The 115,343-nt window shown below is 68.9% G+C and carries 81 protein-coding genes and 1 pseudogene (1 of these 82 running past the window's edge); 51 read left to right on the top strand and 31 right to left on the bottom strand.

Going from position 1 to position 115,343, the window contains the following annotated elements:
- Both ABD808_RS20830 and ABD808_RS20825 read right to left on the bottom strand, forming a co-directional pair.
- Positions 1 to 839, bottom strand: the 5' portion of a protein-coding gene (locus ABD808_RS20830) for an HNH endonuclease signature motif containing protein (protein ID WP_344899163.1). 412 nt of this gene lie to the left of the window's left edge; only the first 839 of its 1,251 coding nucleotides appear in the window; it begins with the start codon at positions 837 to 839; its stop codon lies off the left edge, out of view.
- A gap of 678 nt (positions 840 to 1,517) precedes the next feature.
- Positions 1,518 to 1,946 (bottom strand): GlcG/HbpS family heme-binding protein, encoded by a 429-nt coding sequence (locus ABD808_RS20825; RefSeq protein WP_344899161.1) that lies wholly within the window; start codon positions 1,944 to 1,946, stop codon positions 1,518 to 1,520.
- Positions 1,947 to 2,043: 97 nt separating this feature from the next.
- On the opposite strand from ABD808_RS20825, the gene ABD808_RS20820 reads away from it, so the two are divergent.
- The gene (locus tag ABD808_RS20820; RefSeq protein WP_344899159.1) at positions 2,044 to 2,475 is read left to right on the top strand and encodes a MarR family winged helix-turn-helix transcriptional regulator; all 432 of its coding nucleotides are present in this window, start codon (positions 2,044 to 2,046) and stop codon (positions 2,473 to 2,475) included.
- Positions 2,476 to 2,503: 28 nt separating this feature from the next.
- Here ABD808_RS20820 and ABD808_RS20815 read toward each other — a convergent pair whose 3' ends face one another.
- Positions 2,504 to 2,665 carry a DUF397 domain-containing protein gene (locus ABD808_RS20815; RefSeq protein WP_344899298.1) on the bottom strand — a complete coding sequence of 54 codons (162 nt, stop codon included), beginning with the start codon at positions 2,663 to 2,665 and terminating at the stop codon, positions 2,504 to 2,506.
- A gap of 20 nt (positions 2,666 to 2,685) precedes the next feature.
- On the bottom strand, positions 2,686 to 3,495 hold the full coding sequence (locus ABD808_RS20810) for a helix-turn-helix domain-containing protein (RefSeq protein ID WP_344899157.1): 810 nt from the start codon (positions 3,493 to 3,495) through the stop codon (positions 2,686 to 2,688).
- A gap of 169 nt (positions 3,496 to 3,664) precedes the next feature.
- On the opposite strand from ABD808_RS20810, the gene ABD808_RS20805 reads away from it, so the two are divergent.
- Positions 3,665 to 4,039, top strand: a complete 375-nt coding sequence (locus tag ABD808_RS20805; RefSeq protein ID WP_344899155.1) for an ATP-binding protein — start codon at positions 3,665 to 3,667, stop codon at positions 4,037 to 4,039.
- Positions 4,018 to 4,356, top strand: a complete 339-nt coding sequence (locus ABD808_RS20800) for a hypothetical protein (protein WP_344899153.1) — start codon at positions 4,018 to 4,020, stop codon at positions 4,354 to 4,356. The genes ABD808_RS20805 and ABD808_RS20800 overlap by 22 nt, the downstream gene beginning before the upstream one ends.
- Positions 4,357 to 4,379: 23 nt before the next feature.
- Here the strand turns inward: ABD808_RS20800 and ABD808_RS20795 are convergent, their stop codons facing one another.
- A complete protein-coding gene (locus ABD808_RS20795) occupies positions 4,380 to 5,606 on the bottom strand; it encodes a L,D-transpeptidase (protein WP_344899151.1) in 1,227 nt (408 codons plus the stop codon).
- A gap of 499 nt (positions 5,607 to 6,105) precedes the next feature.
- Between ABD808_RS20795 and ABD808_RS20790 the strand changes: the two genes are divergently transcribed.
- The 10 genes and pseudogenes from ABD808_RS20790 (at position 6,106) to ABD808_RS20745 (ending at position 17,474) form a co-directional block, all read left to right on the top strand.
- The gene (locus ABD808_RS20790) at positions 6,106 to 7,533 is read left to right on the top strand and encodes a sugar transferase (RefSeq protein WP_344899149.1); all 1,428 of its coding nucleotides are present in this window, start codon (positions 6,106 to 6,108) and stop codon (positions 7,531 to 7,533) included.
- The gene (locus ABD808_RS20785) at positions 7,530 to 8,903 is read left to right on the top strand and encodes an O-antigen ligase family protein (protein WP_344899147.1); all 1,374 of its coding nucleotides are present in this window, start codon (positions 7,530 to 7,532) and stop codon (positions 8,901 to 8,903) included. The genes ABD808_RS20790 and ABD808_RS20785 overlap by 4 nt, the downstream gene beginning before the upstream one ends.
- On the top strand, positions 8,900 to 10,558 hold the full coding sequence (locus ABD808_RS20780; RefSeq protein WP_344899145.1) for a lipid II flippase MurJ: 1,659 nt from the start codon (positions 8,900 to 8,902) through the stop codon (positions 10,556 to 10,558). The genes ABD808_RS20785 and ABD808_RS20780 overlap by 4 nt, the downstream gene beginning before the upstream one ends.
- Positions 10,476 to 11,207, top strand: a complete 732-nt coding sequence (locus tag ABD808_RS20775; RefSeq protein WP_344899143.1) for a polysaccharide deacetylase family protein — start codon at positions 10,476 to 10,478, stop codon at positions 11,205 to 11,207. The genes ABD808_RS20780 and ABD808_RS20775 overlap by 83 nt, the downstream gene beginning before the upstream one ends.
- Before the next feature lie 134 nt (positions 11,208 to 11,341).
- A pseudogene (locus tag ABD808_RS20770) lies at positions 11,342 to 11,824 on the top strand (glycosyltransferase); the annotation flags it as partial.
- A 33-nt stretch (positions 11,825 to 11,857) separates the two neighbouring features.
- The gene (locus ABD808_RS20765) at positions 11,858 to 12,466 is read left to right on the top strand and encodes a glycosyltransferase (RefSeq protein WP_344899296.1); all 609 of its coding nucleotides are present in this window, start codon (positions 11,858 to 11,860) and stop codon (positions 12,464 to 12,466) included.
- Positions 12,450 to 13,346 (top strand): Wzz/FepE/Etk N-terminal domain-containing protein, encoded by an 897-nt coding sequence (locus ABD808_RS20760; protein ID WP_344899141.1) that lies wholly within the window; start codon positions 12,450 to 12,452, stop codon positions 13,344 to 13,346. The genes ABD808_RS20765 and ABD808_RS20760 overlap by 17 nt, the downstream gene beginning before the upstream one ends.
- Positions 13,343 to 14,650 (top strand): glycosyltransferase, encoded by a 1,308-nt coding sequence (locus tag ABD808_RS20755; protein WP_344899139.1) that lies wholly within the window; start codon positions 13,343 to 13,345, stop codon positions 14,648 to 14,650. The genes ABD808_RS20760 and ABD808_RS20755 overlap by 4 nt, the downstream gene beginning before the upstream one ends.
- Before the next feature lie 250 nt (positions 14,651 to 14,900).
- Positions 14,901 to 16,145, top strand: coding sequence for a carboxylate--amine ligase (locus ABD808_RS20750; RefSeq protein ID WP_344899137.1), 1,245 nt, complete (start codon positions 14,901 to 14,903; stop codon positions 16,143 to 16,145).
- Positions 16,146 to 16,223: 78 nt separating this feature from the next.
- Entirely contained in the window at positions 16,224 to 17,474 is a 1,251-nt protein-coding gene (locus ABD808_RS20745; RefSeq protein ID WP_344899135.1) for an NAD(P)-binding domain-containing protein, read from the top strand.
- A gap of 55 nt (positions 17,475 to 17,529) precedes the next feature.
- On the opposite strand, the gene ABD808_RS20740 is transcribed toward ABD808_RS20745, so the two are convergent.
- Positions 17,530 to 17,673, bottom strand: coding sequence for a hypothetical protein (locus tag ABD808_RS20740; RefSeq protein ID WP_344899133.1), 144 nt, complete (start codon positions 17,671 to 17,673; stop codon positions 17,530 to 17,532).
- Positions 17,674 to 18,111: 438 nt separating this feature from the next.
- Here ABD808_RS20740 and ABD808_RS20735 point away from each other — a divergent pair, with 438 nt between their 5' ends.
- The 5 genes from ABD808_RS20735 (at position 18,112) to ABD808_RS20715 (ending at position 23,046) form a co-directional block, all read left to right on the top strand.
- The gene (locus ABD808_RS20735; protein WP_344899131.1) at positions 18,112 to 19,077 is read left to right on the top strand and encodes a hypothetical protein; all 966 of its coding nucleotides are present in this window, start codon (positions 18,112 to 18,114) and stop codon (positions 19,075 to 19,077) included.
- 211 nt (positions 19,078 to 19,288) lie between these two features.
- Positions 19,289 to 20,395 carry a chaplin family protein gene (locus tag ABD808_RS20730; protein WP_344899129.1) on the top strand — a complete coding sequence of 369 codons (1,107 nt, stop codon included), beginning with the start codon at positions 19,289 to 19,291 and terminating at the stop codon, positions 20,393 to 20,395.
- A gap of 133 nt (positions 20,396 to 20,528) precedes the next feature.
- Positions 20,529 to 21,122, top strand: coding sequence for a class E sortase (locus ABD808_RS20725; protein ID WP_344899127.1), 594 nt, complete (start codon positions 20,529 to 20,531; stop codon positions 21,120 to 21,122).
- Between the two features lie 384 nt (positions 21,123 to 21,506).
- Entirely contained in the window at positions 21,507 to 22,490 is a 984-nt protein-coding gene (locus tag ABD808_RS20720) for a PRC and DUF2382 domain-containing protein (protein ID WP_344899125.1), read from the top strand.
- 151 nt (positions 22,491 to 22,641) lie between these two features.
- Positions 22,642 to 23,046 (top strand): RNA-binding S4 domain-containing protein, encoded by a 405-nt coding sequence (locus ABD808_RS20715; protein WP_344899123.1) that lies wholly within the window; start codon positions 22,642 to 22,644, stop codon positions 23,044 to 23,046.
- Between the two features lie 5 nt (positions 23,047 to 23,051).
- On the opposite strand, the gene ABD808_RS20710 is transcribed toward ABD808_RS20715, so the two are convergent.
- The 8 genes from ABD808_RS20710 to ABD808_RS20680 all read right to left on the bottom strand — a co-directional run bounded on the left by ABD808_RS20710 (position 23,052) and on the right by ABD808_RS20680 (position 28,657).
- Positions 23,052 to 23,807 carry an MFS transporter gene (locus ABD808_RS20710; protein ID WP_344899121.1) on the bottom strand — a complete coding sequence of 252 codons (756 nt, stop codon included), beginning with the start codon at positions 23,805 to 23,807 and terminating at the stop codon, positions 23,052 to 23,054.
- The gene (locus ABD808_RS38545) at positions 23,758 to 24,057 is read right to left on the bottom strand and encodes an MFS transporter (RefSeq protein ID WP_425548954.1); all 300 of its coding nucleotides are present in this window, start codon (positions 24,055 to 24,057) and stop codon (positions 23,758 to 23,760) included. The genes ABD808_RS20710 and ABD808_RS38545 overlap by 50 nt, the downstream gene beginning before the upstream one ends.
- On the bottom strand, positions 23,993 to 24,517 hold the full coding sequence (locus tag ABD808_RS20705) for an MFS transporter (protein WP_344899119.1): 525 nt from the start codon (positions 24,515 to 24,517) through the stop codon (positions 23,993 to 23,995). The genes ABD808_RS38545 and ABD808_RS20705 overlap by 65 nt, the downstream gene beginning before the upstream one ends.
- A 30-nt stretch (positions 24,518 to 24,547) precedes the next feature.
- Positions 24,548 to 25,255, bottom strand: a complete 708-nt coding sequence (locus tag ABD808_RS20700; protein ID WP_344899117.1) for a VWA domain-containing protein — start codon at positions 25,253 to 25,255, stop codon at positions 24,548 to 24,550.
- Positions 25,256 to 25,408: 153 nt separating this feature from the next.
- On the bottom strand, positions 25,409 to 25,738 hold the full coding sequence (locus ABD808_RS20695; RefSeq protein WP_344899115.1) for a hypothetical protein: 330 nt from the start codon (positions 25,736 to 25,738) through the stop codon (positions 25,409 to 25,411).
- 156 nt (positions 25,739 to 25,894) lie between these two features.
- Positions 25,895 to 26,587: a class I SAM-dependent methyltransferase gene (locus tag ABD808_RS20690; protein WP_344899113.1), complete on the bottom strand. Its 693-nt coding sequence runs from the start codon at positions 26,585 to 26,587 to the stop codon at positions 25,895 to 25,897.
- 294 nt (positions 26,588 to 26,881) lie between these two features.
- Positions 26,882 to 27,649, bottom strand: coding sequence for an aldo/keto reductase (locus ABD808_RS20685; protein WP_344899111.1), 768 nt, complete (start codon positions 27,647 to 27,649; stop codon positions 26,882 to 26,884).
- 111 nt (positions 27,650 to 27,760) lie between these two features.
- On the bottom strand, positions 27,761 to 28,657 hold the full coding sequence (locus ABD808_RS20680; protein ID WP_344899109.1) for a LysR family transcriptional regulator: 897 nt from the start codon (positions 28,655 to 28,657) through the stop codon (positions 27,761 to 27,763).
- Between the two features lie 114 nt (positions 28,658 to 28,771).
- On the opposite strand from ABD808_RS20680, the gene ABD808_RS20675 reads away from it, so the two are divergent.
- The 6 genes from ABD808_RS20675 to ABD808_RS20650 all read left to right on the top strand — a co-directional run bounded on the left by ABD808_RS20675 (position 28,772) and on the right by ABD808_RS20650 (position 34,084).
- Positions 28,772 to 29,608: an oxidoreductase gene (locus ABD808_RS20675; RefSeq protein WP_344899107.1), complete on the top strand. Its 837-nt coding sequence runs from the start codon at positions 28,772 to 28,774 to the stop codon at positions 29,606 to 29,608.
- Positions 29,609 to 29,716: 108 nt separating this feature from the next.
- Positions 29,717 to 30,424 carry a TetR/AcrR family transcriptional regulator gene (locus tag ABD808_RS20670; protein WP_344899105.1) on the top strand — a complete coding sequence of 236 codons (708 nt, stop codon included), beginning with the start codon at positions 29,717 to 29,719 and terminating at the stop codon, positions 30,422 to 30,424.
- 177 nt (positions 30,425 to 30,601) lie between these two features.
- The gene (locus tag ABD808_RS20665) at positions 30,602 to 31,582 is read left to right on the top strand and encodes an NAD(P)-dependent alcohol dehydrogenase (RefSeq protein ID WP_344899103.1); all 981 of its coding nucleotides are present in this window, start codon (positions 30,602 to 30,604) and stop codon (positions 31,580 to 31,582) included.
- 47 nt (positions 31,583 to 31,629) lie between these two features.
- Positions 31,630 to 32,052: a substrate-binding domain-containing protein gene (locus ABD808_RS20660; protein WP_344899101.1), complete on the top strand. Its 423-nt coding sequence runs from the start codon at positions 31,630 to 31,632 to the stop codon at positions 32,050 to 32,052.
- Positions 32,049 to 33,704 (top strand): FAD-binding protein, encoded by a 1,656-nt coding sequence (locus tag ABD808_RS20655; RefSeq protein ID WP_344899099.1) that lies wholly within the window; start codon positions 32,049 to 32,051, stop codon positions 33,702 to 33,704. The genes ABD808_RS20660 and ABD808_RS20655 overlap by 4 nt, the downstream gene beginning before the upstream one ends.
- Positions 33,701 to 34,084, top strand: coding sequence for a 4Fe-4S dicluster domain-containing protein (locus tag ABD808_RS20650; RefSeq protein WP_344899097.1), 384 nt, complete (start codon positions 33,701 to 33,703; stop codon positions 34,082 to 34,084). Before ABD808_RS20655 ends, ABD808_RS20650 begins: the two co-directional genes overlap by 4 nt.
- Positions 34,085 to 34,112: 28 nt before the next feature.
- Here ABD808_RS20650 and ABD808_RS20645 read toward each other — a convergent pair whose 3' ends face one another.
- Positions 34,113 to 34,784 (bottom strand): GntR family transcriptional regulator, encoded by a 672-nt coding sequence (locus ABD808_RS20645; RefSeq protein WP_344899095.1) that lies wholly within the window; start codon positions 34,782 to 34,784, stop codon positions 34,113 to 34,115.
- Between the two features lie 386 nt (positions 34,785 to 35,170).
- On the bottom strand, positions 35,171 to 36,682 hold the full coding sequence (locus tag ABD808_RS20640) for a DUF4419 domain-containing protein (RefSeq protein WP_344899093.1): 1,512 nt from the start codon (positions 36,680 to 36,682) through the stop codon (positions 35,171 to 35,173).
- A gap of 340 nt (positions 36,683 to 37,022) precedes the next feature.
- Here ABD808_RS20640 and ABD808_RS20635 point away from each other — a divergent pair, with 340 nt between their 5' ends.
- From ABD808_RS20635 to ABD808_RS20600, 8 genes are all read left to right on the top strand, one after another.
- Complete coding sequence (locus ABD808_RS20635; protein WP_344899091.1) at positions 37,023 to 39,191, top strand: DUF6461 domain-containing protein; 2,169 nt, start codon at positions 37,023 to 37,025, stop codon at positions 39,189 to 39,191.
- A 441-nt stretch (positions 39,192 to 39,632) separates the two neighbouring features.
- On the top strand, positions 39,633 to 46,856 hold the full coding sequence (locus ABD808_RS20630; RefSeq protein WP_344899089.1) for a SpvB/TcaC N-terminal domain-containing protein: 7,224 nt from the start codon (positions 39,633 to 39,635) through the stop codon (positions 46,854 to 46,856).
- Between the two features lie 56 nt (positions 46,857 to 46,912).
- Positions 46,913 to 56,593: a Tc toxin subunit A-related protein gene (locus tag ABD808_RS20625; RefSeq protein WP_344899087.1), complete on the top strand. Its 9,681-nt coding sequence runs from the start codon at positions 46,913 to 46,915 to the stop codon at positions 56,591 to 56,593.
- A gap of 50 nt (positions 56,594 to 56,643) precedes the next feature.
- On the top strand, positions 56,644 to 57,879 hold the full coding sequence (locus ABD808_RS20620) for a Kelch repeat-containing protein (protein ID WP_344899085.1): 1,236 nt from the start codon (positions 56,644 to 56,646) through the stop codon (positions 57,877 to 57,879).
- Between the two features lie 22 nt (positions 57,880 to 57,901).
- Positions 57,902 to 59,092, top strand: a complete 1,191-nt coding sequence (locus ABD808_RS20615; RefSeq protein WP_344899083.1) for a Kelch repeat-containing protein — start codon at positions 57,902 to 57,904, stop codon at positions 59,090 to 59,092.
- 510 nt (positions 59,093 to 59,602) lie between these two features.
- Positions 59,603 to 60,211: a sigma-70 family RNA polymerase sigma factor gene (locus ABD808_RS20610; protein ID WP_344899081.1), complete on the top strand. Its 609-nt coding sequence runs from the start codon at positions 59,603 to 59,605 to the stop codon at positions 60,209 to 60,211.
- Positions 60,208 to 61,404: a nucleoside phosphorylase-I family protein gene (locus ABD808_RS20605; RefSeq protein WP_344899079.1), complete on the top strand. Its 1,197-nt coding sequence runs from the start codon at positions 60,208 to 60,210 to the stop codon at positions 61,402 to 61,404. Before ABD808_RS20610 ends, ABD808_RS20605 begins: the two co-directional genes overlap by 4 nt.
- A gap of 14 nt (positions 61,405 to 61,418) precedes the next feature.
- Entirely contained in the window at positions 61,419 to 66,077 is a 4,659-nt protein-coding gene (locus tag ABD808_RS20600) for an FtsK/SpoIIIE domain-containing protein (RefSeq protein WP_344899077.1), read from the top strand.
- 241 nt (positions 66,078 to 66,318) lie between these two features.
- Here ABD808_RS20600 and ABD808_RS20595 read toward each other — a convergent pair whose 3' ends face one another.
- Together ABD808_RS20595 and ABD808_RS20590 are read right to left on the bottom strand one after the other, a co-directional pair.
- Positions 66,319 to 66,636, bottom strand: a complete 318-nt coding sequence (locus ABD808_RS20595) for a WXG100 family type VII secretion target (RefSeq protein ID WP_344899075.1) — start codon at positions 66,634 to 66,636, stop codon at positions 66,319 to 66,321.
- An 80-nt stretch (positions 66,637 to 66,716) separates the two neighbouring features.
- Positions 66,717 to 67,550: a hypothetical protein gene (locus tag ABD808_RS20590; protein WP_344899073.1), complete on the bottom strand. Its 834-nt coding sequence runs from the start codon at positions 67,548 to 67,550 to the stop codon at positions 66,717 to 66,719.
- A gap of 311 nt (positions 67,551 to 67,861) precedes the next feature.
- Between ABD808_RS20590 and ABD808_RS20585 the strand changes: the two genes are divergently transcribed.
- Complete coding sequence (locus ABD808_RS20585) at positions 67,862 to 73,426, top strand: putative T7SS-secreted protein (protein ID WP_344899071.1); 5,565 nt, start codon at positions 67,862 to 67,864, stop codon at positions 73,424 to 73,426.
- 32 nt (positions 73,427 to 73,458) lie between these two features.
- On the top strand, positions 73,459 to 76,026 hold the full coding sequence (locus ABD808_RS20580; RefSeq protein WP_344899069.1) for a right-handed parallel beta-helix repeat-containing protein: 2,568 nt from the start codon (positions 73,459 to 73,461) through the stop codon (positions 76,024 to 76,026).
- On the opposite strand, the gene ABD808_RS20575 is transcribed toward ABD808_RS20580, so the two are convergent.
- On the bottom strand, positions 76,027 to 76,854 hold the full coding sequence (locus tag ABD808_RS20575) for an RICIN domain-containing protein (RefSeq protein WP_344899067.1): 828 nt from the start codon (positions 76,852 to 76,854) through the stop codon (positions 76,027 to 76,029).
- 324 nt (positions 76,855 to 77,178) lie between these two features.
- Here ABD808_RS20575 and ABD808_RS20570 point away from each other — a divergent pair, with 324 nt between their 5' ends.
- Positions 77,179 to 77,772, top strand: coding sequence for an ASCH domain-containing protein (locus tag ABD808_RS20570; protein ID WP_344899065.1), 594 nt, complete (start codon positions 77,179 to 77,181; stop codon positions 77,770 to 77,772).
- Positions 77,773 to 78,360: 588 nt separating this feature from the next.
- Positions 78,361 to 79,869: a carboxylesterase/lipase family protein gene (locus ABD808_RS20565; RefSeq protein ID WP_344899063.1), complete on the top strand. Its 1,509-nt coding sequence runs from the start codon at positions 78,361 to 78,363 to the stop codon at positions 79,867 to 79,869.
- Positions 79,870 to 80,062: 193 nt separating this feature from the next.
- Here the strand turns inward: ABD808_RS20565 and ABD808_RS20560 are convergent, their stop codons facing one another.
- The 3 genes from ABD808_RS20560 to ABD808_RS20550 form a co-directional block, all read right to left on the bottom strand.
- Entirely contained in the window at positions 80,063 to 80,254 is a 192-nt protein-coding gene (locus ABD808_RS20560) for a hypothetical protein (protein ID WP_344899061.1), read from the bottom strand.
- Between the two features lie 25 nt (positions 80,255 to 80,279).
- A complete protein-coding gene (locus ABD808_RS20555; protein ID WP_344899059.1) occupies positions 80,280 to 80,924 on the bottom strand; it encodes a hypothetical protein in 645 nt (214 codons plus the stop codon).
- Positions 80,925 to 81,185: 261 nt separating this feature from the next.
- Positions 81,186 to 81,869 carry a hypothetical protein gene (locus ABD808_RS20550; RefSeq protein ID WP_344899057.1) on the bottom strand — a complete coding sequence of 228 codons (684 nt, stop codon included), beginning with the start codon at positions 81,867 to 81,869 and terminating at the stop codon, positions 81,186 to 81,188.
- Positions 81,870 to 82,068: 199 nt separating this feature from the next.
- Here ABD808_RS20550 and ABD808_RS20545 point away from each other — a divergent pair, with 199 nt between their 5' ends.
- Both ABD808_RS20545 and ABD808_RS20540 read left to right on the top strand, forming a co-directional pair.
- Positions 82,069 to 84,192 carry a sensor histidine kinase gene (locus tag ABD808_RS20545; RefSeq protein ID WP_344899055.1) on the top strand — a complete coding sequence of 708 codons (2,124 nt, stop codon included), beginning with the start codon at positions 82,069 to 82,071 and terminating at the stop codon, positions 84,190 to 84,192.
- Positions 84,189 to 84,533, top strand: coding sequence for a response regulator (locus tag ABD808_RS20540; RefSeq protein WP_344899053.1), 345 nt, complete (start codon positions 84,189 to 84,191; stop codon positions 84,531 to 84,533). The genes ABD808_RS20545 and ABD808_RS20540 overlap by 4 nt, the downstream gene beginning before the upstream one ends.
- A gap of 215 nt (positions 84,534 to 84,748) precedes the next feature.
- On the opposite strand, the gene ABD808_RS20535 is transcribed toward ABD808_RS20540, so the two are convergent.
- Positions 84,749 to 85,855, bottom strand: coding sequence for an LLM class flavin-dependent oxidoreductase (locus tag ABD808_RS20535; RefSeq protein WP_425548953.1), 1,107 nt, complete (start codon positions 85,853 to 85,855; stop codon positions 84,749 to 84,751).
- Positions 85,856 to 86,257: 402 nt separating this feature from the next.
- Positions 86,258 to 86,941 (bottom strand): LysR family substrate-binding domain-containing protein, encoded by a 684-nt coding sequence (locus ABD808_RS20530; protein ID WP_344899051.1) that lies wholly within the window; start codon positions 86,939 to 86,941, stop codon positions 86,258 to 86,260.
- Between the two features lie 55 nt (positions 86,942 to 86,996).
- Between ABD808_RS20530 and ABD808_RS20525 the strand changes: the two genes are divergently transcribed.
- Positions 86,997 to 87,380, top strand: coding sequence for a DUF5997 family protein (locus ABD808_RS20525; RefSeq protein ID WP_344899049.1), 384 nt, complete (start codon positions 86,997 to 86,999; stop codon positions 87,378 to 87,380).
- 303 nt (positions 87,381 to 87,683) lie between these two features.
- Here the strand turns inward: ABD808_RS20525 and ABD808_RS20520 are convergent, their stop codons facing one another.
- On the bottom strand, positions 87,684 to 88,877 hold the full coding sequence (locus ABD808_RS20520; protein ID WP_344899048.1) for a hypothetical protein: 1,194 nt from the start codon (positions 88,875 to 88,877) through the stop codon (positions 87,684 to 87,686).
- Between the two features lie 861 nt (positions 88,878 to 89,738).
- Here ABD808_RS20520 and ABD808_RS20515 point away from each other — a divergent pair.
- Complete coding sequence (locus ABD808_RS20515; RefSeq protein WP_344899046.1) at positions 89,739 to 90,065, top strand: FAD-binding protein; 327 nt, start codon at positions 89,739 to 89,741, stop codon at positions 90,063 to 90,065.
- 73 nt (positions 90,066 to 90,138) lie between these two features.
- Here ABD808_RS20515 and ABD808_RS20510 read toward each other — a convergent pair whose 3' ends face one another.
- From ABD808_RS20510 to ABD808_RS20500, 3 genes are all read right to left on the bottom strand, one after another.
- The gene (locus ABD808_RS20510) at positions 90,139 to 90,714 is read right to left on the bottom strand and encodes a fascin domain-containing protein (RefSeq protein ID WP_344899044.1); all 576 of its coding nucleotides are present in this window, start codon (positions 90,712 to 90,714) and stop codon (positions 90,139 to 90,141) included.
- A gap of 607 nt (positions 90,715 to 91,321) precedes the next feature.
- Positions 91,322 to 92,056 (bottom strand): class I SAM-dependent methyltransferase, encoded by a 735-nt coding sequence (locus ABD808_RS20505; protein ID WP_344899042.1) that lies wholly within the window; start codon positions 92,054 to 92,056, stop codon positions 91,322 to 91,324.
- A gap of 410 nt (positions 92,057 to 92,466) precedes the next feature.
- The gene (locus tag ABD808_RS20500; protein WP_344899040.1) at positions 92,467 to 93,114 is read right to left on the bottom strand and encodes a class I SAM-dependent DNA methyltransferase; all 648 of its coding nucleotides are present in this window, start codon (positions 93,112 to 93,114) and stop codon (positions 92,467 to 92,469) included.
- A gap of 1,094 nt (positions 93,115 to 94,208) precedes the next feature.
- On the opposite strand from ABD808_RS20500, the gene ABD808_RS20495 reads away from it, so the two are divergent.
- Complete coding sequence (locus ABD808_RS20495) at positions 94,209 to 94,562, top strand: hypothetical protein (protein ID WP_344899038.1); 354 nt, start codon at positions 94,209 to 94,211, stop codon at positions 94,560 to 94,562.
- Positions 94,563 to 96,338: 1,776 nt separating this feature from the next.
- Here the strand turns inward: ABD808_RS20495 and ABD808_RS20490 are convergent.
- Complete coding sequence (locus tag ABD808_RS20490; protein WP_344899036.1) at positions 96,339 to 97,211, bottom strand: class I SAM-dependent methyltransferase; 873 nt, start codon at positions 97,209 to 97,211, stop codon at positions 96,339 to 96,341.
- The gene (locus tag ABD808_RS20485; RefSeq protein WP_344899034.1) at positions 97,211 to 97,471 is read right to left on the bottom strand and encodes a hypothetical protein; all 261 of its coding nucleotides are present in this window, start codon (positions 97,469 to 97,471) and stop codon (positions 97,211 to 97,213) included. Before ABD808_RS20485 ends, ABD808_RS20490 begins: the two co-directional genes overlap by 1 nt.
- A gap of 89 nt (positions 97,472 to 97,560) precedes the next feature.
- Between ABD808_RS20485 and ABD808_RS20480 the strand changes: the two genes are divergently transcribed.
- From ABD808_RS20480 to ABD808_RS20435, 10 genes are all read left to right on the top strand, one after another.
- On the top strand, positions 97,561 to 98,214 hold the full coding sequence (locus ABD808_RS20480) for a TetR/AcrR family transcriptional regulator (protein ID WP_344899032.1): 654 nt from the start codon (positions 97,561 to 97,563) through the stop codon (positions 98,212 to 98,214).
- 1,174 nt (positions 98,215 to 99,388) lie between these two features.
- On the top strand, positions 99,389 to 99,583 hold the full coding sequence (locus ABD808_RS20475) for a hypothetical protein (RefSeq protein WP_344899030.1): 195 nt from the start codon (positions 99,389 to 99,391) through the stop codon (positions 99,581 to 99,583).
- Between the two features lie 647 nt (positions 99,584 to 100,230).
- A complete protein-coding gene (locus ABD808_RS20470) occupies positions 100,231 to 101,037 on the top strand; it encodes a tyrosine-type recombinase/integrase (protein WP_344899028.1) in 807 nt (268 codons plus the stop codon).
- Positions 101,038 to 101,718: 681 nt separating this feature from the next.
- The gene (locus ABD808_RS20465) at positions 101,719 to 102,834 is read left to right on the top strand and encodes a hypothetical protein (RefSeq protein WP_344899026.1); all 1,116 of its coding nucleotides are present in this window, start codon (positions 101,719 to 101,721) and stop codon (positions 102,832 to 102,834) included.
- Positions 102,831 to 105,551: a CHAT domain-containing protein gene (locus ABD808_RS20460; protein ID WP_344899024.1), complete on the top strand. Its 2,721-nt coding sequence runs from the start codon at positions 102,831 to 102,833 to the stop codon at positions 105,549 to 105,551. The genes ABD808_RS20465 and ABD808_RS20460 overlap by 4 nt, the downstream gene beginning before the upstream one ends.
- Complete coding sequence (locus ABD808_RS20455) at positions 105,548 to 106,033, top strand: hypothetical protein (protein WP_344899022.1); 486 nt, start codon at positions 105,548 to 105,550, stop codon at positions 106,031 to 106,033. Before ABD808_RS20460 ends, ABD808_RS20455 begins: the two co-directional genes overlap by 4 nt.
- A 623-nt stretch (positions 106,034 to 106,656) precedes the next feature.
- Positions 106,657 to 108,135 carry a hypothetical protein gene (locus tag ABD808_RS20450; protein ID WP_344899020.1) on the top strand — a complete coding sequence of 493 codons (1,479 nt, stop codon included), beginning with the start codon at positions 106,657 to 106,659 and terminating at the stop codon, positions 108,133 to 108,135.
- A 5-nt stretch (positions 108,136 to 108,140) separates the two neighbouring features.
- On the top strand, positions 108,141 to 108,956 hold the full coding sequence (locus tag ABD808_RS20445; protein ID WP_344899018.1) for a hypothetical protein: 816 nt from the start codon (positions 108,141 to 108,143) through the stop codon (positions 108,954 to 108,956).
- A complete protein-coding gene (locus ABD808_RS20440; RefSeq protein ID WP_344899016.1) occupies positions 108,907 to 113,418 on the top strand; it encodes a coiled-coil domain-containing protein in 4,512 nt (1,503 codons plus the stop codon). The genes ABD808_RS20445 and ABD808_RS20440 overlap by 50 nt, the downstream gene beginning before the upstream one ends.
- Positions 113,375 to 114,514, top strand: a complete 1,140-nt coding sequence (locus tag ABD808_RS20435) for a hypothetical protein (protein WP_344899014.1) — start codon at positions 113,375 to 113,377, stop codon at positions 114,512 to 114,514. The genes ABD808_RS20440 and ABD808_RS20435 overlap by 44 nt, the downstream gene beginning before the upstream one ends.
- Positions 114,515 to 115,049: 535 nt before the next feature.
- Here the strand turns inward: ABD808_RS20435 and ABD808_RS20430 are convergent.
- The gene (locus tag ABD808_RS20430) at positions 115,050 to 115,205 is read right to left on the bottom strand and encodes a hypothetical protein (RefSeq protein WP_344899012.1); all 156 of its coding nucleotides are present in this window, start codon (positions 115,203 to 115,205) and stop codon (positions 115,050 to 115,052) included.
- Between the last annotated feature and the right edge of the window lie 138 nt (positions 115,206 to 115,343).

The raw sequence follows: 115,343 nt of genomic DNA, 5'->3' as shown, positions 1-115,343 counted from the left end.
GAGATGGGGGTGCCGTCGGTGAGGCGTGCGGGAGTTGTGCCGCCGGTGAGGGTGTCCAGGTCACAGATGACGGTGACTCGGGTGGCCTTGTGGCCGCCGGCCAGGACTGAGGTGAGTGCGGCGGCTGTGCGTTCGGGGAGGTCTCGGTGGTCGTCGGGTCCGGCGGGTTTGGCCAGGGGTGCCAGGGTGCCGTCGAAGACGGCGGCGTCTTCGGCGTTGAGCCAACCGTTGATGTGGCGGCCCCCGTCCAGGGATCGGGTGGAGTGGATCCAGGACCGCTCGTACTCTCGTCCCACGTCGTCGCCGGGGGATTCGGTGTCGTCGCGTTCGGAGATGATGTCGCGGATGCGGGTGCCGATCGCGGCGACTTTGGCGGGTGAGCAGTCGTGGTCGACCAGGTCGAGCAGAATGGTTTCGGCTGCTTGGCAGTCGTGGTCGTCCAGGCAGGCGACCGCGCCTGCGATGGTGGCGGCGTACCCGAAGGACAGGTTCCCGGTGGTCCACCGAGTGGTGACCTTGGTGAGGCGGTCGCGTTGTCGGGCCAGGGTGAGTCGTTCCTTGGCACGGTTGTCGCGCATCCCGAGCCGGTGTCGGAGCCAGGCATGGGTGGAGGGATACCCCCACTGCCGCACTTCCCCGGCCCGGTCGACCACGGCCACCAATCCGGCCAGGGCGACCTCCAACTGGTCGGTGGCGGCGCCGACGCTCTCGGCGAGTTCCCTACACGCGGCCGCCGAATCGGGAGCGGAGCGCTGCGCGAGTTCAGCGGCGATCACGGAGAGAACGTCCACTAATTCCAACGTGGACGCCTCCGCCACCTCCACCCTGATCGAACTCATGTTCTAACTCTACCGCCCTCCGCCCCCATTCGCTCCCCCCGAACAGAAACATCCCAAGATCTTCCGAAGGGCATTCGCAAGCCCGCACGTTCCGGACTATTCGGCTATATGCCCTTTCGGCCTTCGGCTTCGCTGCGTGGTGCAGCTACCCAGAAGGGCACCAGTGTGTTCGCGGTGGACGAGGTGATCAGCGCGATCCTCACTCGCGTCGCAGGTGATCATCAAGCGCCAAGTGCCAGTGTCCCCTGAACGCCCCGAACGGCCGCGTTTCCGCGATAGGAATTTTCCGGAGGACCGATATTGCGCGGGCGGCATAGGAGAGATTCAGCGGGTCTACGGTTAATGCGCGCTCCTCGGCTTTTGTGGCAGGGACTCATTAAGGCATGCGCCATGTGCGTAGTGGTCGGCATGGTTCCTGATTCGTGGCTGGCGGTGGGGGCGGCGCGTCGGGCGGGGGCAGGCGGAGCCTGCCCGACGAAAGCTGCTCCAGGGGTCGCAGAGGCTCCGAAGTCAAGGGTGGGACGAAGTCCCATCGCGAAGCGACGCCGAAGGCGCCCTTGACTTTGGAGGGGCGACCCCGTACGCAGCGCCGCCCCCACCGCCGGGCCGCCAACCCCGCCGCGCGACTCACGAACCTCCAGGCCAGGCCCGGACTTCACATGCACGAATCAGCTCGGCTCACCGCGTCGAACTCGGCTCAGCGCCACCGATCAGCGCGAGGCCGGCGTCGGTGCACTCGTCGTCCTGCTCCGGCATGCCTCCACTGACCGCGATAGCACCGACGACGTCGCCGCCGCGCCGGATCAGTCGGGAGCCCGCACCCGGAACGATGGGCGTTCCCGCCACCTGATCCAGTTGCGCGAACAGCGCGGGCCACGCCTCCTGGAGACGCACCAGCTCCCTGCCGTCGCGATGAAACAGCGCCACGCTGGACGCTTTGGCCGGAGCGATGCGGGCGGACAGCGGGGGCGCGCCGTCCATGCGATCGAGAACCTGGAGGTGCCCGCCGCTGTCGACGATCGCGACCGTGACCTGCGCACCAAGTCCAGCGGCGTGTTCGCGCACCCGGACGCTGACGGCCCGAGCCTCGTCCAACGTGATAGACATCGTCATCACCCTCAACTTCCTTGGATGAACCAACCTTGGTACGACCAAGATAACCGGAATTCGTTGGTTGACCCAAGGGGTTGGCTAGACTTCATACATGGAGATGGAGGAGTCGCCGACCCGTCTGCGCGGCAAGCCGAGCTGGCTGATCAGCAAGGCTTCGGCGCGGGCGCACCGTCTCATCGGAGAGGCGATGGCCGCCGCAGGTGGACGCGCCTACCACTTCGCGATCCTCGCCGCGCTGGAGGAGTACGGCCCTGACAGCCAGGTGCGGATCGGCCAACGGTGCGGAATCGACCAGAGCGACATGCACGCCATGCTCAAGGAGCTGACGGAGCAAGGTCACGTCGCGCGGTCCCCGGACCCCAATGACCGACGCCGCAACCTGATCACCCTGACACCCGTAGGCCGCCAACGCCTGGACGAACTCGACGCGACGCTCTCCACCGTCCAGGACAACCTCCTGAACGCCCTGTCCCCCGCCGAGCGCGACCACCTAACCGCCCTACTCGCCCGCGCCCTCGCCTAACCCGGAAACACCAGCGCAAGCTTGCACCTCAACGAGGCAGCTCGCCCTGTTTCACCTGGTGAAGGAAATCAGCGAAAGCCCGGGGCCTGAGGGTGAGGTGGGGGTTGTGGGGGGCTTTGCTGTCTCGGATGGCAATGGCGTTGGGTAGTGCCGCCAACTCCACGCAGTTGCCATGGTCTTCTGACCGCATTGCCTTGCGCCATATAATGATCATGAAATCGACTCCAGTGTCTTGGCGATGAAGGCACGGGACGCCTCGATGGTTAGCGAGGACATTCCAATCTGGTCATACCGTATCGCCTGTTCCTGGATATCAGCCGGGTCGAGGGAGATATGACCCGTGGAGCCGACGGTGGCGAAGCCAAGGTCGCCGGTAGGTGTCTGCATCACGGTGAAGCCTCCGCCGACACCGCCGTAGCCGATGAGGCGGTCGGAGGTCACTCGCAGGTAGACGTTCGGCCACTCGGAGACCTCGAGTAGGTGGCTGAGTTGGTCGCGCATGACGTCCGCATCTCCGAAGATCCGCAGGATGGCAGCCGTGTCGAGGATGGCCATGAGCTTGCACGGGTTCGGGCGGGTGAGGATCTGCTGACGCGTCATGCGTTCGGCGACCGCTTCCTCCACGTCCGTCCTGCGGCTTGTGGTGAAGACGGCGCGGGCGTAGGCCTCTCGTTGGAGGAGGCCGGGGATCAGTGAGGGCTCGTAGGTCTTGACGAGATTTGATCGCCGCTCGTACTCCTTGAACGTCTCCCACCATTCGAGATCTTGGGCCTCTTTGGCATGCTTGACGAGGTTTTCAAAGAAGCCCAGCAGGCCCCACTCGCGGTCCAGGATCCGGGCGCGCCCGACGGGGAGTTGGACATCACCCGATTCGTACCGTGCAACAGTTGAGCGATCGCAGTCGAGTATGACGGCGAGAGCCGCCCCGGAGATCTTGCGTATCTGACGCTGTCTGCGCAGCTCAACGGCTATGAGATGCCAGAGGGAGTAGTCCGGGCGCAGCGAGTCGGCGCGGCTCATCGACGGTCCTCCGTTGTCGCATTTGCTTCACGAACCTTCCGAAACTAGCTCACCATCGCCACGCTTGGCCTAGGAATGCACAGAAAGGAGGGTGGGTGAAATGGTGGCGAAGGTTGCACAGTCGGGCACGTTGGACATTTCTTGTCGGGCGGATCGGACTGTGCCGAGGATGGTGCGGATGTTGGTCGGGTTCCGGCTTGCCGAATGGGGGCTGGAGCGGGTGGCCGAGGACGTCTATCTGGTCGCCGGGGAATTGGTGGCCAATGCGGTACAGAGCGCGCCGGATCGGGAGATTCGGGTCAGGTTCACTCGGGAGACCGGGGGCGTCCTGCTGGCGGTGTGGGACTCGGCCGAGGGGGCTCCGGTGGTGCGGCCCGTGGTGGCCCTGACGCTGGACGACGTTGAGGCCGATGCCTTCGCCTTGGACGTCGGGCATGAGGAGGGCGGGCGCGGGCTTCAGATCGTCCAGGCGCTGGCGTCTGACTGCGGGGTCAGGGAGACGCCGCCGGTTGGGAAGTGGGTGTGGGCGGCGATGCCGTGCTGACCCGGATGCGAACGTGGCGGGGGCGGAAACTCGCCGTCCGGCAGTTGGACGTGCTGGCGCTGGCCGTCCAGGCGCGGGGGTGGCGCTGCGTGAAGTTGTACGGGCGCGAGTTTCCTCGGCCGCTGCTCTGGGTTTATGCGAGCGGGGTCGTCGAGGACGTTGGGGTCGTTGTTGACGTCCGGGCCTCGTCTGGGGTGGCGTTCGCCTACCACGATGTTCGGACGGGTGAACTGCTGGTTCGGTGCGGGGACGCCAGGGCAGCGGCGGCGCGGGTCGATCTGGTTTTGAAAGGGCGGTTGTACCCGTCCACCTGGTGATGGTGGACGGGTACGTTCCTTTTTCAGGCGAGGGGGGTGGTGGTTATGGGTTTGCCCAGGGCGCTGCCGCTGGTCCATTTGGGGAAGGACATCTGCCAGTAGGCCCAGCCGTTCCACCAGATGAGGCCGCGTTTGGTGCCGGTGATGGTGACCATGTCGCCTCGGTAGGACCAGTGGAAGAACCACTGGGCGGCGCTGGCGGGTGAGCGGACGCAGCCGTGGCTACAGTTTCGGGCGCCGAGGCAGGTCGGGTCGTCCATGTTCTGGTGGATGTACTCACCGCTGTTGGAGATGCGGGTGGCCCACGGGACCTTCTCGTCGTACCAGCCGGGGTCGCCCTTCTTCTTGCCGGGCGGGCGCATGCGTTCCAGGCGGACGTGGTCCATCGTGAGGTGGATGCCGCTGGTGGTGAGCAGGTGGTCGATGCCGTCCTTCTGGCGGTCGCCACCCGCGCCGAGGCTGACGCCCCAGGTGCGGATGGTGCGGCCGTTCTTCTTGACGACGGCGCGGTGGGTCTTGGCGTTGATGTTGACGGTGTGGGAGTCACCGATCTTGAAGGTGCGGGTGACGTCGCGGTCGCCGAAGACGTCGGAGCCAATCGGCAGGCCCGCGTAGTGGACGGTGAGGCTGACCTTCTGGTGCGCCTTCCACGGGTGTTTCGGACGGAACACCAGCGAGGGCAGGCCGTTGAACGACTCGCCGGAGCTGAGCCAGCGCCAGGCGCCCTCGGTGGGAGTGGTCGAGGAGATCTCGACGCTGCGCTCGATGGTGGCCCTGGCCTTCTCGGGGACGGCCTTGTTGAACTGGATGAACACCGGCATCCCGGTGCCGACTGTTTCGTTCTGGCTCGGGACGACGTTGTTGACCCGGGTGGCGGCGGTGGCGCGGCTGGCGCGGAACGCGCTGGTCGCGGTCGTCGACTTGCCGGTCGGGGACGTCGCTGTGGCCGATACCTGGTAGTTGCCGCCGGGTCTGAGCGTCCAGGTGGAATGCCAGGTCTTTTTGTCGTCGGACAGTTCGCCTGGGACGTCGGTGCCCTTGAGCTTCACGACGACCTGGCCCAGTGTTCCGCCCGCTGCGGTGACCGTCACGCCCTTGTCGGGGCGGGCCTTGCCCTCCCCGTTCGCTGGGGTGATCGTCACCTGCGGGGTGCCCTTGTCTCCGCCCTTCGAGGTCGTCCCGCCGCCGCCCCCGTCGCCGCCGCCGCTGCTCCCGCCGCATGCCGCCGCCAGTCCCAGGACCAGCGTCATCGCCAACGCCTTACCTCGCACCGCTCTCCCTCATCAGCCCGCCGGGCGCGCCCGTCAACGGCCCGGCAACAAGATCCCTCACGGAACGGTTTCTGCGCCCCGCCCCGCCGGTGGCGGGACGGCAGGTCACGACGTCCGATCACTTGAGGCTTCTATCTTCTCGCGAAGTTAAGCCTCCGGTGCACGGTTCGCGGATCTACCGGCCCGTCACGCGGGGACGGGGGCGGGGCGGGCGGCCGAAAATGGCTCAATCCGGGGGAAATGGAAATGCGCTGAATATTGGCGGGGACTGATCTTCGCCTTGACGTTGCGATGGGTGTCTCTGGGGGTGTTCTCGCAGGTCAGAGGGCTAGGATTGATCTTCTATTCAAGATTGCGGCGGGGGTCGTTAAAAGCGGCGATCCGGGTGGTGAGGCGCTGCGATGCTTGATCGTGGCCGCTCCGCGACGGCCCGGTCAGGTCACCTCCCGGTGAGTTCTTGTCTGTGAAGGGACGCGCGATGAGAGCCCAGGGGCTGAGTCCCTCCATCGACCCCGGCGCGTCCCCCGCGGACCTCGGCGCTGCCGTGCTCGCGCCGGTCGTCCCGTATCGGCGGGGTGCGACGGGGGCGCGGGTCCTCGCCGTCCTGTATCCGGTGTGCCTGGCCCTGGTGGACGGGTGGGCGATGGCGGCCGCCGTGTCGATGGCGCGTCCGGCGGACGGGGCCGTGTTGCCGGGTGCGGCGGCCGTGGCCGTCGTTGTTCTGAACGTCGGCGGAGGGCTTTATCGGACGCGGCGTAGTCCTTCGTTGTTGGCCGATGCGCCGTCGATTCTGATTCGGGTCGTGCTGGTCGGGGCGTTCGTGGTGGTCGTGGGCGAGGGTTCGGTGGGCGCGTGGTCGTGGATCGTGGTGGTGGCGGGGGTGTCGGCGCTCGGGGTCCGAGCGTTCGTGAACGCGACGATACGGACGTATCGGTGCCGCCGGACGCGGTCGCGGTCCGCGTTGATCGTCGGGACGGGCGGGACGTCCGCGCATCTGGCCACCGTCCTGCGGGAACGCGGGGAACTTGGGCTCGCGGCCGTGGGGCAGGTGACGGCGGGGCTCGCGGGTGGGCCACCAATTGCGCCGCTGCTCGGGGACGTCGCCGATCTGCCCGCGCTGGTCGAGCGGTACGGGATCGACACGTTGGTCGTCGTTGCTGAGGACGTCCATCCGGAGCAGATGGGCGCGGTGTTGCGTGTTTCGTTCGGGTTGCCGTGTGAGACGTTGCTCGTCCGGCCGCCGTCGGATGTGGTTCCGGTGATCGCGGGACGGCGTGAGCTCCTCGCCGGGTTGCCGTGTGCGCGGGTCGGGTGGCGGCTGCGGGGGGCTCCGGCCCGGTGCGCCAAGCGGGTGCTCGATCTTGTCGTCGGATCTTTGTTGCTGTTTCTGGCGTTGCCTGTTTTCGCTGTGTGCGCCGTCGCGGCGCGGGTGGAGGGCGGTCCGGGGGTGCTGTTTCGGCAGCGGCGGGTCGGGCTGGGTGGTGAGGAGTTCGTCCTCTTGAAGTTCCGGACGTTGCGGCAGATGGACGAGCACGAGTCCGACACCTGCTGGACGGTCGACGACGCCCGCATCGGCAGGGTCGGCCGTTTCCTGCGTTCCACGTCGCTCGACGAGCTTCCGCAGCTGTGGAACGTGATCCGGGGCGACATGAGCCTCGTCGGGCCGCGCCCGGAACGTCCGCATTTCGTGGAGCAGTTCTCCCGGTCATGCCCGGGATACACGCTGCGGCACCGTGCCCCGGTCGGGCTGACGGGATGGGCGCAGATCCACGGTTTCCGGGGCGACACGTCGATCGAGCTGCGCGCCCGGCTCGACAACCACTACATCGACCACTGGACGTTCAGCGGCGACCTGCGGATCCTGCTGCTGACCGTCCGGGCGATGGTGTTTCGGGGCGCGGGATGACGGCGTTCGCGGTCCCCCTGACCTGGCGTCCGGCGGGATTCCGGCCGAGCTGGCTCGTGGCCGCGGCCGTGGCGTGCGTGGGGATCCCGCCCGGCTCGCAGGCGTTCGGGCCGGGCGTGCAGGTCACCGCCGGGGACGTCGCGAACGTCGTGCTGGTGCTGGCCGCCGGGTTCCTGCTGGTCACCGGGCGGGTCGCGATGCCGAGGGCGGCGTTGCCCACGTTCGGTCCGCTGGTGGCGGCGCTCGGGATCAGCACGGTGTGCTCGACCGACATCGAGTCCAGTCTGCCCGGGTTCGTCCGGGACCTTCAGGTGTTCGTGCTGGTTCCGCTGGCCGTCGTGCTGCTCGTCCGGGACCGCCGCGACCTCACGATCGTCTGCGGGTCGGTGCTCGGACTGGGGCTCGCGGAGGCCCTGTTCGGGATCTGGCAGACGTCCACCGGGAACGGCGCGTCGATGGACGGCCGCAACATCCGGGCGGTCGGGACGTTCGGGTCGCTCGACGTGATGGCCATGTCCGTCGTCGCCGGGTTCGCGTTCCTGGTGCTGGCCGCGTTCGCGCTGTCCACGTCGGGACGCGGGGTCGTCGCCGTGGTGTCCGCGCTGGTGGGGCTCGGGGTGCTCGGCGTCGCGCTGACCGCCGCGCTGAGCCGGGGCACCTGGCTCGCGCTCGGCGCCGCCGCCGTCCTCGCCCTCGTGATCTTCGACCGGTGGACGGCCGCCAAGGTCCTGGCCTGCGGGGCGGCGCTGCTCCTGGTCGCGCTCGCCGTGACGGGCGGCGGGTCACAGGTCGTCCTGGACCGGACGCGGTCGCTCGCCGGTTCGGTCAGCGAGCCCGACCGGTCGGTGAACGACCGCTACGACCTCTGGTCCGCGGCCACCCGGATCTGGGAGGACCATCCCGGCACCGGCGTCGGAGTGCGGAACTTCCCGGCCTACCGCGACGCCTACGCGGGCATCGAGTTGTCGTCGGGCAGCGAGACCCAGGACGACGCCAACGGGTACGTCCGTCAGCCGCTGCTGTCACCGCACAGCGAGTATCTGCTGTTTCTTTCGGAGCAGGGCGTGGTGGGGTTCGTCGGGCTGGTGGCGTTGTTCGGCGCGCTCGTCGCGGGGTTGTGGAGGCGGCGGCGCGTCCGTGACCCGCTGTGGCTCGCGTGCGTCGCGCTGCTGACGTTTCTGCTGGTCAACTTCCTGTACGCAGATCTCGGCGGCCCGACGTGCGCGCTCGTCGCGATCGTCGTGGGGGTCGTGGCGGCCCGCGCGTTCGGAACGATGCGCCCGGCTGAGACGGCCCGTGAGACGGCCCGTGCGGTTGGGACGAAGCGCGCGTTCGGAACGATGCGTTCGTTCAGAACGGGGCGCGGATGACGTCGGTCGGGCGGGCCGCCGCGTTGACGGGCGGGCTGATCGCCGCGGGGACCGCGCTCGGGTTCCTGCGCGACCTGCTGATGGCGCACCTGTTCGGCGCCAGCGGCAGCACCGACGCCTTCCTGGTCGCCTGGACGATCCCCGAGACCGTGTCCCCGCTGCTCATCGAGGACGCGATGGCGCTGCTCATGGTGCCCGTCGTGACCCGGCTCCTCGCGCGGGGCGACGGCCTGCGCCCGCTCGTCGGCGCGACGCTGCCCCGGATGGCGCTCGGGCTTGCGGCGGTCACGCTCGCGCTGGTGGTCGCCGCGCCCGCGCTGGTGGACGTCCTCGCGCCGGGCCTCACCGAGCCGGGCCCGGCGGTCGAGTGCGTCCGGCTGACGGCGATCACCGTGGTGACGTTCGGCGTCGCCGGGTTCATGAGCGCGTCGCTGCGCGCCCACCACAGGTTCGGGCCGCCCGCCGCGATCTACGTGGCGTACAACATGGGCATCCTGCTGCTGATCGCCGGGCTGGCGGACGTCACCGGGATCATGAGCGCCGCGCTCGGCGTCGCGTGCGGCGGTTTCCTGATGATCGCGGTGCAGGCGCCCGCGTTCGTGCGGTGCCTGCGCGAATCGCCACGTCCGGCCGTTCGGGATGTTTCCGATGTTTGGGTGGGGGTCGCGGCGATCGCGCCGATCGTCGTGTACACGGTGACGCGGCAGTCGCAGGTGTTCGTCGAGCGGTTCTTCGGGTCCGAGCTGGCCGCCGGGTCGATCTCCCATCTGAACTACGCGCAGAAGGTCGCGCAGGTGCCGATGGTGTTGTCGCTGATGGTCGTGACGGTGACGTTCCCTCGTCTCGCGCGGGCCTCGGCGGACGGCGACATCGGGGCCGTCGCGCGGCGCGTCCAGCATGATCTCGCGGTGGCGAGCGCGATGGTGCTGGCGGCGACGGCGTTCCTCGTCGCGTTCGCGCCCACCGTGATCAGGCTGCTGTTCGAGCACGGCCAGTTCACGTCCACCGACACCGGGAGCACCGCGTCGATCATGCGCGTGTACGCGCTCGGGCTGTGGGGGCAGTCGGCCGTGGGCCTCGCGGCGCGGGCGTTCTTCGCACAGAGGCGGCCGACGTGGCGACCCGCCGCCGTGCTGTGCGCGGGCCTCGCCGTCACGGCCGTGATCGGCGGACTGTTCGCCGCGTCCGGCGGGACGGTCGCGCTCGCCGCCGCCAACGCCGCCGGGATCACGCTCGCCGCCGTCCTGCTGCTGGTGGGGCTGCGGACGGGCGTCGCGCCTGTTTCGCTGCGGCGAGTCGGCTCCGACCTGGCGCGGCTCGTGGTCGCGGCCGCCGGTGCGTACGGCGCCGGGGCCCTCACCGCGGCGCTGCTCGGGGACGGGACGCCCCCGGTCGTCGAACTCGCCGTCGGCGGGACGGTGACGGGCGTGGCGTTCGCCGTCCTGCTCGTCCTGGCGGGGCCGCGCCCCGTCACTTCATGGGTCGCTTCATGGATCGCCTTGGGGCCGCTCGTTCGTCGTGGCCGAACCGAATCGGGAGAGAGCATTGAGCCAGCCGACGGAAAGATGGTCAGTGACCGAGTCGCTGCGTCCGGTGCGGGACATCCGGCCGGTGCCGCTGGTGCTGATGTACCACTCGGTCGATCACTTCGATGAGGACCCGCACCTGGTGACGGTGTCGCCCGCGCGGTTCGAGCGGCAGATGGCGTGGCTGCGGGCCCGGGGCCTGCGCGGCGTCGGCACCCGCGAACTGCTGGACGCGCACGCCGCCGGACGCGCCCGCGGCCTCGTCGGGCTGACGTTCGACGACGGCTACGCCGACTTCGCGACGCGGGCCGTCCCGGCGCTGCTGCGGTACGGATTCGGCGCGACGGTGTTCGTCGTGTCCGGACGGATCGGCACCTACAACGCCTGGGACGACGGCCCCCGCAAGCCGCTCATGACGGCCGAGCAGATCCGCGCCATGGCGGACGCGGGCATCGAGGTCGGCTCCCACGGACGGCACCACGTCTCGCTTCCCGAGACAGACGAAACCGAGCTGCGCGAGGAGCTGGAGGAGAGCCGGGCCGCGCTGGAGGAGCTGGTCGGGAGCCCGGTCACCGGTTTCGCGTACCCGTACGGGCACGCCACGACCCGTGAGATCGAGGCGGTGCGGGCCGCCGGATACGACTACGCCTGCGACATCACCCCCGACGAGCCCGCCCGCCACGCGCTGCCCCGCACCTACATCGGCGACCGGGACGGCCCGCTGCGGCTGCGCGCGAAACTCCTCCGGCACGAGCTGCGCCGCCGGAGCCGCGTGTGACCCGCGTCCTGCACGTGATCACCGGCCTGGGACACGGCGGCGCCGAACGCCAACTGGCCCTCCTCCTCCGCCACCTCCCGGCCGTGCACCAGCCGCCGGTTTCCCGCGACAACCCACTCGGGTCGCCGCCGCCCATGTCATACGGGCCCGCCGGTCCCGGCAGCCCACGCGTCCTGCACGAGCCGCCTGTTCTGGGCGAGCCGGTTTCGTGTGAGGTCGCGGTGCTCACTCGGGTGGGGACTCTGGGGGCGGAGATCCGGCGGATGGGGGTGGTCGTTCATGAGCTCGGGATGCGGGGGAACCGGGATCTCACGGCGATGCCTCGGCTTACGCGGCTGATTCGGCGCGGACGGTACGACGTCGTCCATACGCATCTGTATCGCGCGTGTGTGTACGGGCGTATCGCGGCCAATCTGGCGGGGACGCCGCGGATTATCGCGACTGAGCATTCGCTCGGTGATGGGCATATTGAGGGGCGGGCCACTACGCGGGGTGTCCGGGCGCTTTATCGGGCTACGGAGCGGCTCGGGTCTGTGACCGTCGCGGTGTCGCCTACTGTCGCGGCTCGGTTGCGTGGGTGGGGCGTGCCGTCTGATCGGGTTGTTGTGATTCCTAACGGGGTTGACGCGGCCGCGTTCACGTTTGATGCCGTGCGGCGCGCGTCGACGCGGCGGCGGCTCGGTATCGGGGCTGATGAGCTTGTCGTCGGCGCGGTCGGACGGCTCGTCCCCACCAAGCGGTTCGACGTGGCGGTCGAGGCGGTCGCGCGGCTGGACGGCGTCCGGCTGCTCATCGCGGGGACCGGGCCGATGCGGGGGCCGCTCGAACGACTCGCGCACGACCTCGGCGTCGCGGACCGGGTCGTCTTCGCCGGAGGGACGTCGGACGTGCCGGGCGTGCTGGCCGCGATGGACGTCCTGGCCGCGCCGTCCGTCCAGGAGGCGTTCGGGCTCGGCGTCGTGGAGGCGCTGGCCGCCGGGCTTCCCGTCCTGTACACGGTGTGCCCCGCCGTCGACGACGCCCCGCCCGGGGAGGCCCCGCCCGCAGGGAAGCTGCCCACCGACGCGGGTGTGTGGAGCGCGGAGCTCCGCCGGGTTCTGGAAACGCGCCGGGACAGGACGCGCGTGCCGCCCCTCGTCGCCCGCTACGCCATCGCCGAGCAGGCCGCCAGGCTCGCCCGGCTGTACCAGTCAGAGCCGGAACCGCTCACCGGCGGAACCACTCGAAAACGGGAGAGGGCTCATGATGCCGCCACGTGATTTCGGGCCGCCCCATGACGTCGGGCCGCCCCAAGGCGCCGGGCCGCCCCAAGGCGCCGGGCCGTCCCATGACGTCGGGCCGTCCCAGGGCGCCAGGCCGCCGCAGACCATCAGGCTGCCACGGGGGATCGAGCCGCCGCAGGGGGCCGGGCTGCCGCAGAGGGCCGGGCTGCCGCGGGGTGTCAGGAGGGGTGGGCGTCGGGGGGTCGGCGCCGCGGTGCGGCGCGGGAGTGGGCCGGTCACCGCTCTGGCGCGCCGGTTCGGGGTGTCGATCGCGTTCGTCTTGGCCGGGGCGCTCGGCGGGCTCGGCTACGCGCTGTTCGCGCCCGCCACCTACACCGCGACCGCGTTCGTGCTGGTCGTGGACGAGGCGAGCACCAAACGGAGCACGTCGGCGGCGGTGGACTTCGCGCAGACGTACGGGCGACTCGCCCCGCTGCCGGAGACGCTGCGGTACTCCAGGATCCCGCTGCCGGTCGCCGACCCGTCCGCCACGCGGGAGCACATCCAGACGGCGACGTCCCCGGACACGCCGATCATCCGGCTCACCGGGCGGGGGCAGACGCCGCAGGACGCGGCGGCGTTCGCGAACTCGGCGGCCGACGCGCTCGTCCGGTACGGGAGGGCGCACCGCGCCGACACCCGGGTGCGGGTCGCGCCGATGAGCTACGCCTCGCCCCCGGCGGCGCCGTCGTCGCCGAACCTGCCGCTGGGCGTCGCGGTCGGGACCGCGTCCGGCGTGCTGCTCGCGGGGCTCGGCGCCGCCCTGGTCAGCGGCAGGCGACGGCCCGGCGACTGGCCGCACGACGCGCTGCGGATCTGCGCCGCCGACTCCGTCCGGGGCCGCGCCTCCCCCGATCGGATGGGGGTCCGGTCGTGACGGCCGCCGCCGAGGCGTTCGACACGGCCGAGGGGTTCGACACAGCCGAGGCGTTCGACACGGTCGGGGCGGGGGGATCGACGCCGGTCCGGGTGCTGCACGTCAGCCAGCCGAACGCGGGCGGGGTCGCCGTCTATGTCGGGCAAGTCGCCGGTGACCAGCGCAAACGCGGCTGGGACGTGGCGGTGGCGTGCCCGGCGGGCGGCGATCTGCCCGCGCGGTGCGCGGCGGCGGGCGTGCCGTGGTTCAACTGGCCCGCCGGGCGCGCCCCCGGCCCCCGGACGCTGCTGGAGTCGCGCAGCCTCCGGTGCCTCGTGAAGGGGTTCGAGCCCGACGTCGTCCATCTGCACTCGTCGAAGGCGGGCCTGGCGGGACGGCTGCCGCGCCGCCCGCGCGGAACGCCCACGATCTTCCAGCCGCACGGCTGGTCCTGGCTCGCCGTGACCGGACGGCGCGCCGCCGCCCTCTGCCGCCTCTGGGAACGGATCGCGGCGCGGCGCTGCGACGCCCTGGTCTGCGTCGGGGTCGGGGAACTGCGGGAGGGGATGCGGGCGGGGGTGCGCGGGCCGTTCCGGGTTGTCCGCAACGGGGTGGACCGGGACCAGTTCGGCCCTGCCGACGGCGCCGCCCGGCTCGTCGCGCGGACACGGCTCGGCCTGCCCCCCGCCGTCCCGCTCGCCGTCTGCATCGGCCGCCTGACCAGGCAGAAGGGACAGGACGTGCTGGTCGCGGCGTGGCCGGGCGTCACCGCGTTGTGTCCGCCCGCTCGGCTCGCCATCGTCGGCGAGGGCGAGGATCTGGACGCGCTCCGCCGCGAACGGGCGGCGAACGTGCTGTTCGTCCCCGCCGTACGCGACCCGCGCGACTGGCTGTCCGCGTCGGACCTGGTCGTGCTGCCGTCACGGTGGGAGGGGCTGCCGCTGACCGCGCTGGAGGCCCTCGCCACCGGGCGTTCCCTTGTCGGGACGGACATTCCCGGCCTCGCGGAGGTCGTCCGTCCCGGGATCGGCGCGCTCGTGCCCGCCGACGATCCCGTCGCGCTCGCGGAGGAGGTCGCCGCCCGGTTCCTCGTCCCGGGCCTGGCGGAGCGCGAGGGGCGGGAGGCCGCGACGGCCGCCGCCGACTACGACCTGTCCCGGACGGTGTCGCTGCTGGCCGCCGTCACCCGCGACATCGCCGGACACGCCCAGCACGCGGGCCACGCTCAGCATGCGGGCCATACCCAGCACGCGGACCATACCCAGCACGCGGGCCATACCCAGCACGCGGGCCACGCCGAACTCCGGGCGGCGAGCGGCCGATGATTGTCTGGACATTTTCGGTGTTGTCGTAATTGCGGATCAGGCGGCACGGGAAAGAATGCACAACCTTTTCCACCGGTGTCCGAAAAGCCAGCGGGATGTGTAGATCACCGCAGCTCACAAGCGTATCGTGAGTCCTTGGGCGTCCGGCCGGGAACAAATTCGACTCGGTGGCGTCGCGCCGAAAAATGTCATCATCGTGAAGGAAGGCCGCCGTGCGTCAACATCCGCTGGAACGGGCGCGCTGAAACGAATGTTCTTCGACACGCACGTCCCGTCCGCGACGCGGCTCGATTCCGGTCTCCCCGTCCTGCTGCTGCGCACCGACCGGAACGTCTTCCACCACGGGACGCTCGGCGTCATCCGCAGTCTCGGCCGCGCCGGGGTCCCGGTGCACGCCATCCTGGAGGGGCGCGGCAGCCCCGCCGCCCGCTCCCGCTACCTGCGCCGCGCGCATCCGTGGGCACCGCCCGCCACGCGGCCGTTCGCGCTGCTCAGCCAGCTACGGATGATCAGCGAGCGGATCGGCGGACCGGCGCTGCTCGTCCCGATGGACGACGCCGGAGCGATCTTCATGGCCGAGTACGCGGACGCGCTGGCCCCCCGCTTCGCCTTCCCCCGCCAGGACGCGGACGTCCCCCGGCGGGTCGCCGACAAGTCGCGGCTGCTGGAGGCGTGCGCCCAGTACGGCGTGCGGTGCCCGCGCAGCCTGATGCCCGCGTCCGACCGCGAGGTGGACGAGGCCGTCCGAGAACTGGGCCTGCCGCTCATCGCGAAATGGGCGCGGCCGTGGCTGCTGCGATCCGGCCTGCGCAGCACCACGATCGTGCGGTCGCTCGGCGAGGCGCACCGGCTGTTCGCCGCGGGACGCGGCCGCTCTCCGGCCACCGCGGGCCCGCTGATTCTCCAGCGGCGCGTCCCGCCGGGCGGTGGCGACTGGTTCTTCCACGGCTACTTCGACGAGTCCCTCGACTGCCTGTTCGGCGCGACCGGCCGCAAGCATCTCGCGTATCCGCCGCAGGCGGGCCACACGGTCGCGGGCGAATGGGTCGCCGAACCCGAACTGGAACGGCTCGCGGTGCGGATCGTCCGGCTGCTCGGCTGCCGCGGGCCCGTCGACCTCGATTTCCGGCGGGACGCGGCGGACGGCGAGTTCCACCTGCTCGACTTCAACCCGCGGCTCGGCGCGCAGTTCCGGCTGTTCACCGACGCGGACGGGCTCGACCTCGTCCGCGCCCTGCATCTCGACCAGTCGGGGCGCCGCGTCCCGGACGTCCGCCCGGTGCCGGGCCGCACCCTGCTGGTGGAGAACCACTACCTGCGGCATCCGGCCGCCCGCCCCCCGCATGGAACGTTGCGCGAACGGTCGCGGGGGATGTTGCGGCCGTTTCGCGACGCCGACGAGTTCGCCTGGTACGCGGGCGACGACCTGCCGCCGTTCCTCGCGATGGGCGGACAGAGCGTGCTGCGCGCCGCCCGACGGCTCCGCACGAGGTAACACCAACGCAGCACCAATCAACACAGCACCAATCAACACAGCACGGATCAGCATCACGTTCACACGGGGGGAACGAACATGAACGACTCGGCGTGCGACGTCGTCATCGCCGGCGCCGGCCCGTACGGGCTGTCGACGGCCGCCTACCTACAGAACCTCGGTCTCGGCGTCAGGATCATCGGGAAGCCGATGCGGTTCTGGGACGAGAACATGCCGACCGGCATGTACCTGAAGTCCGAGCCGTTCGCGTCGAACCTGGGCGCGCCGCAGGCGGGCATGGGCTTCACCGACCGGCACCCGGACTGGCGGCTCAGCGACCCGGTCCCCCGCGAGACGTTCGTGGATTATGGGCGCTGGTTCGCGTCCGTCGTGATCCCCGGCACCGAGAACGCGGAGGTCGTGAACGTCGAACCCGGGCGTCCGCACGGGTACGTCGTCACGCTGTCCACCGGCGAGACGATCGGGGCCCGCGCGGTCGTGGTCGCCGTCGGCGTCGGGCCGTTCGCGCACATCCCGGACGAACTGGCGGGCCTGCCGTCCTGGCTCGTCTCGCACAGCAGCGCCCACCGGGACCTCGGGCCGTTCGCGGGCCGGGAGGTCGCGGTCGTCGGCGCCGGACAGTCCGCATTGGAGACGGCGGTGCTGCTGGCCGACCTCGGCGCGTATCCGCACGTCCTCGCGCGCAGGCGCGAACTCGACTGGAACGCCGAGCCCGACTGGCACCGGTCGCTCGCGGCCCGGCTGCGCGGTGGGCCGAGGTCCGGGCTCGGCACCGGCTACCGGACGTGGCTGTGGGCGGAACGTCCCGGGCTCGTCCGGTTGCTGCCGGAGCAGACGCGGCGGCGGATCGTCAAGCAGACGCTGCCGCCCGCGGGCGCGTGGTGGCTGCGCGATCGGCTGGACGGGCGGGTCCGCGTCTCGACCGGCCGGTTCCTCGGCAAGGCCGCCGAGAACGACGGCGGCATCGCGCTCACCACGACCGACCGGGCCGGGCTGCGGCGCGTGACGCAGGTGGAGCACGTCATCGCCGCCACCGGCTACGTCCCGGACCTGGAGCGGCTCACGATGATCTCCCGCGAGCTGCGCGCCCGGATCGACAGCCGGTTCGGGTCGCCCGTCCTCACCCGGAATTTCGAGGCGTCGACGCCCGGGCTCTATTTCGCGGGCCTCGCCGCCGCGGCCACTTTCGGGCCCGTCATGCGGTTCGTCCACGGCGCGGAATTCGCCGCGCGCCGGATCGCGCACCACATCATCGACGGCACGCCGGGCATGCGGGTGCCCGCGGGCGGACGCGCGACGCTGCTCGAACCGGGCGCGTCGACGCGGTGAAGATTCTTCCTCCGGTCGATGGCCCGCCGGGACGACCGTGCCCGGCGGGCCTTCGTCATCGCCAGGGCGGACGGAACCTGCGGCGGGCGCGCTCGGCACGGGTGGTGGCGAGGAACCACTGCCAGCGGGAGTACAGCGTCCAGGCGGACGTCCGGCGGCCCCGCGCACGTTGGCCCTGACCAGCGGAAACTTGAGGCATCACAATGACCCGGGTTTGTACGCGGCTCTCGAACCGGCGCGGTGCGCAACGCCGCCGCGCCGGTCGCAGACGCGGGATCGCGGACGGGCGGTCGGGCATCGCGACTCCTCGGGACGGCGGCCGCCATGGCCGCGGTTCACCGAATGTAGCGTAATCAATACCGCTTCCCATCCGCCTTCTGTATCCGGGGTGAACCCCCGGTGGCCAGCTCTCCCCACAACCCACGACCAAATTCCCAAAGTGTGGCAATTTGGACAATGCATGGGCGCGTGGCGGCGGATCGCTAAAGGCGCATTCATGGCTCGGTAAACGATCGGGAGACATGCCGGGCGGGAAAACAATGGCTCCTTGATCACGTGTTCGCTGGTGCTACGTTCGTGCCGACTGACCCGGAAGAAGGCCAGAACGAGAAGGCCAGGACAAGGAGTGGACCGGCACATGGAGCCAGCACCGATCCGTGACGGGGCGATCCGCCCCGAGGGTCGACCGTGCCGCGCCCTGCCGCCCGCCCTCGTCCGCCTCATGGCCGTCGCGGGGCTCGCGTTCGCGGGCTGGATGGCCCTCTCCGCGCTCAACAACGCCGCCCACGCGGCCCAACCGAACACCGCCCAACCGAACACCGCCCAACCGAACACGGCCGCGCACATGGCGCGGATTGGTGTTCCTGATCAGGGCGCCGCCGCCGTGCCGTCGCGTCCCACCGAGACCGGCGCCGACTCCGGCTCTGGCTCCGACTCCGCCGATGCGCGGGGTACCGGCGATCTCATCGCGCGGCCGCTGGGTGGCGGCCGGACGGTGCGGAGCCTCGGGTCGCGGGTGGACGGCGTGACCGGCGCCGTCGGTGACCAGGAGCTCGGCGACCACCCGCTCCAGTACGTGCGGGACCAGCGGCAGGACGTCTTCGACGACAAGGACCGGGTGATCCACCGGGTCCAGTCGCTGGGCGACTCGGCCGGGATCCCGCAGGTGCGGGTGACGGGCGTCGAGCCCGCGCCCGTCGTGCGCGGCGTCACCCGGGGGATCGTCGACGCGGACCCCGCGGACGGCCTCCAGCCGAGCGAGCCGGTGACGCCCGAGCCCGAGAAGGCGGCGTCCGGCGACCACGCGGGCGCCCGGGCGAAGCTCGGCACCGTCGCGCCGCCGCTGTTCACCGGTCACGCGGACGGCTCGGACCAGGGCGGCTGCGCGGGATGCCGGGGCGACCGGCACGGTCCCGTGCTGCCCGCCGGGCAGGACGAGCCGTGGAGCGGCTCCGGCGGAGGGCACCAGCTCTCGCCCGTCGCCGACCTGATGCGGGGCGGCCGGTATCCGGCGGTCACCGCCGCCGTCGACACGAGCATGCTCGACCGCACGGCGCTGACCGACGTGTTCGCGCCCGGCGGCCCGTCCGTCGTCCCGGACTAGCGGTCCCTTCCGGACAGCCCGCGCCCCATCGGGCGCCGCCCGTCCCGGACACCGGCAACGAATCTCCTCGGTGTCAACGACTTTCCTCGATATCAACGACTTTCCTCGATGAGCAACGGCCTCGCTCGGCCGGTTGCGTGCTGCGCCCACCCGGACGGTGCCGCGCAGCGATCACCACCGAATCGCGAAACAAGACAGGAGCGAGAACACCATGCGCTTGTGGGCAAACAACACCGGCCGCGCCGCACTGGTGGCCGCGGGAGCGGTCGCCATCGGAGCCGCCTTCGGCCCCGGGGCCTTCGCCGACACGACGTCCGGCAACTTCAGCGTGCTGGGCGGCAACCAGGTGTACGCACCGATCTCCATCCCGATCGAGGCGAGCGGCAACTCCATCGCCGCGCTCGGGCTGGCGCAGGCCCAGTCGAAGGGCGGCGCCAGCGTCAAGGGCGCCCGGCACGGCGGCGGGCACGGCAACCAGACGTCCGGGAACTTCTCCATCGGCGGCGGCAACCAGATCACCGCACCGATCAGCATCCCGGTCGACGTCTGCGGCAACGCCGTCGCCATCCTCGGGCTGAGCAGGGCCCAGTGCAAGGGCGGCGCGAGCGTCTCGTCCCACCGCGAGGGCGGCGACGGATGGCAGGGGTCCGGCTACCGGGCCTCGTCCGACACCGAGCGCCACGGCGGCGGGGGCATGGAGACCTCGGGCAACTTCTCCATCCTCGGCGGCAACCAGGTGTACGCGCCGATCAGCATCCCGGTCGACGTCTGCGGCAACGCCGTCGCCGTCCTGGGCGCGGCGCAGGCGCAGTGCAAGGGCGGCGCGTCCGTGCAACGCGGCGGCGACGACGACCCGAAGATGAAGACCTCGGGCAACTTCTCCATCCTCGGCGGCAACCAGGTGAAGGCGCCGATCAGCATCCCGGTCGACGTCTGCGGCAACGCGGTCGCCGTCCTCGGGCTCGCGCAGGCGCAGTGCAAGGGCGGCGCGTCGGTCGGGAAGGGCGAGGAGAAGCTGCCGCCCACCCTGCGAACGCCGAAGAAGAAGCCGTACAAGCCGTCCAAGCACCGTCCCGCCGCCGGGCACAAGAAGCTGCCGTCGACGATGCGGGCGAACAACTACCGGATGGCGCGCCCGGCGTCCGCGGCGCCCGACTACCGGAAGGCGGACACGCTGCCGGGCGTGCAGCGGTTCCTCGACTCGCTCAAGCAGTCCACCAGCGTCGCCGGGGTGGACGTCAAGCCCGGGCAGATCGGGCCGAAACTGCCGTCGGGCGAGAAGCCGCCCGTCAAGATCGGCTCTCCGGTTCTGAAGTAGACGGCCATCGGCGCGGATGACGATCCGCGGCCGATGCGACGTGGAGGAGGGGCGGCAGACGTGCCGCCCCTTCCCTTTGTCATCCGAATTCCGATTGTCATCCGAATCCCGAACTGTCGATGGAAGTGAGTTCATGCTCGATCGGAAGTCGCTCGCCGCGGTGGCCGTCGCGGCCTGCTGCGGCCTGACCGTCGCCGTCGTCCCGTCCCCGCAGTCGCAGGCCCTCGCCCAGGTCCGCGCGCAGACACCGGCGCGCACGCAGGCGGTGGCGCGGGACGTGACGCGGGCGCAGGCGCAGGAGCGGCCGCGGAAGGGCGCGGTGATCGCGCACCTCAGCATCAAGCGGATGAGGCTGAAGGCCCAGGTCAGAGAGGGTGTCAGCGAGGCGGTGCTGCGGCACGGAGCCGGGCACTATCCGGGGACGGCCCTGCCGGGACACGAGGGCAACACCGTGCTCCTCGGCCACCGGACGACCTGGCTCCACCCGTTCAACAAGCTCGACAGGATGAAGCGCGGGGACCGGATCGTCGTGCGCGTCGGGCACACGTCCTACGTCTACCGGGTGCGGAGCAAGCACGTGATCAGGCCGAACGACCGGAGCGTCCTCGAACCGGTGCCGTTCGACCGGGGCAGCGCGCCGGACGGCCGGTACATCACGCTGATCACCTGCACCCCGAAGGGCTCGGACCGACGGCGGCTCGTCGTCATCGGCAAGATCGACCGCTGACCCGCCCGGGGACGGACGGACGCTGGGCGCCGACGTCCCGTGCCGCCGCCGCCCAGCGTCCGCCGCCGCCCAGTGTTCACCGCCTAGCATCCGCCGCTGCTCAGCGTTCGCCGCTCAGCGTTCGCCGCCGCCCAGCGTTCGCCGGACGAATGGCTCGCGCATACCCCCACTGCATTTCGTAAATAGTCTGCCATGGTTCTGCAAACACGTTTATCGGTGGTCTGTACGGAAACGCAGGGAGTAATCCGGCAACTCGGGATCAAAAGAACAAAGACGTCGGTGTTCCCGGCGTCCAGCCGAGAACCACCGCTACCGAGTGGCGGGTCACCGCTTCCTCTCACCCCCCGCCGTCCGGAAGCGTTCACGGAAGCAGAGGTGTTCAACGTGCAGACGCAAACACAGGTGCGGGAACTGATGGGCATGGGCGTGACCGACACCCACGGCACGAAGGTCGGCACGATCAAACAGGTCTACCTCAACGACGACTCCGGTGCGCCGGAGTGGGTGACCGTGCACACCGGATGGTTCGGGAAGCGGGAGAGCTTCGTACCCCTGTCCGGCTCGCGCAAGGGCGAGGACATGCTCCAGGTCCCCTATGACAAGGAGACCATCAAGGGCGCTCCCAACGTGGACGCGGACGAGCACCTGTCCCACGCCCAGATCGTCGACCTGTACCGGCACTACGGCGTACGTCCACCGGCCGGACGCCGCACCGACGACGACAGAACCGCCGACACGGCGCGCCGCACCACCGAGGACAGCCGCACGACCGGCGCCGACAGCACGGCCGCCGAAGCCAGGTCGTCCGAGGACAGGACGACCGAGGGCGCCCACGGCCGCGCGGACCCGGCTGGGCTCGCGGGGGCCGCCGGCACCACCGGCATGGCGGGCGCGGCCGGGATGGCCGTCCGGCCCGAGCGGAACAAGCGGGGACAGACGATGCCGTCGCAGTCGCCGCGCGAGGGCGCGGAGGCCCCGATGACCGAGATCACCCGGTCCGAGGAGCAGCTGCGCGTCGCCACCGAACGGCATGAGGCGGGACGCGTCCACGTCCACAAGTGGATCGAGACGGAGAGCGTCGAGCGCACCGTCCCCGTCTCCCACGAGGAGATCAAGATCGACCGCGAGCCGATCGCGGGCGGCCGGCCGAACTCCGACCTGTCCATCGCCGAGGACGACCGCGAGATCATCCTCTACGAGGAGCGGCCGGTCATCTCCAAGGAGACCGTGCCCGTCGAGCGCGTCCGGGTCAGGACCGAACAGGTGCAGGACGAGCAGACGATCCGCGGCGAACTTCGCAAGGAGCGCATCGAGGTCACCCGCGACGACGGCCACGGCGGCGAGCGTCGCGGCGGCCGGTCCGCGTAACCGGCCCTCGCCGGACGCGGGACGTCATCGCCCTGACCCCGATCCCACGCCACCCTGGATGGCGCGGCGCCCGACCCGACCGTTTCACCCGCCGGTCCGGCCGGGCGCCCGCCGCGTTCTTTTCCGCGACATGCCTGCAATCATGGGGGCCATGAGCGACGAGGGGACGGTGCGGGTCGATCTGTGGATCTGGTCCGTGCGCCTGCTGAAGACCCGCTCGATGGCGACGACCGCGTGCCGCGCGGGCCATGTCCGTGTGAACGACGAACGCGCCAAACCGTCCACGGCGGTGAAGCCAGGCGACGAGATCCGGCTCCGCCACGACGGGCGGGAGCGGATCGTGGTCGTGCAGCGCGTCATCCGCAAGCGCGTCGGGGCGTCCGTCGCGCAGGAGTGCCTGATCGACAAGAGCCCGCCCCCGCCGCCGCCCGAGGCACTCGTCCCGGTCGGCCGCCGCGACCGTGGCGCGGGCCGTCCCACCAAACGGGAACGCCGCGAGCTGGAACGCATCCTCGACCGCTACCGCACGCTCAACGAGCCGCCCGAAGAGGACTGAACCCCTCACGTGCTGGTTTCGGACGGGCCGTCCCCGAACCGGCGTTCGGACTCCAGCGCGGACGCCACGTCCCGCGGATAGCTGCGCCGCGCGCGGACGAGCATCAGGCCGTTCACCACCAGCGGCGGCAGCGCCAGGAGGAACACGCGGTTCAGCCCCGTCGCGGTGCCGCTCCCGTCACCGAGCCGCCCCGACAGCCAGCCGAACAGCACCGGCGCGGCCGCCTCCGCCGCCATCCGGACGATCGTCCGGATGCTCTCCGCCCGCCCCCACAACCCGAAGTGGACGACGTCCAGCCGGACCGCGTCCAGCGGCGGGTTCGCGGCGGCCAGCGCGGCCGCCGCCAGCGTGAACAGCGGCAGCGCGATCAGCGGGTCGCGGGTGAATCCGCCCGGCACGAACAGCAGCGCCGACGCCGCGAACGCCACGCCCGGCACCGTGACCCGCGCGGTGCGCCGCCCCCGGCGGACGAGACCGTCCGACAGCCGTCCGCCCACCAGGACCCCGGACAGCGCGGCCAGCCCGACCACCGGGAGGAACGTCGACAGCTCGCCCCGGCTGATCCCGTAACGCTCCTGGACGAACACCAGCCCGAACGTGCGGAGCCCGGCGAAGAAGAAGTAGCCGATCGCCGACGCCACGATGATGGTGACGTTCGTGCGGATCCGCAGCACGTGCGCCGCCGCCTGGAGCAGGGTCATCTTCGCGGGATCATCGCGCAGGACGTTCTCCGGCCGCGGGCTCACCTGCCGCTCGTCCACCTGCTCCCGCGCGAGTTCGTCGCCCGGGGACGCGCCGACGACCTGCGCGCCGCGTTCCGGTTCCGGCAGCAGCCGCCACGGCGAGCGCGAGCCCGAGCACCGCGACGAACCAGAATGACACCCGCCAGCTCACGATCGCCGCGATACCGCCGCCCACGAGCAGCCCGAACCCGACCCCGACCACCTCACCGGCGAGGATCCGCCCGTACCAACCGGCCCGCTCCCGCGTCGGGAAGAAGTCGCCGGTCAGCGACGCGACCGTGGGGCCCCGCCGTGGCGGTGACCGCGCCGAGCGCGACCCTGGAGCAGAGCAGCCACTCGTACGAGTCGGCCAGCCCACCGACGATCATCGCGACGCTCCACAGCACCACGCTCCCGGCGAGCAGCGGAATTCGCGGCACCCGGTCGGTCAGTGCCCCGACCGGGATCGTCGCGACCGCCCCGACCGCCGCCGGGGCGGCCGTGAGTATCCCCACCTGCGTGTTCCCGATGTGCAGCGAGTGCCGCAGTTCCTGGACGATCGCGCCGACGACCCCGGTGTCGGCCGCGTTGAGCGCCAGCACGCATCCGAGGAGCACGCCGACCCGGGCCCGGAGGTCCCCGCCGGTCCGCCCTGTCAGGGAACCGCGGCCCCGTCCCCCGGACGGCCCCGAGGCCCGCGCCGCTGCCACAACCACGTCTACTGCCCGCGCGACGACCAGGTATGTCATTGGGCTCGGCCGAGCGCGGGCCGGGACGGGTCAGCGGAGGATGCCCGCCCCACGAACGGCGCTCAGCCAGTCCGGGAACTCGTCCATCAGGGAGCGGTAGAGGTCGTCGTCGGCGATGGCGCGCGGATCGGCCCCCGCCGGGAAGAACGCCGCGTTGTCGACGGCGCGTTTGCGGGGGACGGGGAGGTCGTCGAGCTTGTGGAGGAACTTGAACTCGTCGTCACCGAACCCGATGAACTGCCAGAAGATCGGCAGCGTGGAGGCGTCGCAGAGCAGTTTCTCCGCGGCGGTCCGCGAGTCCGGCGACCCGTCCGTCTGGAAGATCACGAACGCGGGCGCGGCGGGCGCGGTGCCCCGGTAGTGGTCGATGACCGCCTGCATCGCCGCCGCGTAGTTCGTCGTCCCCATGTGCCCGAGACGTTCGTGCTCCTCGTTGATCCGGCCCTCGTACCGGGTGAGGCCGACCTCCACCACGGGATGCGCGATCTTGTCGAAGAACACCACGGGCACGACGCCGTCGTCGTCCAGGTGCGCCGACAGCGCGAGGGCCTGCTCCGCCAGATGCTGGACGGTCCCGTCCTTGTAGTACCGCCGCATCGACCCGGACCGATCGAGCACCAGATAGACGGCGGCCCGCTCACCCCCGAGCCCCCGCTTGTCGAGACTGACCTTCGCGGTCTTGTACAAGTTGACGAGACCGGGCGCGGCCGACTGGACCTTGTCCAAACTGATGGGCATCGAACGAGACTCCCTGCGCTGTAGACGAATCACACAGCATGCACCGTTCCAGCCCCGAACAACCCGCCATGGCCCACCACGGCCAAACAGACGTTTCAGCGAAGCCCTGGGGTCAGGAAAACAGGCCGTTTCGACACGGCTGCGGTAACCGGTTCAGCCGGGCAGTGCGTATCGCGCGGCGGTGTGCGCACCGTCAACAGATAGCGATCCCGGGTTGACGAACAGCGAACCGATCCGCTGTTTCGGCTCCGTCGCGGGCCTGCGCGCCACCGCCAGCCCGAACCGCCGCCCCCGTGGACGCGACCAGTCGACTGGCACGTCCAGCTGACCGCACTGGACGGTCTCCTCGTCCGGGCAGGGCCGCCACTCGATCCCCTCACCGCCCGCCGCCCGCGCTGGAGGGGCGCCCAGCAGCGGCGCAGAGAGCAACAGTCCCGCGATCACCCAGCCGGCCTTCATCGCGACCCCTAGCCGTGGGAGCATCCGACGCTCCCTCGATATCGCGGTTGACCATCACCGTCCAGACGGATGACAAAGGTGGTCATAATACGGCCGTCCGAGTTCCTGCTTGCGAACCGCATAAAGGCACGTCAACGCGATGCCTTCGCACTCACTGTCCGCAAGCTGCCATCAGGCCATTCAGGACGCGGCGGCCTTACGCGCGAGGACGAGACCGTACCGGGGGCTTCCTCTCCGGTGTCCAAGAGCCGCCAAGGGCAGCGTCGACACGGTGAATCCGGCCGTCCTGAGGTCGTCGCTGACCGGTCGCAGCCCGCAGGTCCGGTAGTACATGACGAACGGTGGCCGCCACACCGCATTCCGCGCCCGCATGACCAGGTCGAATCCGAGCAGCGCCCAGTACGAGCCCGACATGACGGGTTGCGGCGCACCGACCGGAAAGGCGAAAAGCCCGCCGGGCCGCAGCGCGCGGTGTACTCCCGCGAACAGCGCGGGCCGTTCGGCGGGCAGGAAATGCCCGAGCGCCCCGAAACTGACCGCGAGGTCGAACCCACCGGCAAAGGGCAACGCCCGGACATCGGCCCGCACACACTCGGCTTCGGGATGTGCCCGGCGCGCCTGCGCAAGCATTCCGGCGCTGAAATCCACGCCCGTGACCGGCGCCACGCACAGTTCTTCGAGTGTTCCCAGGCCCGCGCCCGTGCCGCAGCACACGTCCAGACCCCGCTCGAACAGGCCGAGCGGCCGTAGCGCGTCGGCAGTGGCGCGGAGAATGCCGTCGGGTGTCCGGAACGGCGTGTGGTCGAACTTCGGCGCGAGCAGGTCATACCCGCGCTCGACCGACGACAACGCCTGAACAGCCAGCTCACGCACGGACGGACCCTCAGCCGAAAACACCACCTCACCCTACTTCCCGCCCATGGACGCTCCCGTCCCACGCGGCACCCGATCAGCGCGACCGAAGCCCAACCAGCCGCACGTCAGTCGCCAGTCCGCCAGTCCGCCAGTTCGCGAGCCCGCCAGTCCGCCAGTCCGCCAGTCCGCCAGTCCGCCAGTCCGCCAGTCCGCCAGCAGGCACCAAACTCGCGCACGCCACTGACGTCCAATGGAGTCGGGGCCGCGAGCGACGGCCCCCGCCGACACGGGTCAGGCGGGGGCGGGTGGCTTTCAGGTCAGGTTGTCGATCGCGGCGACGTCCTCCGGGGTGAGGTCGAAGTTCGTTACGCCGAAGTTGGCGGCGATGTTCTCGCGGCGGGACGACCTGGGGAGGATCACGATGTCGTGTTCCAGATGCCAGCGGAGGACGACCTGGGCGGGAGTGACGCCGAGCCGGAGGGCGATTTCAGTGATGACCGGATCGTTCAGATCGGTGTTCTTCAGTCCGCTGTAACCCTCGACGACGACCCCACGGCGGCGGTGTTCCTCCAGCAAAGCCGGGTCGTGCTGCGCCGGGCTCCACGGAATCTGGTTGATCGCCGGTTGCTGTCCGGTGGCCTCCGTCAACAGGTCGATCTCCGCCGGACTGTAGTTGCTCACCCCGGCGTTGCGGATCAGCCTCTCGTCCTTGGCCGCTAGCAACTCTTCCCAGGTCGAGACGAGTTCGTCCCTCCCGGTCGGCCAGTGGATCAGCCACAGGTCCACGTAGTCGGTGTCGAGTTCCCGAAGGCTTGACTCCAGGGCGCGGCGGGCCTTTCCGGCGTCCTGCGGGCGCAGCTTGGTGGTGATGAACACCTGTTCCCGGTCCAGGTCGCTGTCCTTCACAGCCCGGCCGATCTCCTCCTCGTTCCGGTAGATCGTCGCGGTGTCGAGGTGCCGGTAGCCGATCTCAAGCGCCGTCCGCACCGATTCGTACGCCGCCTTGGACCTCAGCTGCCACGTCCCAAAGCCGACCAACGGGATCGTCGAACCACCAGGCAGATTCACAGTTTGCGTCATGCGGATCATTCTGCCCGCCGGAGCCCTTCCCTGATCAGCGGCGTTTGCCCCGCCTGCCGGACGCTCCACGTCCTACCGGCAGAAGCACCGCCCGGGCGTTGGTGGCTCGGTTCAGCCCCAGCGAGTGAGGTCGCCGCTCTCGGCGAGGTCTGCGGTGATTTCGAGGAGCCTCCGCTGCGCCGCCCCGTCACGCGCGGGCAGCCAGGCGATGACTGTCTTGGCCTGCTCTTCGGCCAGCGGGACGAACACCACGCCGCTGCGGCGGATGCTCTGCGCCGAGCGGGCCAGTCGCGTCACGCCGACCCCGGCGGCGACGAGGCCGAGCAGGTTCGCCGCTCCGCTGGCCCGCTGGACGATCCTCGGCGTGAACCCGGCGACGGCGAAATCTCTGTCGTACTTCTCGTGCCAGGGCGGCCATGACTCTCGCGGGGACAGCACCCAGTCGTCGTCCGCCAGGTCGGCGAGGTGGAGTTCGGCTCGGTCGGCGAGAGGGTGGCCAACGGGCAGGACCGCGCAGACGGGTTCGGTGGCGAGCGTCCGGGTGGCCAGGTCGGGGACGAGCGGCGGACGAGTGAACGCCGCGTCGAACCGCCCGTCGCGCAGCCCCGCTACCAGTTCGTCGATGTGCTCGTGATGCGTCGTCAGCTCAAGCCCCGGGGCACGTTCCCGCAGGGCCTTGACCACCGGCGGCAGCATGTAGTTCGCGGTCGAGGTGAGGAACACCAGGTCAAGGCGGCCGATCTCACCGCGCCCGGCTCGCTGCGCGACGAGGACGGCGGCGTCCGCCCGGGCCAGGACGGCTCGCGCCTCCACCAGGAACACCTGCCCGGCGTCTGTCAGGCGCGTCCCGCGTGTGTCCCGGTCGAACAGCCGTACCCCAAGGTCTCGCTCAAGCGCGACGATCTGCTGCGACAGCGACTGCTGGGCCAGGTGAAGGTGTTTCGCCGCGCGGCTGAAGCCCTGGTGTTCGGCGACGGCGACGAAGTACCGCAGATGACGCAACTCCATGGTCACAGGCTCCGACTGTAGCCGTGGGAAGAAACGTGTGTTGGCCAGGCCACATCCGGAAGGGCCATGGTGAGAAGGACAGCGGACGGAAACAGAAAAGGAACAAGAGCGACGATGACGAACCCAGGCCGAGTGTGGTTGATCACCGGCTGCTCGACAGGATTCGGCCGGGAACTGGCGCTGGCCGCGCTGGAGGCGGGCGACCGGGTCATGGCGACCGCGCGGAACCCGGAGAAGCTCGCCGACCTCGCCGCGATCGGCGGGAACCGTGTGCGGACCGCGCCGCTGGACGTCACCCAGGAGGACCAGGTCACCGCCGCCGTCGCACGGACCATCGACGAGTTCGGCCAGGTGGACGTCGTCGTCAACAACGCGGGCCACGGCAGCGTCGGCGCGGTCGAGGAACTCGACATGGCGGACCTGCGGAACCTGATGGACGTCATGTTCTTCGGTGCCGTCACGGTGACCAAGGCCGTCCTGCCGCATCTGCGCGTGCAACGGTCGGGGACGATCGTCCAGATGAGCTCGATGGGCGGCCAACTGAGCATGCCGGGCTTCGGAGCGTACTGCGCGGCCAAGTTCGCCCTCGAAGGCATGTCCGAGGCCCTGGCGGAGGAGGTCGCGCCGTTCGGCGTTCGGGTGCTGATCGTGGAGCCCGGTTCGTTCCGCACGTCGTTCGGCGGTTCCGGAATGCACCGTTCGCGAACCATCGACGAGTACGCCGCCACGACCGGCCCGACCCGGACCGCGGTCGACGCCATGGACGGCGCCCAGCCGGGCGACCCCCGCAAGGCGGCCCAAGCGATCCTGGAAGTCCTCGACGCACCCGAGCCTCCGCTGCGCCTGGCCCTTGGCGGCGACGCCGTGGACCACATCGCCGCCCACCACGAACAACTCCGCACCGACCTGACCCGCTGGGAGAAGCTCAGCCGCTCCACCAACCTGAACTGAACTCGCCCGGCCAGGTCGGGCTGCATGGCATTGGGTTCTTCCGACGATCTTCGGCCTCGTCCGAGCGGACTTACCGTGTACGGATAGAGTGCGTCGGGAGGACGATCCATGACCCCACGCACCGACGCCGACGAGCTGGAAGAGCGACCACGCGTCCCGTTGAGCCGCAAGCGGGTGCTGCGCGCGGCCGTGGCGATCGCCGACCGCGACGGCCCGGACTCGCTCACCATGCGTCGGCTCGCGCAGGAGGTCGGCGTCGAGGCGATGTCGCTCTACCACCACGTCGCCAACAAGGACGGGGTGTTCGACGGCGTCGTCGAGGTGATCCTCGGCGAGGTCATGGCGGCGGTGGAGAACGTCGACGCGCCGCCCCCGGAACAGGACTGGCGCGCCGCGTTGCGCGCGCGGATCCTCGCCGCCCGGGAGGTGTTCCTCCGCCACCGCTGGGCTCCGCGGGTGATCGAAAGCCGCACCACCACGAGCCCTGCCGTCATCGCCTACTACGACCACGTCGTCGCGCTGCTCCGGGCGGGCGGCTTCTCCTACGAGCTGGTCCACCGCACGCTGCACGTCCTGGGCAGCCGCGCCCTCGGGTTCACCCAGGAACTGTTCCAGCCGGACGCCGCCCCGGCGCCGGCCTTCACGGTCATGGAGCAGATGGCCGACCGGTTCCCCAACATCGTCGCGATGGTGGCGGACGCCCAGCACGACGACCCGGACGGCACGCTGGGCTTCTGCGACGACCAGTTCGAGTTCGAGTTCGCGCTCGACCTGATCCTCGAAGGGCTGGAACGGCGCCGCGTCGCGAGCCCGTGACCTCTGCCTGAGGCGGGCGGGATCGTCGACCGAAGTCTCCCCGGGTTCCAACCGAATCTTTCCGTCGCCCTTGACGTCCTTACGACGTACGAATACCTTACGTCGTATGCCTTCCTTACGTCGTATGGCAGGCGGAGTGCCCGCTGCCAACGGGCCGACCATTGAAGGGACGAGGCCATGAAAGCCTGGAGCTGGGATCGCTACGGCCCTCCCGAGGTGCTGGCCCTGAAGGACCTCGACGAACCCGACATCGGGCGGGACGACGTGCTCGTCCGAGTGCGGGCGGCGTCGGTCAACCCCTACGACTGGCGTCATGTCGCGGCCGACCCGAAGCTGGTACGGCTCAGCATCGGGCTGCGGCGTCCGAGACCGGGACTGGTTCCCGGCGCGGACCTCGCCGGGGTGGTCGAGCGGGTGGGTGACGACGTCACCGGGCTGCGGGTCGGGGACGAGGTCTTCGGCGAGGTCCGGCTGGGCTCCTTCGCCGAGAAGGTCGCCGTCCCGCAGAACAGGCTGGCCGTCAAGCCCACCGGTCTCACCTTCGAGCAGGCGGCGTCGGTGTCGATGTCCGCGCACACCGCGTTGCAGGGACTCCGGGACGTGGGGAGGATCGCGGCCGGGCAGCGCGTCCTCGTCAACGGGGCGTCCGGGGGCGTCGGCACGTTCGCCGTCCAGCTCGCCACGATGTTCGGGGCCGAGGTGACCGGCGTGTGCAGCACCCGCAACCTCGAACTGGTCCGCTCGCTCGGCGCGTCCGACACCGTGGACTACACCCGCGAGGACTTCACGGCACGGGCACGACGCTACGACCTGATCTTGGACAACGTGGGCAACCATTCGCTGGGCCAACTGCGACGCCCCCTGACCCCTCGCGGGACGATCGTGATCGTGGGTGGCCTCGCCTCGGCCCGCGGCAGCCTGCTCGGTCCGGCGGCACAGATGATCCGCGGGGCCCTGGTCTCCCCCTTCATCAGCCAGCGCGTCCACGCCATCAGCTGGAAGCCCAACTCCACGGACCTGCGCTTCCTGGCCGACCTCATGGAGAAGGGCGAACTCACACCCGTCATCGACCGGACGTACCCGTTCGACGAGCTCCCGCAGGCGGTGCGCTACGTCGAGCAGGGCCACGCCCGAGGCAAGGTCGTCATCACCCTCTGACCACCCACACCGCCACGGCGGGGAGCAGCGCGGAGGGTGGACGGTCTGTGCGGGGTGTGTGCGGCCTGGTCTCGGCCGACCAGGTGGCGGAGGAGAAGAAGGGCCACCGGTCGATCGACGTCGCGTCGCGTGACCACCCCGACCTGCTCGGCACGTCCGCCACGGTCGTCACGGAGAAGTACCTGTCGGCGCACAAGGACATCGTGAAGGTGTGGCAGCGGGCCGAGACGAAGGCCGCGCAGGTCGCCAAGGCCAACTGGCAGGCGTACACGGCCTACGTGGCCAAGACGGGCGGATACGCCCCCGACATCACGATCAAGACGACGCTCAAGGAGCAACTGCCCGACGAGCCCTTCCCGGCCGAGGGTCTGAAGCTGCTCGAAGGGACCAAGACGTTCCTCGTCCACCAGAAGCTCGTCAAGAAGGACTACACGATCAACTCCTGGCTGGCACCCGGAGCCAGGCCGTGACCGCGCCCGACACCGGCGCGCCCGTCCCTGACACCGGCGCCCTCGTCCCTGACACCGGCGCGCTCGTTCTGGACACCGGCGCGCTCGTTCTGGACACCGGCGCGCTCGTTCTGGACACCGACGTCCTTGTCCTCGGCGGCGGCCCCGCCGGGGCGTGGGCGGCGGTCGCGGCGGTCGGTGCCGGGGCCCGGGTCGTCCTCGCCGACAAGGGCTACTGCGGGACCAGCGGCCCGACCGCGTCCGGCGGCAACAACCTCTGGTACGTCCCACCGGACGCCGAGGCACGGGAGCGCGCCGTCGACGAGCGTTTCGAGCAGAGCGGACGGCTCGCCGACCACCGCTGGATGGCACGGGTCGTCGACGAGACGTACCGCCGCGTCGACGACCTGGCGTCGTTCGGCTACCCGTTCCCCGCCGACCGGAACGGCGTCGAACGGCGCGGCAGCCTCCAGGGCCCCGAGTACATGAAACGAATGCGACGCCGCGTGCACCGGTCGGGCGTGACAATCCTCGACCACCATCCGGCGCTGCGGCTGCTGGTGGACGACGGGGGCGTCGTCGCGGGCGCGGCCGGGATCGCCCGCCAGAAGGGCGGGGTGTCCTGGAACGTCCGGGCGGGGGCCGTCGTGCTGGCGACCGGCGGCTGCGCGTTCCTGTCCGGCGCGTTCGGCACGAATGTCGACACCGGTGACGGGCATCTGATGGCGGCCGAACTGGGCGCGGAACTGTCCGGCATGGAGTTCTCCAGTGCGTATGCGCTCTCCCCCGTGCACGGATCGCACACCAAGGGCCTCATGATGCACTTCGCGACGTACTACGCCGAGGACGGCACCACGATCGACGTGCCGAACCCCCTCGGCGCCAGGGTCCAGCTTGCGGAACGCCTCGCGAAAGGCGAAAAGGTGTACGCGCGGCTGGACAAGGCACCGTCAGAGTTGCACGAGGCCATGCGGAACGCCCAACCGAACTATTTTCTGCCACTGGACAAAGCCGGAATCGACCCTTTCCGCGATCGGTATGAGCTGCGCATGGTGTCGGAAGGCACTGTCCGTGGGACGGGCGGTCTGCGCATCCTCAACGACGACTGCGCGACAACGGTCTCCGGCCTCTACGCCGCCGGGGACGTCGCGACACGAGAACTGGTCTCCGGATCGGTCAGCGGAGGCGGCGCCTACAACGGCGCGTGGGCGATCTCGTCGGGCACGTGGGCCGGACGCGGTGCCGCCGCGTTCGCCGTGGGCCGGGCACGTCCAAACCCACTTCCGACCGGCCACGCGGGCCTCACCCCCGGCCCGCTCGACGCGGCGACGGTCATCCACACCATGCAGAACGAAATCCTGCCCCTGGACCGCAATCTGTTCCGAACACGCGATGGACTCCGCGACTCCCTGACAAGGCTGGACACGTTGTGGGAGCAGATCATTTCCCGGGGCATTGCGGGTGCGGGCCGCGAACGTCTCCGAGCCCGATCTGCTGCGGCGATGACGTTGCACGCTCGCTGGTCCTATCGCGCGGCGTTGGCTCGTCCCGAGTCCAGGGGCATGCACCGGCTGGACGACCTCCCGACACTGCGCCAGTTCGAGCACAGGCGGCTCATCGGCGGCCTGGACGACCAATGGACGGCCCCCGAACCCCAGGAGGTACCGGCATGATCGAGGTGGTGAGCGCGGACCGCTGCGTGAAATGCGACGTGTGCATCAAGGTCTGCCCCACGGACGTCTTCGACCGGGGCCCAGACGGACTTCCGGTGATCGCCAGACAGTCCGACTGCCAGACCTGCTTCATGTGCGAAGCCCACTGCCCAACAGACGCGCTCTACGTGGCACCATTCGCCAAGCCCGCGCCAACAGACTCCGCCCACACCAACGAAACCGCGCTGACAAACGCGTTCGGCGCCTACCGCGACGTCATCGGTTGGGGCCGGGGCCGGACCCCCGGCAGCCGCAACGACGCCAACCACATCTTCACAAACCTGATCCGCACCCGACCGACGTCCAGCGCAGACCGCGAGCACGCCTCTGACGAGCGATAAGCACGCAGCCCGATTCCGGCCGCGCGGTTTACGGGTGCCGGACGTTGTGGAGGGCGTCGGCGATGGCGTCCTTGTGGGCGCGGGCGACGCGCTCGATCTCGGCGGCGTCGGCCTTTCCGGAGATGAGCGTGAGTATCTGCGAGTGCTCGACCACGGAACGACGGGCACGGCTGGGGACGTAGCTGAAAGTGGAACGGCGCATGTGGTCGAGAAGGGTCCACTGCGTTTCGAGTAGGGAGCGCAGGCGGGCATCCGGGCAGTGCCGGTAGATGGAGAAGTGGAATTCGCGGTTCAGCGCGGTGAAGGCGGCGGAGTCGAATTCCACCAACGCCTCCACCATGCGGTCGTTGATCTCGCGGGACGCGGAGACCTGCGCGGCCGTCATGTGCGGTGCGGACGCGGCGGTGGCGTAGCCCTCAAGGCGGGCCAGGATCTGCAACGTGTGCTCCACCTGTTCGGACTCGAAGACGGCGACGCGGGCGCCGACGTTGCGCACCACCTCGACCACCCCGTCCGACTGCAACCGTCGCAGCGCCTCCCGCAGCGGAATCGTGCTGACCCCGGTCTCCCGGGCGAGTTCCTTGACGACCAGGCGGTATCCGGGGACGTAGGTGCCGTCCAGAATGCGCGACCGCAGCAACTGGTAGCAGAACTCGGCCTTGCTCTCCTTGGCCTTGCCCTGCTTCTTCTCGGAGCTCACCCGGCTCTCCTCATCTTCGCGTCGAGTCCCGGTGGCGACCGCCGCTGCGACATATCCGAGACCGCGCTGGGAGCCAACGCCCGGACCAGCCGGTTCGACGCTTTGTCGGCCCGGACGACCCGAGGATGCGAACTCCGTGATCATACACAGCCCCCTAGATGATTTCGCATACGATTTCAAATGTTACTTGATGGTCGCAAGCCCCGGCGCACCTCCATATTCCCCGCACAGAACGTTCGACCCCAAACGACATAGACCGTTCGATCCCAAACGAAATGCCCCACGACCTGCCTGTTCCCGAATGCTGGACGGGGGCAGCCTGGATACGATTAACTACACGAAATCAGATATTATTTTTCATCGACGCTGCGCACGGGTGAGCGTGGTCAGGCGGTCGGCCCGTCGAGTCGGTCGAGTCGGCCGGTCTCCAGGCGGGAGATATCGCCGCCGGAATCCAGGGCGACATCGAGGATCATCGCGAGCGAGGTGCCGTACACGGGAACGTCGGCGGGGTCGTCGACCAGCCGGAACTTCTTGTGCGGCTCGCCTTCGGCGTCGACTCGCTCGACGCGACAGACGATCCAGTGGAAGGCCCGTTCGCCGGAGTCGACGACGCCGCAGAGACTCCGGCCGTCGGCGAAGTCGATGATCGCGGTGATCAGGCCCTGGTCCATGCGCCGCCATACGACACGGCGGTCGGCGATCGGACGCAGCCGCCAGGCGCCGTCGAACATCGTCGCCGAGCCGACACGGCGGTAGAGCTCCGCGAGTTCGGCGGAGGCCTGGTACCAGGAGTGGGGCTGCGGCGGGTCCGTCTCATGGTCGCGGACGATCCGGTCGATCACGTCGTCGATCTCGACTGGCGCCGGTGCCAGATACCAGCCGCCGAGCGGCCGGAGCGCGCCGTCCTCGTCCTGAGCGATGCCGAGCAGCCCGGCGTGCAGCGCCACGGACTGGTTGACGCGCCCCACCCGGTCGTTGATGGTGACCCTCACCCGGGACAAGGTCGCGGGCACGCAGTCACTTCTGATGCCCGGGCCGTCGTAGCGCCTTCCTGGGTCAGTCGCGACGTCGCGGGGTTCGTCGATCGGCAGCTCCAGCAGCGGATTGGGCTGGGCGGCCTCGCCGTTGAGGACCAGGTACGGGTAGAACCGCGCCGCCCAACCAGTGATCAGTTCGCCACCGTAAGCGTCGATCGGGTTGTAGATACGCCGCCAGAACTCGATGTCGACGTCGCCCTTCACGGCTCGGACGCATTGGTCGCAGATCGCCGCAAGGGACCGGCACCAGGTTTCCAGGCCGAACGAGGCGATCGAATCCACGCGGCTGCGGATCTTCCGCCAGTCCTCGACCGTGCCGGTCAGCGTGATGGACGGAATCCCGCACGCGAAGACCAACCAGACGGCGAAATACGGTGCGTACACGTCCAGCAACACGATCCGCCCGGCCGTCCGTTCGGCATCGGTGCTGGTGGAAAAGTCGCAGTCGAAGTCGAAGGAGTCGTTCACCTCTGAGAGGAGCAGCTTGTTGAACAACTCGACGGTGTCCTGCCACGCGCCGGGATGCTGAGGCAGCTGGCCATCGACCACAACTGTGAGCTGCTTTCGGGCGTCGTGGTTCACCAGTCGCGAACGCAATTGCTCCGCATTCAGATGGACGTGCTGTGCCAGACCCTGCATGACGGTCAGCCACACCGCGTCCGGGGACAGGACCAGCGGTCGATGCCCGCCGAACGCGCGTCCAACGGCGCTGAGCAGCGGATGGACCCCGTTGTTCTCCAGGACCGGCACAGCCGGATCCCCGCCCACCACCAGCGCATCCGGAAACTGGTCGCCCAACGGCCGCGCAGGCAGCTTCTCGGCGGCAGGCACGACATCATCGACCCGGAATGTCACCATCACCGAACTCTAGCCCGTTCTTTCCTGGACGAGATCGGTCAATAGCAAGCCCTTTCTCAGCTTAGAGAGAACAGACAGCCCATAAGAGACCGTCGGACGGACCGTATTTCCACAGGCTCACTTACTACCCCCAAACAGACCCGACTCCCACGAGGAGTCAGACGCTCTCGTCTCGACAGTCCTGTGACTCATCACACGTCCAAGGCGGAGTGGGTTTCGGAACAACCGAAGTGGCACCGTCGGCCACAGCGCAGCCGTTCCAGCCCTGTTTTGTCAACGGAACGTCAGTGTCGGTGGCTAGGGTTTGCGCGTCTTGTCCATGTTTCTGGGTGGAGGTGCTGTGGTCGAGTTTCCTGATTCGGTCCTGGAGGAGTTGGTCCGGCCGGTCGTCGCGGCGATGCCGCTGGTCGTCGCCCGCGTCCCGGAGACACCGGCGGCCGAATTCGGTCGGCTGCGAGCGGCCGCCGACGGCACGTGGCCGGTCCGTGGTTCGGCCATCGGACAGCGGGCCGGGGCTCACTTCCACCACGGCGGCCGAACGGGCGATTCGCCGGTGCGGGACGCGCTCGACTCGCTACCGGTACTGCTGATCGAGCGCGTGCTCGGCGCGCTCGAACTGACCGTGCCGGAGTTGAACCTGGTCGGCGTCCCAGACCTGACCGGTGTCCTCGGGGAGCCGTTCACCGGCGCCTTCGCTGTGGGAACCGGGACGAGCGAGGCGATCAGCGGCTTAGACATTCTGAACCAGATCCAGCCGGACGCGGTGCCCTTGGTCGCCAAGCTGGCGCAACGACTGGCCTCTCACCAACGGATCGCCGAAGTTCTGACGGTGGACTCTGGGATCACTGACGAACAGGAACTCGCCGCAGCGCATGGCGCGGCCTACCTCGCGCTGGCCGTGTCCATCGCCGCCGCTGTTCTGCCTCGGGTGGGCCTCCTGCCTTGGGCCACACAACCACCGGCGGTGCTCGGCGTCGCGATCGGTACCGCCGTCCTGCTGCTGCGCGAGGCTCCCATGCCTCCCGGATACGCCGCCGCGATGCTCGCCAAGGCCCAGGCGGAATACCTGTTGCCCGCGCAATCCAGCGGATCGGTCCCGGTGTCGGGACACCGGTTCGCGCTTCTGGAGGACGGAGACATCCCCAACGTCGACTTCACCGGGAACGGGCTGGTCGCGGTCGTTCCAGGTGGCGCGGCCATTCGCACCGGGATCGAGACCGGACACGTCCGGATCCTGGTGAGCGTCACGGAGGATCCGCCATTAGAGGTCGAGACCGGATGGGAGGAGATCGTCGAAGTCAGCTGGCACGCGGACATCGGCGGCGCCTCCCCGGTCGGGCCCGGTGCGATCGAGCCGCATCTGCGCAGGCTCACCCCGCCCTGGCCGGGCGACTACCGGCTGCGGGTACACGCGCGGGGCCGGGACGACGCCGACGAGACCGAGACCTACAAGCTGATGGTGTGGCAGGCGCCCACCGCACCCGACACCGTGCACGCACGCACCGACCGGCTCGGCCACCGGCTGCGCGGCGAGGCGGAGCCGGTGCGTCCCGAACCGCCCGAAACCGCCTACCGGTGGCTTCGCCGCAGTTCGCTCTCCGAGGCCGCGACGGTCACGGTGGTGACCGGGATGGACGTCGCGGACGTGCTGCGCGCCTTCGGCGCGGACCCGGCCCGTCCAGAGTCACTGCGGGCCATCAGCGAAGACGTGCTGAACCGCCAGTCGATCGACCCCTGGGTCGCGGTGCTGGATCTCGGCGGCGGCGCCGTCCTCGCCGTCGAGGACAACGGCTGGCAGGGCTCGACCGCGCCCGTGCTGACCCGCGCGTCGGCCGGTGGACGGGCCGCCAGCATGTACTGGAACGTCAATGCGGATACCCGGTTGTCGTTCGCCGAACACGGCCAAGTGCTGCTGTCAGAGGAGCCCTTCGGCGACCTCGACGCGCCACCACCGGTCGCGACGACGCTCACCGACCTCGACTTCTCCGACTACCGCCGAGGCAGGTCGGAAATGGGCTTGGTCGCGGTGCAACGATTCACCGGCCACGGCGTCGCCGCGGAAGACCTGACCCGTGTCTACGCCGCCGACATCGGTTTCCGGATCGTCCCAGACCTGCCCACGCTCTACCCGCACCGTCCACGGCCCGGCATCCCTCTCGATCCCAGCGCCGAAGCACTGACCGGCCTACCCGAACCAATCCTGCGGAGCCTGGCCTGGTGGGCCGCCGAACAAGCAGCCCACTACGCGGGCCTCAACGAAGACCCCGACATCACCGCCAGCATCACCGTCCAAGCCCTCACTCCCGACGCGCACCTGCGCGCCCGCCGCTCCCAACTCGACGACGGCGAACACCAGTGGGTCTGGCTCACCCTGCACCGCGCAACGAACCCCGACCCGCTCGCCGCAGCCATCGACGCCATCGAGGCCGCCCGCTACACCGCCGGCCCCCACGCGGCAAACCTGGTCGCCGACCTCCAGACCAAAATGACGACCCCCAACCCCCAATAGCCACCAGCCCGACGACCCCCGCACCAGTTCAGTTCGCCGGGCTGGTGCGGGGGCTTCGGCGCGCGATAGGCGGGTGGCGTACATCCGTCTAAGGCGCATTTCCTTCCATGCGCGGCTCAGAGCCGTTGTGGGTCTTGCGCGGGCAGCGGGTAGTGCTGTGTAAGGGGCGGTCGCCCGGTGGACGTGGTCTTCTTTGACAATTCCCCGATTTAGGGCCGTGGCGGTCATTTCGGGTCGAGTCTGGATAAGAGCCATAAAATGCCTTGGTCAAGAATGATGGTTCGTCTTTTGTCACCTTGAAGGCACTGTGGATGCCGTACCAAAGCCGGGTTCAGTGTTGTTCTCGGCGGACCGCTGAAAGGATTCAGCGGCTTCCGCCGGGCTGAACGATTTGCGAAATTTGCACACCGTTGCCCGCCCCAGCAGGCCTGAAGGTGAATCATGCGCGACTCACAGCACGGATCGTCGCCCGGTGGTGGAGTCGGAGCACGCGGTGAGCGGGACGCTGCCCGGGACGCGCCCTCGTTGTCGTTGCCGACCGGGGGCGGCGCGATTCGCGGCATGGGTGAGAAGTTCTCCGCCAACCCGGTGACCGGGACGGGGTCGATGTCGGTTCCGCTGGCGTTGTCCCCGGGCCGGGGCAGCGTCTCGCCGCAGCTCATCCTGAACTACGACTCCGGCGCCGGGAACGGGCCGTACGGCCTGGGCTGGACCGTGGATCTGCCGTCGATATCCCGCACCACCGACCGGGGCCTGCCCCGCTATCTCGACGACACTTTCCAGCTCACCGGCGGGGACGACCTCGTCCCGGCGCTGTCCCCCGGCAACCGCCCGGTGCGACGCACCGAGGGGCCGTACGACATCCATGCGTACCGGCCCCGGATCGAGGGCCAGTTCTCCCGCATCGAATGGTGGCGGCACACGACGTCCGGCGAGACGCACTGGCGGGTGACGACCAAGGACAACGTCACCAGCGTCTTTGGCCGCGACTCCGCCGCGCGGATCGCCGACCCGTCCGATCCGGCACGGGTGTTCCGGTGGCTACTGCAAGAGACCCGCGACGACCGGGGCGACCTCGTCGTCTACAGCTACAAGCAGGAGGACACGTCCGGGGTGGACGCGGGCGCGCCCCACGAACGCAACCGTCTCAGCGGCGGCACCGCGCAGGCCCAGCGCTACCTCAAGCGTGTCCGGTACGGAAACGTCGAAAACGACACCGACTTCTGCTTCGAAGCGGTGCTCGACTACGGCGAGCACGACGATACGAGCCCGACCTCCGAGGAGGACAGGCCGTGGCCGGTCCGCCGCGATCCGTTCTCCACCCACCGGTCCGGATTCGAGGTGCGGACCTACCGGCTGTGCCGACGGGTGCTGATGTTCCACCAGTTCGACGAGCTCGGCGACGATCCCGTCCTGGTGGGCTCCACCAACCTGGGCTACCGCCACGATCCCGTGCTGACCTACCTGACCTCGGTGGTACAGAAGGGCTACGTCCGCGACGGCGCCGGTTACCGGGAGGCGGAGCTGCCGCCCCTGACGTTCGGCTACACCGAGCGGACCGTCTCCGCCCAGGTGCGGCCGCTGGCCAGTGGTCATGGGGAGCCGCCCGCCCGGCTGGACGCCGCCTACCAGTGGACCGACCTCGACGGCGAAGGCGTCTCGGGAATCCTCACCGAACAGGCCGGGGCCTGGTTCTACCGGGCCAATCTCGGCGGCGGCACGATCGACACCCCGAAGGCCGTGACGTCGCGGCCGAACGGCCCGGGCCCGGCGGATAGCCAGGGAAGCACGCGGCAGCTGATGGATCTGGCCGGGACGGGCATCCCAGACCTGGTCGACCTGGGCGGCGTCGCGCCCGGCTACCACGCCCGCACGCAGACGGCGGGCTGGCAGGACTTCGTCCCCTTCCCCGGCCTGCCGTCGCTGCCCTGGTCCGACCCCAACCTGCGGTTCGTCGATCTCACCGGCGACGGCCTCACCGACGTTCTGCTGACCGCCGAAGACGGCCTCACCTGGTACCCGGGCGCCGGTCACGACGGGTTCGGCGACGCCCGGCAACTCGGCCTGGCGGCCACCGAGGAGCACGGCCCGAGGCTCCTGCTGGCCGATCCCGAGCAGAGCGTCCATCTGGCCGACATGACCGGCGACGGCCTCACCGACCTGGTACGGATCGGCAACGGCGAGATCGCGTACTGGCCCAATCTCGGCTACGGACGGTTCGGCGCGAAGGTCACCATGTCCGACGCCCCGCTCTTCGATCACCCCGACCGGTTCGACCACCGCCGCCTGCACCTGTTCGACGTGGACGGCAGCGCCCCCACCGACCTCCTGTACGTGGGCGCGGACGGCATACGGCTCTGGTTCAACCAGGCGGGCAACTCCTGGAGCGCCCCGCACCACGTGGACGTGCCGGTCGACGGGTCCACCGCCGTGAGCGTCGCCGACGTCCTCGGCAAGGGCACCGCCTGCGTCGTCCTCGCACAGCCCCGTCCCGACGGCGAGCCGCAGGTCCGATACGTGGACCTGATGGCGACCGGAAAACCACATCTGCTGACCACGGCCGACAACCACAGCGGGCTGAAGACGTCCATCACCTACCAGGCGTCCACCGCCTACTACCTGGCCGACAAGGCGGCGGGCAGGCCATGGGTAACCCGACCCGCGTTCCCCGTACAGCTGGTCGCCGAAGTGGAGATGAAGGATTCGGTCGCCGACACGACCCTGGCCACAACGTACGGCTACCGGCACGGCTACTACGACGGTACGGAACGAGAGTTTCGCGGTTTCGGCTACGTCGAGCAGCGCGACGCACTATGCAAGGCCCGCCCCGGCGCTCGGCAGGACGAGCTCGTCCAACCGCCCGCGCTCATCAAACGGTGGCAGCACACCGGCTGGTACGCCGGACGCGACGCCGTCGCCCGGTCTTTCGAGGACGAGTACTGGCCCGGCGACGACGGCCACGGCGACGGCCTCTGGTTGCCGGACACCGTCCTGCCGGACGGGCTCAGCACCGGAGAGGAACGCCAAGCCTGCCGAGCGCTCCGCGGACGCATCCTGCGTACAGAGGTCTACGCCGAGGACGGCAGTCCGCTGGAGAAGGTGCCCTACCAGGTAACAGAACACAGTTATGCGCTGCGCTTGGTGCAGCCTGGACGGGCAGCGCAACCCGGACGGGCGGCGCGGCCAGGCGTCCTGTTCGCGCATCACACCGAGACGCTCACCGTCCAGACCGAACGCCATCCCGACGACCCTCGGGTGGCGCATGAGTTCACCCTGCAAGTCGATGAGTACGGGAACCTAGTCCGCACGGCGACCGTCGCGTACCCGCGCGGCAGCGGAGATCCGACACAGCGACGGTCGTGGATCACCGTCAGGGAACGCGACGTGGCCAACGACGTCGCCACGACCGCGCGGTGGCGGATCGGGGCGGAGATCGAGGCCCGCGAGTACGAGATCGGCGGAGTCGCACCGGCCGGGACCGCGACGATCTTCACCACCACCACGCTGGACGCAGCGGCGACCGCCGCCGCGCGGAACGAAATCCCCTACCAGGACGAACTGTCCGGGGCGCTTCCCCAGCGGCGGCTGATCGAGCGAGCGGCCACGACCTACCACTCCGACGACCTTGAGACCGAACTGCCGCGCGGCCAGATCGGCGCGCGGGCACTGGTGTGGCGCACCTACCGGCAGGCGTTCGCGGCCGGGCAGGTCGACGCGCTGTTCGGCGAAAGCCAGGTCACCGACGCGACGCTGACAGCGGCCGGTTACGTCCGGCGGGCCGAGGACGGCGTGTGGTGGGCGCCGTCGCATCGCACGGTGCCCGACCCGGAGTGCTACTTCCAGCCGTCCAAGGTGATCGACCCGTTCGGCGCGGCGGTGACCATCGAGTACGACCAGTACTGCCTGCTGCCGATCCGCACCCGCGACTCGCTCGGCAACACGACACAGGTCCAGCTCAGTTATCGCGTACTGCGTCCTTGGCTGCTGACCGACCCCAACGCCAACCGCTCCGGTGTCCGCTACGACGCACTCGGCATGGTGACGGCGACAGCCGTCCTCGGCAAGGCGGGGGCGTCTGAGGGCGACCTCCTCGACCTGTCCACTCCGGAGAGCTCGCCCACTGACGACCCCACTACCAGGCTGGTCTACGACCTGGTGAGCGTGCCCGTCTCCGTACACACCTACGCCCGCGAAGAACACCGCACCACCAACGAACACCGCACCACCAACGAACACCGCACCACCGACGAACACAGCGCTAGCGAAGGACGCCAGGCCACCGACGAACGTCCCATCGCTACCGACGACGGTGAGCATCGCTCCGCTGGTGAGGATCGGGGCGTTGAGCCGCGTTGGCAGGAGACGCGGGGCTATTTCGACGGTATGGGCCGGGTGATCCTTACCAGGACGAGGGCCGAGCCGGGGCTGGCTCCGGTGCGTGGCGCGGACGGGCGGCTGGTGCGGAACCCGGACGGGACGCTGCGGCTGGAACCGTCCGCCCGGCGATGGGTGGGCACCGGCCGGACCATCTATGACAACAAGGGCAACCCGGTCCGGCAGTACGAGCCGTACTTCGCCCCCGACGAACGGTTCGACACCGAGGACGACCTGGTCAGGTACGGCGTCACGCCGATTCTGCGGCACGACCCGCTCGGTCGGCTCGTCGGGACCGAGTTCCCCGACGGCTCGGAGTCGCGGCTGGTGTTCGAGGCCTGGCGGCAGGAATCGTGGGACCGCAACGACACCGTCCGGAACAGCCGCTGGTACGCGGAGCGCCGCGACCTGCCGGAGACCGACCCGCGTGGCCGCGCCGCCCGGCAGGCGCTGGCGCACGCCGATACCCCGACCGAGACTCACCTCGACTCGCTCGGCCGTCCGCACATCACCGTCACCGACAACGGCGGCGGCGAGCGGTTCGAGGTCACCATCGAGCGGGACGTCCAAGGCCACGAGCGTTCGGTCGTCGACCCCCGAGGCGTCCGGGTGCTCCAGCAGTCGTTCGACATGCTCGGAAACCCAGCGCACACCGTGAGCCCCGACGCGGGCGAGCGGTGGAGCCTGCTGGACGTGATGGGCAATCCGGTCTACGGCCGGGACAGCCGGGGCACCGTGTTCCGCTGGATCCATGACGTGCTGCGCCGTCCGACCCACGCGTACGCGACCCCGGCGGGCGGGGCCGAGCGGCTCCGGCTGCGCACCTACTACGGCGAGGCGTTGGACGACGGGGTCGCGCGCAACCTGCGCACCCGTCCCTGCCTGCTCTTCGACGGAGCCGGGGTGGTGCGGACCGTGCGGGCCGACTTCAAGGGCAACACCCTGGCCACCGAACGCCGGTTGGCCGCCGACCCACTGGCCGAGCCCGACTGGACCGTCCTGGCCCAGGTCGGGACACCGGATCAGGCGCTGACCAGGGCCGCCGCCCTGCTGGAAGAGTCCGCGCACGCGACGGCCACCGCGTACGACGCGCTGAGCCGGCCGACGCAGATCACCAGCGCGGACGGCAGCCGGACCCGGCACGCCTACAACGAGGCCGGGCTGCTGGAAACAGTCGACGCGCAACTCAACGGCGCCGCGACCTGGACGCCGTTCGTCACGGGCATCGACTACAACGCGCGCAAGCAGCGCGTCCTCATCGAACTGGGTTGTGGAGCCAAGACGGAGTACGGCTACGAGCCCGACACGTTCCGGCTGTCCTCGGTCGACACCCGCAGACCAGACGGCAAACGCCTGCAAGCGCTGAACTACACCTACGACCCCGTCGGCAACGTCATCGTGCTGTCCGACCCGCTGACCGACACGGTGTTCTTCGCAAACACCGCCGTGGGCAGTACCCGGACGTACCGCTACGACCCGGCCTACCGGCTCGTCGAGGCCACGGGTCGCGAACACATCGGGCAGACGTCCACGCAACCAGGCCCGACCGACCCACGGCCGGGAAGCATCCCGCAGCCCGGCGACACCACCGCGATGCGCGCCTACACCGAGTCGTACGTGCACGACGCGGCGGACAACCTCCTCAGCGTCGCGCACACGGCGGCGAACGGATCCTGGACGCGCCGCCACCAGATCGCCGCCGACTCCAACCGCCTGCTGGCCAGCAGCATCCCCGGCGACACCCCCGACCGCTACTCCGCCACATACGGCCACGACGCGAGCGGCAACACCATCTCGATGCCGCATCTCGCCGTCCTGGACTGGGACCCGGACAACCGGTTGTCGCACGCCGACCTCGGCGGCGGCGGAAACGCCCACTACCAGTACGACTCCGCCGGGCAACGCGTCCGCGCGACGGTCGTCAAGGGCGGCATCACCGAGACCCGGGTCTGTCTGGGCCACAGCGAGCGCTACCAGAGAACCGTCAACGGAACGGTCCGCACGGAACGCTGGACGCTGCACATCATGGACGGTGTCCGCCGCTTCGCCGCGGTCGAGACCACCACCGTCGATTCCGCCCTTTTCGCACCGGCCACCGTCCAGCGGTACCAGCTCACCGATCATCTCGGCAGCGTTTCCGTCGAGGTGGACAAGAACTGCGCGGTGCTCTCCTACGAGGAATACCACCCCTACGGCACAACGTCGTTCCACGCCGCCCAAGGAGCAGCCGAAGTCAGCCTCAAGCGCTACCGCTTCACCGGCAAGGAAAAGGACACCGAAACCGGATTCTCCTATCACGGCGCACGGTATTACGCATTGTGGCTGGGGCGCTGGATCTCACCAGACCCGGCCGGAATGGTCGACGGGCCGAACCGATACGCCTATGTACGGAACAACCCGGTCCGCCTGACCGACCCGAGCGGACAGCAGTCCGAGGAGGAGCGGGCTCCCCTCCCAGACGAGCGAACAATCAGAACTTTGTTGAAGAATCCCCGCACCGAAATAAGAAAGGCCGCGCAGGATCTCCTCGACGCCCGCGACGAGGGCCTCGCCACGTTCGTCGGCGACTCCCCCATGACCAAGACCAAGCCCCGCGAGGACGGCGCCATCGCCAAACAGCTCAAGTCGATCGTGGAGGCCCCCGACGACGCTTCGCTGCCCGACGTGCTGGACGTCGGCATCGCCAAGATCATCCAACGCATGGTCGCCAAGGCACGCGAGCGCCGCAAGGCCGGAGCCAAGGGCGTCGACTTCGAGATCGTGAGCCTGACCCGGTCCAGCGACAAGGACAGATCTCCGCACAAGAGGGGACACGGCCTGGACCTCGGCCGCTACGCCGGAAAGAGCCTCGCGGTGAACAAGGGCGCCGAGCAGCTTGAGGCGGTCCTGGCGTTCTATTCCGACATGATCGGAAACAGCAAGAAGGGCGAGAAGCCGGTGGACGTCAAGTTCGCCCTCGGCCTGCCGCGCAATGCCCGGACAACGGGAGAGGACGCCTCCAAGGACGCGGAGAAGCTCCGGCGAAGCCGGATGTACGAATGGGAGATCATTCCCGGTTACGGCCCGCAGCCCATCAAGCGCGAGGACGTCTTCTTCGAGCGCGACACGAAGCCGGACTATTCCCCGACGATCAAGGGATCGAACAAGACGCTCCTGAACCAGAACATCAGCCTGCTCCAACCTGGGGCGGCGAAGGGTTTCGCCGAGCTCCTGAAGCTGGACACGACCGGAATCCTGAAATTCCTGATGCCCGACGGCTTCGCGCATTTCCATGTCCAGAGCCCCCCGTGAGAGAACGCGCCTCCGACGACCTCCCCCAGCGCCGCCATTGACCCAGAGGACCGCACATGTCTGAAAGCGACCCGAGCCCCACCGCGACGGTGCGGCACACCGTCACCGGAACGGTGACCTTCGCCGACGGCACCCCCGCGTCCGGCGTCACGGTGATCACATCCGCCCGTCGGCTACGGTCACGGAGCCCGCTCGGCGAGGCCGTCACGGGACCCGACGGCCGGTACCGCATCGTCTACCCGGCGGCGGCGGTCGCCGCGACGGACGCCGGAACCGCCCCGGCGGAGCTGGTCGTCTCGACCGCACCGGACGGCCCGCACGGCACGATCGAGGCCGTCCGCCTGAGCCCCGTTCGGGACGAGATCGTCGACCTCACGGTGCCCGCCGACGGGATCTCGGAGTTCGACCGACTCCTGGCCGCCGTGTCGCCGCTCCTCGAAGGGGTGAGTCTGGACGAGCTGCGCGGCACCGAGAGCGACCGCGACGAGATCGGCTTTCTGGCCGGGGCCTGCGGCCGTCCCGCCGCACAGGTCGGCCACCTCGCGCTCGCCGGACGGCACACCACCGCGACGGGCCTCCCAGCCGAGCTGTTCTACGGCCTGTTCCGGCAGGGGCTGCCCGCGCACCTGTCCACGCTGGCGTCCCGTCCCACCGCCGACATCCGCGCCGCACTCACCGCCGCCGCCACGGCGGGGGTGATCAGCCCAGTGGAAGCCGACACGGCCACCGACTTCGCCGCCCGTCTGCGGGCCAGCGAGGTCAAGGCATTCGTCCAGGGAACGGACGGCACGCCCACCTCACCGATCGCGCGGATCTTCGCGGCCGCCGTGCCCGACACCACGGTCCGCGAGCACGTCTACAACGCCTACCTCGACCACGACGGCAACCTCGCCCGGTTCTGGGCGGTGCTCAAGCGTGACGAACAGGCCGCACCACACGTGGACCGGCTCCAACTAGCACTACAACTCGCCGCGATGACCGGCAACAACAGCGCACTGGTAGAAGCGCTGCTGCTCCGATTCGACCGAGGCGACCTGACCCACCCCCGCGACCTGGCCGCCCTGACCGACGCGGCCTGGACGGAACTAATAGAGAGCACCGGAGGCGTCCCCTTAGAGGCCACCGAGCTGCTAACAACACAAACCGCGACCAACAAGCGAACACCGAACAACCCGCCTCCCACAACGGATGGCGCGCCACCCACGACCGAGGGTGCGCCACCCACGACGGACAGCGCACCCTCCGCGACCGACGACCCGCCACCTGCGACGGACAGCGCGATGGCCATGACGGATGGCGCATCATCCGCAACCGATGTTGGGGGTGCTTATCGGGAGTTGGTGGTTGGGCTGGTCGCGGAGGCTTATCCGACTGCGCATGTCCGGCATCGGCTTGCGGCGAGTAATGCTTCGGCGCCTGCCGCGCGGTTTCTGTCCGCCAATCCCGAGTTTGACCTGCTGATCACTCCGATCAACGCGGCGACCGTTCCCGACGAACCGGCTCGTGCCGAGTTGGCGGGCATTCAGCGGCTGATGAAGCTCACGCCCGCGTTCGACACCGTTCAGACGTTGCGGGCGCGGGGATTCGACTCGGCGCACGGGATCGCCCGGACGGGGCGGGACGCCTTCGCCGCGCAGGTCGCGGACGCGTTGCCGTCCGACGAGGCCGCGGCCGTGCATGCGCGCGCCACCCAGGTGCACGCCACCGCCGCCAACCTCGTCGCGGACCTGCGCACGGCGAACCAGTTCGACGTGCCGTGGCTGGCGGCGCCGCCGGAGCAGGAGGCCATGCTCGTCCAGGTCCCGGATTGGGAGGACTTGTTCGGCCCCACTGACTACTGCGCCTGCTCGGAGTGCCGGTCGGTGTACGGCCAGCCCGCGTATCTGGCGGATCTGCTGCTGTTCCTGCGCAGCGTCGGCTTGTACGGCGATCCGCCGCCAGAGGGCAGCGAGGGGTCGGTGGCCGACGGGCTCTACCGGCGCCGCCCGGACCTGTGGGACGTCGAGCTTTCCTGCGACAACACCAATCTGCCGCTGCCGTACGTCGACCTGGTGAACGAGCTGCTCGAAACGGTCATCGTGGAGCGGAGCACCCTGCCCGGCGCGAAGCTGCGGCAGACCAGCGGCGATCCGGGGCAGCTGCGGGTGCAGCCGCAGCATGTGAACCCGGCGGCCTACGAGGTGGTGCGCCGCGCCGTCTACCCGTGGAGCCTGCCGTTCGACCTGTGGGCCGACCAGACCCGCGACAGCCTCGCCCACCTCGGAGTGCGCTGGGACCGGCTGATGGCCGTGCTGCACCCCTCGGGCGCGGGCGGCGTCGCGGTCGCCGTGGAGGAGCTCGGGCTGCCCTCGACGGCCGGGCGGATCATCACCGGCGAGCCGCTGAGCCCGGGCCGGACGCTCGCCGAGTTCTACGGCCGTCCGGCGGACACGCCCCCCGGCGGCCTGGTGAACGACCTGGCCCAGGTGCGGCACATGCTGGACACCGCCGATCTCCGCTACGCGGAACTCGTCGAGGTGCTCGACACCAGGTTCGTCAACCCCGGCGGCACGATCCAGATCACGAGCACCGACCCGAAATACCCTTGCGACACCAACCTGATGGTCCTGCAAGGACTGGACTTCTACGCGCTCGACCGGCTGCACCGGTTCGTCCGGTTGCAGCGGGCGCTCGCGGCCCCCGCCCCCGGTCTGTCGACCATCGAGCTCGACCGGGTGCTGATGGCCGCCAACAACCAGGGGCGGCTGGACGGAACCGGGCTGCGGTCCGTGCTGGCGGCCCGACGGCTCGCCGCCCGGCTGGACCTGCCGGTCGACGAGGTGCTGGCGTTCTACGGTCCGCTGCCGACGTACCGCTACGCGACGGCGGCCGAACCACCGCTGTACGATCGGCTCTTCCTCGACCCCTCGGTCGTCATTCTGCCACCCGGGCAGGCCAGCCCGTTCGAGCTGAACGCGGCGCGCACCGAGCTGCGGATCGTGGGCAGCCTGGTCGATCCGGCGGTCACCGCCGCGCTGCTCGGCGTGCTCGAAGTGACCGACACCGAACTGGCCGCGCTCGTCACCGGCCGCCGCTCGGCGACCCCGAACCGGCTGCTGAACCTGGCCAACCTGTCGGCGCTGTTCCGCACGGTGCGGCTGGCGCGGGCGCTCGGCCTGCCGATCGAGGATCTGCTGCGGCTGATCGAGCTGTACGGCGGCGGAGGCCCGTTCCCCGTCCCGCCCGAGGACTGGTACGGCGGGGAGCCCGAGTTGATGTCCGGCATCCCCATGAGACTGCCGACTGTTCCCCTCGTTCCGCCGCCTGTCGGTGGCGCCGATCCGGAGCTGGCCTCTGGCGCGCCGATGCGGCCTCCGTCCCATCCCGACGGGCCGACCGTCGGCGTCGCCACCGTCGACAAGTCGATCGAGGCCACCGAACGGTTCCTGGACGCGGTCGCCGACATCGTCGATCGCGGGTTCACGGTCGCGGAGCTGGACGCCGTCCTGACCGCGACGCTGCCCGCCCACGACGGGCCGCTGCCCGACGATACGGCACTGGCCGCCACCCTCACCGCGCTGCGGGCCGCCCTCCAGGCCGTCTACCAGCAGACCGCCCAGACCAGCGACGAGAAGGGCGAACTGACCCGCAAGGACCTGGCCCTGCTCGGCTGGGACGCCGCGCTAGTCCAGGAGGCGGTGACGACGCTGCTGGGCACGGTGGTGTACGCCGCGCCGCTGGACGCGCTGCCGTCCGGGATCACCCTGCCGCCCTCGATGCGGTTCGAGGCACCCACCGAGGGTGAGCCGGGCCCGGGACGGCTGCTGTGCACCGGCCCGATGACCGCGTCACAGCGGGCCGCGCTCACCGGCGCGTCCACCGCCACGCCCGCGTTCGTCACCGCGGTCAACGCGCTGCACCAGGCGCCCCGCACCTTCGTCACGACCAAGATGAAGGCGCTGCGGATCCCGATCTACTCGGCGCCGCTCGCGGTGCTGCCCATCGACCTGAAACTGCCGACCGGGCTGGCCGGGAGGGTGTTCTACGACGTCGGCGAGCACGCCCTGCGGTCCCGCGCCTACCTGTCCGCCGAGGAACTCGCCGCGCTGGGCGCCGCGTCGGCCGACGCCGCGTTCCGCGAGGCAGTGGACGCGCTGGGCCTGGCACAACGGGCCGCGCCCGCGCCCGACAACGTCTTCCTCACCGCCGACGACGCTGCGGCCCTGTTCGACCCGGACGGCCAGTCCCCCGCCCGGCGGTTCGCGTACGTCCTGGCGAAGCTGAACCCCTACCTGCGGCGCGTGCTCAGCGAGATCACCGTGAAACAGCAGCTCGGCACCGCCGCCGGGCTCGACGCCGCGAGCGCCGACGTGCTGCTCGGCACCTGGCTGCGCTCACCGTCCAAGCCGCTGGCGCTCCAGGACTTCCTCACCCCGAGGTACGTCGGCAGCGACCCGGCCGTGGTGATCACCAGGGACGGTTTCCTGGAGCAGTTCAGCACCCTGTCGCTGCTCCACCGCGTGTCCACGGTGCTCGCGCGGCTGCGGATCAGGGCCGACGAGATCCCCTGGGTCTTCGAGTACGCGGCGAGCGGCGGCTGGCTCGACCTCAACACGCTGCCGGTCACCGCCACACCGGGTGCGTCGCCGCTGTTTCCCCGGTTCGTCCGGCTGCTGCGCCTGGCCCGGCTCCGGGACGGGATTCCCGGCCGTGGCCGCACGCTCCGCGCGGTGTTCGCCGCGGCCCGGGTGCCCGGCGCGACGGTCCCCGACGTCCTGACCGAACTCGCCGCGCAGACGTCGTGGGACCGCGCCGACCTGGACGCCCTCTGCGCGCCGGGCCTGGTCGGCGTCTCGACGGCGGCGGGCTTCCACGGCGAGGAACGGCTGCTGGAACTGCTCGACGCCGTGCGGCTCCTGGACAGGCTGGGCGTGTCGGCGGAGCGCGCGGCCGGATGGCTGCCGCCCGACGTGACCTCCCAGGCGGCGCAGGCGGCATGGCAGGCGGCCAAGGCCCGGCACACCCTCGCCGAGTGGCCGGAGATCGGCGGAACCCTCCGGGACCGGCTGCGCGACCGGCAGCGGGCGGCGCTCGTCGCCCACCTGATCGCCAACCCGTTGCGTTCGGACTCCGGGCCGTACTGGCACGACGCCAACACCATGTACGACTACTTCCTGCTGGACGTCGAGATGGGCGCCTGCCAGCAGACCACCCGCATCGCGCAGGCGATCTTCAGCGTGCAGCTGTTCGTCCAGCGGGTCCGGCTCAACCTCGAATCGCTCTACGCCGACGACGACGCGGACGTCTGGAAACAGTGGGAATGGCTGAAGTCCTACCGGCTCTGGGAGGCCAACCAGAAGGTTTTCCTCTACCCGGAGAACTACTTCCAGCCCGAGCTGCGCGCGACGAAGTCGCCGCTCTTCGAGGCGCTGGAAGACGAGCTGATGCAGAAGGAGATGACCGCCGACAACGTCGAGGACGCGCTCCGCCACTACCTCGAACAGCTCGACAAGGTGTCGCGGCTGCGGCCGATCGGCGCGTTCACCGACGACACGACCTCCCCGCCGACCGTGCACATCGTCGCGCACACCGTGGCGAAACCGCGCGAACACTACTTCCGCTCGTGGGTCAACAAGAACGAGTGGACCCCGTGGCGGCGGGTCGAGCTGGACATCGACAGCGACACGATCTTCCCGGTCGTCTGGAACCGGCGGCTCTACCTGTTCTGGCCGACCTTCACCATGGCGACCGACCAGCCGCAGATCCGGATGCCGCAGGGCACCGAACCCATGCCGGACCCGCCCAAGTTCTGGAAGATGCGGTTCAACTGGAGCCGGTACGTCAACGGCCGCTGGGAGCCCAAGAAGTCCACCAAGATATTCCTCAGGATCGAGCAGGGGGCCTACAACCCCGATTGGATCGACGTCGATTACTCGAACATCTTCACTCGTATCGGCACCCGGTTCCGGGATTTCCAGTTCCGTCCGAAGATCGACCCGGTCAGCAAGGATCTGGTCATCTGGTGCGTCGACGACTTCCTCCGCCGGAACGACGACGGAACCTACACCACCAAGTCCGGGTTCTTCCGATTCAGCGCCGGGCTCGACGAGGTCATCATCGACCCGATCACGGAGCGCACCGCCGCCTACGAGGCGAGCGTTCCGTTCATTCACTACAGCGACTACAGCCTGGACGAGAACCACGAGCGCGTCGAATACGTGAGCCCGGAGGTCGAGGAAAGCGGAAAGGTCTTCATCGCCGACCCGACGAAACGGCGCTACGACTCGGAGACCTCGGTCCTGGCGCTCAACGCGACGCCGGGCGACCAGCTCTACCGGGTGCTCAACCTCACGCAGCATCCGATGGACTGGGACCGGTTCGTCGCCTTCTTCAGCGACGGGCGGCGCGGTTACCTGATCGATCCGCACCTGGTCTACCTCCCGACGCTGCGTGAACGCCCGAGCTCGGCCCCCGGACGCGACCGGCGGGCCCTGCGGTCCGGACGGGAGCTTGCCGCGCTCGCGGCAACGCGCGCCGACCGTACGCGAACCGGCCTCGTCCTCCCCCAAGACCTCCCGCGTTCTGGGGGGAGAATGGGCTCAAGCGAGCTTGGCGCCGGGCGGGTGCTTGCGGACCTGGCGGCGGTTCCCAAACTGACCTTTCGCCGCCTCTACCACCCTCACGTCCACTCCTTCGGGGCCGAGCTGAACCGGTGGGGAGTGACGGGGCTGTACAACCGGCGGCTGCAAACCCAGCCGGAGATCTACACCGGGCCGTTCGACTTCAACGACTACTACAAACCGTATGTCGTCACCGTCCCGGAGGTGCCGGGCGAGCCCGTGGAATTCGGCTTCGACGACGCGTACGCCGACTACAACTGGGAGCTGTTCTTCCACGCGCCGCTGATGGTGGCGCAGCGCCTGTCGGCCAACCAGGACTTCGAGCAGGCGCAGCGCTGGTTCCATTTCATCTTCGATCCCACCAACCGCGACTACGACGGCGACCCGCCGCAGCGGTACTGGATCACCAAGCCGTTCTTCCAGGCGTCCAGCGACACCTACGCGCAGCAGCGGATCGAGGCGATCCTGCGGAAACTGGCCGAGGGCGACCCGGACACCCAGAAGGCCGTGGACCGCTGGCTGGCGAACCCGTTCCAGCCCGACGTCGTCGCCCGCCTGCGCACCACCGCCTACCAGAAGGCCGTGGTGATGAAGTACCTCGACAACCTGATCGCCTGGGGCGACCATCTGTTCCGCCAGGACACGCTGGAGTCGATCAACCAGGCCACCCAGCTGTACATCCTGGCCGACGAACTGCTGGGCAGGCGGCCGGAGGAGATCACCGGCCGCGCGGAACCGGCGCCGCGGAGCTTCCGCCAACTGCTCAGCAGCCGTCCGGCGGACGCGGTCGTCGCGGCGGTCGAGAACCTCGTCCCAGCCCCGGCCCACGACGTCCAGCCGAGCATCCGGCCCGGGGTGAACCTCGCGTGGCTCGACTACTTCCGGGTGCCGCGCAACGACAAGCTGGTCGGCTACTGGGACACCGTCGAGGACCGGCTGTTCAAGATCCGGCACTGCCAGAACATCGAGGGCGTCCGACGGCAGGTCCCGCTGTTCGGCGCGCCCATCGACCCCAACCTGCTGGTGCGCGCGGCCGCCGCCGGGGTCGACCTGGCCACCGCGCTGGACGACATCAGCGCGCCGCTGCCGCACTACCGGTTCGAGCCGATGCTCGCCAAGGCCAGGGAGTACGCCGCCACGGTGACCGCGTTCGGTAACGCGCTGCTCGCCGCGCTGGAGAAGCGCGACGGGGAGGCGCTGGCCCGGCTGCGCTCCGGCCACGAGCTGGCGCTGCTCGACGCGGCCAGGGAGGTGCGCCACCAGCAGGTGAAGGAGGCCGACGAGGCGGTCGCCGCGTTGGACCGGTCGCGTGAACTCGCCAGGGACAAGCGGCGCTACTACGCCGATCGGCTGGACGAGCCGATGAACGCCTACGAGAAGGCGCAGACCCGGTTGCACGAGGACGCGCTGGACCAGCAGGACCTGGCCGCCCTGGTCGACATGGCGGCGGCCATCGTCGGATTCCTCCCGGACTCCAAGATCGGTTCACCGCCCACCGTCGGCGGCACGTTCGGCGGCAGCAACATCGTCTCGATGCTCAGGGGCCTGTCCAGCGCGTTCGGCTCGTACGCCACCCGGTCGAACAGCCAGGGGTCGCAGCAGCTCACGCTTTCCAGCTACGCACGCCGCGCGGAGGAATGGACGTTCCAGCAGGGGCAGGCGACCATCGAGACCACCCAGTTCGACAAGCAGATCCTGGGCGCGCAGATACGGCAGGCCATAGCGGCCAAAGAGCTGGAGAACCACGACCTACAGCGCGAGCACGCCCACGAGATCGACCGGTTCATGCGGGAGAAGTTCACCAGCACCGAACTGTACGACTGGCTCGCCGGTCAGTTGTCCACCTCGTATTTCCAGGCGTACCAGCTCGCCTATGACGTGGCCAAGCGGGCCGAGCGGTCGTTCCGCCACGAGCTGGGCGTCGCCGACTCCAGCTTCGTCAACTTCGGCTACTGGGACAGCCTGCACAAGGGCCTGCTGGCCGGTGAACGACTGTCGGCCGACCTCAACCGGATGGACGCCGCCTATCTGGAGGCCAATTCCCGCGAGTTCGAGTTGTCCAAGCGCGTCTCGCTCGCCCAACTCGACCCGACGGCGCTGCTCCGACTCAAGGAGACGGGCACCTGCTTCGTCTCGCTGCCCGAAGCGTTCTTCGACCTGGACACCCCTGGCCACTACCTGCGGCGCATCAAGAACCTGGCGATCACCGTGCCGTGCGTGGCCGGGCCGTACACCTCGGTGAACCTCACCGCGCGGCTGCTGCACAGCAGTGTGCGCGTCGATCCGGTCGTCGCCAACGGCAAGAAGTACGCTAGGGGGACGGCCGACCCGAGGTTCCGGGATTACACGGGCCCCGTCCAGTCCATCGTCACCAGCACCGGGCAGGACGACAGCGGCCTGTTCGAGACCAATCTGCGCGACGAGCGTTTCCTGCCCTTCGAGGGCGCGGGCGCGATCAGCGAATGGCAACTGTCGCTCCCGGACACGTTCCGGCAGTTCGACTACGAGTCGATCACCGATGTCGTCCTGCACCTGCGTTACACGGCACGGGACGGCGGCGACGAACTGGCCGACCACGCGGTCGCCGAACTGCACGACGCGCTCAACACCTGGCTGCACAGCGGCGAGAAGTCGCTCTACCGGGTGTTCAGCGCCCGCCGGGAATTCTCCGACCAATGGAGCAGATTCCTTGCACCGACCGGCGCCGCTGACCCCACGGCCATTTTCACGATCGCCAAGGGCCGCTTCCCCCGCGTGTTCCACGGCGAGAAACTCACCATCGCCAAGCCGTCGGTGGTGCTCGTCCTGTCCCAGGAACTGACCCCGGACGGCTCCGGACGCTACCTGGACGCCTACCCCGAAGGATTGCGAGAACAGCTCACCGCCAAGGTGACCACGCCCACGCACCAGTCGGCGACGGTCAAGCTCACCGTCGACGCGGCCCTCTCCGGCCAGCCGCGCGGCGCCCTCACCGTCGCGGGCGGCCAGGTCCACGAGCCCGACCAGGCATGGACCGTGTCCCTCTCCCGCGAAGAGGTCGGGCAGCTCCCGCCGGTCCTCGTCCGCGACGGCCTGCTCAACCCGGACGCCGTCCTGGACCTGCTCCTGATCTGGCAGTACACGGTCCGTCCGGCCTGACGGCGACCGACCGAAGCCCGAACCACCATCCACGCCACTGAGGAGAAGCGATGACCAGGCCCCATCCCCTGACCGGCGGCAGCAGCACGCTGGCGATGCTGTCGGCGCCGGATGCCGCGCGGGCGGCCGAGCCACTCGCGGCGGTCGGCACCTGGACCGCCGCGAAGGACATGCCCGTCTCCGGCTACTGGGCACTGCCCGGCGACGGAGCGACCCTGCTCGACGACAAGACCGTGCTGGTCGCGGGCGGCGAGGACGGGGCCCGCAACGCCAAGGCCGACTGCGCGTTGTTCAAGCCCGGCACCGGCGAATGGGAGACCACCGGCTCGCTGACCATCAGCCGCCGGTTGCACACCCAGACCAAGCTGGGCGACGGCAAGGTCCTGGTCGTCGGCGGAATCACCGGACCGTTCTCCCAACCACTCGCACCCGTCGCCTCGGCGGAGATCTACGACCCCGCGTCCCGCACCTGGACGGCCACCGGCGCGCTCCACCAGGCCCGCTTCTCCCACTCGGCGAGCCTGCTGCCCAACGGGAACGTCCTGGTCGCCGGTGGCATCGCCCCGAGGGACGCCCAGTCGTTCTCGGTGCTGGACTCGGCCGAGATCTTCGACCCGCAGACCGGCGAGTGGACCACGATCGCGCCGATGCTGGACGCCCGCGGCGGCCATCCGGCGGTGCCGCTCCGGGGCGGGAAGGTGCTGATGGTCGGCGGCATGACGATCCTCGGCCGGGGCCTGTTCAGCGGCCTGGCCTTCTGCGAGATCTTCGACCCGACGGTCGACCCGACGGCCGCGCCGTGGACATCGACCGGCAGCATGGCCGCCGTCCGCAGCAGCCACCAGGCCACGCTCCTCGCCGACGGCACCGTCCTGGTCACCGGCGGCGACAGCCAGGGCCTCCAAGAGGACTGGACGTACAGCCCCTACAGCCAGTGGACGACCGAACGATTCAACCCGGCGAACGGGGTGTGGACCCCGGCCGAGGGCATGTCGACCGGCCGCAGCCACCACCGGGCCGTCGCCCTGAAGTCGGGCAAGCTGCTGGTGATCGGAGGTACCGACGAGGCCACGTTCGACGTCGGCTACCAGAACGCCGCCATCTACGATCCCGGCGCCCGCACCTGGACCGACACCGGCGGCATGGTCACCGGCCGCTGGGCGTTCGCCGCCATCGAGCTGGACGACGGCCGGGTCCTGGCGGCGGGCGGCATCACCAGGTCCGGCGCGTCCACCCCCGAGCCGGGCGACATCGTCACCGCCGCGTCCGAGACCTTCAAGGCCTAGCGGAGAGAACGGAACCTGCGCCATGACACGATCCACCGAGTTGCTCACGGGCGGGGGCCCGTCCGCCAGAGCACTGGCCGCGGGCCGCTGGACCCCGACCGGCGACCTTCCGTCCGCGCGCCAGTGGGGCAGCGCGGAAGAGTCAGCCGTCCTGCTGAACGACGGCTCGGTCCTCGCGGCCGGGGGCGCGGTCGTCCGCGGCACGGGCACCGACGAGGCACTGCTGTTCGACCCGGTCGCCGGTCAGTGGTCGCAGACCGGAAAACTGATCAACGCCAGGATGTCGCACACCCTGACCAAGCTCGACGACGGCCGGGTACTGGCGGTCGGCGGCGTCCCGAACACCGACCGGGCGCCGTTCACCTTCCTGCGGACCGCCGAGATCTACCATCCCGGCGAACGCACCTGGACACCCGCCGCCGAACTGCGAACCCCCCGCGCCCTCCACTCGGCCACGCTGCTGACCAACGGCAAGGTCCTGGTCACGGGCGGCACCGGCTACCAGCGGCCGGGTGTGCCGCGCCCCTTCCGCTCGGTCGAACTCTACGACCCGGACGCGGACACCTGGACGACGGTCGCGTCCATGACCGATCCCCGGCTCTCCCATGCGGCGATCCGGCTTCCCGACGCCCGGGTACTGGTCGCGGGCGGCGAAACCGCCATCGACCGGTACAAGGGCATTGGCCAATCCTTCTGCGAACTCTACGACCCGGTCGCCGACACCTGGACCCCGACCGGAAGCATGCACGTCCCCCGCCGCAACCACCAAGCGGTCCTCCTACCGGACGGCTCGGTCTTCGTCGCCGGTGGCAATGGCCCCGGCATCATCACCGAACGCCGAATCGCCCCGTACAGCCAATGGCGAACCGAAAGGTACGACCCGGCGACCGGCTTCTGGAGCAGAGGCAGGAACATGCCGACAGGCCGCACCTTCCACCGAATGGTGACGCTCCCCACTGGAAAGGTCCTGGTGGTGGGCGGCACAGACTCCGCCACCTACGACACCGGCTACGCCAACGCCGCCATCTACGACCCCCTGTCCCAAACCTGGACCCCGACTCCGAGCATGACCACCGGCCGCTTCTACTGCTCGGCCACCACCCTGTCCGACGGCCGAGTCCTGGCGGCGGGCGGCACCGTCCGCGCCGGCGCCGCCAACCCGACCCCCGGCCAAGACCTCCTGACCGCCACCACAGAAATCTTCACCCTCTAACCCCCCGGCGTGACGATTGCCCGGTAGGCCGGGGTGAATTGCCCGGTTGGGCGTCTGGGTTGCTCGGTTGGGCGTCTGGGTTGCTCGGTTGGGTGTCTGGATTTGCTCGGTGTGCGATGTATTGTCGCCGGTTCGCGGGCGGGGAATGCGACAGTACGATCATTGGCCAGGTGTGTATCCGCGAGTGCCGGTGAGCGATGTCGTATGGACGGCAGGCGCCTGCCGATCAGGGGCTTGAGGTGTGTCGCCGTCAGGGGGAAGTGCTTTTCAGTCTGTGCTTCTACCTGCGGTGATGGTGCACGGCGGACGCCGCCGCACAAGTGGTGCTCATTGTCCGAACAAACTGTCTCGGGCCGGTATCTCAGTGGTGTGGAAGGCCGCTTTTCGTCCAGCGCACGATAGTTTTCGACCTTGTTATCGGGTTGTCGATGACTATTCGCGCGCGGTGCGAAGGACGGCCGCTGCGCCTATCACCTCCCCCGCTTCACGTATCAGGCATGGAGAGGAACAATGTCCACGTCCGCTTCGCCCCCCACGAGCGCGTCCCAGATCGCCGCGATCCAGTTGCGGAACGAGCGCGGGACGCTGCTGCGCTACGTCGCCAGCCTCGTCTCACCGGACCTGCACCAGGCGGAGGACATCGTCCAGGAGACCCTCCTGCGGGCGTGGCTGCGGGCGGACCGGCTGGACTGGCAGGAGCGTCCCATCCGGCCGTGGCTGTTCCGCACCGCCCGCAACCTCGCGCTGGACAACTGGCGGAAGGAGCGGTCGGTCCCGGTCGGGATCGCCTGGCCCGGCTGGCAGGCGCCGGACGGCGACGACTTCACCGACGGGGTCGCCGACCGCGACTGGCTGATGCCCGCCCTGCGGAAGCTGCCCCGGCCGCACCACGAGGTGCTCGTCTACGTCCACATGTTCGGGTTCGGCGGCGCCGAGGCCGCCCGGGTGCTGCGGATCCCGCGCGGCACCGTCAAGTCGCGGACGCACAACGCGCTGCGGTCGCTGCGCCGCGAACTACGGCTGCCGGACGCCGGTGACGACGCGCTACAGCTGTCGGACGCCGGTGACGACACGCTACGGCTGCCGGACGCCGGTGACGACGCGCGGACCGCGGCGTGAACGGCGGCGGGCCGCTGGAGTTCTTCACCGAGCACCGCACCCTGATCAGCCAGGTCCTGGTGGGGCTCGGCGTCCTGGTGCTGCTGATCGTGATCGCCAACCGGCTGGCCCGCCGGGTCGGCGGCTGGTACTTCGTGCGGCGCCGGGTCCGCCGGGAGATCCGGCTCACCGTGGCCGCGTTCGCCGCCCCCGTCCGCCGGTGGCTGCGCTACCGGCGGCAGGTGTGGCTGCTGAGCCGCCTGCTCGGCGACCCCGCCGTGTGGGGGGCGGGCGAGGAGGCGATCCGCTCGGTCGACGCGGCCACCCCCGAGGACTGCCGCCCGTACGCGGCGGTCGTCGGCGCCGACCTGGTCGGCGTCCTGATCGCCGGACGGGACGTGCCGCGCCCCACGGAACCGTGGATCGCCGACGACACCGACCCCCGGACATGGTGGAGCGTCCGCGAGATCTGGCAGGAGACGGCGGCGGCGCCCCCGCCCCGAGGCCGCGCGGTGCTGCTCACGTCCGTCGGGCTGGAACGCGACCGCGCGGTGTTCCTCGACCTGGCGGAAGGGCCCCCGGTCACGGCCCTGTACGGGGACGAACGCGCCCGCCGCGCCGTCCTCCAGGCGATGGCGGCGCAGCTCGACCGGCGACTGCGGCCCGGCGCGGTGGTCGTCGCCGAGGGCGTGCACGCCCACCATTCAGGCCCGCCCGCCGAGCAGGCGATGCGGGACGCGGCGAACTGGCAGGACGCCTGCGGGGCTCCGGCCTTCGCGGTGTGCGCCGGGCCGCTGGCCGAACCGGTGCCGCCGGACGGGCCGTCCGTGCTGGTCGCGGGCCGTGCCCGTGGGCGGGCGCGGCTGTTGTCGGTGCGGCGCGACGGCTCGGTGGCCGTGCACGGGTCGCCGCTGCGGCCCACGGCGACCGCGTTGCCGATCGCCGTGGCCCGGTCGGTCCGGACCATCCCGCCGCTTCGCCTGCCGATGCCCGCGCCGGATCACGCGCCCCGGACGGTGCCGGTGCGCGATGCCGCGCCGCTCGGCCAGTCCGCCGCCGCGTCCTCGCCCTCGCCCTCGCCCTCGCCCTCGTCCGCGTCGCCGCCCGCGTCCGCCCCGGCTCCGGCCGCGGCCGCGCCGGTGTCCCCGTCCGGCCAGCCCCGCTCGTCCGCGTCGACCGGCGCGTCGCCCGCGGCTCCCTCCGATTACCGGTGAGTCCCATGAGACTGATGGTCACGACCGTTGACGCGGTGGACTCGGTCCGCCGCGACCACGTCCTGAATCTGCCCGAGGGTTGCACCGTCGCGGACCTCGCGGCGGCGGTGGACACCACCGCGCCCGGCGACCCCGCGACGGCGGGAGACCCCGGCGGCGCGCCGGACGCCGACGGGCTGGAGGAGTTCCTGTCCGGCGGTGCCGCCGGGCCCGCCCGCCCGCTGTTCCTGGACGGCGCGCCCGTCGACCCGGCCGCCCCGGTCCGCGGCAGCGGCATCCGCGAGGGCGGGGTGCTCGGCCTCGGCGGTCCCGTCCCCGACCCGGACCCGGCGGCGGGGCGGGCCGCCGCGCCCCCCGGCGAACCGGTGATCGCCGAGGTGCACGCCGTGTCGGGCCCCGGCGCGGGACGCAGCTGGCGGCTCCCCCGCGGCGGCTACGAGATCGGCTCCGATCCGGGCTGCGCGATCCGGGTGTCCGGCCCGCGGGCCCCCGAGTCCGGGGTGTGGGTGACCGTCGCCGCCGACGGGACCGCGTACTGGCACGACGAACGTCCCCCGGACGGACGCGAGGGCGTGGTCCGGCTGTGCGAGCCGGTCCCGCCGCCCGACATCGACCCGATCACCGGCGCCGCGCCGGACCGGACGAGCCCGGAGGAACGGCTGGAGCTGGTCCGGGAGGCCGCCGAGCTGGCCGAGCTGCGGGAGCGGGAGTTGGCCGGACGGCCGGAACCCCTGCCCGGCACCACGGCCTGGCCGCACGACGTCGACCTGGCGGTGGGCGGCACCCTGCTGCGGGTCGTCGCGCCCGTGCTGCCGGACGCCGCCGTCGTCCCGTCCGAGGACGGCGTCGGCCTCGACTACAACCGGCCGCCGCGGATCGCGCCGCATCTGGACGCCGAGCGGCTGCGGCTGCCGTCGCCGCCCGGGTCGCAGCAGCGTCCGCCGTTCCCGGTGCTGGTGATGATCGCGCCGGTGGTCGTCGGGCTGCTGCTCGCGGGCGTGCTGCGCTCCTACTTCTACCTGGTGTTCATCGTCTTCACGCCGATCATGGTGTTGTCGAACTGGGTGTCGGGACGGCGCAGCAACCGCCGCGACCGCAAGGAGGAGCGGCGCCGCTACCGGTCCCGGCGCCGCGTCGTGGAGCGGGAGATCCGGGACGCCGTCGTCCGGGAACGGTGGGTGCGGTGCGTCACCGGACCCGACCCCGCCGCGGCCGGGCTGATCGCCGCCGGTCCCGGCGCCCGGCTGTGGGAGCGCCGCCGCGGCGACCCCGACCATCTCGTGCTGCGCGCCGGGACGGTCGACCTTCCCTCGGTGAAGGACATCGACGACCCCGCGCAGGACGAGAACCACCGCGTGGTCCGCTGGACGCTCCCCGACATCCCCATCGGCGTGGAGGTCGCCGAGTTCGGCGTGGTCGGCGTCGCCGGGCCCGCCGCGCCGGTCCGTTCGCTCGGCCGCTGGTTCCTCGCCCAGGCCGCCGTCCTGCACAGCCCGCGCGACCTGCGCGCCGTCGTGCTGACGGTCGGCGACCCGCGCGCCGGGGAATGGGGGTGGGCGCGCTGGCTGCCGCACCTGCGGCCGTCCGCTCCCGGCGGTCCGGTCGTCGCCGTCGGCAACGACGCGGAGAGCGTGGCGAGCCGGGTCTCCGAACTCGTCTCGGAGATCCGGAAGCGGCGGCAGATGCTGGAGTCGTCGTCGGGCCGCGCCATGCTCGGCGAACCCGACATCCTGGTCATCGTGGACGGGGCGCGGCGGCTGCGGGACGTGCCGGGCATGGTCCGCGTCCTCACCGAGGGCCCCGCCGTGCGGATCTTCTGCGTCTGCCTGGACGAGGAGGAGCGGCTGCTGCCCGAGGAGTGCAACGCCGTGCTCGCCCTCAGGGGCGGGGAGCTGACGATCCGGCAGACCGGCGTGCCCGACACCGAGCGGGTCCGCGCCGACCTGGTGTCGGCCGCGTGGTGCGAGCGGGTGGCGCGGTCGCTCGCGCCGCTGCGCGACGTCAGCCCGCAGGAGGACGGCGGCATGCCCGACGAGTCCCGGCTGCTGACGCTGATCGGCCAGGAGCCGCCGGACGCGCGGGCCCTCGCCGACCGGTGGCGGCGGCGCCCGGCGAGCACGACGTTCCCGCTCGGCGTCGGCCTCGACGGGACGATGACGCTGGACCTCGTCAGGGACGGGCCGCACGGCCTGGTCGCCGGGACCACCGGCTCGGGCAAGTCCGAGCTGCTGCGCGCGTTCGTGGCGTCCCTGGCGGCGGTGAACCGGCCGGACGAGCTGACCTTCGTGCTGGTCGACTACAAGGGCGGCAGCGCGTTCCGCGAATGTGCCGACCTGCCGCACACCCTCGGGATGATCACCGACCTGGACGGGCACCTCGTGCGGCGCGCGCTCGACTCGCTGGGCGCGGAGCTGCGGCGCCGCGAACGGGTGCTCGCCGAGCACGACGCGAAGGACCACCCGGAGTACCGCGCGAAGCGGGCCGCCGACCCCGCCCTGCCGCCGCTGCCCCGGCTCGTGCTGATCATCGACGAGTTCGCCACCCTCATCCGGGAGACGCCCGATTTCGTCACCGGGATGATCGGGATCGCGCAGCGCGGCCGGTCCCTCGGCATCCACCTCGTCCTCGCGACCCAGCGGCCCGCCGGGGTGGTGACCCCGGACATCAAGGCGAACACCAACCTGCGCGTCGCGCTGCGGGTCACCGACGCGGCCGAGAGCCAGGACATCATCGACACCAACGACGCGGCCATGATCTCGACCGCCACGCCGGGCCGAGCGATGGTGCGCCAGGGACCCCGGATGTCGGTGCCGTTCCAGTCGGCGTGGGTCGGCGCCGAACGTCCGGGCGCCTCGGCCGGGCGGGGTCCCGCCGCACGCGGCCAGGTGCACGCGGCCGACCTGCCATGGAGCAGGCTCGGACGGCCCGCGCCCGACCCGTCCCCCGGCGACGACATGGTGGAGACGCTCGGCCCGCCCGCGCCGACCGACCTCCAGGCGCTGGTCGAGGCCGTCCAGGAGGCCACCGAACTGATCGGCGACCACGAGCCGCAGCCGAGCCCGTGGCTCCCGCCGCTGCCGGAGAAGGTGGTGCTGGACGAGCTTCCCGAGGTGCGACGGCCCCCCGAACGCGACGACCCGTCGCTGCCCGCGCTGATCCCCTACGCGATGGAGGACCTCCCGCTGATCCAGGAGCGCAGCGTCGCCGCGATCGACCTGGCGTCGTTCGGCCACCTGTACGTGATCGGCGCGCCGAGGTCGGGCCGCACGCAGGTGCTGCGCACCATCGCCGGGTCGGCCGCCCGCGAGGTCAGCGCCGCCGACCTGCACATCTACGGCATCGACGCGGCGGGCGGCGGGCTCGCCGCGCTGCGTCCGCTGCCGCACTGCGGCGCCATCGCGGGCCGGTACGACATGGAACAACTGGACCGGATGATCACCCGGCTCGCCACCGAGCTGACCCGGCGGCAGGAGCTGTGCGCGGCGCGGCACTGCTCCGGGGTGGTCGAGCTGCGCTCCCGGCTGCCGGAGAAGGAGCGTCCCGCGCACATCCTGCTGTTCATCGACGGCTGGGACGCGCTGGTGCCCGTCCTGGACGACTACGACGGCGGACGCCTGTTCGACGACGTCAACCGTCTACTGCGGGAGGGCGCCGCGGGCGGTGTGCACGTCGTCGCCACATCGGAACGGTCGCTGCTGGCGGGGCGCACGGCCGCGCACAACGACCACAAGCTGATGCTGCGGCAGGCGGACAGCGGCGACTACACACTGCTCGGCATGCTGCCCAGCCAGGTCCCGACGATGGTGCCGGACGGTCGCGGCTGGCACACCGTCACCCGCACCGAGACACAGGTCGTGGTGCTCGCGGACGACCAGTCCGGGCAGGGTCAGGCGGCCGCGCTCCGCGAGATCGCCGCCGCGGCGACCAAACGCGACGGTGCGATCGCGCGGAACCGGCGGCCGTTCACCGTCGAGTCCCTGCCCCAGAAGGTCGACTTCGCGGAGGTTTACGACCGCGTGCCCGGCGAGCTGCGCCGCCCGCTGTGGGGGTTGCTCGGCGTCGGCGGCGACGACGCGGGCCCCGTCGGGGTGGACTTCGCGACCCCCGCGCCGACGTTCCTGGTGGCGGGCCCGCCCGGCTCCGGGCGCAGCAACACGCTGGCGTGCCTGGCGGTGTCGCTGCTGGCGGGTGGCGCCTCGCTGGTGGTGCTCACCCCCCGCGACTCGCCGCTGCGCTCGCTCGCCGCCCATCCCGGGGCGCGGGTGCTGGCCGACCCCGACCCGTCGGAGGACGAGGTGCGGGAGGCCATCGACGCGATGCCGGGACCGGGCGTCGTCCTGGTGGACGACGCCGACATGCTGTCGATGGGATACGCGGAGCAGGTGCTGAAGGAGACGATCCTGTCCGCCCGGGAACGGTCGCGCGGCCTGGTGGCGGCCGGCCCGGCGGAGTCGCTCGGGATGGGGATGAGCAGCTGGGTGTCGGCGGCGAAGCGGTCCCGGAAGGGGCTGCTGCTCGCCCCGCAGAACCTGGCGGAGGGCGACCTGATCGGGGCACGACTGTCACTCACCACGGTCCGCTCCCACGCCCCACTCGGCCGCGCCTGGACATCGGGCCCGGCCGGGACAGCGATGAGCGTACAGGTGCCACTCACCCCACTCAAAACGTCCTGACAACCAAGGCGCCCGGGCCGCCCAGCACGTCCAGAAGCACGGGCAAACGAAAGCACGGGCGCGCGGAAAAACGGGCGCGCTGACAGGAGCGCGGACGCGCGGAAACACAGGCACGCGGAACACGGGCGCGCTGACAGGAGCACGGACGCACGGGAGCACGGGAGCGCGGACAGGAGCGGCGCGGCGCCACCGGGGGGTGGCGCCGCGCCGCGTGTTCCGGGCCGGGTCGGGTCGGAGGGCGTCAGTGGCCCGCCTTGTTGGTCTCCTCCCGGATCTTCTTGGCCATGTTGGTGTCGTTCTCCTCCATCGAGTTCTTGATCTGGATGAACATGTCGGCGAAGCTCTTGATGCCTTCGACGGCCTTGTGCAGCGAGGTGTTGAACTGGTCGTAGGACTCCCGCAGGGCCGGGGACGACTTGTCGAAGACCATGCCGTCGCCGAGCAGGGTGTTCACATCGTTCCGCAGATTGTTGATCATCGGAATGATGTTCTCCTTGGCGGACTTGAGCTTGCCCGCCGTTGTTTCGATCTTGGAGTAGTCAAGGTTGATATTGGACATCGAATTCTCCTCGTCGTGTCATTTCACTCAGCGGCAGCCGGGGTCCCGGACGTGCCGCGCCGATCTCGTTCCCGCGCGCTTTAGGCTTCTTTCCAGCCCTTCTTTCCGTCCGGCACGTACTCCGTCTTCTTGCCCTTGTCGTCGGTGACGGTCATCTTGCTGCCGTCGGTCATGTTGCCTTCGCCGTCCCGTTTGATGACCACGTCGGCCGTCGCCTTGCTGCCGTCGGCATAGGTCGTCACGGTGGTGTAGGAGTCGCCCGTCTTGTCCCTGAACGTGGTGACGGTCTCGTACGTCTTGCCGTTCGACGTGGTGATCGTCGTGGTCTCCGTCTTGACGTTCTTGTCGTCGTCCAAGGTCAGCTCGGTTTTGACCGTGCCGTCGGGCGTCTCGATCGTGTGGGACGTCGGCGGTTTGCCGGGATCCTTGGGTTCGGGACCGGGGTCGGTCGCCCCGCAGTACTCAGGGGCGTTCTTGTCGCCCGGCACGCAGGAATCCCCGTGCTGTTCGTGCTGGTCCCAAAGGTTCTTCTTCTTCTGCCACTCGTCGTGCTTGAGCCAGGCGTCGTACTTCTCCCGCCAGTCGTCATATCCCACGTCGCTGCCCCGGAAGCCGCAACCGTCGGCGATCTGGGCGTCCATGTTGAAGAACGCGTCGGCGACCGCGCTGAAGATGTCGCCAAGCTTCCGCAGATCCTTCTCGGCCTTTTCCAGCGGGCCCTTGGAACGGTAGTAGAGGGTGCTGAAAGCGCTGGAGAGCCCGAAGTCGCCGAACACCTCGTCGTTGTTGGCCCCGTAGTCGCCCAGCCCGTCGAAAGCCTTGTCCCGGAATTTGGGTCCGGTCCGGTCGGCGAGCGAATGCAGTTCCTTCTTCGCGGCGTGCAGGACGTCGTAGTCAATGGCGAAGTCAACCATTCTTCTCCTCCTCGCGAGGCCGGGACGCCCGGGATGGGGCACACCGGTCCGCCCTGTTCACGATCCGGCGGCCCCACCGGTTCACCGCAGGGTCGGTTCACCGCGGGGTCGGCTCACGGCGGTCGGCTCACCACGGGATCGGCTCACGGCGGTCGGTTCACCGCGGGGTCGGCTCGCCACGTCCGGCGAAATCGGCGATGAACCGTCCGGGGGGCTCGTACGTGGACATCCGGAGGGCGAGGCGTCGGCCGGAGCGTCCCGTGGCACTCCGGACCCGGCGGCACCGGCGGACGGCAGGAGGAGGAGCACCGATGGCACGCCCCACCGACTGGGATGTTCTCGACCTGCGCGACGACCCGACGCCCGGCGACCCCGCGCGGATCCGCCGCGTCGCCAAGTCGCTCCGCTCGCTGAGCGACGCGGCCGGGGACATCGACCAGGTCATGGGAAAGATCGTCACCAAGACCGGCTCGAACGCCTTCAAGGGCAAGGTCGCCGACGAGCTCCGGCACCAGATCGGCGACCGGCTGCGCGCCTTCGTGAAGAGCATGCACGACTCGTTCGACTGGGCGAGCAAGGCCCTGCCGGTCTACGCCGACGCGCTGGAGCAGGCGCAGCGCAAGGCCGACGGGGCGCTGGAGCAGGCCCGCGGCCTCAGCAAGGACGACTCGGAGAAGGACCGGCTCAAGCACACGGCCGAGTCCGCGGGCAGGTCGGCGAAGGACGCGGCCAAGACCGCCACCTCGACGCTCCGCAAGGCGTCCAACAACATCAAGTCGCCGCTGTCCCCGTGCGCCGAGTTCTGGGAGATCTTCCAGTGGATCGCCATCATCCTGATCATCCCGGCGCTGGTCTTCGGCGGCCCGATCGCGCTCGCCGCGATCGGCGTGAACCTCGCCATCTTCATCAAGACGGCCGTCGACTTCGCCCAGGGCAAGACGAACCTGCTCGGGCTGTTCCTCGCCGGGCTCGGGATCATCGCGCCGACGACGCGGGCGTTTCCGTTCGCCGCCATCTTCAAGGCGGGTTCCGAGCTCGGCAAGCAGGGGTTCGGCAAGGGCGGCGGCGCGATGCTGACGTTCTTCCACAACGGCATCCGCAACATCATCCAGCCGTTCGCGCACTTCCCGTCCCTGGCACAGCTGGCGGCGGCGTCCGGAAGCTGGTCCAGGTCGGGCGCGCTCTGGGTCGCGAACTTCGGTAAGGGGCTCGGGCAACTCGGCAAGAACATCGCCATGAAGGGCGGCCTGATCGTCGTCACCGGGATCAAGGCCGTGCCCGCCATCGCCGTCGGCGTCATCCACGGCATCGGGCCCGCGCTGAAGAGCTTCGGGGCCGGGACCCGCAGTTTCATCATGGCGAACTTCGGCGGCCTGCGCTGGGCGCGGATCTTCCTGCCCGCCGAGGCCGACGAGATCGGCCACTTCGGCCTCATGGGCGCGATGCGGATCGCGATGATCGACCGCGGACTCTTCGGCAACTTCAGGTTCGGCAGGACACCGCTGGTCCAGGCCGCCGGTGCCGGTGCGTCGCACATCCCGGCCCCCCAGCTGCGCGGCGTGGACGCGCTGGTCGACAACCCGGCCGGGCAGCTCGCGGGCACCCGGGTCAACATCGACGAGTGGACGGCCGGGCTCGGCTCGCCGAACACGCGCCTCGCCGGGCCCGGCGCCTCGCTGAACCTGTACCTGCCCGACCCGCCCGCGATGTCGATCGGGTCGGACTTCGGCGGCGCCATCACCTTCAGCCAGCAGTCGGCGATGCGGCTCGACGCCCTGCTGGACACCCCGATCAACAACCTCGGCGACGTCCGGATCGGCACCTGGGCGGAACGCCCCGGAATGGGCTCCGTCGGAGTGAACCCGGGGGCCGGTTTCGACGGGGCCGTGCATCTCGACGAGGTGCGGGTGGTCCCGTCCGCCACCGTCGTGAACGCGGGCGCGGACATCCCCGCGCTCGGCGCCGTCCACCCGCCCGGGCAGATGGCCACCGGAATGCCCGAGATCACGGCGCCGCCAGTGACCCAGGGTCCCGGCGCCGCGCTCACCGGCGGGCCCGTCCCGTCCACCGCCGTCCACGCGCTGGAGTTTCCGGCCCCCATCACCGGCGACATCACCAACATCGCGGACATGCGGGCCCTCGGGACGCAGGCGCACCTGGTGTCCCTCGACCCGCCCGCGCTGCCGAACCTCGCGCAGGACCTCGTCGTCCATCCCGTGGAGGGGCCGGGCCTGAACTCCGGCGCGCACCTCGCGCCCCCCGAGACGCCCGCCGCGCAGATCGGCGGCGACGTGACCGGCGGCGTCCCGGACGCCCAGGGCCTCACCAACCCGCACCTGTCCACCCCCGAGGTGTCCTCGCAGCTCGCGCACGATCTGGTCGCCGACCCCACGACGATCCCCCCGGTGATCTCCGCAGCGGCCGGGTTCGGCGCGGGCAACGTCCACGCCGGGACCGCGGGCGCCCATCTCGCGCCGCCACCCGTGACGCCCGTCAACGCCGCGCTCGACCTGGTGGACGGCGGGCCCGGCCGCGCTGTGTCCTCGGGTTCGTCGGTCCGGCCGCCGGGCGTCCAGGGCATCCGGCTCACCCCCGCGCAGCTGGACGCGGCGTGGGCGCGGGACTCCGAGCTGATCGGCGACCTGTTCAAGGGGGAGACGAGGTTCATGACGGAGGCGCGCACGGAGGCGTGGCGCGACTTCGTCCTCGCCCGCTACGACTTCGCCCGCGCGCAGGACCACGTCGACTACCTGCACGGCTTCAAGGGGGAGCCGTCCTCGGGCGAGCGCACCGCCCTCACCGAGGCGACGGCGAAGCTCGACTCCGCGCGTGACGGCGTCGACGCGGCCGTGCGCGGGCTGCGCGTCAACAACCTCAATCCGGTCGCCGTCGACCGGGCCATCAACGAGATCATGGCGCAGTCGTTGAAGGAGCGGCCCCGCGTGCTCGGCGGGGCGCCGCGGGTCCACGGCCCCGGCGACGCCGAGGCGATCCGGCTGACCGACCCGTCCGGCGGCGCGACCGGCCTTGAGGTGCGGATCACCTACCGCGCCGACGGCGTCGACGTACAGGTGGCGTCGCTGAACGCGCCGGGCGACAGCCACCACTTCCATGGCGAGATCGTGGACGACGGCGGCCTGCGCGTCACCGACCTGCGGACGGGCGTCGGCTGGCACCACGACCCGGCGGGCGTCCTCGGCCTCCAGACCGTCCCGCTGCGCGGCGCCGACGGCAACCCCACGGGCACCTTCGTCCTGGCGCACGCGGGCCCGGACGGCAGGCCGGTCTTCCAACTGGACGGCCTCGCCGCCGACGACCACGCCGTCATCCGGACGCCCGGCGGGGAGTTCAGGGTCAGCGACGCCCGCGCGGGCGGGCCCTACCAGGTGTTCGACGGTGACGGACGGGTCCAGTGGAACGGCCATATGGTCGACGGCGGCGCGTTGGAATTCCCCGTGGGGGGCGGCCCAGGCCGTGTTCTCGATGGGCAGGGAAACATTGCCAACGGCATGACGGCGGCGCGGACCGCCGACGGTTTCCGCGTGAACGCGGGCGATGGCCAGTACATGCTGTTCGGCGGTGGTGGGGGACGCGAGTGGGAGGGTCGTCCCATCGAGGGCGGCGCGGTGGAATTCCCGGCGAGTGGCGGCCCGGGACGCGTTCTCGATGGGCAGGGGAATGTCGTCGACGGCATGGCCGCGGCCCGGACCCCTGACGGTTTCCGCGTGAGCAACACCACGGGCGGGAACTACATGCTGTTCGGTGGGAACGGGTCGCGCGAGTGGGAGGGCAATTTCGTTGAGGGCGGCGCGGTGGAATTCCCCGTGCGCGGTCCGGGGAACCCACGGTTCCTGAACGAGCAGGGTCAGGTCGTCGACGGCGTGACCGTTTCCGTCACCGCGAGCGGTTTCCGGGCGCATGACCTCGGGACCGGGTCGATCAAGTTGTTCCACGCCGACGGACGGCTTGAGTGGCAGTACATCGCCGGTCCGAACGGCTCGATCAGCACGACCCTGAAGGCCGTGGAGAACCGGTTCGAGCAGATCAGACTGGAGAACCCACGACTGGCCCACGAGAACGCTGAAAACTTCGCGCGCCTGCACGCGACCCTGAAGGCGTTCGACGAATGGATGCGTGAGAGCGACATCGGATACCGGCTGGGCGGCAGCCTCAGCGCCTATCTTCACGGGGCGAACCGGCTCCCGGGCGACATCGACGTCGAGGTGCAGAACAGCGCCAGCATGAGGACCATGATCGATCGCCTTCAGGACCCGAACAACGGTTGGAGCCTCACTCCCAAATACCGCAACGGCGAACTGGCCGTCATCACGGCGACGAACGCGCGGTTCATGAACTACGAGTTCGACATCGTGGACGAGATCGGCATGGTCGACACGCCGTTCGTGCTCAAAGAGTCGATGCAGGTGGAGGGAGCCGCGCTGAAGTCCGGTGTGCTGATGTCGCACCCGGAACTGATCCTCAACTACCTCGACCGGATGTTCAACAAGCCCAAGGTGTCCGTCGAGAAGGGCGACGCCGTCCAGATCGCGGACCTGCTGAAGGCGGCGGGCTTCGCCGACGTCACCGCCGTCCGGCATTACTGGGACGAGATCGTCCGTCCGATAATGCGGAGCGACGACCCGAACCTGCCGGTGTTCAAGATTCTCCTTGAGAACCTCGCCATCACGAAGCCCGGTGAGCTGGGCGGTCTGACCGTCGCCAGGATCGGTGACGGTGTCCGCGTGAACAATCCCGTGGCGAAGTCGACCCAGGTGTTCGACGGGACCGGGCAGCTGCGATGGGACGGTCATATCGTCGAGGGCGGCGCGCTGGAATTCCCCGTCGGCGGTCTGGGCAATGGTCGACTCCTGAACCAGAACGGTCTGGTCGTCGATGGTGTGACCGTCGTCAAAACCGAGGATGCTTTCTGGGCCCACCACCCCGCGTCGGGGACGGTCAAGGTGTTCCAGGACGACGGCTGGCTGCGGTGGGAAGGCCCCGCCGACCAGGCCGCCGGGATGAGGTTCGCCGGCGGCGCGGGTGCCGTGCACGGTCTGGACGGTGAGAACTCGATCGCCACGACCCTGGACGCCGTGCGGAACCGGTTCCAGCAGCTCAAACTCGAAGGCTCGCAGTCCGTCCACCCGAGCGAGGGAGACTTCTGGACCCTGCGCGCCGTCCTGCGGTCATTCGACGAATGGGCGCGTTCGTTCGACATCAACTACCGGTTCGGCGGGAGCCTCAGCGCCTATGTGCACGGCGCGAGCAGGATCCCGAAGGACATCGACATCGACATGACCAACGCCAACGACATCAGGGCGCTGTCCGACCGCATGCGGGCCGCGGGCAGCGGCTGGGAAATCGGCGAGTTCGTCGAGCGGGACGGAATCATCCTCGCCATGGTGGTCAAGAACGTCAACATACCGGATTTCACCTTCGACGTCTCGAACGAGCTGAGCGCCTTCAACACGCCGTTCGTCCTCCACGAGGGCATGCAGCTGGAGGGTGCCGCGGTGAAGTCGGGCGGGCTGATGCCGCGCGAGGACCTGGTCCTCAACTACCTCGACCGGATTCTGCAAAAGCCCGCGGTCGCGGAGTTCAAGGGAGACGGCGTCCAGATCGCCGGACTACTCAAGGCGGGCGGCATGACGACCGTTTCCGATGTGGAGCGGTACTGGAACGAGTCCCTCAAGGAACTGATGCGGCCCGACGACCTCCGCATTCCGATGTTCACGAGTTACCTTGAGCACCTCGTCATGGGGTTGCCTCTCCCAAGGTTCGATTCGCCGTTCGCACCGCCCGCCGCTCCCATGAACACCGCCGCTCCCATGAACACCGAGGCTCCCGCGCACCCCGACACCGAAATGGGCGGCTGAGAAATGGCGCTCCGGCACGAAAGAGAGTACCCGTGAGCGGACCCGTCCACGTCGTCGCGGCCAAGGGACGCGGCGCGCACCGCAGCATCGCCGCCGCCGTGCGCGCCGCCCGTCCCGGCGACAGGGTGCTCGTCACTCCCGGCGAGTACCGCGAGTCGCTGACCGTGGACCGCCCGGTGGTGCTGGTGAGCGAACTCGGACCGGACAGCGTCGTCCTGTCCCCCGGAGCCGACGCGGCGCCCGCCCTCACCGTCACGGCCCGCAACTGCGTCGTGCGGGGGCTCACGGTGCGGGGTTCCGGGGCGTCGCCGCCCGCCGTCCGCGTCGTCGGCGCGGCCGCGCTGGCGCTGCACGACTGCGCGGTGTCCGGCGGGGCCGTCGAGGTGCGCGGCGGGGAGCCCGCCGAGCAGGACGCGCCGCCCCCGGACGGCGACCCGACCGAACCGGCGCTGCTGCTGGAACGCTGCGTCGTCGCCGACATCACCGGCACGGCCGTCCACCTGTCCGGCGGCGCCCGCGCCCGGGTCGAGGACACCCGGATCGAGTCGGTGGACGGCACCGCGATCCTGCTCACCGGTGGCGCCCGGTTCGCCGCCGAACGGCTGCGGATGCGCGGCGTCACGGGCCACGGGATGCGGGCGGGCGGCCGGTCCGCCCTCGCGATCGCCGACTGCCGGATCCGCGACGTCGGGGCAGGCGGGCTGCTCGTCGAGGACCAGGCGACGCTCGTCGCCACCGACACCCGGATCACGGCGTCGGGCGCGGTCGGCGTCCACCTCACCGGCGCCGCGGCCGCGGACCTCGCCGAATGCCGGGTCGTCGGCCCGGTCGCCAGCGGTCTCGCCGTCCGGGGCGAGGCGCGCCTCACCGCGACGGGCTGCGCGGTCACCGACGCGGGCGCCAACGGCGTCCTCGCGCTCGGCTCCGCCGTCGCCGAACTCACCGAATGCAAGATCGCTGGCACCGCGTTCAGCGCCGTGCACGTGGCGGGCGAGGCGGCCGTCCGACTGCTGGAATGCCGCATCGCGGACAGCGCCGAGCACGGCCTGCACGTGATCGGCACCGCCCGCGCGGAACTCGCCGAATGCACCGTCACCGGCGCCGCCATGTCCGGCCTGCACGCCGCCGAGGACGCGGTGTTCACCGCGTACGGCTGCCGGGTCGTCGACGCGCGGACGGGCGTGCACGCCGAGTCGTCCGAGGAGACCGAACTCGGGCACAGCACCGTGCTGCGCGCCGGACAGGTCGGCGTCCAGGTCGCCGAGGGCGGCGCCGCCCGGCTCGCGCACGTGCGCGTGGCGGAGGCGGGCGCCGCCGGGATCGTGGTCGCCGCGGGCGCCGCCGCCCACGTCGAGGGCGGTTCGGTCGAGCGGTCCGCCGGATCCGGCATCGTGGTGTGGACCGGCGCCGAACCGCACGTTTCGGGGACGCTGGTCGAGGCGTCCACCAAGAACGGCGTCTACATCGCGGAAGGCGGCGGCGGGACGTTCACCTCGTGCGAGATCGCCGCGTCCGGATTCCCCGCCCTGCATGTGGCACGGGACGCGGCCCCGAACTTCCGCCGATGCCGGATCCGTGACTGCGCGGAGGACCTCAGCGCGGACGAGGGTGCCCGTCCGGTGTTCGACGGATGCTCGTCCCACGACGTGAAACGCTCAACGATCCCGGACGCGGGCCCTGGCGCGGGCCCGCCCACCGGCCCGCCACCCGGCGTCCCGACGGAACGGACCCCGTCCACCCCACCGTCCACGCTCGCGTTGGCCGGGGCGGGCGACCTCGCGGAGGAACCACCCGAGGAAACCCTGGAAGACCTGCTCGACGAGCTGAACTCGCTGGTCGGCCTGGCCGAGGTGAAACGGAGCGTCGGCGCGCTGGTCAAACTGATGCAGACCGTGCGCCGCCGCGAGGACGCGGGCCTGCCCGCGCCGCCGCTCAGCCGCCACCTGGTGTTCGCGGGCAACCCCGGCACCGGCAAGACCACCGTGGCCCGGCTGTACGGACGGCTACTCAAGGCGCTCGGCCTCCTGCGCCGCGGCCACCTGATCGAGGTGGACCGCAGCACCCTGGTCGGGGAGTACGTGGGACACACCGGCCCCCGCACCGCCGCCGCGTTCAACCTGGCGCTGGGCGGCGTCCTGTTCATCGACGAGGCGTACTCGCTCGCCCCGTTCCACGCCGGGAACGACTTCGGCGCGGAGGCGGTCGCGACCCTCGTGAAACTGATGGAGGACAACCGCGACGACGTCGTCGTGATCGCGGCCGGATATCCGGCGGAGATGGGCCGGTTCATCGCGTCCAACCCCGGGCTGGAGTCACGCTTCACCCGCACCCTGCGTTTCGTCGACTACGACGCCGAGGAACTGGTGTCGATCGTCGAGTTCCACGCCCGCGAGCACCGCTACGAGCTGACCGCGGAGGCCCGCACCCGGCTCACCGCCTTCTTCGACGCGATGCCGCGCGGGGAGGGCTTCGGCAACGGACGCTCCGCCCGGCAGGCCTTCCAGGAGATGACCGAACGCCAGGCCGAGCGCGTCGCGGAGATGGACGGCGCGCTCCCCGAGGACCTCATCGCGCTCGAAGCCGAAGACATTCCCCGGTGATCAGAGGAAGGTCCACTGGTGGTCGTCCGAGTCGAGGCAGGGAGCGTCCCTCAACCGCGCGCCCGGCTCCAGCTTGCCGTTCGCCCCGTCGACGTCCAGACACTGGTGCTCACTGACAAGGTTCTGAACCCAGTACTGATCCCCCGGCCGCCTCTGCAAATACCAGGTCTGGTTGTCGTCGCTCTTCGGCGCGCAGGTGGACTGCACCAGATAGGTATCGGTCGTGCTTCCGGAACCGGGCAGATCAAGACACTTCCCAGTCACAGAATTACGAATAACAAACAAATCCGCGGCGTCCGGCCCCCCGCGCTTCTTGAAAACCAGGAGATCCCACCGCTGGACGCGCGAGCTCGGATCACAGCCGCCCACGCTGGCCCCACCCGACGAGGACTTGGCGCAGAGCCCGGTCATGAGGTTCTTCAACACGACACCCTTGACACTGGTGAAGTTCACGCCCTGCGGAAGCCGCCTGACCTTCTTCCGAGGCGTCTGCCGCGCCGGGGTCTTCTTCACCACGGGCGCCTTTCGCTTGACCGGTTTGGTCGGCTTGACAGTAGGAGTTTGCGGCGGCGCGGGCGGCGGCACCACGGGCCGCACAGGCGCCTTCCGCGCAACCGGCGTCGTCCGCGGCTCATCCCCAAGGTCAAGCCCCGCCACCAGCGGCGCCCCCACCAGAACGACCCCGGTCAACGTCCCCGCCGACAAGATCGTCGTATAGACCCGCCGACCCGGCACCAACCCCCGCCGCGGCCGAACCGGATGCTTCGCGAACGTACCCGCGAACCCATCCTCCTCCACCCCACGACGACCCGAAAAGAAGGGGGACACATCATCTCCTGACTATCCACACGAACTCAAACCTCGCACACAAAGTGTAGCGGAAGAAATCAACAGACAACGCCATTCCCTCACGCTCCCAACCAACCGTGAGGCCATTCTCCTACGCCCAAAAACACCTTTCGAAGAAACACTCCCCCAAGCCATCCGCTCCCACCCCCTCTCCGTTCCAGCGACCTGGCCGCACCAGCGGACGAGGGGGCACCCCGGACCGCACGTCCCGAGCGCCACGCGGCAAAATCGACCATGATCGACGGTGTACACCCAGCGCCCCAACTGGAACAGCCGAAGAGACACATCGCTCGGGAGGGAATGATGCTGTTCAAACGCGAGGTCCTTGAGGGGATCGCAAGCGGACGGATCGACCGGGTGTTCCGGGTGTGGGCCCAGCCCCGGGTCCGCGCGGGAAGCACTCAGCGCACCTGGGCGGGGATCATCGTCATCGACTCGGTCACACCCGTCACCCCCGAAGAGATCACCGAACAGGACGCCCAACGTTCGGGCTTCCAAGACCGCGCCGCCCTCCTCACCGCCCTCTCCAAGAGCACCAAGGAGGGCGGCTACCACCGCGTCATGCTCCACCTGGGCGCCTCCGACCCCAGATCAGAACTAGCCGGAAACGCCGACCTCACCAACCAAGAACTGGCCGACCTCAAAACCACCCTGGACACCATCGACACCCGAAGCCGCCGCACCCCCTGGACCCGCGAAGTCCTCCGCCTGATCGAGGAACACCCCGGCCTACGCGCCCAAGACCTGGCCGAACACCTGAACCGCGACAAACTCCCCTTCAAGGCCGACGTCCGCCGCCTCAAAGCCCTCGGCCTAACCCAAAGCCTCGAAACCGGCTACCGCCTCTCCCCCCGCGGCCAAACCCTCATGACCTACCTACGCTCCACACCCGACTGACCCACCCAGGGACGCCGGTGAGCCCAGCCGCCCTGGCCCCCCGACAAACCCGCAACGACCCAGGCGCCACTCACGCCGTTCACGCCGTTCCTCCACCATTCGGTGGCTGGCCAACGCCGTCCAACGGCCCTAGCTCTGGGGGCGACGCAACACACCCACGAAGCCCGACAACCTAGGCCGCAACTGGGGCGGGCCCGGGCAGTGACGGGGACTGGGGTCGACACACTCCCACAACGTGCGCCCCACCCGCGTCTCACGACCACCCCACCTCGGCATCGTCCCGAACGTCGTCTCCGAAACACGCGGCCTACGCGTCCAGTTGCGACTTTCACCGCAGATCAGGCAGCAGGGTGGGGTTAGGTCTACCGGAGATCTAGAGAAAACGCTCCTGTGCCCATGTACCGGACCGGCGACCGTAGAGGAAGTCGATTCAACAAGACGGGAGCCATCATGGACACAGGTCCGAAGCGGCGCGCGTGGGGAACGTCGTCGGCCGTGATCGGCGGTGTTGCGGCGATAGGGCTTGTCGGGACGGGACTCAACGGAATCGCGGCGGCAGCCGGTCCAGCAACCGGAGACAGTTCACTGGTGGTCACCGACAAAGGCCCGGTGCGGGGCACCGTCGGCACGAACCACCGGGAGTTCCTCGGCATCCCCTACGCGTCGCCGCCCGTCAGATGGGGTTCGCCACAACCAGCCAAGCACTGGAGGTCACTTCGGGACGCCACGAAGCCCGGCAACGCATGCGCCCAGAACGCGGGATTCTTCGGTGAAAAGGCAAGCGACAGCGAAGACTGCCTCTACCTGAACGTAACCACGCCACGGCGAGCCACAAACAACAAGCGGCTGCCGGTGATGGTCTGGATCCACGGCAGCGGATTCCGGAATGGCTCCGGCGCCCTGTACCGTCCGCAGGAGATGGCCGTGCGCGGCGACGTGATCGTCGTGACCGTGAACTACAGGCTCGGCATCTTCGGCTTTCTCGACCACCCGTCCCTGGACGGCGGCCCCGCCAAGAACCGTTCAGGCAACTTCGGCCTGGAGGACCAACAGGCCGCCCTCCGCTGGGTGCGCGGCAACGCGGCGGCGTTCGGCGGCGACGCCCGCAACGTCACGGTGTTCGGTGAGTCGGCAGGCGGTGTGAGCACGTGTTCGCAGCTCACCTCCCCGGGGGCCAAGGGCCTCTTCCAGCGGGCGATCGTCCAGAGCGGTCCGTGCACGGTCGAGAACTGGCCCGACTGGGACGGGACGCTCGAACCGGCTGGCGGTTGGCTACCGCGCCCACGGAGCAAGGCCGAGCGTCAAGGCCAAACGGTGGCCGCCAAGCTCGGCTGCCCCACCCCCGCCACAGCCGCCACGTGCCTGCGCGCTCTACCAAGGTCGAAGCTGCTGAAGGAGTCGGAGTACGGCTTCGCGCCGGTGTACGGCGGCGGGGGCGTGCTCCCCGACTCGCCGAAGAAGGCGCTACTCAAAGGAAAGTTCGCGAAGGTCCCGGTCATGTACGGCATGACCCGCGATGAATACCGCACATTCGAGGCCGCACAGCAACTCATGGGCGTCCCCCCACTAACGGACGAAAAAGACTACGCCACCCGCGTCCGCGCCTACGTCGGCACAGAAAAGGCGCCAAAGGTGCTGGCCCAATACCCACTCCGAGACTACGCTTCACCAAGCGAGGCATGGTCCGCCCTCGTCACAGACGCCACCTTCGCTCGCTCCGTAACGGACCTCGGCCATTCCATCGCAAAACGAGTCCCCACCTACGCCTACGAATTCGCCGACGCCCACGCACCGTGGGTCAAGAACGTAGAGACCCCCGGCTTCCCAACCGGCGCCTTCCACGCCGCCGAACTGCAATACCAGTTCGACACCGACTACTTCGACGAGAGACGCCTGAACACCGCCCAGCGACACCTGGCCCACCAGATGATGAGTTACTGGACGCGCTTCGCCCACACGGGCAACCCCAACGGCCCAGACACCCCGACCTGGCGAGAGGGCGCAACCACCACCCAGGTCCTCGCCCCCGGCAAGGGCGGCATCCGACGAATCAACTTCGCAAAAGAACACAAGTACACCTTCTGGAAGACCCTCTGACCAGAAGAAGCCACAAGACACTCAATGCTTCATCCCACGGCCGACGGCACATCAACCGCCGTCGGCCGTGTTCCTTGACTCACTGACCAATCTCAGACGCTGCCACCATTTCACGACACCCCCGCCCTTCGTGACTCGCAGATCAGCCGGTCGAAGGCCGAGATCATCGGATCAGCCTATTGCGCAGCGCGGACTACGGCCCGTGCAGCTGATCCTGAGCCCATCCCGCAGTGGCCGGACAGGCGGCAAAGGCGGCGTTGTCATAGCGAGCCGTATCGGCCAGACGATTGTTCAGTGTCGCATAGGTCCACGCCAGATGCGGAAGAGTGATCCTGCCGACCGCCAGCAATTGATTGAGCTCTGCTTCGAGTTCTGTTGGTGCCACTTCGATCTCTCCTCGTTTTTGACCATCAGGGCCGGGCCATGCATGACGATGTCGGGTTGTTCTGCTCGGGCTCCAGCATCACCTCTGTGCGCTTCGTGTCGGCTTTCACTGGCACCCAGGTCATGAAATGCTTCCGCTGGCCGTACCTCGAATCGCTACCAATGCTCTGCCCGTTCGCATTGAGCAGCCTTCCAGAGGAGTCGCGAAAGATCACCGAGACGATGCGTTTCCCCAGCGCATATGTCGCCGGGTCCCGGGTGACCACGAACGACACCTCCGCCTGGCCGTTCGTTACGGATCGGCTGGTATCACGTTTTCCAACCGCGATGTCGGTGGCGCGGGCGGTCGTCCGATAGCCGGAGGCGGCGGGGTTGACCCAGCAGGTCCGGCTGAGCTTGACGTCCCGCTGGATCCTGAGACTCACGACCTCTGATGGTGACTCCTGGTGCGTGAAGTACGTCCATCCGGCGGCTCGCTGTCCCGGCATGATCAGTCCAACAGTGAAATTATCTTGTACCCGTCGACCGGCGGACAAGATTTCATGGCCCTGCCCATCCAGTGGCAGGACGGTGAACGTGACATTGGCAGCCGCCCACCGACAAGGGTTCGTGACGACTACGCTGGCGAGAAACTGGTCGTTGTTCGGATCACGCTCGTACCACCAGCGCACCAAGCCCCCCCGGTTGACGTTCTTCCCCCGACTAGCTGTGGGGCGAGGCGGGGGCGTGGATCGCCGCCGGCCTGGCGGTGCCTGGCCCGTCCCCCTTAGGGCGACTGGTCAGTGTGCGTCCGCCCTTCCCTGCTCGTTGGTGCCGAGGGGGTGGATGCCGGTGGGTCCGGGGCCCCCGCTCCCGTCGAAGATCCGTCCAGGGACGGGCTTCGAGGTGACCCACCGGCGGGCTCGTCGGGCGGTGCTGTGGTGACCGGACGGTCAGGGCATGGGGGTCGAAGGCGTCGCAGGGGCGGACGGGGGCGGGGACGGGACGGACGGTGCGGCGGGCAGGATGATGCGGGGCGTCACGGCGAGGCGCAGGCCGAGGATGCCGTAGGAGAGGCCGAGCCAGACCAGGCCCGGGTAGGTGCCGTTGTCGTCGCCGAGCACGGCCTCCCCCACGCCCGCGACGACCAGCCACAGCCCGCAGAGCAGGACCTGCCAGCGCAGCAGGCCCCGGTAGCGGCCGACCCTGACGACGGCGATGCCGATGACGAGCATGCCGAGCATCGACAGCGGCCAGCACATGTCGAACGGGAGCACCCAGGCGGGGGTGTCGTCGGGGTAGGCGATGACGAGCGGGCACCACACCATCGCGGGGACGAGCAGGACCAACTCCACGATGGCGATATAGCGGCCCTTGCCCTGTCCGGTCGCGTTCGTGGACAGCACGAGCACGACCAGGGCCATGACGCCCACCAGGAACGCCAGGCTCCCCCGGATCTCGGCCGGGACGACCTCCTCGCGGATGCGGGCCCCGCCCTCCAGCAATCCGGCCATCCACGCGGTGGCGCCGACGGCGAGGGCGGCCCTGGCGACGCGGGTGCGGATCAGCAGCCCGCCTGGTCCCGGGTCGGACGGATCGTGCGAGTAAACGGAACTGGGCCGGATGTGCATGGTCATCGGTTCTCTCCCGTGGCGGGGGCGGCGCAGGGGCGCGCCACCGGTCGCCATGACGCTCCGTCCCCGATGTCCCGGGCGCCCAGTGACAGGGCCCACGGGGGCGCCCCGGTCCACGCCTCTTCTGGTGGTGACCCCTGTCCCGACCTGCGAGGACACCGGCCCCAGGTAGGCGGGACGCCGTACGGGCGAAGCTGGCCTGATGAGGAGCGCCCGCCCGGCGCCTCGGGGCGAGCGGTTCCTGAGGCCGCCCGCCATCGCGATCGCCGTGCTGTGCGCGGTGGCGACCGCCGTGACCGTCTGGCTGGACGTCCTGCTGTCCGGCGCGGGCCGGCCGCCGGATCCCCTGGCCTGGCCGCATTGGGGGTCGGCGTGCTCGGGGCTGCCGGTGGCGGTCGCGGGCGGCGTCCTCGCGACGCGGCTGCCGCGGCATCCGCTGACGTGGCTGATGCTGGCGGGCGGGGCCATCGCCGTCGTGGACGGGATCACCGCGGCGTACGCGTCGCTGTCGGTGCTGGAGCACGGCGGTGACCTGCCGCTGACGGCGTTCACGGTGTACGCGGGCGCCCGGTTCGGCCCGATGATCAACATGATCGTCCCGCTGACGCTGATGTTCTTCCCGGACGGGCGGCTCCCCTCGCGGCGGTGGCGCTGGCCGGTGGCGGCGGCGATCATCGCGCAGGCCACCGGAGTCCTGGCGCTGCTGATGGTGCCGTGGGAGGTGTTCTCGCGGGGCGAGCCGCTCGCGCCGGGCATGCGGGACGTCCCGCTGGACCCGCTGACGCCGCCGTTGCCCCACGCGATCTGGCCGGTGTCGGGGTGGATGTTCTGGGTGGGCTTCCTCGCGTCCTTCGGGGTGTCGATCGCCGCGTTCACGGTGCGGTTCCGCCGGTCGGACGGGGTGCGGCGGGCGCAACTGCGGTGGATGCTGCTGGCGCTGGCGGCCAACGTCGTCCTCATCGCCTCGGGGTTGGCGCTGACCGAGATGGCGCCGCCGTCGGTGAACTGGTGGATCGGGGACGTCTCCCTGGTCCTCATGCACGCGGCGATCGCGGTGGCGGTGCTGGTCGCGGTCGCCCGGTACCGGCTCTACGACGTCGATCTGCTGCTCGGCTGGACGCTGCTGTACGCGGGGCTGGCGGCGGCCGTGATCGGCATCGACGTGACGGTGTTCGTCCTCGCGGGGACGTTCATCGACGAGCCGCTCGCCGCCGTGACGGGCGCGGGCGTGGTCGCCGTCCTGTACGCGCCGCTGCGGCTGCGGCTGCAACGGTGGGTGAACCGGGTGCTGACGGGACGCGCGGAGCCCTACGACGTGGTGTCCGCGCTGGCCCGTCGACTGGAGCGTTCCATGGGCCCGGACGAACTCCTCCTGGAGGTGGCGCGCGTCGTGGCGGAGTCGTTCCGGTCGCCATACGTACGGGTGGAACTGGACCGCGCCGACGGCCGGACCGTCGTGGTCGAACACGGCACAGCACGCGAAGACGTGGTCGTGCTGCCGTTCAAATACCGGGGCGCGGCGATCGGACGACTGGCGTTGGTGCCGCGGACGGGATCGCGACTCCCGGCGGCGGACCAGCGCCTCCTCGCGGACGTGGTGCGGCAGGCGGCCGCCGCCGCGCGGGCCACGGCGCTGACCGAGGAACTTCAGCGCAGCCGGGAGCAACTCGTGACGGGAATCGCCGAGGAACGGCGCCGACTGCGCCGCGACCTGCACGACGGTCTGGGCCCATCGCTCGCCGCGGCGGCACTGAAGATCGAAGCGGCCCGCAACCTCGCGCGACGGGACGGGGCCGCCGCCGACGCGACCCTGGACTCGGTGCGCACGGACCTGTCGGCGGTGCTGTCGGACGTCCGGCGGCTCGTACACGACCTGCGGCCCCCGTCCCTGGACCAGTTCGGACTGACCGGAGCGGTAGAACAACTCATGGAACGCTTCCAGGGCCGGACGCTACGGGTGCGACTGCACTGCGCGGGCGAACTCACAACGCTCCCGGCAGCGGCCGAGGAAGCGGCATACCGAATCGTGGCCGAGGCCCTGGCAAACGTCTCACGGCACGCCGAAGCCACACACTGCGACGTCCAGCTGACAGCATCCGAGGACACACTGGAGGTAGAGGTCACCGACAACGGCCACGGCGTCCCACCGGACGCACTCATCGGCGTCGGCCTGATCGGAATGCGCGAGCGGGCCGAGGAACTCGGCGGACACTGCACAGTGTCGGCCCGGCCCAGCGGCGGAACACGCGTCCACGCCGTCCTACCATTCGGACCACGCCCGCCCACCGGGCAGGATCCGCTCCCACTCGCGAGGAGCGCGCCGTGACACCGCGGGTACTGCTCGCCGACGACCACCCGGTGTACCGAGACGGGCTTCGACTGATGCTGGAGTCCACCGGCGAAGTCGAGGTCGTGGGAACCGCACCGGACGGGACGGTCGCGGTCGAGATGGCAGGACGCCTGCGCCCGGACGTCGTGGTCATGGACCTGCGGATGCCGCGCCTCGGCGGCGTGGACGCCACCCGCCGGATCCTCGCGGCGCGCCCCGAGACCGGGGTCCTGGTGCTGACCATGCACGAGGACGACGAGAGCGTGTTCGCCAAACTCCAGGTCGCCAACCGCGCCGAAGCAATCCTCCGCGCCCGCGACGCCGGCCTAGCCCCCTAACCCCCCACCACAAGAACCCACGCAGAGACCCCTCAAACATCACCCTTCGACGACGACCAGGCCATCGTCATCGCCTACTGGCGCTGCCTCGGCCAAGCCATGACACCCGGCGAAGCACCCCTCACCACCGCACTCACCGGCAAACCGATGCCGCTCCTCAACTCAGCAGCCACCTATTCAAGAAGCCCGTGACCGACCCGGATCCGACTTCGGCCTCAGCGCCAGCCGAGTTCGGGTGCCACGTGGGTCAGGATGCTCTCTATGACGTGTGCGTTGTAGTCCACGCCGAGCTGGTTAGGGACTGTGAGCAGTAGTGTGTCCGCGGCTTGGATGGCCTCGTCGTTGGCGAGCTGCTTGACCAGTACGTCCGGTTCGGCCGCGTAGGAGCGTCCGAAGACCGCTCTGGTCTTCTCGTCGATCATTCCGATCTGGTCGGCCGAGTCGGCGTTGCGGCCGAAATAGGCGCGGTCCAGGTCGCTGGTCAGCGCGAAGATGCTGCGGCTGACCGACACGCGCGGCTCGCGATGGTGTCCAGCGTCCTTCCACGCCTGCCGGTAGGCCTGGATCTGCTTGCGTTGCTGGACGTGCAGCGGCTCGCCGGTCTCATCGTCCTTGAGCGTGGAGCTTTGCAGGTTCATGCCCCGCTCGGCCGCCCACACGCTGGTGGCGTTGGAGCCAGAACCCCACCAGATACGGTCGCGCAGCCCTTCGGAATGCGGCTCGATCCGCAGCAGCCCGGGTGGATTCGGAAACATCGGGCGCGGATTCGGCTCAGCGAAACCTCTGCCCTCCAGCACGGTGAGCAGAACCTCGGTGTGCTTGCGCGCCATGTCGGCATCGGTGTCGCCTTCGGACGGCTCGTACCCGAAGTATCGCCACCCGTCCACGACCTGTTCGGGTGATCCCCGGCTGATGCCCAGTTGCAGCCGCCCACCGGAGATCAGATCGGCGGCCCCGGCATTCTCGGCGAAGTACATCGGGTTCTCGTAACGCATGTCGATCACGCCGGTGCCGATCTCGATGCGTGAGGTCCTCGCGGCGATCGCCGACAGCAGCGGAAGTGGAGAAGCCAGCTGCCTGGCGAAATGATGAACCCGGAAATAGGCGCCGTCAGCGCCGAGCTCCTCCGCGGCCACAGCAAGATCAACCGACTGCACCAGCGCGTCCGCCGCCGACCGGACCCGCGAACCCGCGCCGTCACTCCAGTGCCCGAACGAAAGAAAACCGATCCTCTTCACACCAACACCAACCATGCCAGCGCACACGAGATTCCAGATCAAACCAACCACCCAGCCACCCCGCGCACATCGACCACCCCGCACCAAGACCAGCCCAGCCCCCTGCGACCACCCCTGGCGCCCGCCGTCAGCCCCGGCAGGCTTTCGACGATCAAGCCGAGCCCCCGCCCCGGAAACGAGAGGTCTCCAGCACCGTCTCCGGAGACCAAGCCCCCCAGGCTCACGGTCACACGCATGGTCGCGAACTCGCTCATGTATGGGCGTCTTCCCACCTCCGCGCGACCAGCCCACTCCAGCATCACCTCGTCGGTCGAGCGGACGCACAAACACACCAAGCCGCGACACACCCGCCGACGGCCGACTTACCCTCGCTACCGTGCAGGAGCGATGCGTCCTAGGTGGTGAAGCGGATGCAACGGCCGGACAGCGGACGGCCTCGGGATGCGGACGCAGCGCTCGCGCGTTTGTCGCCAGGCATGGTCCTCTTCACGTCCGGCGGCGCGTTTGGCGGCGACGCTTGGGGGTGGAGCGCTTCTGCGGTGGCTTCTTAGCGGTGGGCTGCTGTTGCGGTTTGCGGCCACGGGAACTGTTGGGGGTGCGGCCGCGGACGATGCCGATCAGTTCCTCCATGAGGTCGGTCGTCTCAGCCTCGAGCCAGGCCAGACCGATCTGGGACTGAGGAGCGTCGGTCACGGTGCGGAAGGTGAGGTCTTTGCGGTGGTGGAGGCGGGCCAAAGACTGCGGGAGCAGCAGGACGCCGGTCCCCGACGCCACCAGCTCGATCGCGACAGCGGTGTTCTCGGGACGGGTGAAGGCGAGCTGCCCGGGGCGGTCACCCCAGGCCAAGACGTCGTCGAGCGGTTCGAACACGTCCTCGTCGACGAGATCGGCGAGCTCCAACTCCTCCATCGCGGCCACGGCGTGATCCTTCGGCACCACCACCACGGTCGTCTCCAGGTACAGCGGGATCACATGAAGGGCCGCGCGGTCGATGGGCAGGCGTACGAACGCCGCGTCCACACCACCGTCCCGCAACAGGGGGACGACCTCGGCGGCAGGCATCTGCACCAGCCGAAGTGGCACCTCCCGCACCCGCTCGGCCCACACACCGGCCCACTTCCCGGGCGTCACGCCTGGCACGTAGGCCAGCCGGAACTCACCATTGGTCACTTCTTCAGCCTAGCCACGCCCAGGTGGCTCCTTCTCACTGGCTAACCTTGAGATCATGAGCACGTCCAAGGCGAAGACGCCGCAGACCATGAAACCCGCGACCGCGGCCAAGAAGCTGGGAATCCTGCTGTCAGCAGCGCCCGCCGAGTTTCAGGAAGGCCCCGTCTCCCGAAACGAATTGAACGCGCTCCAGGCCGACCCGCCCTCGTGGCTCGCCGACCTGCGCCGCGAAGGCCCTCACCCCCGCCAGGTCGTCGCTGCCAAGCTCCGCGTCTCCGCCTCAGGTCTGGCCCGCGCCGGCATCACGGGCCCCCTCACCACAGCCGAGATCGAGAACCTGAAAGCCGAGAACCCCGACTGGCTGGAACGCGAGCAGGCCGTCCAAGCCGAAGTCCGCAAAGAGGACCTCCGCCTCAAGCAGCAGCGCGCCAAGGCCTGACTCACGCGGTTCCTCGGCCGCCTCTTGGCAGGAGCGCGTTGATTTCGCGAGCGGCAGGTGATGGGGTCGCGCTGCCCCTGGTCCTCTCGGGTGTCAGGGCCAGATCGCTCCTTTGGCTGGACGTCATCGCGAGATGCGGGCTTCAATGCCGTCGACAACGCTCTCGCCACGATCAGTACCACTCCGGGAGTCGTCGTTCTCCGGACTCTGCCGTCCCCATTCGGGCCCGTTGCAGGCAGGGTGAACCCTGTGGGCGGAGTACGTCTTCCGGAGTGGCATGATCACTTGTCGTGGTGCGGATCCTCAGCCGCGCGACTTCGTGACGACGAGGGTGCGCAGTCCGGGATTGCCCTGCTGCACGCTGTTCCAGGTGCCGACCGCCGTGACGTTGCCAGGCGCGATCGCGGCGACCCCGCCCAGCGTGGTGGAGTTCGAGCCGTTCGGGTTGCGCGGGCTGGGCACGATGCTCCAGGCGCTACCGTTCCAGTGCTCGATCAGCGACTGGTTGACGCCGTCGGCACCACCGGTGGCCGCGCCCACTGCCCACACGTCATGCGAGGACAGCGCGGTGACGCCGCTGAGGAAATTGGGGTTGACGCTGTTGCCGACGTTCGGCACCGGCACCTTGCTCCACGCCGTGCCGTTCCAGTGCAGTGCGAGATTGCGCGAGCCTCCGCCGTTGTCACCGAGTGACGTGCCCACGGCCCAGACGTCGTTGGAGGACACGGCGTGCACCGCTCCCAGAGAGGTCTGCCCGATGGGCAGGGTCGGCAGGACGGACCACTGGGTGCCGTTCCAGTGCAGGATCAGTTCGTCGGTGTTGCCACTGTGTGAGTCGACGGTGGAGCCGACGGCCCATACGTCGTTCGTGGACACCGCCGAGATCGCCCTTACGAAGTTCACTCCGTTCGGTACGTCCGGCACTGAAACGACGCTCCACGCCGTGCCGTTCCAGTGCTCGAACAGCGGAAGGATCTGGGTGGGGGTCGAGAAATGGCCAGTCGCCCACACGTCGTTGGTCGACACCGCGGCGACGCCGGTCAGCTGGTCACCGTCCGTCCCCGCGTTCGGGCTCGGCACGATCGACCACGCGGTGCCGTTCCAGTGCTCGATCAGCGTGGTGTTCGCCTCGATGGACAGGTTGGAGTTCTGGAGGCCGACCGCCCAGACGTCCTTCGACGACACGGCCGCGACGGCGGCGAGCTGACTTCCCGACGTGCCGTCCGGGGATGGCGTCGCCGACCAGCGCGTTCCATTCCAGTGCTCCGCCAGGGTGTGTTCGGTGGTGTCGGGGTTCGAGACGAAACCGACCGCCCACCCGTCCTGCGGCGTAACGCTCGCCGTCGAGGACAGGAGGTCGTTGGAGACCGGCGTCGTGGAGGTGTCAACGCTGGGCACCACCCGGAAGATCGAAGCGCTCGCGTCCGCTGCGGCGGTATTCGCCAGAAGCAGGCCCGCGGCGGCCAGTGCCAGGAAAGGAATCGTTCTTTTCCGCATGCTGTCCCCTCAGAGGATTGGCATAGGACGATCGTGTCCACCAAGGGGTATGACAGGGGGTTACAGCGGTCTGATTCGCTAGCCGCTCCGACACCTCCAGGGTCCCGGGCACCCGGCTCGTGCTGCTTGGACAGGCCGAGAGCGAAGGCGTTCAGCGAGCTGCCCAGAGCCACTGCGTTCCGTGCACGTGGTGAGGCTGGGGAACGTTTGTCGTAGCTCCAGAGCGGCCCATGGTGTAGTGCACGAAGCCACCTGCGACAAACACAAGCCGTCGTATCAGTCGAATAGGTAGTGGTGAACCTGTCCTTTCGGATGCTGCACGGCGTCCTCACCATCGGCAAAGAGCAACAGGACTGGACAGTTCGCGAAGTCCGTAGCGTGCACGGGACTCCTGAAGCCGTACTCTGTGCTCCGCTTCCACCGAAGACGCACCCCTATTGAAAGCACAGGCCACGAAACACTCGGACGAGCTCGCCGACTTCCTCTCGGTCGACGAGAGCCTCACTGACACCTGGGTCCAGTGCCTGATCGACGGCTGCGTCGACGAATGACATGCGGTGCTCAACATTTTCAGGGCTGGCGCGTCAGTAAGGGTGGGTTGACGTCGATGAGGAGGTGAGGCGGCGATGCGTACGAGTGATGCTCCGGGCGGATCAAAGGCAGTGGAAGGTGGGAGTGATGCGATAGCCGAATTTCACCGTGAGCAGGCGAGTCGTCTTGGCGGAGCAGCACTGCTGCTGGTGGGTGACCACGCCAGCGCGGAGGACGTGGCGCAGGAGGCCTCCGTCGGACTGTAACGACGCTGTCGGCAAGCGGGAATGCCCCTGGCTCAACCGGGCTGTGGAGTCGTGTCCGGCGTGCGTGGTCGGCGTGGTCGGCGTGGTCGGCGAGCAGGACGTGGCCGCCGCCGAGCGGATGGCGGTGGCACAGGGCCGGGCCGTCAGCGTGATGGCCACCGGCCACAGCTCTTCGGTGTTGGCGGACGGCGCCGTGCTGATCAACACCGGACGGATGAACGGCGTCGAAGTGAACCCCCGGACCAGGTCCGCCTGGGCGGAGGCGGGGGCGCGGTGGCGGCAGGTCGTGGAGCGGGCCGCCCCGCACGGCCTGGCCCCGCTCGCCTGCCGTCCAGCCGGCGTGCCGAGCTTCCTGTGGTTCCGGATGATGCTTATGGCCTCGGCGCTATGACGTTTCCGGGACAGCTCCGCCCACGAAAGAGCGCTGTCCCGGAAACGTTGAGGTCATCGCCGTACGGATGAACTCAGAAGCTGCCCAGCCGGAACGTCTCCCAGGCCTGGATCTCGGTCGCGCGTGCGCGGAGCATTCCGTAGTCGCCACCACCGTAGCTGAGCTCGGCCGACACGAACTTGCCGTTGGCCTGCGACTTGAACGCGTACAGGTTCTGGGCCTCGTTGTAGTACAGGTCGAACTTCTCCCACGCGTCGGCCACGTCCGCCCGCGCACGGAGCATCCCGTAGTCACCGCCACCGTAGTTGAGCTCGGCCGACACGAATTTCTGGTTGGCGTTCGACTTGATCGTCCATGTCGAATCGGACACGGACAACTCGAACTTCTCCCACGCGTCAGCCACGTCCGCCCGCGCACGGAGCATCCCGTAGTCACCGCCACGGTAGCTGAGCTCGGCAGACACGAGCTTGCCGTTGGCATCGGACGTAATGGTGCAACAGCCGACGGTTCCCTTACCGAAAGGCGAATTCGCCTCAGTCACCAGTATGAAGCGGTCCGTAGTGGCGGCGGACGCGCCGACGGTCGTGACGGAGCCAAGCAGTCCAAGGGCGGCCACCATGAGCGTGACCCTGATCATCAGACGTCGCATGAAGATCCTCCTCGTCCGGGTGGTCCCCGGCGTTTCCGGGGCGGCACCGCACCGAATGCTCAATCCTCAAAGGAGAATGCGCAATAGGCGGTTTCACTGATGAGCGCCCATAGTGTCCACTTGTGGACCCGTGCGACTTGTATCCACCCAGCCCGGAGGGACGGCGCCGCCATTCTCGCGACCGAATGCGGTCCGCCGGGAACGGTCCTTTCGATTTCGAGCAATATTCGCATTACCGGTGGTCACCGAATTCACACCACCCTCGTCAGCGCAGAGGCCAGTGCCGGAGGGCGCTGTCGAGGACGTCCACCGTCGTGGCCCAGGAGGCGTCCACGTCGCGCGGGCCGTGCCGGAACCCGCCAGAGCTCTCCAGGCTCAAGTAGCCGTGCGACGTACCCGACGTCCGCGGCGGTCAAGCCTGACGGTGGAACCATCGTGTGGTCCTGCGAACCGCCAGCGAGCCTCGGAGGGCTCGTGACCCTTGCGACCTGTTTCGTCGTTCACGAGGTTTCCCTGATCGGGTCGCCCTTCGCCCGAAGTTGATCACCCGCGGCTCGATGTTGTCCGCCGTCGGCGCGAAGGCCTCATCCAGAGCGTCCGGGTGTGTTCAGGGGGTGGCCGGTTTGCGGGCGGTGAGCAGGCGGGTCGGGACCCACGGACTGCCCCACCACGCGCGCCAGCCGAGGTCGCGCACGCGGATGTCCTGGGCGTTCAGTCGGGCCAGCACCGCAGCGTACTCGCGGGGGGTCCGCGCCAGGTCGGCGATCAGCAGGCGGCCGCCCGGCCGCAGCACCCGGTACGCCTCGGCGATCGCTTGGGCGCGGGCGTCCGCGCCGAAGATGGTGTGCACCGTCAGACTGGACACGACCAGGTCGAAGCTTGCCTCGGCGTACGGAAGTCTGCGGAGGTCGCCCCCTTGCACGTGAACGCGGTCGGCGACGCCTTCGGCGCGGGCGTTGCGCAGAGTCGCCGCCGGGGTGTTGCCGGACTGGTCCCGTCCGCGCCACAGGTCCACGCCGACCGCCCGGCCCTGCGGGAGGTGCCGGGCGGCGGCCAACAGGACGGCGCCGCGTCCGCAGCCGAGGTCGAGCAGCTGTTCGTCGCCACGCAGGTCCAGCTCGTCCAGCACGTCCCGCCAGACCAGGAACTTGCCGCGCAGCGTGGCGTGCAGGCTCAGGGCCAGGCATCCCGCCAGCAGGGTGCCGGAGACCAGCGCGGGCAGCGCGGCGGTCAGACTGGCGGTGACCGCCATCACCAGCCCGGTCACCCAGAACCCCAACACGACTAAGCCCACGAAGCCGAACCCGTAGGGCGCATCCATCCCGTACCGCGCGCCAGGCATCCCGCCACTCTGCCACGAACCGGACGCTCGGGGGCTGGCTACAACGCACTGGTCCACCGCCGACCAACTCGCCGCCGAGCACCCGACACCGCGGTGGCGCCGACTCGATCTACATCCGCGACGGCAACGTGCGGACGGACGCCGAACTGAGCGCGCGCCTAAACTTGGCGCTCGCGCTGGTCGCCGACGACCACAGGCAGGACGTCGCGCTGCCCGTGGCACGGCAGCTGGTGATCTACCTGAATCGGCCCGGCGGCCAGAGCCAGTTCAACGTTTCGCTCGCCTCGGTCTCCACAATCATGGGACAAGCTGTACTCCGCAACCGCGCCAGCCACGGCGTTCTCACCAAGGACTTCACCGAACCCGATGGGCCCCAGGCTGATCGTCCTCGCCGGAACCGGCTGACGGGGTCACCGGGGCGATGCCGCGGGGCGGCGGGCGAACAGGATCGCCCCCGGCTTCGGCTCGTCCGGGCTCAGCAGATGCTGCGCCTCTACGGTGAAGCCCGCCTCCCGGACCCAGTCGGCCACGCGGGACGGTTGGCGGTAGTGCACATACGCATGCACGGTCTGGTCGCCGTCACCACTGGTCTCGATCTTTGACTCGTCACCGACGTGGAAACCTACGGCCAGTACGCCGCCCGGCCGCAGGACCCGGTGGAACTGTCCGAGCACGCCCGGCACCGCCTCGTCCGGGATGTAGATCAGCGACCACCACGCGAGCACACCGGCCAGAGAGCCGTCGGCGAGCTGTAGGTCGGTCATCGAACCGACCTCGAACCGCGCGCCGGGGTGCTCGCGGCGGGCGATCTCGATCATCGCGGGTGACAGGTCGATGCCGGACGCGTCCGCGCCCAGCTCCCGCAGCAGCGCGGTGGTGTGCCCGGGCCCGCAGCCCACGTCGGCGACGGGCCCGCCATCGATCGCGCGGACCAGATCGGCGAACAGCACAACCCCCGCGCGAACGTGAAGCAGCCTCTCCAGCAGGTCACGGGTCTCGTCGGCATAGCCGACCGCAAGGGCGTCGTAGACGTTCCGGGTATCGGACAACCAGGTCATCAAACGACCGTAGCCTTTCAAACCACTTGATTCATGAATGTTGCCGCCGAGTGACCCACGCACCGTGTCCGCTCATGCCGCCGAGCGCTCCAGAGTGGGCTTTGCTGTGTCGGCATCCGCTACTTGTGTGAACCGTGGCAGGCGTGGAGTTCGGTTCGCCGAGCTGTCACCAAAGACTTGGGTATGCGATAGGCGAAAGGCGTTCGAGCGAGCCCGCATAGGTTCGGGCTGCGAAACTGCGGTGGGGACGTCCCGGTGACCGGGCGCAGCGAGTCGGCAACGCCTGCCGTGCCCCGCTACTGCCCACAGATGGTTCCGGAGGGTGGCTTGCGCACCCTCCCGTGAGTACCCGGCTCTCCGGCCGCTGGCGTCTCGTTCGGTCAACGATCATGTTCCGGGCCTTCACGTCAAGTCTGCTCCGCCTACACCGCAGGTAGACGTCGTAGAGGGTCCATTTTGGGCCGATGATCTAGAACACGACGCGAAACGGTGATCGGGCAGACTTTCGCACATGCCCCATGGGACGCGCTTTGTGACGGTAACCTGGTGGAAGTCACAAGCACCGACCCACCTTGGCGCGCGGCGCGCTCGCAGGCTGCCAAGCGTTAACAGCAGCCCGCCTGAGATTTTGCTGATCACCTTGAAGTGGTCCCCGGCGATCCCGACAGACGGCTCCGTTCATCACTCCTAACTTCGATGAGATCACAGTGACGGCAAGATATATTGATTCGCGCTCCTATTCCGCGGATAGGGACCGAATCTTTCAGGCATGCGCCGACGCCATCCAACCGTGTGGGTACACCGTGGTTTCACTCGACCGACAACGAGGGACTGTACGAGCGACCGTTTCCTCGGTTGAGCAGTTCGATGACACCGGCATCGGAGCAGCTGTGCTTCTAGGCGTTTTCCGAAAGCAGTTCGAGAGTACGTTCGGTGAAGATATCTCTCTGAAGGTGCACTCCGACGGTTCGGTGCGGATCGAAAGCATCTCCCGACCGCGTTCAACAGTATTCGACCAAGGCAGAAACAGGCGGAATGTTGTCCGACTCTGGGCAAAATTGGATGAGTATCTTCGCCATCCACCAGGAGGCGCAGTGAATGTGACCGGGAGCAACAACGTTACCATCGTTGGAAATCACAACCCAGTACAGCAAGCGGGTTCCAACACTCGCCAGGACATTCGGGGGCCAGAGAGGCCCGACCTCAGTCAGATAACCGCCTTCCTGACGCGACTGGATTCCGAGGCTCATCAGCTCGGGCTGAGCGGTGAAGACTACAGCGAGATGCGGGCAGAGGCGGAAACGATCCGGGCTCAGGTCAAGTCCCCAAAGCCCAAGTGGCATGTCATCGCTGAAAGCGTCCGTTCAATCCGCGCGATCCTCGAAGGTACGTGCGGAGGTATCGTCGCAGCGGGACTACTTGAAGCACTCCCGCAGATTATTTCGTGACGATACTACATTTCCAGGGTGTTCTTGTGTTGTTGTCGGATTCCTTGCTCCAGCTAATGTCGGACGAGTCGCGGGAACTGACCGCTCCGTTTATCCTGTGATTCGCTCCGCGCATGCTCCGGGTACGACGGCATCAGGTTAGCGGATGTCGCTCGTGGAGATCGTATAGGTGCTGGGCCCGTGGTTCCCGACTCGCTGTCCTACTGTGGGGCATGTCCCTGCCGAACGGCAAACCCTACCGTTCCAGTCGGCTCTGGCTCCCCCTCGATTAACTTCTCACCGAGGGAGGCCGGAAGACACCGAATCCCACAACACAACAACCCCAGCGTCGCGAACGCGCGCGTTGGGCCAGGTACCCCGGCCACGGAACTATTGGTTGTATGGGGTTTGCGGCTAGACCGACCATCGCCATCTGGGACGAGATTCCGCAGCAGCTAGTGCTCCGGCCGTACAACGTGACTTGGTTGGTGGGCCGTGTGGGCGGAAGTGCTTCAATGGGTTGTGGACGCGCTTCCGTGATGGCTGCAACGTTCGGCAAGGAGTGCTGACGGCGGAAGCCCTGGATTATGGATGGATTGAGAGAAGCAGCCTGGACAACCTCTGGGCTGGGACCGTGCCGGTCGCGGTTTTGCGGCCGGGCCGAATCTCCTATGTCCGCTGCTCCGTCTTCGGCTGCGCTCGACTGATGGCTCTCCGACCATCAGGCGGCTGCGGCTGGTCGTGGACGAGGACAGGGCAACTTTCCGGTTCGCGACCGGACCGGTCTATCGGTGGAGGCTGCGCAGATGGGCGCAGGGCCGGGATCCGGTGCGACCCGACTGATCCCTTACGGGGCGGTGGCGCGCATGGCGTGGCCGCCGACCTTCCGCTTTTCAAAAGTAACAACCCACCCTGTGCAGGGTTCAGGTTTCGCCGGAGGCTGGGGGCTCGGCAGTCACAGCCTCGCCCTTCATCGGCCAGCCCTTCGCTACGAATCTGACCAGTCCCGGCCCGAGCAAGCACGTCACTAATTCACTGACGCACGCCCGGGTGGCCCAGAACAGCATGCGGCATGCAGGGGGGGGCAGGTCGCGAACAAGTTCGAGCAAACAGCAGCCGATCTGCTCGCCGAAGTCCCCGCAGACCTCCCGCCGGTCATTCGGCGATTCCTTCCCGTAGCCCCAGCGTTCTTCGCCTACGACACCAACGTCCACCTCCACCCACACACTCCTTAAGGCCGCGAATATCGATTCCGGAGCGCACCACCATCACTTTTCGAGGGCGCTAAAGGGAGCATGGTAACTATTGCACCACGCGTTGATCGCAAACTCCCCAGTGTCCACTAGCATCCGCATGACCGTTTCACACAAGCGCCATCCAGGGGCGCTTTCGCTTCACGTCATTTAGGCTATTTTCACTACCGCATGTAAATGGGGACCGGCCGGAGAGCCTGCGCGTCGTACGCGGACGATCGGAAGAGGAGATATTAGAGGGTGATCACGCCACCGTTCGCCGCCGGGCGACCATCCCACAGCGCAAGTCGTTGGACGGTCGCGCGCTCCAAGTCCCGGGGACACCACGGACGGATCGGAGGATCCGGCGAGGCCGAGTCCGAGCATGATCGGACCAGTCCTGAAGAGGCGACGGCCACAGGTCAGCTGTGGGGCGAGGCAGGTGGAGGTCAAGCAAGGTGTGGAACCTGCCGTAGGCGTGCCCCCGGCCGCACCGTGTGGAGGCCCCGGTGCACGCTGCCGCGGATCTCGCGGGCGGCCGACGCGCAGCCGGTGGGATTGATCATCAGGGTGTTGTCGCGGTGATCAGCCAGAGTCCAGCCGGAAGCCGGTAGGTGGCTCCGGAGCGGTCCCGGGGGTCGTGGAACCGAGCGAGGAGCCCGGCGGTCGCCGTTCTGGCGGCGGCCCGCTGAGCCGGAGGGGCGGCGCGGTACGCCGCGCTCGCGGGCCCTATCTCGATGAGCCATTCGGCCACCGCGTCGGGGTCGTCGGAGACTGTCAGGGTGACGTCGCGTGGCTGGACGCTGATGCCTTCGAATCCGGCGGCGGTGAGGACGCGCTGGATTCGCGCTGGTCGCGCGAAGGCGAACGGGCCCGGTTCCTCACCCAGCGGCAATGGCGGTAGGGCTTCGAGGTGTGGCGCGGCGGCGAGCACAGTCATCACAAGCCACGGGTTGGCCGTGCCGTCACGGAAGACGGTCGCGGCCAGCCGGGCACGTGGGCGCAGCGACCGCCGGATCGTGGTGCAACCGGCGACCGGATCGGCCAGCAGCATCAGTGCCATGCGGGAGTACGCCGCGTCGAACGGCGCGCCTGGCACGATGTCGGCCGTCTCGATATCGGCGGTGATGAACCGCAGCCCGGGATACCGGTCCGGTGGGAACCGCCGACGGGCGGCCGCCACCATCGACTCGGCCAGATCCACGCCGACCGCCTGACCGTTCGGTGCGACCGCCGCCGCCAGTTCGGCGGCGGTGCCCCCGCAACCGCTGCCGACATCGAGGATCCGCTCACTGGCACGTGGCCGCAGCCGGTGCAGCGCCGCCGCGCCCAGCGGCCCGCCGAGGCGGTCGTGGCGGTCGGCTTGCCGGATCCAGCCGGGCGCGGTCTGCGTCCAGAATGCGAGATTGCGGGCCCGGAGGGACTCGGTGTCGGCCATCAGAACGGGAGTTCAGCGCCATCGACGGTCACCGACCGGAAGCCGGCGGCCTTGCCAGGGTCGAACCCCTCCTGTTGTGCCGCGAGGCCGGCCGCGCGGATCAGCCGCTCGGACTGGAAGCGGCGGAACGCGTCCTCGCTCTCCCAGATATTGATGACCCTCCAGCCGTCGGGGGCGGGACCGGCGACGTGGGCGAGCAACCCGGGCGGCCGATCCGGTCCCAAGTGCTTCTCCACCAGCCGATACTCGCCCTCGCTCACTCCGGGCATCTCTTGCAGTACCCCAAACGGCATGCCGAACCTCTTTTGATAGAGCAAGCATCTATCCAATAGAGGACTACACTCTGCCAATGGCTGTCAAGAGGCGCTACGAGTCCGCGCGGCGTCAGGAACTGGCCCGCCAGACCCGCCGGGCCATCCTGGACGCGGCGGGCAGGCTGTTCGTCGATCCCGGCTACGCCGCCACTCCGCTCACCGCGGTCGCGGCCGAAGCCGAGGTCGCGGTGCAGACCGTTTACGCGGTGTTCGGCAGCAAGCGCAACCTGCTGTCCCAGCTCGTTGACGTCACCATCGCCGGTGACGACGAGCCGACCGCGTTGCCCGACAGACCGTTCGTCGCCGAGATCCGCGCACTCACCGACCCCCGCGACAAGCTGGCCCGCTACGCCCGGCACCTGCACCAGACCCACGCCCGCCAGGCTGAGGTGATGATCGCCCTGGCCGGCGCCGCCACCGCCGACCCCGAGGCGGCGGCGATCTGGCGCAAGAACGCCGAGGAACGCCGACGGGGTATGGCCATGTTCGCCGCCGACCTCGCCGCCACCGGCGCCCTGCGACCTGACCACGATGTCGAGAGCGCCACCGACGTCCTCTGGCTCGCCATGGACGCCACCAACTACGACTGGCTCGTACGCCAACGCCACTGGTCACCCGAGCACTTCCAACGCTGGTACGTCGACACGGTGGCCGCCGCGATCCTCGACGTCCCACCGCCGGAGACCTGACAGCTCCCCGGCGCGCTCTTCTCCAGCGCCGAGCCGACGATCTCGGCGGGGGATGCGTCCGAGCAAGTTGGACTGGATGAGCGAAAGGCGGTGGCTGCCCGAGCGACGTACAACCGCTTGAGTGATGTCGACTTGGAGCCATGTTCACCGGTAGGGCAGTCTTGGGCCGACTCGGTGATCTCACCGTTCGAGGGAAACGAGACCCGTGATGCTGTCGGGCGCGCATCTGAGTCGAGGGCAACGACAACGAACCGGGATGGTGATCCCGGCTGGCGCGGCGGTCTCCGTGGTCATCGTTGGGCCCCTCCGGGGCCTCGCCCAATTGTGGATGATCGCGTTGCGGTGGGGGCCGTCCTGGTGCCATCGATCCCTGGTGCCCACGGCAAGAGTTCGTCCGTCCGGTAGCGACTGGACGGAAGGTGCGCGAGCGGAAGTCGTGGAGCGCTATCACGCCGGCCGGCGGCCGACCGGAGAATGATGGCCGGGCCGGTTGAGGCGTCCATCCGTACAATGCCACCCCGAACTGCGGCCAGGTGTGCGTAGCGACGGACGGGGACCAGCATCGGCCGCCAATTGCACCGCCTTTTCACTTCACCACCGCCGACCGATTAGAACCACCGAATATCTCGCCCCCAGCGACTCGGGACGCGCTCTTCTGCCAGTGAGCGTGTGGGAGCGAGGTTCGCCGGTGCTGGCAGGCGCCGGTCACAGAAGCTGACGAACGGGGCGGCCAGAGAAGTTGGTGGGACGCGCTGTCGTCCCTGGACCACTCGAAATCGCTAGGCGCTTGCGTTCGAGCGCCGTACACCCACATGAGGCGGCTTTGATATCGGAAACGAGAACACCTCTGACCCTGTTTTAGCTGGCCAGAGGTGTGAACGTAGACAGGGACGGGGTCAAACCGCCGACCTTCCCTTTCAAAAGTAGCGGGTGCCCAGAGGCTGTCGCTGGTGCCCTGTGTTTGGGGCCGTTGTCGTCGGAACTGTCGTCAGCCTTGGGGCCGCTGACCATGGCTTCGGAGCCGCCTATGTCGTTCGCAATGCCCCGCTCGGCGGCGCTGGACGCCGCTTGTGAGCGATAATCGCACGTAACGTCGCGCCGTGCGGACGGCCGGGCTGAGGATGGTTCGTAGGTGGGCGCGAAGGTGCGCACTAGCTTCCGGGAGAGATCGTCGATGAGTGAGACTCTCTACATCACCGCACAAGGCGACCGTTGCCATGCACGCCCCGACTGCTCAGGCATCACTGGTGCGCACAAGGCGGCGGTCACCCTGGGCTACGAGGTGTTTGAGCCTGAGGAGGTCACGCTTGCCGAAGCTCAGCAGCGCGGCAAAGGCGCATCGTGCCCAACCTGCAGTGGTTCAGCCTGAGCAGCGGCTTCGCCTCAGAGGACGGGACTGGCCGCGTCAAGGAAGATGACGGTTCCCTCGCGACCACCTAGAGGCGGACCAATGGCGCCCCGCATGCCACCACTCTCCGCCGCAGTTCCAGCGTGCGCCGACGTGTGATCACGTAAACCGCTGTGAGTTGCTGTTGCGGTACTCCGCTGCTGTACAGCAGTACGCCCCGACCAAACCCGCGCTGTCAGCCTGGGAATAGTTCCGATCTTGCCTACTGGTGCCGCTGACCTCGTGTCGCACCGTACCGCGAGTGACCGTTGATGACCCTTGACCACCCTGGCTGATGGCCCGCCGCCTGTGCTCTTGACCTGCGCTGGAAGGTTCGCCTCGACCTTCTGGCGCTACTTTGGCGGTCGATCGCACAGACGCAGGACGTTCCGGGTACTCGTCTCGCGGGGGTCCATGGGGCGGCGCAGCCCCCTGGTTCGAACTCGCTCAACCACCTGAGCCGTGAGAAGCGGCTCGGCAAGCTGACGGCCCGCGACGTCCGGGCGTTCATCACCACCGTCCGCACGTCGTGCCAGTGCTGCCGTCACGGGTGGGACGCCAGTCGGGACAAGCCGCGCTGTTGCGGCCTCAAGTGCGGTGAGTGCTGTAACTCCCGACTCTCGGTGCGCATGGTTCAGTTCGTCCTGGCCGTGCTCCGCAACGCGCTGCAATCGGCCGTGCGTGAAGAGATCCTCACGCGGAACGTCGCCCGGCTCGTTACGGTCACCACGCCCACGTACAAGGTGAACCGGGGCCTCACGGTCGACCAGGCGCGGGCCGTCCTCAAGGCGGCGCAGGACGAGCGACTCTACGCGCTCTATGTCCTGGCGCTGACCCTCGGCCTTCGGCGCGGGGAACTGCTCGGGCTGCGCTGGGAGGACATCACCTTGACACCGTGCCGTGCCTGCGGGGGTGAGGGCGGCACCCCCGACGGCGACCCGTGCACGCGCTGCGCCGAGACTGGCATTCAAGACGCCAAGCTTGAGGTGGTGCAGACCCTCCAACGGGTCGCCGGTGAACTACGGTTCGTGCCGCCCAAGACCAACGACTCAACGCGAACCATCCCGCTGCCGGACCTGTGCGTCACGGCGCTCTGCGAGCACCGCGTGAAGCAGGACGCCGAACGGGCCGACGCTTGGCCGCGTTGGAAGGATCATGGGCTCGTCTTCCCATCCCGCCTCGGCACTTCCATGGAGCCGGACAACCTCCGCCGTAGCTGGGGCCGTATCCGTGCCGCTGCGGGCCTCGGCTCGATGCGACTGCACGACATGCGGCACACCTGCGTCTCGCTGCTCCTGGACCTCGGCGTGCCGCCGCACATCGTGCGAGAGATCGTCGGACACAGCGACATTGAGGTGACGATGACGATCTACGCACACGCGGCCCCCGACGACAAGCGCACGGCCCTTCGGAAGCTGGGGGATGCCCTCGGATAGGGACGTTGTCGTCAGGACTGTCGTCAAAAGGCCCGGAACCGAGATTGGTTCCGGGCCTTTTGGCTGGTCAAAGACGTGGGCAGGGGCGGGGTCGAACCGCCGACCTTCCGCTTTTCAGGTCACAACGTCCAAGCGCTGTACTGACCTGCAAAAACCCAGGTCGTCCACGAGCGAGAAGCCGATAAGCGGATTGTGTTCCCCACCAGGCTAACACGCAGCGCTACCGCCTACCTACCCAGTGCCTGCGGCGGTCAAGCCTGAGCCTGGCCCTGCGAACCGCCAACGAGCTCTCGGCGAGCTTGCGGGCGCTCGCAGACATGTCCTCGTAACCATAAACCCGACCTGGCCCGAGACTGAGTCGCTCTCCGCGCGTAGTCGACGTTCGCGGCTCGATCGTGTACCCGCCGCCCGATGGCAAGCACGCGGGACCCGGCGGTGCAGCGCTCCCCGTTCAGGGCGAACACCACGACGGGCAACTTGCCGCCGAGTTCCATCGACAGGGTCTTCAGCCCGTCGGCGGCGAAGGTCGATCTCGGCCGACCAAGACACAGAGCAGGCATCGCGGGAGCAAACGCCCGTGCGCCTTCAGCAAGGAACCTGTCAGCCCCCTGGATAGTCCAACAAACAGGTCCCTCGGACGCCTCCGAGGCCGATGTGTGTCCTACACCGATCGGAGGGTTCATGGCGGTCCTGGACTGGCGCTGGATTTTGCTAGGTGCTTCCGACAACAAAGCCCTCGATCGGCTTCGGCGAGCTGGGCCGAGTGAGCGCAAGGCTCTGCTTGCAAGCTTCCGAGCAGACGCCGCCGATAGCGATCCGGGGAGGCTGAACCGCCTCGCGGTCGGACAGTCCATCGCTGGTCTAACGGATCTTGCCCTCCAAACTCTGGAGCGGCTGGTTGAGGAACATCCGGCAGATACTGCAGGGTGGTTGAACCTAGCGGCGGCACAGCTCAGTTCCGGGCAGTTCGAGGCCGTTGGTCGGTCACTGGAGTCGGCCGTCGCCCATGCCTCCGAGCCGTCGCTGCGTGGGCTGGCTGAAGACAGGTTGGTCGAGTACACGCGGTCGCAGGGACAGGCCGCTCTGGGCAGGGAGCTCCTCGAGCGTCAGGCCGCAGCCCTCTACGAGCGGATCGAGCACGGGGTAGCACAGCAGGGTGACCGAGTCAAGTTGATCCGGATTCTGATCACCCTAGTGAACACGGTGGGCAGCGCCATCACAGCGGACCAAGTGCTGGAGGCGGCGCGGGACGCCCACGCGGAAGCCCCTGACGACCCCGCAGCATTGGAGCTGCTTGTAGCCGGCCTCCTGAGTGCGGGAGAAAATTCCGAACTGCAGAATGCACTGCTGCAATTGGAACAGCGGGCACCGCATTCCCGCTTACTCGAGCTCGTCCGCAGCCGACGGGCTGATCCGTCCTATCAGAGGACGCTCGACGCCTGGGCGGAGCGCGGCAACAGGCTCGTCCCTCGTGCCTGGAGGGGCGATCCAGTTGCTGAGACCGAACTGTGTGAGTGGGTGCGCCGGTATCCGAAGAACCAGAACTATCGCGTAGGGCTCATGATGGCGGCCCGAGCCCGGGAAGACTGGCAAGAAGCCCGTCGGATCGCCGACGGCCTGGCCAAGGAGAACACCGTTGAACATGAGACGCATCTGCACATCGCACAGTTCTATGCGCACGCGAACGATCAGCGACGGGCCCGCCGACATTTCGCGCTGGCCTGGGAGACAGCGCGTGATGATGAGGACCGCGCAATTGTGATCCAGGCCATGAGGGTCGTCGGAGTACGCCTGTGAGCGAGCTCGCTGACCGTGTTCTCGCCGCACTGTCCATCGAAGAGTTGGCACATGTTTTGGAGACGGCGACCGAGGAGTACACCCTCGGTTCCCTCGTCGCCGAGATGGAGCAGCGAGCGCGGCGGTTCGAGGAGAGCGTGCGGCCTGCGGAGGCCGCCCAAGTGAGGTTCACTATCGCGCGCGTCCGTGAGCAAAGGTCGGTGATCGACCGGGCCGATGCCCGCCGCCGTCACCTAGCCGCCGGGGGAACAGCGCGGCAACTGGTCGCCGATGACGCCGGCGCGCGGATGACCATCGAGGCCGAGATCGGTGACCTGGCCTACCGCGACGAGGTCGATCACGCGCTGAAACTCGTACGGCAGGCCGAACGCCTGCCGCTGCCCGACTCCGAATTCCTAAACGCCGCAGCTGCGCGGCATGTGTTGGCGGACGCGCTGCGTGGCCTCGGCCGCTCCCGCGAGGCCCTCGGTGTACTGCTCTACACCTCCGCCAAGGGAATTCCGTCCCAGTATCGGAATTCGACGCCAGCGGAGCACGCGGTGGCGCGGTTCTCGAACATGGAGGGTCTACTCCAGGAAGATGTCGGGTCGTACCAGCTCGGCCGGATCTGCTACGAGACCGCAGCCGCAGCCGCGGCCCGGATCGGCGATGACCGCTTGGAGTTCATGGCGCTGACCAACCTCGCGGCCTCTTATTGGAAGTCGGGCCGTCACCAAACAGCCTTGCGCGCGTTCCGTCAACTGCTACAGCGCGCCGAGACGGCGGGGAACCCGTCGCAGACGGGTGCCGCACTCAACAACATCGCACTGCTATCCGATCCGGAGACCGGCCGCACGTGTTACGAACGGGTGTTGCAGACCTTCGCACGGTACAAGATCACCGGGGCTAGCCAATCCATCGCCTGCTTCGGGCTCGGTGACATCGCGGCGGCCGAAGGGAGGTTCGAGGAGGCCGCTGCCGCTTGCGTGAACGGTTATCGGCTGTCGGAGGATGGTGACGCTGGCTGGCGACGAAAGGCAACGCAGTACTTAGCGGATCGGTTGGAGCGCGGTGACGGGCTGACTGACGCGCTCCTAAGAAACCCGCTGGTCTTTCTAGTGATGATGGAGACGCTGGAGCGGGGCGATCCTCAGTTCATGAACTCCTTCGTGTTGGGCGAAGCTCGTCTGAAAGCCGCGCAGGGCGATGACGAGGCCGCCGCAGGGGGGCTTCGGGCGGTGCTGGCCCGGCCGGACTTTCGGGCCCGAGGGGCAGGCCGTGGTGACGAGCGTCGAGTTGCCTCGGACCTCGCCGAGATCCTGGCGCGTAGTCCAGCGCTGGCCGACCGCCAAGAGGCGTTTGACCTGCTGTGGCGGTTGCGCGGCGAGTTGCTGAGCGCACCCGATCCCGCAGATCGCGGTGCCACCGTACAGTCGTTCCGTCGCGTACACGAGCAGCTCGTACTGCTGCTAGCCGACAATGTTTCAGGCCTGCGCCTGCCCGATGCCCGGCCCGCCCTCCACTTAGCCTTCGACCTGCACGAAGAGGCCAAGACCCTCCCCGCGATCGGCAAGAAAGCCGGCCCCGCCACCGAACCCGCGACTTTCCGCCAGCTGCGCGAGCACCTACGGGGGCGGACAGAGCTGGCCTTCGTCTCCTACCTGTGTGCCCGAGAACGTATGGTCGTCTTCACCTACGTACCGGCGAAGCACGAGCTCTCCGTACACCTGACCCCCCTGGGCGCGAAAGTGATCGCCGACGTCGAGTCCCGGCTGCGGCGGACCTTCAACGGCGACCCCGATCGATTCCCGCCCCTCGCTCCGCTGCACCCGAGGCGACCAGAGCGACGCACGCTTGCGTTTTTCGATGAACTCTCCGAGCCACTGCTTTCCTTCCTCGGCGACGTCTCCGGCCAGGACCTGCTCTGCATCGCCCCGGACGAGCCGCTCCTTAGCCTGCCGTTGCCGGCATTGCGCCTGCCCGACGGCGAACATCTGGCCGTCCGGCACGCAGTCGTCAACGTCCTCAGCGCCACGATGCTCTTGAAGTCCCAACCACTCGCGGAGCCAAGGATGGCCGCCTCGAGAGTGCTGTGCGCCGGCGTCGCAGCACGCGAAGACCCGGATCCGACGTCAATGGAACGCGACGCGCGGTTGTTCAACCCAGCCGCCGGCTGGGACGTCACCGAGTTCGCCGGAACCGACGTCACCAGAGACCGAGTTCTGGCGGCCCTGCCAGCTGCACAGATCGCCCATCTCACTTGCCACGGCCACCTCGATTCCCGGCAGCATCTCGACTCTGGCCTCCTGCTCGCCCACGCCGGTGCACGCCCGTCGCGCAACCCCTCGGCCCTCCCCGTCGATGTACGCCGGGAGCATCTCCTAATGCCGACGGACATCGCCGCTGCCTCGGTGCGTCTGAACCTGGTGACGCTGCGGGCCTGCTCTGCAGGCACCCAGGACCGCAAGAGCGACGAAGGAGTGACCGGACTGGCCCAGTCGCTGCTGTTTTCCGGCGTCTCCGCTGTCGTGGCCCCGCTCTGGGATGTAGCTGAGGAAAGCTCACGCCACATGCTGGCAGCGCTCTACCGGGAACTGCCTGCCACCCCCAGCGAGCCCCTCTGGCAGGCCATCTGGAAGGTGCAGCGCAGGATGATCCAAAACCCCGACCGGCCATGGCACGCCCATCCCTACCATTGGGCCGCGTTCGCCCTGTTCGGAAACTGGAGCCCACTTTGACGGAAGATCTCCCATACGAGTCCGTACTGCTGTCCCTGCAGGAACTGGTAGAGGACCTCAACTCCACCGTGACTTACACGCCGTACAGCGGTGACGAGGCCTACGCCCTAGTCGACTCGCTGCTGATCCGTGGTGGAAACGCGCCGGCCCATTCCGGCGAGGTCCAATGGGACGCGGCGGCCCGACGGCTCCTGCCACATCTCAACGCGGACGCCGACACCGCGTCCCAGACGAACGCGATCCTCGCCGACCCCCCGACGAGCGACCGGCTCGGAGCCGAGACCGCAGCCACCGACCTCGTGGTCCTAGCGGCCATCGTCACCTGGCTGCAAACGAAAATCGACATCAGGGTCAAGCACCAGGACGGCGGCTGGGAATTCGACTTCCAGCTCAGCAAGAAGCCGGTTCCTATCTCCGTACTGCGGCGGCTTGCTGGCACTGTCAGCCGGATCCTCAACGGTCCGACCGACCCCCACACCTGATCGCCATCAAGCAGACGGCGCCCAAGGATCTCAGGCCCTCGCCTTCACCCGACCGGCAACGACGTCCGAATACTGAACCTCTTCCGCCTATCGATTCGACCGGACCAGGGCTTGAGGCGGCTTCGGGGCGCAAGAAAGAATGCCTCTGACCATGTTTCGGCTGGTCAGAGGCTTGGCGGTGGGCAGGGGCGGGGTCGAACCGCCAACCTTCCGCTTTCAGGTCACAGTGCCTAAGCGCTGTATTGACCTGCGAAAACCCAGGTCGCTCACGACCGAGAAGCCGATAAGCGGCTTGTGTTCCCAGTCAAACTATCACACTGTGTAATGAATTGAACACCCTGAGGTCGTCCGCTTGGGCCTGTTGGGTTGGGTCTGGGGACGGATACTCCACCGTCAGTGGGCCAGTGCGACGCAGTTGGTTACCAACTCGCCCAAAGGGTGGATCGGGCAGGACAGGTGCGTCCGGTTCGCTGTGGATGGACTTCGCCTTGGTGTCGATACTTCGGTCGACGATGCGCCCTCGTGTGAGCTTGCTCGGGAAGCAGACGGACTCCACGGCAGAACCAGACGCAAGACTGAGAAAACGACAGCACTGTGCTGTTCTGAACGCTACGGTGACTACCGTGACAGGAGATGTCATTGAATCTGGGGGATCATCCGATCGGAGCTTCAGCGAGAGAGTTAAGGCGCTGTCCCTCACCCGGCCGCTGCATGAGCTCGATGAGAGGAAGGGGCTCGTCACCTGGGCGGACGCAAAAGTGTACCCGATGGCCGAATTGGCCTTGCACGCCATCGACATAGTCGCGATCGCCCAAGACTTCGAGACTGGTGCGGGGCACGACCACGTCATTGAGCGGCTCTCGGAACACGCTCGGCAGATCGCGCCCGATCGGTCTGTGAATGAGTGGGCGGACGTAGCTCGCTGGGTGCTGAACGGCCTGCTCAACGCTCAGCACATTGAGCGAGGGTTCACCTCGTCCTACGGGGTGACCTCTGACGAGGGCCGCCACGTCAGGTTGGACTTCCGGTTCCGGCTGTTGGAGGAGCAGCGGGACGAGCGCGGCGGGCTCGTGCTCAGGGCCTCCAACGAAGCACTCAACGTGCTGGTCGGAGCGCTCGACACGGACGTCGAGTCAGCGCAGATCGCCGCCGAGGTCCGGCTTCGGAACCTGATCAAGCGAGGGCGGCTCCAGGACGCGAAACTCGTAGCGGAGCAGGCCCGGATTCGGACGATCCAATTCGGCGAGGAGATTCGAGCACGCCTCGACGCCACGCGACGCAACGTGTGGTCGGTGGACTGGATGGAGACGATGCCTGGGCTCCTGGACGAGGCGCTGGAACACGTCGAGGAACGTGTCGTCATGGAACGCGGGATCGCGGCACAGATCACACGGACGCGAGACGAGGCGGACGATCCAGTGCTCAAGCGTGTGGCCGCCGAACTCGTCGACATCGTCGAGGACTGCGTCCGCCGCCACACTATTCTGCAACGGCGGCTGATCGGGGCTCGCGCGGTCTTCCGCGAGGAGCAAGACCGCCAGGAGTTTTCCGGACGGCCGAATGGCCTCGGCATTGACCTATACGGAGGTCTACTCAAGCCGCTGATGGCGCTCTCCGTCTCCGAGGCCGCCGAACCTGTCGCACGGTTTTTCGTGGCCTCCAGCGGCCCCGAAGCCGACGCCCCCGTCCATTTGGCGGGGCTCGTGCGGCTGCTGTTCGATCCCCCGGCCGAGCGGCCACGGCACGCCGAACCAGTGCCTGAACCCGAGTTCGCGCCACTTCCCGAAGCCAGCGGATTTTCTGACGCGGAATGGGATGCCGCTGAGCGTCTGCTGGATCTCCCCGGAAGAACCCGCAGGCTGTCGGACCTCTTGGCTGAGGCGGCGGAGTCCGACCTTGAGAACCTTCCAGACCTGGTGGCGCTGCTGGCCCAGCACGCCTTCGCGCCAGAAGCGCGCTCGAGCGTTCGCAGAGGAGATCACAGGCTTCGGCTGTCTGTCCCCACGGACACACCACTCGACGTCCCCGGTTTCGGCGGCGACGACCTGCTAGTCACCTCGGCGCTCATCGAGCGGAACGACGAAAGGGCTGGTGAGCGGTGAACCCCGTGTTCGACGACGAGGACGACATCGAGGCCGCGGGCCGACTCGTCAGTTACGGCTTCCGGCCCAAAGTCCGTCCGTTCCGCGACCTAGACTACGCGGCGCTCGTCCGACGCTACAACGAGGATCCGGAGTTCGAGCGGATCGTCCAGCGCTACGCGGCGGGGCTAAAGCTCCGTGTCATCGGCGTCACCGGCAGCGCCGGCGCCGTCCTCGCACCACTTCCAGGCTCGTTCTTCGAGACGAAGCTCGAACCTTACGCCCGGCTGTTCCGCCAGGCCCAGCACCGGGAGACTGAACGCGTCCTCCACGGCATCGTCCACCTCGCGGCGGCGGCGCTGGGCTTTCCAAGCCCTGCTGACCTCGCCGACGATAAGCACGTCGGCCGGGTCTCGGTCAAAGAGATCGACCGCGTTGTCCAAGACATTTGCAAGGAGTTGGACGCACGGGCGGCGGCGGCTGGCGAAACTGGAGATCCGCCGCAGGACGAACCGGAACTGGAACGGGTCTGGAGGCTGTACGCCCGCCGACCGGAAGCCGCGGAGACGCGGGATGACAGGGCCGCGCCCCACACCAACGAGGCGCTCGTCCTCAGAGTCGTGAGGTATCTCGTCGAGGAAGGCATGCTCACGGCCTACAACGAGGAGGCCGAGGAGTCCGACCGGGTCTTCCGGACAACCAGTCGGTACCAACTCCAGGTCCGTGAGCTTGCGGCACTCCGGCTGTTCGAGGAGCTGACTGAGATCATGAACGGTCCGCCCATCTCACAGGGTGGCCTCGTTCGCCGACCTGATTCAGCGGCGCTCGCGGGAGACCAGTGAGATGTACGAACTCTCCCGAATCTACCTCCGTTCGGTCGGTCCCGCTGGGGCGCGGTACGAGAACGTCCTCCTGGACTTCAGCAAGGCGGGCCGTCCGGTCACGGGTTATCAGGCGGACCTGTTCACAGGCTCGCCGGAGGTGGTTCGTCCGTCGTCAGCCAGCGTTGTATTCCTGGAGAACGGCGGCGGCAAATCCGTCTTGCTGAAGCTCGTGTTCTCGGTCCTGTTGCCAGGCCAGCGCAACGTCGTTGGTGGCTCGGACGGATCCTCCCTGGGCGACTTCGTCGGTGCGAAGGACGTCTCCCACGTGATCCTGGAGTGGACGCACTCGGTCACTGGACGCCTGCTGATCACCGGGAAGACCATGGCTTGGAAGGGGCAGACGGTTTCAGCAACCGCCGAGAACTTCCTCGAACAGTGGTACTGCCTGTTTCCCAACGAGAAGCTCAACCTCGAGAGTCTCCCGGTCGTCGAGCAGGGCCGTTATCTGACCTTTCAGGCGTACCGCGCCCAATTGAACGCAGCGTTTGTCGAGGACCCATATCTTGATCTCTACTGGCCCAGGCGCCACGGCGACTGGACCGAACGTCTGGGAAAATTCGGCATCGACACCGAACTGTTCCACTACCAGCGGCACATGAACGCGGGCGAAGGCGAAGCTGTCCGGGCTTTCACCATGGAGACCGACGAGCGGTTCGTCGACTTCCTGCTGGGGGCTGTCCTGCTCGAGCGGGACCTGACTCCGCTCGCCGACCTCGTCTCCGAGCACGTCGAGAAGCTTGCCAAACGGGCCACCACTGTCCTGGAACGGGACTTCGTGGAGGAGACGCTGGAGCTCCTCGCCCCGCTGCGACGGGACGCGGCGCGCGCCGCGGTCTCACATGACGCTTTGGTACAGGCCCAAGCCTCACTCAGCGCCTTCGCCGGACGCATCAGCGCCCGCAGCAGCCGGGAGAGTTCGTCGCTGGCCAGCCTCGCGGAGTGCGTGAAAGCAGCCGAGGTGTCTGTCAAGGAAGCCGAGTCTATGGCCACCGCCATCCGGATTCGCGAGCAAGCACTGCGCCTCCGGAAAGCGAAACTGGCGCTTCAGACGGCTGATCGAATCACGGATGATACGAAGGGGAGGACTCGCCAGGCCGAGACCGAGGTCAGCGCATGGCAGAGCACCGGCACGGTTCTCGATCATCTCAGCAACGTCGCCGAGGCCGAAGGTCTTCGAGAACTTGTTCAGGAACGCGATGATCAAGCACGTCCTCTCCTGGAGGCCCGCACTTTCGCTGCTATATCTCTCTCGCGCGCGCTCCTCGGCCTCGCGCACAACGCTGCCGACGCCGCCGCGGCCCTCGATGAGGAGGCCGCCGGACACCGAGACAGGGAAGCCGCTGCGCGAGAAGCGCAGCAAACAGCGATCGGAAAGGCCGCCGAGGCGACGGCGAATGCGGCCACGCTCGCCGACCTGATCTCCAGCGTGGGGAGGCGGCTCGATAAAGCCGTGAATGACGGCCTCATCGAGGCGCCCGAGACGCTCGCGACCGCACTCTCCACCGAACGGAACAAGCGACAGAATCTCTACGAGACAGTGGTCGGCGCTCAGAGGCAGGTCAACGAACTCATCGACGACTGGCCACGTCTCGATGCCGATCAACGTAGTGCGGATCTCGAGGCCAAGGACGCCGAACGACGGCATGACGCCGCGAGGGACGCCGTTGAGGAGGCTCACCGACGACGCGCGATCCTCCAAGCGGAGGATCGTCTCGCGGAACTCCTCCAGACCGGGGACGTCCTCCTTGAGCAGGATGCTCCGACCCTTGCGAAACTCCTCACCGAGGCGATCGCCGAGCACACCCACAAGATCGTGGCCCTCATGATCGAGCAGGCACACGACGAACGCGACCGCCTGACGCTCGCTGAGGGCGACTTGCTCCCGCCGCTGGCCGGGGTAGAGGAGGCTTGCGCGGTCCTGCTCAGGGAGAACATTCAGGCATGGCCGGGATGGAGATATGTCAGCGACATTCAGAACCGAGACCGGCGGCGCGAACTCGTCCGCGTCCATCCGCACCTGGTGGCCGGAATTCTCCTGAACTCGAAAGAGCACATTGAGGACGCCCGCCGGATCCTGTCCGACGAGCGTCACCAGTCGGCCTCGGCAGTGACCGTCGCCACGACCGAAGAACTGGAGCAGGCCGGTGCCGGCGTACCCGCCTTCGTGCTCCCCTTCAAACCCGCGCTCTACGACGAGGCGGCCGCCGAACGAGAACACGAGCGGATTGAGTCTCGGCACCGGGATCGGGACACGGCCATCGCCGCGCTCACGGAGGCCCGAGAGGAGGACACCAACCTTCTGAGCAGAGTCCGTAACTGGCTGCAGGGCTATCCACCAGGCCGCGTCACCGCACTAGAAGGCGATTGTGATCGAGCTGCAGCGGAACTCACCGAGGCGACGGCGGTCGCGGCCACGACCGAAAGGGCCAAGAAGCAGAACGAGAGTCGGCTTTTCCACGCCCGTGTCAAGCGGCAGGTTCTCGAGGAGGAAAGAACGAAATCGGAGGACCTGGTCAGAACCCTCACCTCTCTCGCCAACGAGGCCGAGAAGATCCCAGGCTGGAAGGACGAACGGAAGGGTCTACTCGAGACCGCCCGTGTGCAGAGCGAGACCGCCGAGAGTCTCGGAGACGACGCCCTGAACGAGAACCGGCTGGCCACCGACGCGGTTCGCGAGGCAGACCGGCAGCACCGAGCGAAGCGGGACCTCGACGCGGAACGTGCCGCGTTGCCTGGTGCTGAAAAGATCAGCGACTCCGGCGCACGCCCTTCAGAGCCCGTCCCGGTGCTGCGCAAACTCTACGCTGCGGCGGCGGAGCGATACCAGCAGGTTGCGACCGACGAGGATCTCATGGAGCGGCTGGTCACTGCGGAGAAGGCCGCGGCAGCCACGACGGCGACCTACGAAGCCCTCGACTCGCAGACCCGGGAACGTGCCCAAGTCCTCCTCAAGACCCCTGCGGGTGCGAGTGCGGCCAGCCGGGCGTCAGCGCTCGAATCGGCCGTGCAAGCTCGGGCCGTGGCCGATGAGGATCACCAGAACGCGCTTGTCCGCCAAGGTGTGTGCAAGCACGAGGCCCAACGGCTCCAACTAGCATGGGACGAGAAAGTGGCCGAGCCCGTCGACAGCTTCCTCGATCCGCTCCCGATGGACGTCACGGCTTGTGACCTGAGTACTCGGCTGACGCTCGACGAGCACGCCGCCGCCGCACGTCTGGTCACCGAACGCGAGAAGGAACTGGAGATTCGGCAAGGGGAACTCTCGGGAGCAGAGGAGGCGGCCAGGTCCTTCGGCGTCCTTGCCAAGGGACTCGAGGAAGATCTGACGGATTCCATCGAGGCAGCCTACGAAGGCGACTACGCATCCGCCGCCAACGAGTACGAAGTCCTGTTCGCCTCCCGAAGGTCCACGCGATCGACGGCCTTGGCGGACGCCGACCAGGTGAGGAAGTCAGGGCGGGCCCTGCACACCCTCATTAGGAGCGACCGATTCGCCGAGTTGGGCGCCGCTGTTCAGCGCGAAATCAATGCGACGGAACCCGAGCAGCTCCCGGAGAAGGCCGCAGCCTGGGAGGAACGACTGCGGCCTCGGCTTCGGTCCCTCAACGACGATCTGGAACAGACCGAACGACACCGCCGGAACATCGTCACCAATCTCAAGGGCGAGACCGACAAGGCGATTGGTGTTCTCCGCACCGCCCAGCGGGTGTCCCGGCTCCCAAGCAGCCTCGGCGACTGGCACAACGAGGAGTTCCTCCGCTTCCAATTCGAACTACTCGGCAACGAACTCCTCATGGAACGTCTCGGTGAGGTCGTCGACGAAGCCGCCGCCGGGAAGATCTCCGACAACCGCAAGGTCCAGCGAACTGGTCTAGCCCTGATCCTCAGGGCCGTCCATGCGGCCACTCCCAAGGGGATCAAGGTCTACGTCCTCAAACCCGACACCACTCTGCGCGCCGAACGCGAGAGGGTCTCACGGGTAAAGAAGGTCTTCTCGGGTGGCCAGCAGCTCACTGCCGCGATCCTGCTCTACTGCACCATGGCGGCGCTCCGCGGCAACGACCGTGGCCGACGCGTGGAGCACCGGGCCGGGTTGTTGTTCCTAGACAATCCGATCGGCCGGGCGAACGCCTACTACCTGCTGGACCTCCAGCTGTCCGTCGCGCGGGCACTGGGGGTCCAGCTCGTCTACACAACAGGGCTCTTCGACGACAGGGCGCTGCGGCAGTTCCCTTTGATTATTAGTCTTCGCAACGACGAGGATCTCAGGTCCGCCCGCAAGTTCCTGTCCGTTGACGCGCGGGTCAAGGGGCATCTCGACGCCCTACCGCCTTCCGACGGTGTTGGCCGGATCAGCACTGCGAGAATCTACAGCCATGGCAGAGGCACAGAACAAGCCCCTCCCCCGAAGGGAGCGTGAGCTCGCCGCGCTTCTCCGCCGCTGGGCCGATGACAGGGGCCTCGGCAGGGGCGCCAAGACCCGTGTCCCGATCCAGGACGTCTATGGCGTCTTTCGGCTCGTCCACAATCGCAATCCCGACAACGCCTACGAACCGGAGGTGCTGGCCCAGCTCCTCATTCAACTCGAACAGCACCACATCGTCAGGCCACTGCGAGAGCGTGCCCCCGACATGGTCCCGCTGCCCATCGGAATCTGGCTGCTTCCCGAGACACCACGGCGGACCACGTCCGTTCCCATGCCATCCTGGCATCCCGAACTCAGCGACATGTCCGCCTTCTGGAAAACGGCCGGCCCCCGACAGAAGGCCGCATACAGGGCCATTAATACGTGGCTAAAGAGCTCTCCCGATTTAACTCCGTTGCCGCTTCGCGAACGCACTCTGGAAATCTTCGGCACTTATGGTTCGGACGCTGAATTCCCTGTTCCCGAGAAAGCCCTCGACACTCTCAGAAGCGGCGTCCTCTTCTCAAACACTACTCGGCTCGACAAGGTGCTCCGCACCTTCCGGCCACCGCTTCCCCTCCTGACTGAGACGTTCCCTGCCGCCGACGACAAGGGCCGGTTCCATCGGGTCGGCCACGGCGACCTACTTCTTGTCATCGAGAACTCCACCACGTGGTGGTCCATTGTCAACGCACTGCCCTCAGATCACCGGATTGGCTATGTCGCCTGGGGAGTTGGCGGCTCCTTTCGCGCCTCGATCCGATCGATCGCCGCCAAGCACCGGATCACCGAAATCCGCTATTTCGGGGACCTCGATCCAAGCGGCCTCACCATCCCTCTGAAGGCATCTCAGGCCGCCACCGCTATCGGCCTTCCCCCTGTCCTCCCGGCGACGGCCCTTTATGAGCTGCTCCTCCGGGTTGGTCGCTCCCGCCACGGTACCGAGTCTCCCGTTGCCCCTGATGTGGCCTCGTCTCTTAGCTCTTGGCTCACGCTTAGCCAACGCCCAGCCGTAACTACCCTCCTCACCGGCGGACGTCGGATCGCCCAGGAATGGGCCAATCATCGTCACCTGACGCGCGAGACCGCGTGGCAGCAGGACATCCGCTGAAGGGAACCGGTCGAGTAACGACGATCGCACAGTTAGGTGGTGCTGTTCCGCACGATAATCGACTCTCCGCCATGCCCATCTATCGAGCCACACACCAAACGGCGCCGAGCGGCCACCTCGGCGGCTCCCTGCCCGATCTTGTGGGGCATCGTGTGGAGTGCGGTCGCGCCATACGCGCATGTGGGACGGGGCTGGGCCGCCGCGCAATCCCCTACCTGGCTCTCTACGGCCGTCCCAATGCAGGTCAGCGGCCTAGATGTGCGGAAGCGTAGGCGCCACACAATCCCGCCGCAGAGCTTTGAGGGAGACCACCAGTGGGGGCATTAGAACAGGTCAAGAGTATTTGTATGGATTTGCGGCGTTGCGTGGCGTAGCGTTCTCAAAGCCGCTGTCCCGTCGACCTGCCCGGCCTCCCATTGTGCGGATTGTGCAGCGCCGAGCCCCCATCGTCCTACTGCACGCTCTGCTCCCCGGGCTTGACCGGCTTCGACGAGGGGGCCAAGCCGAGGAGCTGCCAGGCGGCTTTGGGATCCGCTCAGGTGATATTGGTCTTCTGTTGGATGAATAGGTTGATGCCGTCGATCATGATCTGCGCGCGAGCCTTGGACAGACTGTCGAACTGCCCGTGCGCCGCATCGTTCCGCTGCCCCGCCCACGCCGTGATGTCCTTGACCTCTTGGGCCAATGCCATTTAGATAAGCATGTGGCCTCACAGTATCCACATATCCACAGTTGAGGTTGTGGGTTGCGATTTTGGGTAGCGACCGTGAGCTAGGTCGGCTAGTTTTCCGGCTATGGCTGATCATGGCGGCGGTTACGGTTCGGTTGT

It is taken from the genome of Actinomadura meridiana (genome assembly GCF_039537545.1).
GTDB lineage: Bacteria > Actinomycetota > Actinomycetes > Streptosporangiales > Streptosporangiaceae > Spirillospora > Spirillospora meridiana.
The sequence above is the reverse complement of the archived record's forward strand: the minus strand, read 5'-3'. Positions and strand labels throughout refer to the sequence as shown.

Coding starts and splice junctions, on each gene's coding strand:
- ABD808_RS20825 (WP_344899161.1), bottom strand. CDS start 1,946: ATGTCTATCACGTTGGACGAGGCTCGGGCCGTCAGCGTCCGGGTGCGC.
- ABD808_RS20820 (WP_344899159.1), top strand. CDS start 2,044: ATGGAGATGGAGGAGTCGCCGACCCGTCTGCGCGGCAAGCCGAGCTGG.
- ABD808_RS20815 (WP_344899298.1), bottom strand. CDS start 2,665: ATGCGGTCAGAAGACCATGGCAACTGCGTGGAGTTGGCGGCACTACCC.
- ABD808_RS20810 (WP_344899157.1), bottom strand. CDS start 3,495: ATGAGCCGCGCCGACTCGCTGCGCCCGGACTACTCCCTCTGGCATCTC.
- ABD808_RS20805 (WP_344899155.1), top strand. CDS start 3,665: ATGGTGCGGATGTTGGTCGGGTTCCGGCTTGCCGAATGGGGGCTGGAG.
- ABD808_RS20795 (WP_344899151.1), bottom strand. CDS start 5,606: ATGACGCTGGTCCTGGGACTGGCGGCGGCATGCGGCGGGAGCAGCGGC.
- ABD808_RS20790 (WP_344899149.1), top strand. CDS start 6,106: ATGAGAGCCCAGGGGCTGAGTCCCTCCATCGACCCCGGCGCGTCCCCC.
- ABD808_RS20785 (WP_344899147.1), top strand. CDS start 7,530: ATGACGGCGTTCGCGGTCCCCCTGACCTGGCGTCCGGCGGGATTCCGG.
- ABD808_RS20780 (WP_344899145.1), top strand. CDS start 8,900: ATGACGTCGGTCGGGCGGGCCGCCGCGTTGACGGGCGGGCTGATCGCC.
- ABD808_RS20760 (WP_344899141.1), top strand. CDS start 12,450: ATGATGCCGCCACGTGATTTCGGGCCGCCCCATGACGTCGGGCCGCCC.
- ABD808_RS20750 (WP_344899137.1), top strand. CDS start 14,901: ATGTTCTTCGACACGCACGTCCCGTCCGCGACGCGGCTCGATTCCGGT.
- ABD808_RS20745 (WP_344899135.1), top strand. CDS start 16,224: ATGAACGACTCGGCGTGCGACGTCGTCATCGCCGGCGCCGGCCCGTAC.
- ABD808_RS20740 (WP_344899133.1), bottom strand. CDS start 17,673: ATGCCTCAAGTTTCCGCTGGTCAGGGCCAACGTGCGCGGGGCCGCCGG.
- ABD808_RS20735 (WP_344899131.1), top strand. CDS start 18,112: ATGGAGCCAGCACCGATCCGTGACGGGGCGATCCGCCCCGAGGGTCGA.
- ABD808_RS20730 (WP_344899129.1), top strand. CDS start 19,289: ATGCGCTTGTGGGCAAACAACACCGGCCGCGCCGCACTGGTGGCCGCG.
- ABD808_RS20725 (WP_344899127.1), top strand. CDS start 20,529: ATGCTCGATCGGAAGTCGCTCGCCGCGGTGGCCGTCGCGGCCTGCTGC.
- ABD808_RS20715 (WP_344899123.1), top strand. CDS start 22,642: ATGAGCGACGAGGGGACGGTGCGGGTCGATCTGTGGATCTGGTCCGTG.
- ABD808_RS20705 (WP_344899119.1), bottom strand. CDS start 24,517: ATGACATACCTGGTCGTCGCGCGGGCAGTAGACGTGGTTGTGGCAGCG.
- ABD808_RS20700 (WP_344899117.1), bottom strand. CDS start 25,255: ATGCCCATCAGTTTGGACAAGGTCCAGTCGGCCGCGCCCGGTCTCGTC.
- ABD808_RS20695 (WP_344899115.1), bottom strand. CDS start 25,738: ATGCTCCCACGGCTAGGGGTCGCGATGAAGGCCGGCTGGGTGATCGCG.
- ABD808_RS20685 (WP_344899111.1), bottom strand. CDS start 27,649: ATGACGCAAACTGTGAATCTGCCTGGTGGTTCGACGATCCCGTTGGTC.
- ABD808_RS20680 (WP_344899109.1), bottom strand. CDS start 28,657: ATGGAGTTGCGTCATCTGCGGTACTTCGTCGCCGTCGCCGAACACCAG.
- ABD808_RS20675 (WP_344899107.1), top strand. CDS start 28,772: ATGACGAACCCAGGCCGAGTGTGGTTGATCACCGGCTGCTCGACAGGA.
- ABD808_RS20670 (WP_344899105.1), top strand. CDS start 29,717: ATGACCCCACGCACCGACGCCGACGAGCTGGAAGAGCGACCACGCGTC.
- ABD808_RS20665 (WP_344899103.1), top strand. CDS start 30,602: ATGAAAGCCTGGAGCTGGGATCGCTACGGCCCTCCCGAGGTGCTGGCC.
- ABD808_RS20650 (WP_344899097.1), top strand. CDS start 33,701: ATGATCGAGGTGGTGAGCGCGGACCGCTGCGTGAAATGCGACGTGTGC.
- ABD808_RS20640 (WP_344899093.1), bottom strand. CDS start 36,682: ATGGTGACATTCCGGGTCGATGATGTCGTGCCTGCCGCCGAGAAGCTG.
- ABD808_RS20630 (WP_344899089.1), top strand. CDS start 39,633: ATGCGCGACTCACAGCACGGATCGTCGCCCGGTGGTGGAGTCGGAGCA.
- ABD808_RS20625 (WP_344899087.1), top strand. CDS start 46,913: ATGTCTGAAAGCGACCCGAGCCCCACCGCGACGGTGCGGCACACCGTC.
- ABD808_RS20620 (WP_344899085.1), top strand. CDS start 56,644: ATGACCAGGCCCCATCCCCTGACCGGCGGCAGCAGCACGCTGGCGATG.
- ABD808_RS20615 (WP_344899083.1), top strand. CDS start 57,902: ATGACACGATCCACCGAGTTGCTCACGGGCGGGGGCCCGTCCGCCAGA.
- ABD808_RS20610 (WP_344899081.1), top strand. CDS start 59,603: ATGTCCACGTCCGCTTCGCCCCCCACGAGCGCGTCCCAGATCGCCGCG.
- ABD808_RS20600 (WP_344899077.1), top strand. CDS start 61,419: ATGGTCACGACCGTTGACGCGGTGGACTCGGTCCGCCGCGACCACGTC.
- ABD808_RS20595 (WP_344899075.1), bottom strand. CDS start 66,636: ATGTCCAATATCAACCTTGACTACTCCAAGATCGAAACAACGGCGGGC.
- ABD808_RS20590 (WP_344899073.1), bottom strand. CDS start 67,550: ATGGTTGACTTCGCCATTGACTACGACGTCCTGCACGCCGCGAAGAAG.
- ABD808_RS20585 (WP_344899071.1), top strand. CDS start 67,862: ATGGCACGCCCCACCGACTGGGATGTTCTCGACCTGCGCGACGACCCG.
- ABD808_RS20570 (WP_344899065.1), top strand. CDS start 77,179: ATGCTGTTCAAACGCGAGGTCCTTGAGGGGATCGCAAGCGGACGGATC.
- ABD808_RS20550 (WP_344899057.1), bottom strand. CDS start 81,869: ATGACCATGCACATCCGGCCCAGTTCCGTTTACTCGCACGATCCGTCC.
- ABD808_RS20545 (WP_344899055.1), top strand. CDS start 82,069: ATGAGGAGCGCCCGCCCGGCGCCTCGGGGCGAGCGGTTCCTGAGGCCG.
- ABD808_RS20525 (WP_344899049.1), top strand. CDS start 86,997: ATGAGCACGTCCAAGGCGAAGACGCCGCAGACCATGAAACCCGCGACC.
- ABD808_RS20520 (WP_344899048.1), bottom strand. CDS start 88,877: ATGCGGAAAAGAACGATTCCTTTCCTGGCACTGGCCGCCGCGGGCCTG.
- ABD808_RS20510 (WP_344899044.1), bottom strand. CDS start 90,714: ATGCGACGTCTGATGATCAGGGTCACGCTCATGGTGGCCGCCCTTGGA.
- ABD808_RS20505 (WP_344899042.1), bottom strand. CDS start 92,056: ATGCCTGGCGCGCGGTACGGGATGGATGCGCCCTACGGGTTCGGCTTC.
- ABD808_RS20500 (WP_344899040.1), bottom strand. CDS start 93,114: ATGACCTGGTTGTCCGATACCCGGAACGTCTACGACGCCCTTGCGGTC.
- ABD808_RS20490 (WP_344899036.1), bottom strand. CDS start 97,211: ATGGCCGACACCGAGTCCCTCCGGGCCCGCAATCTCGCATTCTGGACG.
- ABD808_RS20480 (WP_344899032.1), top strand. CDS start 97,561: ATGGCTGTCAAGAGGCGCTACGAGTCCGCGCGGCGTCAGGAACTGGCC.
- ABD808_RS20475 (WP_344899030.1), top strand. CDS start 99,389: ATGAGTGAGACTCTCTACATCACCGCACAAGGCGACCGTTGCCATGCA.
- ABD808_RS20470 (WP_344899028.1), top strand. CDS start 100,231: ATGGTTCAGTTCGTCCTGGCCGTGCTCCGCAACGCGCTGCAATCGGCC.
- ABD808_RS20465 (WP_344899026.1), top strand. CDS start 101,719: ATGGCGGTCCTGGACTGGCGCTGGATTTTGCTAGGTGCTTCCGACAAC.
- ABD808_RS20435 (WP_344899014.1), top strand. CDS start 113,375: ATGGCAGAGGCACAGAACAAGCCCCTCCCCCGAAGGGAGCGTGAGCTC.
- ABD808_RS20430 (WP_344899012.1), bottom strand. CDS start 115,205: ATGGCATTGGCCCAAGAGGTCAAGGACATCACGGCGTGGGCGGGGCAG.